Consider the following 97,833-nt stretch of genomic DNA (forward strand, 5'->3'; position numbering starts at 1 on the left):
ACTTATTACCTGATTTAGTCATGTAAGTAATATCGCTGGTAAGGCGTCCGGATTGCTTTTTACGCCATGTAAGCCCAGCAAACTTTGCCAGCTTTTCTTCCGATTTGAAACGGTCAATAAAACCAATTTCAGCGATAATACCGGCAGAAATCACAGGCCCAAAGCCAGGTATTGACAGAAGACATTGATAGCCGTTGCTTGATAAACCTTTTACTGCTTTTTCAATAGCAGAATCAATTGTCTTAATTTCCTTCTCAAAAGACTTAATGCAGTTAAAGGAAGCAGCAATCGCAGCGTTTAGCGGCTCATACTGCGCTTTATCCAAACGGTAGGAATCACGTGCAGCACGTTGAAGCAGCTTAGCCTTGGCTTCAGGATCAGAAAAACGGCTTTTACCTTTTTCGCAGAGAAAATCAATAAGTTCTTCTACTGGAGCATATGCAATTTCATCCGGTGATAAATAGTCAGTTAGAACTGCAACAGAAGTTGCACCAAACCTATTGGAAAAAGGATTATCTTCTTTATCTCTTGGATTAAGGACAGCTAGTTCGCTGAATTTAATAAAAATGTTGGTAAGGATATAGGACTTTTCCCTAGCGAGGCTCTCAACCAAATGAAGTCTTACTCTGGTTAGTCGTTGTAGGGCAACGAAAGCAGAACCATTAAAGGGCTCAGAGGTAATCTTGCCGGTTCTTGCAAAATCGGCAATACCATAGGCATCGTTGGGGTCAGTCTTATCCATATCTACAAAAGTATTCTGATAGGCACTTGTCACCTTGGGATTCAGGCAGTAAACCTTGATATTCAAAGCTGCCAGCTCCGGCGACTGAAAAAGATAATTGCAAAGGTGGAAGCTGTAGAAAGAAGTAGCTTCCATTGCAGTGACCACATGAGTAGCTTTGGAAGAAACTGCTGTACGAAGGATCTCCGAAGTGATCAATGAAGCTCCAGATAAATTGTTGTTAAAAGAAACAGAAGCCAGTTGATTTCCAAAGAAGTCAAGAATGACAGCATGGTGAGCGCGTAAGCTCACATCTATACCGATAAAGAGTGTTGATAGCAATTGCTTTTTCATGGTAACACCACCTTTCGTAAGAGAATATTGGAATTACCAAAAGGAGCCTCCTTGGTTCAAATGCATCAACACCCTCGCACAAATCAGAACTCTGTCTGTTGGCTGTCATGCCGGCTGCTACCCACAGCGCCAAGCAGGCAGGAACAACACCTGGGTTTGAAGTTAACAAATTGAACAAGGGAACAGTCTTTCTTTGAAGTCACCATACGGTGCAACAGGATGAATAAGAACTAACCTTTTTGTAACCCGAAAAAAATTATACTTCAAGAAGACCCCTTCTGATAATTCCAATTCAGTTTTCTTATGCAGTCATTTATGGATTGGAATAATAGCTAGAAATATGACTGTAAATATATAATACGAGGATGAACCAATATGGATCTTAAACCTGTCAAAAAATATCACACGCCGCGCTATCCGGAAAAATCCTTGGTGTTAGATAAGCCTGCCCTGTTAAAAACACTTCCGGAAAGATGGAAAGGAAATGCCTATATAGGCATGGCGCTGACTTCGGTTTTAGCCTTTTCATTGGCAGGCTGCACCGCATCATCTCAGGATGATAAAACAATTTCCCGGAATCAGCCCGGCAAAGTGACCGCAGCCCCTATTTTTGAACATGGCCAGGGCAGGGGAAGCTTCGGCTGTGTATCTGTGGCACCTCCATCGTTTCTGTCGGAGGAAGAGGCCTATGACGTCATCCAGGAAGAGGCTGAAAAATATGGGATTGTCTTTGAAAGGGACGCCTTTGAATTAAAAGGAGTGGAAATTCCCGAAACGAAATACTATCTGAAGCCGGAAGGGGAATCTCAAGAATTTTCCCAGAGAGGAGAAGAAATAGACTCTACACGGCGGGGAGACCTTTCATTAGATGGATACGACGAATCCAGGAAAATAGGTTTTGAATTTGTCTCAAGAGAAGATTACGAGCAATGGTCAAAAGAGCAGACAATACGTTCATCAGTGGATGATTTTGATTTCTCATCCACCGCCAAGATGCTCCGGCAAGGGACGGATGGAAAAAACGGCGAGGTGCATCTGGGCATATTCTATAATCCCATGACCCCCTACCAAGAATTAAAGGAACTGGGCCTGGAACAGGATGACTTTGAGGCCATGAAGCTGAAAACCAAAGAAATGGCAGCCGAGGAACTGAAAAAGCAGGTAAAGGATTTCCTGGACTGGCTGAAAGCCCAGGGAATTATTTAGGGGGTGGATGATGCATTACACACTTCATTTAACAAATCAGTGCAATATGGCCTGTACATACTGTTATGTAAATAAAGACCAGGTGATTTCCATGGAGAGAGAGACGGCAGTAAAAGCGGTGAATATGGCGGCAGAGGCAAAGAACTCCACGGGAATCATATTCTTTGGGGGAGAACCCCTGATGCAGAAGAATTTAATTTATGAAACGGTAGAATATTGCACATGGCTGGAAAAAAAGCACCGGGGCAGATTTCATTATAAAGTTACCACCAATGGCCTCCTTCTGGATGAAGCATTTATGGAATTCTCCTTGCAGGAGCATATTTTTATTGCCTTCAGCCATGACGGCATCCGGGAAGCCCATGACAAGCACCGAGTAGACAATAAGGGAAAGGGAACCTTTGAAAAGCTTGCCGGAAAAATAGAGCTGCTCCTCTCGAAACGTCCCTATGCACCTGTATTGATGGTCGTGAGTCCCGACACGGTGGAGTTTTATGCCGAATCGGTGCAATACCTGTACCAGAGCGGTTTCCGGTATTTGATCTGCTCTCTCAATTATGCTGCGGCGTGGACGGACCGGGACCTGAAAAAATTGAAGATCCAATACGAGAAACTGGCCGCTTTTTATCTGGACAGGACCCGGGCAGAAAATAAGTTTTATCTGAGCCCTTTTGAAGTCAAAATCAGCTCTCATATTAACGGTAAAACCTATATCCGAGAACGCTGCGAACTGGGGAAAAAACAAATATCCGTCGGCCCGGACGGCACATTATTCCCCTGTGTGCAGTTTGTCGGTGAAAAGGAATTTGCCATGGGACATGTGGACACCGGGATCAATGAGAAAAGACGGGAAGCTCTTTATGGATTTAATGAAGCGGAAAAGGAAGACTGTAGCCGGTGTGCCATCAAAAGCCGGTGCAATCATCACTGCGGCTGCTTGAATAAGCAGGCCACAGGCAGTATGGAAAAGGTTTCTCCAGTGCTCTGTGCCCACGAAAGAATACTGGTTCCCATCGCGGACAGGCTGGCGGAAAAACTGTACCAGAAGCGGAATCCCCTGTTTATTCAGAAACATTACAATGATATGTATCCGCTCCTGTCCTTGATCGAGGATCAGAAAACAACACATAAGAGCAACTAAGAATCTACGGTATCTAAGGGGAGGAAACACCCTGGATCAGCGATTGGTCATCGGTCTGATTTTATCCAGATAGAACTTGATGAAGAGGGTAAAAACATAATCATAAACAATAAATAAAACCTGCAGTCCCAACAGGATCAGCTTTACATCTACCGGCAGGGTGAGGTTGTGAAAAAACAGCCCGGTAAAAACATAATAAGCGGCCAAGGTGCCCAGGTCCAGGACCAAGAGCTTTAAAAGGATTTCTACGGCCCGGTTTTTTTGCCTTTCAAAGCAGGTTTTCCAGATGGGGTAATGGCCCAGGATAAAAATATAGGGTATCAGCCGGAGTTTATTCGGGATGATCATGAGGGCCAAAAGGCAAGTGGCGACGTAAAAGATTCCCCCGGCTTTTGTACCGTGTTCAATAATGATGATGGCGGCGAAAACAGAGCTTAAGCCGTAAAAGAAGATCCGGTTGGTGGGCAGAACCGTGGCCAGAAAAAGGGTCAAAAGGCAGCAGGCGGCAAGAATGCCGCTATAAGCAACCCTTTGGGCAGGACCTTTATTAGCAGCACTCAATAATATCTCCTCCAAAACATTCACAGCAGCAATCGGAACAATACAAGCAGGTGCACAGCTGGCAAAGGTCGGGCTGGCCGGATCCCCGCTCCCGGGAAGAGGCCCGGTAGTGGTGGGTGGCCTGACGCATGTTGTTCAATGTGGAAATATATTCAGGATTGCCCGGGTTCATGCGGATGGCGGTCTGAATCTGTTCAAAGGCCTGTTGGTACCATCCTCTGTTGAGGGAAATTAAACCGTTGAGAAAGTACCAGTCGGCCTGATTTCTGTCCAGGGTTTGGAGCAGGCTGTACGCCGCCTCATAATTCCCGGACCGAATAAAGGTGCGCACTCGGTCAAATTCCCCGTTGCTTTGATAATCATGATATGTTCTTTCCTGGTATTCTGTGTCGTAATGGTTATCGGTGTGATTCATCAAATAATCATAGGCTTCATTGATCTCTTTCAGTTTTTCCTCTGCCAGGCCGGCAAGGGGGTTGGCCTGGTATTGGTCCGGGTGATATTTTTTCACCAATTCCCGGTAAGCGCTACGAATCTCTTCTTTCGAAGCATTCTCCCTGACACCAAGAATTTCGTAATAATTTTTTTTCACTTTTTCCACAACTCCTTCGATTCAAAACATGATCTGTTTGCCTGTTCATACCCAGGTAAATGATATTTTCCAGGATGCCCCGGTTGGCCGGCATGTCCAATAATTGGTAGGATGCAGCGATCTGGCTCAAAGAATAGGTCAAAAGAAATTCCGCCTTGGGCCGGATCGATTCCTGGAATTTCTCACAGGCTTCACCTTGATAATGAAATCCATAGAGAAAAGGATTATACCGCTCTTTCTTGATATCTTCCGGGAGATCATCAAAGGCATCGATGAGATAAATCCATTTGCCCAGATTGTAGCAGAGCCATTTAACGGCTTTGGCAGCGGACTCCTGAAGACCGCCTGTGGGGCAAATATTTTCTAAAATTTTGGCAAAAGTATCTGCAGCAGCGTCAATATGGGGGCTCTTTTCCTGCTCTAACCGGGACAACTCCCTGGTTTGCTCATCAATTAATTGATCGATCTCGGGATGAAGCCGGGCCGCTTCCCGGTAAGCCTTGCCCAGCAGGACCAATCCGGACCGGGCCGCTGGGGACCGGTCGTCGGCCCAATTGTCTTTTATATTATGGTAGGCCAAAAGGATATTGACATCGGCCGCATAGGACAGCCAGGTATTGTCTACGATCACCGGCCGTTTTTTCACAGGGTGAAGAAAACATTTTTTTAAGGCCGTTTTTTCCCGGGTACATGTCAGGGAGGATAAAAACAGGCCTAAGAAGGTAACATCATAATTAAGCAAAAAGCGGCTCATCTGACCGTAGCGCTGCTTCAGCTCCATGCAGAGTCCGCAGTAATAGGCCCTAAAATGGTAATATTCCCGGATTTTCAGTTCATCTTTGTGCAATCTAATATAACCAAACATAAGCGATAAATTTCGCGAAAAAAACCCATTCTCCTGCCGGAAATTTATGATCGCAGGGAAAAAGGATTTGGTAAATATTTGTCCAATTGAGCATGTGGGAAAGTTATTTAAATCAGGTGGGAAGGAGATGAAGAGATGGCGCATCATACGGCAAGATCAGGCTACCAATTTTTAGTCAATCGGTTAAATAAGTTTCCCCAAGGAGCGACTCCTTCAAAACTGCTTTATCAAATTTTAGAAATGCTGTTCAGTGAAAAAGAGGCGGAACTGGTTGCCCAACTGCCCATTAAGCCTTTTTCCGCGGAAAAAGCCAGCCAGATTTGGAAAATGAACCTGGGACAAGCCCAGAAGATTTTGGATGAACTGGCCTCCAGAGCGATCCTGCTCGATACGGACTACCAGGGGAAGCAGGTATACCTGTTGCCTCCGCCCATGGCGGGCTTTTTTGAGTTTTCCCTGATGCGGATTAGAACAGATATCGATCAAAAGGTTTTATCGGAGTTATATTATCAATATCTCACGGTGGAAGAGGATTTTATCAAAGGATTGTTTACTTCGGGGGAAACCCAGCTGGGGCGGGTATTTGTCCATGAGCCGGCCCTCTCCCAGGATAATGCCCTCCATGTGCTCGATTATGAAAGAGCTAGTGAAGTCATCAAAAGCGCTTCCAGTATTGGGGTAGGGATCTGTTACTGCCGGCATAAAATGCAGCACCTGGGCCGGGATTGTGGGGCGCCGAAAGAAATTTGCCTCACCTTTAACAACACGGCCAGTTCATTGATTAAGCACGGGTATGCCCGCAAGGTGGATACTGCTGAAGGCCTTGATTTACTGGAGCAAGCTTATGCCCATAACCTGGTACAGTTTGGGGAGAATGTGCGGGAAGCGGTGACTTTTATGTGCAACTGCTGCAAGTGCTGTTGTGAAGCCATGATTGCCGCCCAGAGGTTTGGGTTCCTTCATCCCGTGCACACCACCAATTTTATCCCCCAGGTCTGTGCCGAAACATGTATCGGGTGTGGAAAATGTGCAGCTGCCTGTCCCGTTAATGGGTTTAGCATGGAAATAGACCCTGCCTCCAACGGGTTAAAAAAGAAAAAACCCAAACTGGACAGCAGTGTTTGTTTGGGCTGCGGTGTTTGTGTTCGGAACTGTCCGAAAAAAAGCATTACCCTGGTTTCACGTCCGGAGCGGGTGATTACTCCTCTCAACTCTGTGCACAGAGTAGTGATGATGGCGATTGAGCGCGGGAAATTACAGGATTTAATTTTTGATAACCAGGTATCTTTGAACCACCGGGCGATGGCGGCCCTCCTGGGCGTAATCTTGAAGCTTCCCCCCATAAAACAGGCGATGGCCAGAAAGCAGATGAAATCACGGTACCTGGAAACCCTGATTAAGCGGTACACTACCCCTCAATCATTTTGACGACCACTTTCCGGTTTCTCGGCCCGTCAAACTCACAAAAATAGATGCCCTGCCAGGTGCCGAGCAGGAGCCGGCCCTGATCGACAATCACATGTAAAGAGGTGCCCATGAGGCCGGCTTTAATATGGGCGGCCGAATTGCCTTCCCGGTGCAGGTAGCTGTCTGTGAGTGGAACAATTTTATTTAGTTCTTTGATGATGTCTTTGACAACATCCGGATCGGCGTTTTCGTTGATGGTGATGCCTGCCGTAGTATGGGGCACATAGATACAGCAGATGCCTTCACTGATCTGGGATGATCCTACTATTTCCTGAATTTTGCCGGTAATATCGATAAACTCGGTTTGACTATTGGTCCGGATACTCAGTTGCCTGATCAAAATATCACCTCATTCCGCTTAATCCTGAAAAGCCCCTTGCGGGCTTTTTTCTGCCATAAAATATTTAAGTCAATGGATACGATTATAAACTATGGGTCTCCTCCTATTTAATCAGATCGATCACGTAATTGGGTAAAGCAAAGGCGCCTAAATGAAGAGCAGTATTATAATATTTGGTGGCAAGGCCTAAAGAGTTCCAGCGATCGGCGTCCAGATGCGCAGTGGGGTCTATTTTCTTGGACGCAAAACCAAATAAATAATGACCGGAAGGATAAGTAGGCAAATGATATTGATATACTTTAACCAGGTCAAAAATGCTTTCCATTTTTTTAGTGGCTTTGATCATGGCCAGGGCGTCTCTTTCGTAGTAAGGGCTTCCATTTTGATTGATTAATATCCCTTTTTCCGTAAGCGCCTGATAACAATTTTGATAAAATTCTTTCGTAAAGAGTCCTTCGCCCGGTCCGATGGGATCGGTGGAATCAATAATAATCAGATCATATAAATTATTTTTTTCATTGACAAAATTTACCCCATCTTCAAAATATAACTTTAATTTGGGATGGTGCAGCATACAGGATGTAAAGGGCAAATATTTTAAAGCTGTTTGAACAACTGCTTCATCTATTTCCACCAGATCGACTTTTTCTATGGTGTCATAGCGCAAGAGTTCTCTGGTTGTGCCTCCATCTCCTCCGCCAATGATTAAGACGCTTTTTATGTCCGGATTACTTGCCATCGGTACATGGGTGATCATTTCATGATAAATAAATTCATCCTTTTGGCATACATTGATGAATCCGTCCAACACTAATATGATCCCGAAATCTTCCGTGTCAAAAACATCTATTTGTTGGTAAATACTCTTTTCGGAAAGCAAATGCTGCTTTACTTTCACCGAAAACAGGCAATGATCCGTGTGTTTTTCGGAAAACCACAATTCCATTTTAAATCCTCCTAAGATTTTTCAGACAAACCCCACAGGTATTTAGTTCCATACATTGCAACGAATTCCTCCCTAATCTTTAATTTTAGAGATGGGAGTAATTTGCTTCCATATTTTTTAGTTTGCGGTATAAAGGTGCCGTTTACTATTTTAGCTTCATAAGTTGGGAAAAAGGAATTTGCCCAAGAGTACCTGCAGCCTGTCTTTACCTGGGACGGAGGGCCCATCCTCCCATCACTTAGGCTTGATAAGCTAAAGAAATTCGTGCATAAATCTTTAGATTAGGCAAGGAGGATGGTTTCAATCCAGCACGGACTTAAGGAACAACTACAATGAGATCTCTACGTTCTGCCATGAAAGCAGAGAGCCCGTCTTTATTACCAAAAATGGACAAGGAGATTTGGCCGTTATGAGCATTGAGACCTATGAGATGCTCAACGGTAAACTCGAACTTTATCATCTGCTTGATGAGGGCAGGGAAGCGGTAATAGCTGGAAGAAAGCGTCCACTTGAAGATGTGATGCGAGATATCCGGCAGGAGATAACTAATGGCAAAATATAGGGTTGATGTATCTGAACCTGCCGAAAACGACCTGCGTGACATTGTCCGATATTCTCAGCACAGCTGTCAGCACCGATGACCGCACTCAAGATGACGGACACCATTGAGGAAGCCATCACGGGCTTAGCGGTCATACAAAAATGCCCTCTTGTAACTGATGATCGGCTTGCAATGATGGGATATCGAAAGTTGCTCGTAAAGAATTATATTGTCTTTTTCACGATAGATGAAGAATTAAAAGTCGTTGATGTAGAGAGAATTCTTTACACACGACGCGATTGGCATCATATTCTGTGACGGTGATACTTTTTCCTGCTTACTGAAGCTAGGGCATCTTTTTTGGCCTAACTTTCCATAATACTTTATCGAAAGAAGTCGATTACTGCATTCGTAAAGTGATTGGCTTCTTTAATTTTTTATATTTTTACAAAATATTCTATTCCCGTACTCAAAATATTGAATAATATAGCTTAAAAGAATATAATAGAACATGAGTTCGCTTAGCGGGCAAGCATAAAGTGAGATCCAAAAATGAATGTTATGGTACAGGAATATCCGAGTTTTAATTATGGCGCATTTGCCACAATTAAAAGCCAAGCTGGATTATAATTATATTGTCAAGAGTGGATGGGAACACAGAAGCTGATCAAGAATGTTAAGGAGGGAAACCAGATGAATGACAATACTATACAGTTGTTTGAGGATAAAAGAATTCGCACGGCTTGGGACGAGGAAGAACAGGAATGGTATTTTTCTGTTGTGGATATTGTGGCTGTATTAACCGATCAAGCAACACCACGCAGTGCGAGTACGTACTGGGCTGTTTTGAAAAAACGCTTGATTGAAGAAGGCGCTGAACTGCTTACAAATTGTAAGCAGTTGAAAATGACTGCCACAGATGGGAAAAAGCGATTGACCGATGTTGCAAATACTGAACAACTTTTGCGTATTATACAATCAATTCCTTCCCCAAAAGCTGAGCCGTTTAAGTTGTGGCTGGCATCGGTCGGGCGGGAGCGGATAGAAGAAACAATCGACCCTGAACTGACCAAAGACCGCGCACTTGCTACATATCTGAAAAAGGGGTATAGCCGTGAATGGATTAACCAGCGTTTGCAGGCAATCCAAGTGCGGAAAAAGAACTTAGCGATGAGTGGGATAATCGTGGTGTAAAGCAAGGTGCCGAATATGCCATCCTTACGGACGAGATTACAAAAGCTTAGTCTGGTATGACTACACGGCAGTACAAGCGCCTTAAGAAACTTAAAAAGGAGAATTTGCGCGATAACATGTCCACCTTGGAACTGGTACTGAATATGTTGGCCGAAGCCACGACCATAGAAATATCGAAGGAACAGACGCCGCAAACATTTGAGGAAAATAAGCTTGTTGCCCATTCTTGCGGAGAGGCAGCCGGCGAAGCAAGACGTGCTGTCGAAAAGCGAACCGGAAAACCTGTTATCACTGCGAAGGGTGCTGTTGATTTTTCCCGGCTTCTCTCAGATACCGTAGAAGATTCCGACAATGATTTGGGAAAACGGTTGATTAATCTGCAAACTTCAAAGAAACGTGAAGTTCCCTATTTGAAGTCACGGATGATATGGATTTTAGTTTACCAAATGGTTTGCTGTTCCTAAAGAAATATTACAAGAAAAGGAAGATGGACGTTATTATATATTTGAATTGGGGGATTTCATATGCCAGATTATCTCGAATATCAAAAATCATTGCACGAGAGTTTAAAGCTTATGAAAATAGGGTTAGGAATTTGATCGATGATGCAAGCTGGGCAGAAGAAGGCAGATTTAAAGAAATTATATTAATGAATTACTTAAGGCGTATTGTTCCCAAAAATGTTTCCGTTGGTACTGGTTTTGTCAGAAACAACGATGGCGAAATTACAAGCCAAGTTGACATTATTGTCTACGATAATACTTATCCACTGCTATTTTGAGGGGGTGATTTTGTTATATGTACTGGTGAATCAGTTTTGGGTATTATTGAGGTTAAGACAAGAATACGAGCAAGATCAATTGTAGATATAATAGATACGGCAGGTAATAATGGACGAATTATTGTAGATGGCCGGAGTTCGCGCAAGATTTTTAATGGTATTTTTTCTTATAATCTTCCAATGAAAGAACAAACCTGCTATCATCGCGACAGCAGTTTTTTTGTGTTGCCGCGAACAGGGACTTGAATCCTCGCGGGGTATGGGGCCAGACTGTATCAAACCATAGAAAAATACAAGAAATTTGAGTTGATTATGAAGCCCGGTGAATTTACGCTTTCCTTTTTAGCTTTAAACATGAAGCGGGTAATCAACATTCTGGGAGCGAAGAGAACAATACAGGCTGTCTGCAGGGCGTAATCCCTGCTTTTCTTGGCACTTCTCCGTAGCTTCTCCCCTTTAGGGGCCAGGAGCTTTTGACACAGTCTGGGGCGCGAGCCCCATGTTAAATCAACAGGAAGCTCCGATGATAGAGCTTTTCTCCCACCCAATTAAGAAAGGAAGAGAATTAAATCAAAAATATATCAATAATGACAAGCAATTCTATGCTGTGTTAAAATAAACTCAATAATAACAAAAACTTACTTTTTTCGATAAAATACTACTCATTAGCGCTGAAATTTTTTGTCAGTAAAATGATGGAGGGTATATCGGGAGTGAAGTTATGCGCCTGTTTGATGTAGTCCCGGAGGAGTTGTTTTCCATACTTGCATCTCCGAATCGGCTTATATATGCTGATGCTCTATCAGTATTGTACGATGCCTTTCGAGAGAATTTAAAAATACAAAAAAACACCTTTTTCACCATGATCCGAAGCAGGCTGGAGGATGAGCTTGCACGTTCTGAGTTCAGCGAAGATGGGATTTCTGAAGAAGAGGCGCAGGACCTCTCCGGAAGAGCGCGTTTTCTGATCCGAAAGCTGAAGGAGCGTGGATGGATCGAACTTGAACGCGGCGACGACTTTGAAGAATACATAATTTTGCCTGATTACAGTATCAAAATTCTCGAGCTGTTTTCCGAACTGACCTCGGAAAATAGATCAAGCGGCTTTTCCTTTGTCTATGATACATATTCCACCCTCCGTATGGCTCATGAAGATCCGGACGGCGGGGCTTATGAAAAAATGATGGCGCTCAACGGGGCGTATGACAAGACCCTTGCGCTTATCAAGATGCTCAAAACCGTATATCATAATATTAACCGCTATTTTCAGCAGCAGATTGACATGCGCGACGTCAATCAGGTGCTTGCTATGCATTTCGATGATTTTTTACAGCATGTTGTCGAAGCATATATCCGTCCACTTAAAATTAAAGATTCGATTCCAAAATATAAAGTGCCAATCCAGCAGGTCTTGGATTCGTGGCTGGAAGATAACGATCTCCTGAATGCGATGGCAAATGCGGCTTTGCAGGAAAAACGATTTGATTCTCTTGAAAAATGTCGTGCGGATATAGTTTCCAAACTTTTTTTTGTCAAGGAAAGCTATGAGGATTTTGAAAATGAATACCTCAATGAAATAGATATAAAGGTTCGCCGGTATACCCGGGCGACAACACAAAAAATTGAGAGCCTTTCCAATAACGATCAGACAGTCCGCGGCAATTTGGTTTATCTGCTTAACGCACTTTCCGACACTTCGAAAGCTTCTGAACTTACGGATAGAATTCAGCCCGTTTTTCAGATTTTTGCCCAATCCTGGATGGGCGAAGGAAGCCTTTATTCACAGCGAAGGCCTGGGAAAAGGGAAAAGTGCGATCCAGTACTGATAAGTGAGGAATCCGTAGATCTCAGCCGCAAAGCTTTGGACGAGTTTGGAGCTGCAATAAACAGTCCATACAATAAGAAAAATATTCGTGCGTATATGGAAAAGCTGCTGGGAAACGCTGATATAGCCTATACCAAGGATATGCCCATCGAAAATGATATGGACTATATTCTTTCTGGGCTGGCTGTGATTGCCGCCAGTGACAGAGACAGCTTTTACCGCATTGAACCGGTTAGTGGTGTCGTAGCTTCAAACAAATACGAACTGCCGTCTGTAAGATTCATAAGAAAGAAGGTGCGATAATTGGATTTATCGGACATCAATGACTTTACAGCGAAAGAAAAAGAGATGTTTACGTCTGTCTGCAATCACCTTCTCGGACAGACTTTCTTACTTAGAACAATTTATCAGCCTGACGGAAGCACCGTAAATAACCCGGAATACAATTTTCTTGCGCTCCGCTCCGAAACCGTTAAAAGCTACCTCTCTCTTTTGGGTTGGGAGCTGCATCAAGATGAATACAATGGTTACTTCTATGTCATAAACAATCTCGACGCCAACAGGCTGATACTTGGCAGCAAACCAACCGCAATCCTGTTGGCTCTGCGCCTTATCTATGATGAAAACAGCGAACGGGTTGGCCTGTTTCAGGATGTGCTCTGCGAGGTAAAGGGGGTCCTGGAAAAGCTCGTTACGGATTTCGGTGTGTTTCGGCAGAAGCCCAACATGGATGAATTCAGGCGATCTATGAAGTTGCTTGAAGACCATAATATAATCAAAGGTCTGGAAGGAAAATACTCTGACGCGGATTGCAGATTCACCATCCTGCCGACCATTTTGACGGTTGTGTCCGCGGAGAAACTGAACGCGCTGGTTGCCAAGCTGCGAAAGGAGGATGAAAGCGATGAAGAAGCTGACGAAAACGCTGTTGATTAACTGGCTGTATTTTGAAAAGCAGATGATCAGCTTCGAGGATATTAACTTTCTTACCGGCAAAAACGCTTCGGGCAAAACAACCTTTATCGATGCGCTTCAGATCGTATTGCTTGGCGAGCTGAGTAGCAGAAACTTCAATAAGGCGGCTAACGAAAGCTCCGAACGCACGCTGCGAGGATATCTGCGTGCGGATATGGATGATAATAACCCATATTCAAGGAAAGGGCGTTCTTTTGAAACTTATATAGCCTGTCAGTTCGGCGATGACTTTACGGGAAAACCATTTACCATTGGTGTTGTGTTTGACTGCTATAACGACGGCAGCGAACGCCCCCAGTTCTTTTCTTTTGACGGACCTATACCGGATAATTGTTTTATTGAAAACCGAGAACCGATGGATATTTCAGAGCTCCGAACATATATAAAAAACAACTATAAATCCCGGGGCGAGATGTATGACAGCCACAAAAAATATAAAAGCGCCATCGCCGCGAAATGGAATATCCATACGGATCAAATATTCAGCATGCTGAAAAAGGCGGTATCTTTTCGGCCGATCGTCAACATCCAGCAGTTTATTACCGAAAATGTCTGCGACCTTCCCGACCGGCTAGATATTACCGCAATGCAGCAGAACATCCAGGATTACAAACATCAGGAGCGGCTCGCCCAGCGCCAGGAGGAGAAGCAGGCTGCCCTACTCAACATTCAGGAGCTGTATTTAAGCAGTGAACGTGCCCTGAACAGGATGCGGCTGCATCACTATCTCTTTCTCCGCGCGGAAAAAGAGATAGAGGAAAGTGCCATTCTAAAGCTAGAAAACGAGCGGCGGGACAAAACAGAGCTATCGGGTGAACTGACGACGCGCTATGAAGCGTTTGAAGGTGAGATAAACGATCTGAACAAACGCCTGGAGCAGCTTATCAGCGACAGGGCGAACAGCGATGTCTTCAGAGAACGCGAGCGTCTGGAACAGCAAAAATTCCACGTGGAATCCGAACGCAAAAGACTTTTGGACGAACTGAAAAACACGGCGCAGGACTTAAGGCTCGAGACAATCCAGTGGCTTGGTTTTTGCAGCAAGCTTTCCGGCGGCGAAAACACACGCGATCACGTGCTTGATATTTCCCATTTGATTGTCTGCTCAAAAGAGTTGCAAGCACAACTTAAAAAAGTGGAGCAATTTTCTCCCGGTGACTTCGGCCGTATTGATCTATCCGTGTTTGAGGCTGTACAAATCGCAATGCGCTCTTTTAAAAATCAGCTTGACGAGAGCTTCTACAATGCCGATAAGTTGCTTTCCGAAAAAAAACAGGAATACGACTCCAACTCCGCCGCCATCGCCAAGCTGCAAAAGGGCGTCAAGGATTATGACAAACGGCTTTTGCGCCTGCGGCAGGCGATAGAAGAAGAATTGGGCAAAAGGTTCGGTCCGGGAACAAATGTTTATATTCTTGCCGATCTGCTTGAGATTTCAGACGAAACATGGCAGGGCGCTATTGAGGGATACCTCAACACGCAGAAATTCTATCTTTTGGTCGAACCCGCGCATTATCAGGCGGCCCTTCATGTTTTCGACAACGCTAAGCGCAACGAGGACCTACACAGTTACGGTCTTGTGGATATCGGCAAGCTCCGTGAAAATGAAAATCTCAGGCGAAATCCGGATAGCCTTGCCGTGGTTGTGGAGACGAAAAACCACCTTGCCCGTTCCTACATTGATTATCTGCTGGGGCGGGTGGTCCGCTGCCTGGAAGTCTCAAAACTGCGAAAATACCGAACAGCTATTACTCCGGACGGTATGCTGTATCAGGGTTATGTGGCCCGTCCGCTCTCTCCGGCCTTGATGGCCGATGCCTATATCGGAAAACTTGCGATCAAGAAGCGCCTTGAGCGTCTTGAGCTTGCGCAGCAAACACTGTCCGATACACTCAGGGCGATTAAGACAACGCGTGAATTTTTGATCCAACATAAAGAGAAAGAACCGCTGATCACTGAAAGGTATGTTCAGACCGTTATCAGAGATTCCATTGAAAAATTCGGCCGCACCGAAGAGCTTGCCGGTCAGCTGACAGATCTTGAAAAAGCATACGACGCTTTGGATCTGACCTGGCTTATGAAAATAGACGATGTTATTTTCAAGGTCAAGGAACAATTAACCTCAAAATTGGACGACAAGGAGCTATGCTCAAATCAGCGGGAATTGTGCAGAAAGCGATTGCATGAACTGGAATGCGAAGTTCTTCCCGCGCATTATCAAGCCCTACAGGAGAAACAGGGTACGTTTAAGGATTTGTTCAGTCCGGAATATGTTGAAAAAACCGGAGAGCCCCGCTACCAGGAAGAATTACAAAGGCTGAAGCGGGCTAACACGATCTTCAATAATTTCGGGCACAGCCGACAGGAGCAAAGCAAAAAAGAGTACGACGACAGCAGGCGCAGGCTTGTCTTTGCCAGGAGAGACTATGTAAATTCATACCCGCCCTGCCGTTTTATTCCGGACGCCATGGATAACGAGGAGTTCGCCGCGGAGCTCAAGAGACTTTCGGAAAGCGAACTTCCAAAATACAGAGAAAAAATACAAAAAGCCAGAGAAAGCGCTTTTGAGCAATTTCAGAACGATTTTTTGGCCAAGTTGAAAACCAATATTGATTCGGTGCAGGCACAAGTACGAGATCTGAACCGCGCTCTGCAAAAAGCACAGTTTGGAACAGACAGCTACAGATTTATCGTAGGCCGACACCCGGATTATGCGGAATATTACGACATGATTATGGATCCGGACCTTATGGAGGAGAGCGGCGGATTATTTTCATCTTCCTTTCTGAACAGATACGAAGCGCTGATTGATAGCCTTTTCAGTCGAATCGTTGCCTCCGACGACTCGCAGCTCAATGAGAGGAAGCAGAGTGAGCTGCAGGCCAATATTCAGCGATATACTGACTACCGGACTTATCTGCATTTTGATCTGGAGACGACGGATCAAAACGGCAGTGTCCAACTGCTCAGTAAAACCTTGAACACAAAGTCCGGCGGAGAAACGCAGACGCCTTTCTATATAGCCATTCTCGCCTCTTTCGCACAGATCTATCGCGTCAATGATACCAGCAGCTTCGGCAATACCATGCGGCTGGTTATTTTCGACGAAGCCTTTAATAAGATGGACAGCGAACGTATCGTCGAGAGCATCCGGCTGCTTCGGAAAATGAAACTGCAAGCCGTCATCTGCACGCCGCCGGACAAGCTTCCTGATATCATGCCCGAAGCGGATCGTACACTGCTGGTTTTAAAAGACGGGTACAGAATGCAAATATTACCCTGGTCAAAGGATTTGGAGGACAAGCTGGATGAATGAGATAAAGCTGATTCTGAACCGACTGCTGGATAAATATGAACAGAGCGCGCATTTCAACGAACCAGGCCGCTCCAACCGGCGTGTACTCATCAAGTCATCGGAAAACGGTCTGCCGGAATATGATTATCAAAATGTAAATATCAGAGACGCATTCAATGCTGCAATTCGTGATTTAATAGAAAAAAAGGTTATTTTTGCCGAGTGGCTGCCGGGACGGAAGCAGTTGGTAGTCAAAGAGCTCTGGTTGAATCTCGAAAGGCTTGAAACGTCTTATACACTGGCAGGGCGCCAACCGCTGCAAAACCAGATCGATACGTATTGCAGTTTACTTAAAGCGTTGGATGAACGCGTGAACACACCCTGGCTTAAAATGTTCTTGACTGCGCAGGCGGAAAAACTCAGTTCCGCTGATCGTCTATCCGGTCTTTATAAGAAAGGTCCCGCGCATTTCGCAGACCTTCTTAACGCTTTGGAACATTATGACCGGCTTGACGACAGCGGAATGACCATGCGGGCTTTCAGCATTGCCTGTTACCATGATTCCAAATACTTCGAAAAAAATATCCGGGACGATTTTCTGGCTATTGCCCGCGCGTATGGCCCGACCTTGGCTGAACTGCTTTCAGATCAGAATCTGAGCGACCGGGAACAGCTTGCCTATCTGGGGATATATGCCTGCCCGGAGATATACGAATTTGCCGGGCCGTTGGCCATCGAAACCAAGGATGGTATCTGCGATTTTTCTTCGCTTTCCAGGTTTGGATGCGCTGTGACAAGCACAGCGGTCTTCGGCATCCGAAAACTACATATGGACATTGTCGATAAAATTGTGTTCATTGAAAACAAGACCAATTATAACGAATACATAGAAAAAGCCCATCGGAATGACGAGTTGGTCGTATTCCACGGCGGCTTTTTAAGCCCTCAAAAAAAGAAATTTGTATCGCAGATCCTATCTTCGTGCCCAGCATATACCGAGTACTTATTCTGGGGAGACATCGATATTGGCGGCTTTAAAATGTTCAGTCAACTTAAAAATCTAGCTCCGGGGCTTATTCCTTGGAAAATGGGGGCAATGGAAGTAGAACGATATGCTCTCCTTGGCCTTAAGCGAAACAGCAGATACATGAAAGAGTTGGAAAGTTTTCTTGCTTTACCGGAAAACGCCGTGTTTGCAGATACAATAAAAGCGCTCCTGCTTTATGACGTTACAATTGAGCAGGAGGTTATGCTGAACGATTTATAATTCTATACAAACGCGTACACTGAGTCCGACCGTTATTTAGAGCGATCCTTTACTAGTTTATAGACGGTTTCGTCGTCGCGTATAGATGAACGACGGTATGGGTTCTGAACACGAGATATTGATAGACAAATCAGCGCATAGGTAGTATAATAAGCATATAATAAGGATATCTTAATGCTACTGAGTGAGGTGATTTTCATGATGAACATAAAACCTTCCGCGGCCATACGCAAAAACTACAATCAGATTTCTGATTTGTGCAGACAGACAGGAGAGCCGGTGTATCTCACCAAAAACGGCGAGGGCGATCTGGTGGTGATGGATGTGGAGTCGTTTGCCCGGCGCGAGAGTCTCCTCAAGCTCAAGGAAAAACTGCTACAGTCGGAGCTCGACATCCAAAGGGGTCGGACCTATTCAGTAGAGGAAACGGTAGCTGCCATGCGCAAGGCCGTCGCGGAGGTTGCCGATGCCCGAAAGGAATAAGCCGTACACGGTCAAAATCACGGAAACTTCCTGGGATATGCTCGTAGCGCACGCACGCTTTCTGGCGAACGTCAGTGTGCCGGCCGCCAACAGGCTGATCGAAACGTTTATTGAAATGACGGGTGGCCTTGCCGTCATGCCGGAGCGAAATCCATGGCTGGAGCATGAAGCAATCCCCTTTCAAAAATACCGCAAGATGCTTTTTGAAAAACATTATTTGGCGCTTTATGAGCTTCAGGATAACGTCGTTTATATCACCGCCGTGGTAGACTGTCGGCAGGATTATGGCTGGCTGTTGTAAACAAAAGCAAATGAATGTGAATACGTGAAAGCCGTCGTAGAAATGCGGCGGTTTTGCTGTCTGGGAGGTGTAATTTTTGAAACCCCTATTATTTTTATTTACAGCTCTGCTTACCGCAGAGTTGTTTTTTTATTTTAGCCGATGAAATTTTTAGCCCTGACTTGACACCAGCGTTTTTTGGCCTAACTTCTCACTACGAATGGCCTTCGAATGGTCGTAACGACAAAAACAGGCTGACTAAACGTCAGTCTGTTTTTATGTAGGGCTTGCTGAAAAAATCATTTTTTATCATACAGACCAAGCTAAATTGAAAAACGAAAACATAAATTGGTCTTTGAAAAAGAGTAAAAAAAGTTTCCGGAGTTTGTATTCCAGGTTCATGACCAAGAACTGTAAAGCAATTACACATTCACTGGTTTCTTGAAGACGTGCCATGATTCGGCCTAAGCCATACTTTCTTTTCCCTTCGCCGAACTTTGCTTCCACAACATTGCGAATACTTTCATCGCTTCGTTGATGCTGGCGATGTTCCTCCAGCTCTTTGGCTGACGGTCTGCCAAGTCTCGGACCACTTAAGCGAATATGGTTTATTTTGCAAAACTGAAGATTTTCCCGGTTCCGGAAGATTTTGTCCGCCATGATCGCTTCCGGGTAACATCCAAATCGTTGTTTGTGCTTTTCTGCCGATTCTATTAGTATTTTGCTCTCGTTGTAATTGTCAAAACTTAATGTTTCGATAAATGCTAATCCGTCTTTGACACTGATGGTTACCTTTGCTCCAAACTCTACTTCAGCAGATACTTTACCCCTTACAATAGGGCGAATGTGGGGCTGGCTGATGTTTACGATCCGGTCGTCTACCTGGTGGGTACCGGTTTGGTACATCAATGTCTGCTGCCGGAAAATCTCCTGTATTACCAATAATTCTTTATATTGCTGCCTTGACAGCAGGCTTAAAGAACTTTGGTGGGACAAGATTTCGATGATTTTTAGATCCCGCTTGATATATCTAAGCTGCTTGCTCAGGGCTTTTCTAATCGCCTTTTTGTTTGGTTTTCTCTTTTTGGTAAATCGTAGATATTCTTTGTGGGCTTTTTCCCGGTAGTTTCTTGGCTTCTTTACTTTACCGACCAAAGGTTGATGTAGCTCATCCATGATGTCTTCCAGTTTTTCTCTGGCTTCATTTAGGAGCCAGGTATCTGTTGGATAATGAATATCAGCTGGGGCACAGGTGGCATCTAATATGAGATTACCCTTGTTGGTATTTTCAATAGATGCACAGGTACTATGCTCTTTTGTTGTTTGATCGGGGCTTGAACCTCCCGTAGATGGAGGATCATCTTTTCCTCTTTGGTTTGCCTCTTTTTCTTTTAAGCAGATCATTTCGTTGATCTCTTGCATGGTTTTTAGGTCAAAACGTTTTCTGAAATGCACCATTAATGATGCATCAAAAGGTGCGGCATTGGTGTATTCTTGTAATCCGATAAACAGCTGAAGATAAGGATTCTCTATGATCTGTTGCAATGTTTCTTCATCAGATAACCCTAATCTCTCTTTGATGATTATTGCACCCAAGGCCATACGGACCGGCTTCCCTGGAGCCCCGTTGTCGCTAAACGTGGCTGCATATTTTTCTTCTATGGTATCCCAGGGTATGATTTCAGCTAATTTTACCCAACGGTTGTTTTTATTGAGTTTTCCTCCAAACGGAAGGAAAAAGTTTTCCACTAATGTGATTTGTTTGCGGTTACGTTTCCGGTACATTTTTGGCCTCCCGATGCAAGGATTTTTGAAGAAATTTGTCATTTTCCTTACATTATTGTACCAAAAGTCTCCCTATATTCCCAGTATTATCAAGGATTTTTAGGTTTTTCAGTAAACCCTATGTATTATTTAGACATGATATACTTAAGGGCGAAATGATATATTCCTCCTACATTTCAGTATAAGCGTACAACAACCTAGTATCGCCCAACTCCTGAAATCCATTCTTTTGATAAAAAGCAATCAATCGTATATTTTTTAAGACTTCTGGGTAGGAAGAACCACTATGCCTGCACCCCATAATCATTTTGGTTTCATCGTCGCTGAATCGATATTTGTCCGCAAAGGAAATCGTGTTCGAGGTATTTTGATTCACATTATGATCAGGTGTAATGGCTTTTGCAACCCGCTCTACCGCTATGTTACGCAGAGCAACCTCTCTTTCACTTTCTGTATGCCAGTTGCGTTCCGTCGGTGCAGGATAATATGTGAGAATATCCGGCACGACATGCAGTAGTTCCCGACACAGACAAGGTAGTTCCTGTAAAATACGACTCCCCAATCCTTGTCTTTGTAAGGATTCTTCTATTGTTAGTTCATGTATATAGAAAATATCCAATAAGGGTTCTCCAGTCCATTCATTTAGTGGGCCACCTTGATCAACAAGGGCAGACATTACATACTCCAAATCGGCTGATTCATCATCGCACACCGTAAGCGGATCGTAGCCATTTGCTATCATTTGCTTGCATAATATGAGCTGTCCAGAAAGAACACCAATTTTTGTACAATCGGCGTAATTACCGTTATCCAAAGCATCGTAGAAAATATCGTCAGCATCATGCGGCACACCCCAAAATGTCCAATGAACAGGAACAAGATATGTCGATGTGTAATCGAAGCTGAAAGAATCCCTTGGTTCATTGTCGGGCGAAAAATGAGCCGTATCTGAACTATGCTGCTGAACAATAATGTTACTGTACGAAAACGTTTTGTTTGTCATACTATCATCTTGATAAGAAAGAACTGGCAGCAAAAAATTGCGTTTGGCTGGCACATAACGAACTCCTGTACTCAAATCTTCGACTTTTACCCCTGGTGCAGCAATTAGCATGATTTCCAGTTGTTCACGCTCTTTGGTTGTTAGTTTAACTTGTTGCCGATTATTTTCCCCAGGCCAGCCCGTGATTGCATTGAATAACTTTTTGTCCTCATCATCTTGAAAAAGATACACACGGTTCGTTTCGGCTAGAAAAGGAAATACAGCAAGAATATCACTGGATAGTACATTCCAATGATATGTGGCGCTTTCAAACCCTCGCTTAGGCTTGTCGGCTAAGGCAGGAATAAGCCAATCACGCCCTTTTTTCTTTGCCGTTCGCAGTTTTCCACGGCGAATCCACTGACGCACCGTAGTAGTAGTAACATCGTATAATTCTGCATATTGCTCAACAGTCAGATAGTCGCACTTTACTTTCACCAAAGTATATTCTTCACTGGAAGACATGGAAGATATTTCGCCTTCATCATCAAATTCAATATCATTGTCGCACTTGAACAATGATAATTCAATACCATCATTGGTAATGGAGTAATCATAATAGAGCCAAGGTTTTGTCAGTGTGGGAATGTCGCTTTTCTCCAATTCATTCCGAAACTCATCACAAAGCGAAAGCAATACTTTTCGCTTACCCTCACTATAACCCTCCTCATTATCTTTTTTGCGATGGTGTGCAACAAAATCATCGAATGACTCCAATACCTCGCGTTTGTTAAGAAGCATCATTGAATTAAACTGCAATAGTCTGTTGTTAAGAGCTTCCATACAATCTCCCTCCACATTTTGTATTGTTTAAATACGTTTCTTTATATTGTATTTCAACAATACAAAATTGTCAAGATGAGAAAAGAGATAATTCGATTGGATAAGAGAAAACGTACTGCTATCATCCTGTCATCTCTGCGACGTTTTTTGTACCGCAAGTTTGTGCCCGTTCATTTCCTTCATCAATAGGTAACGGCAGGATACTCTTTTCTATGACCCCATAGTAATGCCATCCTGCAAATAAACTTATTATGCCATAAAGAAAGCTATGTAATTATTCGTTTGCTTATAACCGTAAAGCCTTATTTTATAAGGGCACTGAAAAAGTCCATTCGCATAAGCGGGATGGATTTTTTCATATATTTTTGGTATAATTATGCATAGAAAGAAAGGATGGATGGGAGCGGGAGAGAATGCTGAGGGACAACAGTCAAATGCAATTGTCCTTGTCACCATATCAAGGGCTTTATGATATCGTGGTTCCCCAAGAACACCTGTTGCGAAAAATCAAAGAGCATATAGATTTCAGCTTTGTGAATCCCATGTTGCGGAAACAGTATTGTGAAAACTTCGGGCGCCCGGCTAAGGAGCCGGAGATGATGTTCAAGCTGATGTTTTTGAAAAAAATGTACGATTTGTCTGACGAAAAGCTAATAAGTGGCGCGCAGACCGACATGGCATACAAATACTTTCTGGATTTAGACCCAGAAGCTGAAATGATAGATCCAAGTTTGCTCACAAAATTTCGCAAGACCCGCATTACAGAAGATATTTTGGAAGATATGCTAAGAGAAACCATACGGCAAGGGATAGAAAAAGGAATCATCAAATCCACAGCGATCATAGTGGATTCTACCCATACAAACTCGGCGGCACGGCCCAAAACGGTCACACAGGTACTGAGAGAACTTAGCAAACAATTCCGCAGAAAGATTTACCGTGAGATGATAGAGCTTTCCGAAAAGTTTCCGGAAAAGCCAAGCGAAACCGCAGAATTGGCGGAGGAAATCGAATATACATACCACTTGCTTGAAAATGTCAAAGAGGACATACTGCAAAGCGAGAAAATTTCGCTGATTGAACTGTATGAGCGCATTAAGGAATTGCTGGACACACAGCGTATTCGTGAAATACGTTCCAAAAACGATGAGGATGCCCGCTTTGGGCACAAAACGGCAACCAGTACATTTTTCGGTTATAAAAGCCATCTGGCTATGAGCGAAGAGCGGATCATAACAGGCATTGAAGTCACACACGGTGGAGAAGCGGATTGCAAGCAACTTCCGGCACTACTTGAAAAATCCCAAAACAATGGTGTTGAGGTTAAGGAAATTATTGGCGACATGGCGTATGTCAGCGAAGATAACCTTGATACTTGCGAAGAAGACGGCGTGATGCTTTTCGCTAAAACGAATTCCGCTGTGGCGGCTGCTGCCGCCTCGTCGCTGGATGAAGGTTTTTCTTTCAACAAAGATGCCGGATTGTTACAATGTCCGGCAGGGGAATTGGCTATGCGTGTTGAAAAAAGGGCCGCAGAGAATGGGAATACCTATTTGAGATATGTGTTTAGCAAAGTCAAGTGCCGAAAATGCCCGCTATGGGAGCAGTGCCGTGTTGGGAAATCAAAAGCGAAAGAACGGAGTTACAGCATCACGCAGCCGAACGAGAAAAACCGCCTAAGACTTGAATTTGAAGCCGGTGAATACTTCCGTGAACGGCTGAAAATCCGGCACCGTATTGAAGAAAAAAACGGTGAAATGAAAGTGGCGCACGGTCTTGGCAAAGCCGATTCCGTGGGGCTTGACGCCATGCGATTACAAACGTATTTTACAGCGTTTGTGGTAAATGTGAAGCGGATAGTTAAGCTTTCCGCACTAAATCCGGCCTGATTGGGGCTGCTTTTTTATTTCAAGCGAAACCCAACAAATTTTCCGCTTATTCCTACGAAAATTACAACGCATATTTATGCACTGAGAAATCCCCGTCTCTAAAAACGGGGATTTTTCAGTGCCCTTATTTTATGCGGGTTTGCAAACTTATCGTTATGAACACATTACTCGCACCAAAATCGTTTTTATAGGAATTGAGAAATCAATCTATAGGAACGATTTTCTTGATTGCCTTTTTCTTCATCTGCAGTATAATAAAGGTAATTAATAAATCCTTGACCATAAAAAGGAGTACAATGCTGTGAGAAGTGCAAAGGATACCGAGAGTTTTCCATACAGTTCTCCCATCGTATGTTATATCCAAGTGGATAAGTGCGGCGAGGTTACACAGATAAGCAATGAATATAGTGAAATATTAGCTGCTTATAAAAATGCCGTCAATGAACAAGCAAAAATTTATGCGGTATGGCCGGGTAACTACAGAAGTGATTTGTTTGAAATTGACAATCTTGATGCATTGGCAGATGCTTTTCAAATACACGGCCTCGCCGATCACGAACACAGAATTAGTTGGACTTTAAGTCCATACGACGATGGCAAATCCTTATATGCTCGTGTATGTATTGTTTTTGAATGCGGATGCTATTTGGGATTACAAAATATTAAAAAATTTGCTCATGATATGAAAGAGCAAAAAAGCTGGGACGTTGCTACGTCTAAAGGCCTATCCGGTAGTCCAGAATATACAATATATGTGCGACGTAATAGTTTGCGTTAGGATAACATGCATTTCTATGTAGTCTCTCAATGCCTTATTTTATGCCCACTTACAAGTTTATGGTCATGAACATTCGCATCAGCGTTGTTTCTTTATCTTGTGCCCGATAACAATGGCATCTATATTCACCTAACCTCAAACCATTCAAAACGGATAGTTGTTGATTGATTACATTATTTATATATACTAAATAAAATTGTTCACTATATTGGTAATCAGGATAATCTTCTATACCAAGACTCGAAATAGCACTCTAAAAAAGTATAAGATTAGACCAACAAAGCTAAATTCTATTAAGGATTCATATGAGCTTTATAAATACATTTATGACATATTTTATAAAAACGGTTATGACCTAAATATAATCACTGATAACCTTCCATATATCAATGAAAAGCAGAGGAGTATTTCTATAAAGTAAAAGGTAAACGAATTTAAGATATAGAAAAAGCCCTATTAAGGAATATATTCTGACGAAAGAAGAATTAGCACGGTATAGATAAAGACGTTTTATTTTGAAAATATTATTGGTTTACAAATAATTTTTTAGCCCTGACTTGACAGCAGCGTTTTTTTACCTAACTCTTCACTCAAACAAAGCACAAAAGGACTTGCAGGCTGCTAAAGTTATAGAAGAATGAACCGGTTAGGATTCCAAGCCGGTTCATTTATTTCATAACTTATTATGTTTCATGAAGAGCCAGGGCCCGGGGGAACTACTGAACAATTATCTTTCCTTTCATAGATGGGTGAATACCGCATTGATATTCATAGGTACCAGGGGAGTCAAAGGTAAACTTAAAAGAATCATTGGTAGATAGACTGTCGCTATTAAATTTCTCAGCCTTGATGGTGTGGGGAGCGCTGTCTTTATTAATCCATTCAACGGATGTTCCGACCGGGACTTTAATAGTATCAGGGTTAAATACGAAATTTTCAATGGCGATGGAGTTACTGGCTGAGTTTTGCTGTTCACTAGTTGATTCCGGTGCCTGAGTGGTACCGCTGCATCCGGTTATTAATATCAATGTAACAAATAAAAAGGTTAATAACATGATGATTAATAAATTTTTTTTCATTGATCCAACCCCTTTTCATCATTTTTGTTATCTAATTTGAAAATTAAAGAACCAGATACCTAGCCCGAAAAAAGCATGAACAGCTGCAATGATAATAATGGCAATGGCATTAAGGCGGTGGTATACAAATGGGAGCTTTAGTATTCTTTTACCTGTCAAAACCTGAAAGACCAACAAAAATATCATGATTATTCCAAGCCAAAGATGTAAGGGTTTGCCTAGGATCAACGGAACATACATATTTAACCTCCTTGCGCTTTATATTTAGGCAATATTATATAACATGAATTTTTAATTTCAAGTGTCAAGTATTTTATTATGTATTTTATCATGGTTGACGGAGCGGGGGATCCGAATAATTTAGCCTAACAGCAAGAATAGAACTGCTCATGCTGCATTCTGGTTGACAGAGGCAGCATTTTTTCTGTTTTCGGACCATATACTTTAAGGATTTTCACCTTTTTATTTTTTCGGGAAAATATCTCTTGACAGGAACCCATCCCCCGCGTAAAGTTATTTTTGGAAACGGAGGAAACGATTATCGTTTCCTGAGGAGGATGTGGGATGAAAGAAAGAATTATTCAAGCCGCGATAGAGGAAATAGGAAAATATGGATTCCGCAAATTCACCATGGAAAGTATTGCGGAAAATTTAGGCATCAGTAAAAAAACCATCTACAAGCATTTTAAAAACAAGGATGCCTTAATTAGCAGCGCCGTTGATTTCCATATCGAACTGGAGAAGCAATCCACCCTGGAGGCGGTTTCCCTTCCCGGCAGCTGGATTGAGAAGATAAAACGGATTGTGAGCCACCGGGCCCATCGGACGAAATATTGGCTGATTCCTGAACTGCAGCGTTTTTATCCGGACGAATGGAAAAAGATCAAAGGACTGTCTGCTTTAAATAAAGAAAAAATTTTGGATTTGATCAAGGAGGGAATCGATGAAGGAGAAGTCCATCCGGAGATGATGAAACAATTTCCCATTATTGAGCTGTTATTAGATAACCGGCTGATGGAAGCAGTTGATTATGAATTTTCCCAAAATAATCACATCTCATTTATGCAAGCAGTAGAAGGGGTCATAGAAATTATTCTCTATGGCATTATTAAAAGAGAGGGGCTAAATTAGGATGAAAATAAACGGTAAACTGATCGGGACAGTGGTGGTAATTGTCCTTGCTTTAGTTTTACTCAAAGGGATAAATTATCTGAACAGCCATCAGAAAGAACCTGTTCAGGAAGCTACGGCACCTGTCCTCACCATCGATACGGCGGCTGTGGCAACGGTGGATAAAACAGAGAATTTATCTTTAACAGGGGATATTGAGGCAAAGACGGATGCCCTGATCAGCGCTAAAATCGGGGGCAAGGTGAGCAAAGTCCTGGTGGATAACGGAACCGGGGTTGATACCGGCCAGGCCCTTGTGGTGCTGGAAACGGATGAGTTAAATAATAATCTGGATAATTATCAGGCCCTCTTGGAGAAGGCTCAAGCAGGCCTTGCTTCGGCGCGCAGTAATTATGAACGGGTCAAGACCCTTTATGAAGATGGCGTCGTGGCAAAGCAGAACTTAGAAGATGTGACGACTGCTTTACAGGTTGCCCAAAATGATGTCGATTCTGCCGCCGCTGGGGTTGCCAGTGCGCAGGATGCCTTGAACAATGCCACTGTTTCCGCTCCTATAAACGGTCTTGTCCACGACCGGAGCGTTACATTAGGCCAGGTGGTGACCGCGGGACAGCAGTTGATGTCGGTTGGAGATATTTCTTCTGTCTTTGTGACGGTAAACATTGCCCAGGAAGATCTGGCGAAAATAAAAAAAGGACTCCAGGCAGATGTTTTTGTTGACGCCTATCCGGAGCAAAAATTTACAGGTGCCATCGATATTATTAACCCCTCTCTGGATCAGGCAGCCAGAGTGTTTCAAGCAAAGATCAAAGTTAAGAACGAGAAGCTCCTGCTCATGCCGGGTATGTTTGCGAAGGTGGAAATAAAGATCGGGCAGGCAAAGGAAGTCCCGGCGGTGCCGATGAATGCTGTGACAAGCAGTGAGGGATTATATTTTGTTTTTGTGGTGGAGGCTGATCATGTCAAGCGCCGGCAGATAGAAATTGGCCAAATGGTGGGCCAGTCCGTGGAAATCAAATCAGGTCTGGCGCTGGGAGAGCAAGTGGCGGTAACGAATGTGAATATGCTGAAAGACCAAGATAAAATTGCGGTTGCCCGATAACAGGAGGGAAAACCATGTATTTAACCAATTTAAGTTTAAAAAGATCCGTATTTGCCACCGTGACCATCCTAGCCCTGGTTGTATTGGGTTTTCTCAGCTATTTTGGGCTGAATATCAATGATTACCCGGAAGTGGAGTTCCCCTATGTGGCGGTGACCATTATCCAGCAGGGGGCTTCCCCGGAACAGATTGAAAGCAAGATTGCGCTCAAGGTGGAAGAGGCCATCGGGCAAATTTCGGGAATTAAACATATTTATTCCATTGTCAATGAAGGTGTCTCCATGACTTGGGCGGAGTTTACCCTGGAAACGCCCTCGGCGGTGGCGGCGCAGGATGTACGGGATAAGCTGAGCACCATCCGCGGCGACTTGCCTCAAGATATTGAGGAGCCGGTGATCGCCCGATTTGATCCCATGGCGGTGCCCATTATGTCTTTGGCTGTGACGGGAGATATTTCTCTCCGGGAAATCACCGCCATTGTGGAGGATCAGGTCAAAAGGCCCCTGGAAGCGGTGAAGGGCGTGGGTGCGGTAAATATGTACGGGGATGAAGAAAGGGAGATCCAAATCCAGCTGGATAAAGAGAAAATGGCTCTGTACGGGTTAACCACAGTGGAAATCCTGGACAGTCTCAGAAGCGAGAATCTGGATATTCCGGGAGGCAAGCTGAGTGACGAGGGCAGGGAAATCACCTTGCGTACGGCAGGAAACATGGTGAGGGTGGAGGATTTTGCCAATTTGCCCGTGGCCCGGAGATCCGGCGTGCAGCTCTATGTGAAAGATGTGGCGCGGGTAGTGGATGGGACCAAAGAAAAAAGCAGCTTGGCCCTGTACCAGGGAAAGCAGACCATCGGACTGGATATCATTAAGCAGTCGGGAACCAATACGGTAAAGGTTGCCGATACGGTGAGAAAGACGGTTGAGGAACTGCAAAAGGGGTTACCCCATGGGGTAAAGGTAAATATTGTGACAGATAATTCCTCCTTCATCAGAGAATCGGTGCAGGATGTTTTCCGTACCATTATTGAGGGCAGTATTCTGGCTGTCCTCACGGTCTTTGTATTTTTGCGCAATTGGCGCAGTACGGCTATTAGCGCCGTGTCCATCCCCACCTCCATCATTACCACATTTTTTATGATGCGGGCCTTGAATTTTTCCTTGAACTACCTGTCCCTGATGGCCCTCTCTTTATCTGTCGGCTTGTTGATCGATGATGCCATTGTGGTGATCGAAAATATTACCCGGCACATGAGTCAAGGAAAATCAGCCTTAACCGCCGCCAAGGAAGCGACTACAGAAATCGGGCTGGCCGTGACGGCCACCTCCCTGACGATTGTAGCGGTATTCTTGCCTGTGGCGGGGATGACGGGGATTATCGGACAGTTTTTTAAACAGTTCGGATTGACGGTTGTTTGTGCCGTACTGATGTCCTTGCTGGTTTCTTTCACATTGGTACCCCTGATGTCTTCCCGGGTGCTCAAACAGGAAGAGCCCCGCATCAGAGGGCCTGTGGGCGTATTTTTAGGATGGTTTAACAAGGGCCTAAACTTTATAACCGGCTGCTATGCCCAATTACTGAAAGGCGTCCTCCGGCACCGCTGGCTGACTTTAGGCCTTGCCACAGTTTTGTTTGTTGGTAGCCTGATGATGGTGGGTTTTCTGGGTTCCAGCTTTATCCCCAGTGCAGATATAGGGCAATTGAATGTATCCGCCCAGCTCGATTCCGGATTGAGCCTGGAAGCGGCAGAAAACATCACGGTAGAAATGGAAAAGGCGGTACGCAGCCTTCCGGAGGTTGTCAGTACCTATTCCAAAGTGAAAGCAGATAATGTCAATATGTTTGTAGAATTGGTTGACAAGAAAGAGCGGCAACGTTCCGTGGGGGATATTGCCCGGGATTTACGGGAAAAGTTTAAATCTTTTGCCGGAATCCAGGTGGCGATCAATACGAATTCGGGCATAGACAGTGCCAAAACGGTAGAATGGTATCTTTTAGGGCAGGATGATACCTTGCTCCAAGGCTATGCGGAAAAAGCGCTCCAGGTTGCCGCCAGTATTCCGGGAGCAGTGGATGTAGCCAGCAGTTATAAACCGGGAAAGGCGGAAAGTAAGATTGAGATCAAGCATGACCTGGCCGCAGATTTGGGCATCAGCACCGGCCAGGTAGCCGATACCCTTTATACCCTGTTTAGCGGTACGGTGGTGGGACAATTCGAGGAAGGCGAGGACCGCTTTGATGTACGGGTCCGGCTCCAGGATGCCAACCGGAAAAATATCGATGACCTCAGCAATATTTATCTGCCCAGCCGCTATGCCGGAGCCAACGGAGAGAATCCCATGATTCCCCTGGACCAGGTGACAGAAAAGGTTTTCAACACTTCTTCCAGTGAAATATTACGGTATGACCGGACAAAAGAAATTTTAATCTCGGCCAACCTGGATGGCATCTCTCTCGGGGAATTCAACAAGCTTTTCAATGAAAAATTTGCTCAAGAAGTTCACATGCCTGCAGGCTACCGAATTTTCGCCGGTGGTGAATCGGAACTCATGGGGGATACTTTTAGCTCCATGGGAATGGCCATCTTTACCGCCGTGCTCTTTATCTTTTTCATCCTGGCAGCCCAATTTGAAAGCTATATTGATCCTTTCGCCATTATGCTGTCTTTGCCTTTAGCGATTATCGGGGCGGTCTTAGGATTGTGGGTGATGGGCAGCGATCTTAGTTTGATGTCTATGATCGGGATTATCATGTTAATGGGACTGGTCACCAAAAATGCCATCCTGCTGGTTGACTTTGCGAAGCAGCAGCGGGCAAAGGGAGTAGAGCGGAGCGAGGCCTTGCTGAAGGCAGCCGTGACCAGGCTGCGGCCGATTATGATGACTACTGTGGCGATGATTTTCGGGATGATGCCGCTGGCCCTGGCTTTAGGAAAGGGAGCGGAAAGCCGGGCGCCCATGGCCCATGCCATTATTGGCGGTTTAATTACGTCCACCCTTTTGACATTGGTGGTGGTGCCGGTGATTTATACCATCCTGGACGATCTGAAAAACTGGGGCAGGAAGCACCTGCGCAAAAAATCCCCTGCCCGTCAAAATGCAGTTAAAGAACTCTAAAAAAGCGCGACTTAGTCGCGCTTTTTTTTAATAACAAAAATGAAAAACAAACTTTTGTCCTTTAGGGTCATGTAATTGCCTTTTTCAAAAGGCATGATTATATGAAGTAACAATACATAATAATGTCTCCTAATAAACCTCTATTTTTCTAATGAGCTGTTAACCTCGCGAACATTTTTATTTGATAAACAGAGTAAAACGCAAAGCAAGGTCAACACACCACTAAGCACAACCCAGTTGTTCACGCCAATTTTTTCAGCAAATGCACCCGATAGGCTTAGTCCAACAGGACACGCTAACGCCATCATGGAAGATGTAACGCCTAATACCCTGCCAAGAAATTCCGGTTTAATCTTTTCCTGAATAAGTGACATAAACAGTGAAGAAAAGAGAGGGGCGGCAAGCCCTGTGATAACAGCCAGCACTACAAAAAAGACAAATCCATTGGCGGGAAGTAACCCTATTCCCATTAAGGAAACTCCAATGACTGTTAAAGCAGGCATCATTGTATGCATTTTATTTTTTGTGCCTCCCCACAATCCAAGCAAAAAACCACCTAAAAGCGTACCGATTGAAAACCCAGTTTCAACAATTCCCGCATGAGTGGTAGTTCCTCCAAACCAAGTCATACAAAGTAAAGGATACAGACTGTTGGCCGGAACATAAGCCAATGAAAACAGACTTCCAACAAACATCAGGATGAAAAGTCCCTTATTACTGCTTAAAAGTTTCAAGCCATCTAATGCATCCCCCAAAATATGAAATTCTCTCTTTTCATTGTTTTGAGGCAGTTTCGGGATAACAGAAACAGCCAATGTGCAGATACCCATAGCTGCACCGAGTATATCCAACAAAATAATAAAATGAAGCGGCATAATCGGGAAAATAGCGGCAGCGATGGCGGGGCTAAGTATCAAAGAAAACGAGTGGAACGAATAGGTGTACCCGTTGCATTTGGCAAGGCTTTCTTGTGGAACAATTAACGGTGTTACCGCCTGTAAACATGGCTGATGAAAAGCCGAACCAATGGCACGAATAAAGAGTGCAAGGAGCATCACTGGGATTGAAAGTTTGCCCGTCATTCCCGCCACTGCCATAGCCAACGCGACGGTAGCGATTGATAAATCGGAGAAAATCATTATTTTTTTGCGGTCGTATCTGTCTACGATACTCCCAATAAATGGGCTGAATAAGGCCATCGGCAGAAATCCGACAAGCGCAGCGATAGATAAAGTTGTTGCAGATTTTGTGATAGCAGTTAGGTTCCAGATAATCGCATATTGAACGATGGAACTTGTAATCAAAGAAATTACCTGGCCCGCCCAAATTGTATAAAATGTTTTTTGCCATTTAGCAATAGAATGTTTCATGTTTTATGTTTCCTCCTTGTGATCGTATGTCATATCCCAAAGAGCAACAAAAAAACAGACCAAATCCACAAAGCGGATTTTAGTCTGCATACTTACGATAAAGCACAAGGAAAGAAAATGCAAGCTGCAATACAACAGCGCCTTTTCAGAGCTAAACTTATGCTTCTAATTCGTAAAAGTAAGCACAACAAAAAAGTCCATCAATGCGGATGGATTGCAGCTTTTTTATTGCACTTTACTAATCACAAATCAGACCCATAAATTAAGCGTCCTCCTTAGTGCTGACTATATTCAGCTTATCACATCATTTTTGGCCTGTCAATGAAGGGCGATATATTGATAGCTATTGTTTATTAAATCCCCGGCCTTCCATAAAGCACCTGCCCACTGAACAGCTTGCGGTAGACCACCTGCCCTTTTGAGGATGAAGCGTCCACAATGTAACCGTCCCCGGCGTAGATGGCGGCATGATTAAACCATTTATGAGAGAATGTTTGGATATATTCAAATTGACCTGACCAAATGGCATAGTATGTTAATGTCGACAGTTAATTCTCTTGATGCAGAGTTTATTCTTTTTCAGAGCAGCGGTGACAGCAGCCGGCAGATGGCATCTTTGGTCTTTGCACGCAGGGGTCGTTGATTATAATATTCCAGCGTGATCTCTCTAGAGTCATACATATCATTGATAAAAAGTTCGTCCAGTTCCTGGGCAGTATCGCCATTGTAGATAAAGGCGTTGACCTCAAAGTTGACGCGAAAGCTGCGAATGTCCAGGTTAGCGGTACCGACAGAACTGACAAAACCATCGGCGGTGATCATTTTGCTGTGAATGAAACCCTTCTGATAGGCAAAAAACCGCACCCCGGCCTCCAGCAGCTCGCCGATATAGGACATGGCGGCCCAGTGCACAAAAAGGTGGTCCTGTTTCTCGGGAATGATCACCCGAATATCCACCCCGGACAGTGCCGCTATTTTTAAAGCGCAGAGGATTTCTGCATCCGGGATAAAATAGGGTGTTTCGATAAACACATGATCCCGGGCCCCATGGATAATCTTCAGATAACCGTTTCTGATGGGACGCCATTTGGAATCCGGACCGCTGGAGACGATTTGGATCGCGGTATTGCCCCGGCAGGACTGCTGGGGAAAATAAACATCGTCGAAAGGCATTTCTTCGCCTGAAGCAAAACGCCAGTCCAGCATAAAGCGAGATTCCAGGTCGTTTACGGCACTGCCCCCGATTTTGAGATGGATATCCCGCCAAAAGCCAAATCTTTTGGAGAGCCCCAAGTACTCTGTACCGATATTAAACCCGCCCACGAAGCCGGTTTCGCCATCAAAAACGCAAATTTTTCTGTGATTGCGATAATTAACCCGTAAATTGATATAGGGAAGAAAAGGTGGATAAAATACGGCAATTTTACCCCCCGCCTGGGTGAGAGGGTCAAAAAAGTGACGGGGCAGTCTAATTCCCCCCATCCCATCGATGAGAAATTTCACTTCAACCCCTTCCCGGGCTTTTTCCGCTAATAGTTCAACAGTTTGTCTGCCCAAAGAGTCGTTGCGGATAATGTAATATTCGATATGAATGAATTTTTTTGCATTTTTAATGCATTTCAGCAGTTCGGCAAATTTTTCTTCTCCTTGCGCAAAAATCTTCACATCGTTATCTTCACTTAGGGGGGCATCACTGCTGGCGAGCTGCAGTGTGATCATATCGGTATACTGCTGAATCCGGGGATCTTTAAATTTATATTGATTTCCGTATAACAGGGTGCGCTGGTAGCGGATGGTCCGAATCAGTTTATCCTCTTCTTTGCCCTTGAGGATAAAGAGTTTTCTTTTACGCAGGTCCTGACCTAGAAAAAGATACAGAAGAAAACCGAAAATGGGGAAGAAGGAAATGACCATGAGCCAAACCAAGATCGTCATGGGGTTGCGCCGTTCAAACAGTACCAATACCACAGCAAGGATAAGATTTGTCACCATCATTAACGTAATAATTAAAGTAAGTGATTCCCAGGAGAAAAAACTTTGTGTCATTGATGTTCCCTCTTTAAATAAATAATATAATGAACCCCGAGACAACCAATTTTATTATAGCATATAAAATTGTAAGGATAAGTAGTATTTTCCATGTGAGGAATGTCATTCCTTTAAAAAAATAAACGATCCCGGGCAGGAGGATATGATCCATTCTTTGCCGAAACTAATTTTGTTATTCATAGAGAATGCCGGCACAGGAGGACGAACGAAGGAGGTTTGATCACGTATGGGTATCCATGGCGGTGAAAAAGGTATCGACCCCCGCTGGCTGGTACTTTTGGCAGCGATATTATGGGGCACTACCGGGACGGCCCAGGCTTTTGCACCGGCGGGTGCCCACCCGCTCACCGTAGGTGCGGTCCGGCTCGCTGTGGGCGGGGCTGCTCTTATGGCCATAGCTTTGCTTAAGGGATCCTTAAGGGGTGCGAAATCCTGGCCGGTGATCGCCACCGGCTTAGCCGCAGGCTGCATGGCTGCCTATCAGCTGTTCTTTTTTGCTGCAGTACTTAAAACCGGTGTGGCAGTAGGAACGGTTGTGACAATTGGCAGTTCTCCTGTGATCGCGGGACTATTGGCTTTCCTTTTTCGGGGGGAGCGGCCAGGACTCCGGTGGGCCATGGCGACTGTGATGGCGGTTGTGGGGTGCGTTCTTTTGAGTGCTTCCGGAAGCAGCCTCAATGTCAATTCTTTAGGAATTTTGTTGGCCTTAGGGGCAGGCACTTCCTATGCAGCCTATGCTACAGTAAGTAAGCGACTGCTGGATCAGTACCCGCCGGAGGCTGTGGTGGCCGTGGTTTTCTGTCTGGGTGCCTTATTGTTGTCCCCCTTTCTATTTTATGCAGATCTGCACTGGTTGGTCCAGGTAAAAGGGTTTTTCGTCGCTTTACACCTGGGGCTAATTGCCACTGCTTTGGCCTATGTGTTTTTTGCCCGGGGGTTGGCTAAAATTCCTGTTGCCACCGCCGTAACCTTGTCTTTAGCGGAACCTTTGACAGCTGCTTTCCTGGGCATCGTAGTTTTAGGGGAAAGGCCCTCCCTGCCGGTTTTTGGCGGCATGTTACTGGTCTTGGCCGGACTGGTGATCATTTCTTATACTCCCGCATCATCATCTCCTGCCGATTCCCAAGAGCCGGCAATTTAAAAAATAAGGATCTGGATAGAGAGAAGTAGCGCACGAAATTTGCTGCCTGTAATGGGCAGCTTTTTTTATGGTACCCGGTAGCCGGTTCCTGAAACAGGGAGAAAAGCTTACCGGTTTGTCACAAAAACAAGGTAATTCATTAAATGCGTCGATAAGAGTCTGCAAAATATTACCTAATTTTACCATTTTCTTCAAAGGAAAAAATGGCATTTTGGAGAAATCTTTACGCAAATCGGGCAGTTTATCTGTATTCTTTCCACCAGTGTTGCAGCCTGCGATGGGGAAGGGAGGACGCTATGGATCGGCAACTGATCAGTGATGTGGATCGTTTTTTATTCCAGCAAGGGAGACATTTCCATATATACAGGTTTTTAGGGGCACACCCCATGATGGTGGATGGGGTTTCCGGGGTCCGGTTTGCCCTTTGGGCGCCCCATGCGCAACAGGTCTGGGTGGTGGGAGATTTTAATCATTGGCAGGAAGATGATCGATGGGCCATGAGGCAAGGGGGAGATTCCGGGCTTTGGCAGGTGTTTATTCCGGAAATTCACCCCGGGTGTTTATATAAATATAAGCTTCGGGGGGCAGACGGCCAGGAGAGATATAAAGCGGATCCTTGCGGCGTGTGGGCGGAATTCAGGCCCCATACGGCTTCTATTGTTTGTGAACTAACAGATTATCCATGGGAAGATATGGGATGGCAAATGCATAAAAGGCCTCCTTATCAGCGCCCTTTGAATATCTATGAAGTTCATTTGGGGTCATGGAGAAAGCGGGCAGGAGAATTCTTCACCTTCCGGGAACTGGCGGCGGAACTGGTTGATTATGTAGGGGAAATGGGATATACCCATGTGGAGTTGCTGCCGCTCACGGAGCATCCCTATGATGGCTCCTGGGGCTATCAGGGAACCGGTTTTTTTTCCGTGACCAGCCGGTATGGCACCCCCCACGACTTTATGTTCTTTGTGGACCGCTGCCATCAAAAGGGGATTGGCGTGATTCTGGACTGGGTGCCGGGGCATTTCTGCACGGACGAGCATGGTTTAAGGTGCTTTGACGGCACCTTTCTCTATGAGTATCAAGAGGAATGGCGCAGGGAAAACCGGGAATGGGGCACCGCTTATTTCGACCTGGGCAAGCCGGAGGTGCAGAGCTTTTTAATTTCCAGCGCTCTTTTTTGGCTGGAGGTTTTTCATATTGACGGCATCCGGGTTGATGCTGTAGCCAGTATGCTGTACCGGGATTACGGCAGGAAAGAGGGGGAATGGGTTCCCAACATCCATGGAGGGAAGGAAAACCTGGAGGCCGTATCTTTTCTGCAAAATTTAAGCAAAACGGTTTTTTCCTATTTCCCTGAGGCATTGCTTATCGCGGAAGAATCAACGGCCTGGCCCCTGGTCACCAAGCCTGTGCATGCAGGCGGTTTGGGTTTTAACTTTAAATGGAATATGGGATGGATGAATGACATGCTGCGTTATGTGGGCACGGAATTTTCCCAGCGCAAGCATTATCATCATCTGGTGACCTTTTCTTTTTTCTATGCCTTTGCCGAGAATTTTGTCCTTCCCCTCTCCCATGACGAGGTGGTTCATGGAAAGAAATCTTTGCTTAATAAGATGCCGGGAAGCTACACGGAAAAATTTGCCGGCTTAAGGGTCTTACTGGGTTATTTAATGGCCCATCCCGGAAAAAAATTATTATTTATGGGGGGCGAGTATGGCCAGTTCATGGAATGGCGCCATGACCAAGAATTAGACTGGGGTTTACTGGAATTTGATATGCATAAAAAGCTGCACCGGTATGTAAAATTTCTTAACCATTACTATGCGCAGGAACCAAATTTCTGGCTTTTAGACAACCGTGAGCAGGGATTTGCCTGGATTGATCCGGATAACAGGGGGCAGAGTGTGCTTGTCTTTTTAAGGCAAGCCGAGAAGGAGGAAGATTTTACGCTGATCGTATGTAATTTTCTTCCTGTGTCCTATGCCGAGTATCAGATTGGGGTTCCTGCTCCGGGAGCGTATTTTGAGGCCTTAAACAGCGATGAGGAGCACTTTGGAGGGACAGGACAGGTTAATACAGGGGTCTTGCAGGCGAAGAGAGAGCCGTGGCACAATCAGCCTTTCAGCCTGAAAATTAAGGTTCCTGGATTGGCTATCCTGTATTTCAAACCGGCCTCAAACCAATTGCCCTTTAGCGGCTGGGCACACACCGGTGGTATATCCCAATCATGCATAAAGAATGTTCGGAGGTGATGAAGCATGAAAAAAGAATGGATCGCTTTGGTGATGGCGGGCGGGCAAGGGACCAGGCTGGGCTTTCTCACCAAAAGATTGGCCAAACCTGCTGTCCCCTTTGGGGGGAAATACCGGATCATCGACTTTACTTTGAGTAATTGCAGCCATTCAGGCATTGATACGGTAGGGGTGCTGACCCAATATGAGCCTTTGGTGCTGAATTCCTATATCGGCAGCGGGTGGAATTGGGACCTGCACCGGACCAACGGAGGGGTTACCGTGTTGCCTCCTTATGTGAAGCAGCAGGGTGGCCAATGGTATCAGGGGACAGCCAATGCCGTTTATCAGAACATAGAATTTGTAGATCTGTATAACCCGGAATATTTGCTGGTTTTGTCCGGGGACCATGTTTATAAAATGGATTATTCGCTGATGCTGGAGTTTCACAAGGAAAAGAAGGCCGCCGCTACCGTGGCCGTAATCCAGGTGCCCTGGGAGGAGGCCGGCGGTTTCGGTATTATGAAATGCCAGGAAGGAGGCCGGATTGTAGAATTTGAGGAAAAGCCCGCTCAGCCGAAAAGTGACCTGGCTTCCATGGGTGTCTATATTTTTAATTGGTCTTTTGTTAAACAACATCTCCAGCGGGATAATGAAGATGCCCAGTCCGCCCACGATTTCGGCAAAAACGTGATCCCGGCCCTGGTAAAGGCGGGAGAGGAAATTTTTGCCTACCGGTTTCATGGCTACTGGAAAGATGTGGGGACCATCGAAAGTTATTGGCAGGCCAGTATGGATTTATTGGTTCCCCAGCCGGCCTTGAACTTAAATGATCCGGAATGGCGCATTTATTCCGAAAATCCCAATCAACCGGCCCAATTCATTGGCCCCACGGCCAAAGTAACCAGTTCTCTGGTCAACGAGGGATGTGTGATTTTGGGCGAGGTAGACCATTCCGTTTTATTCCCGGCTGTGACGGTAGGCCCTGGTTCCGTGGTAAAAGATTCCATCCTCATGCCCAATGTAAAAATTGGCGCCAACGTGCGGATTGAACGGGCCATTGTGGATGAAGACACCGTCATCGCCGATGAAAGCCGGATTTTTTGCCATGAACCGGAATGCTATATGTGCTGTTCGGCTACGGATTGTGTCGCCATTCCGCTGGAAGAGAAGAATAAAGGCGACTGGTCAGGGGCCAGGAGCGAGGAGTCGGCCTAAAAGAACCGTTGATTGTCCGGGAGTATTCTGTTTACTGTTTACTGCTTACTGAATTCTGAATATCTGAACAGCACCGATCCTCCAAGTCAGAGAAGGGAGTGAGGAGATATGTTTAATGTACTGGGAATCATTAATGTGATCGAAAAGGAACAGGCTTTAATGGAACTTACGGAAAACAGAACGCTGGCCGCAGTGCCTATCGGCGGCCGTTACCGGATCATTGATTTTACCTTATCCAATATGGTCAATGCGGGGATTAAAAGTATCGGCATTTTTACCCATTTTAAAATGGGTTCTCTGGTCAGCCATTTAAAAAACAGCCGGGAATGGAATTTAGACACGAAACGCCGGGGCTTATTCTTCCTGCCCCCGGATTTTTCCAAATATCTGTTCAGTCCCAATAAATGGGATGTCAGCCACTTTACTACCCGCTTAGGGTACATGGAAACCAGCACCCGGCAGTATGTAATCATTTCCGGGTGCAACATGGTGTGCAATATTGATTACCAAAAGGTGCTTGATTTTCACCAAAAAAATGGGGCGGATATTACGGTGATTTTTAAAGAAGTACCTCCGGGAGAAAAAGAATATTTATCTCCCTATTTATCTCTGGACTTATCGACAGAGGGTCAGGTTACCGGGGTGAGAACGACCTCCGGCCGGTCCAACAGGGACAAAATCTGTATGGAAATGTTTCTGCTTTCCCGAACTTTGCTCCTGCAGTTAATTGACGAATGTGTGAAACAGAACAAATGGGACCTGGTGCGGGACGGTTTTATGGGAAACCTGAGGGAACTGAAAATTTACGGCTACCCTTTCACCGGATACCTGGCCAAAATTAATTCCCTGCGCAATTACTATAAGCATAGTATGGATTTACTGAAACCGCCTATTTGGCAGGAACTGTTTTTTGCCGCGGGGCCGGTTTTTACTAAGGTGAAAGACAGTGCTCCCGCCAAATATACGGTTGACGCCGCGGTAACCAATGCTTTAGTGGCCAACGACTGTGTGATCGGAGGAAGGGTAGAAAACAGCGTGATCTCCCGGGGCGTCAAAATAGGCAAAGGGGCCCGGGTTTCCCGGAGCATTCTGCTGGAGAAATGCGTCATCGAAGAGAATGCCCTGGTGGAAAATGCCATTCTGGATAAGGAAGTCCGGGTGACGAAAGGAAAAATCATCGGTGCCACGGCCGATGGCCCCACCGTGGTGAGAAAGAAAAGTGTCTTATAGTACGGCAAAGTAGGTGAGGAAATTTGAAAGTGCTGTTAATCGCGTCTGAGGCGGAACCTTTTATCAAAACCGGGGGATTAGGGGATGTCTTGGGGGCTTTTCCCCAAGAATTGGGCCGCCGGGGCATTGAGGCCCGGGTAATTTTACCCAAATACGGCGGGATCCCGGATCATTTTAAGAGGAGGATGATTTCCCGGGCCACCCTGACGGTGCGCTTAGGCTGGCGAAATCAGCTGTGTACCATTGAACAACTTGACCACCAGGGGATCGTTTTCTATTTTGTCTCCCAGGACGAGTATTTTAACCGTCAGGGCTTATACGGTTTTGCCGATGATGGGGAACGTTTTTCCTTTTTCAGCCGGGCGGTACTGGAAGCCCTTCCCCATTTGGATTTTGCCCCGGATGTACTGCACTGTCATGACTGGCAGTCTGCCCTGGTTCCGGTTTTTTTGAAGGCTTATCAAGGGTATGTCCGGGTGCCCACTGTTTTTACCATTCACAATCTAAAATATCAGGGGGTATTTCCCGCCCGCATTCTGGGGGACTATTTGGAATTGGGCGCGGAATATTTTACCATGGACGGACTGGAGTTTTTTGGCCAGGTAAATTTTCTCAAAGGCGGTTTAGTGTATGCGGATCTGGTTTCTACGGTCAGTAAAACCTATGCCCAGGAAATCCGGACCCGGGAATTTGGGGAACAATTGGACGGCATCCTGAGAAAAATAGGGGATAAATTATGGGGCATCAGGAACGGCCTTGATTACACGGTTTACAATCCGGAAACAGACCCAAATATTTTTCTCCCCTATAATCATAAAACCTGGGAAAAAAAGCAGAATAATAAGACGGCATTACAAAAATCCTTGGGCTTATCCGAACAAAGGGATATCCCTTTGCTGGGCCTGATCTGCCGTCTTGTCCCGCAAAAAGGCCTGGACCTGATGGAAGAGGTTTTCGACCCCATCATGGACCTGGGTGTTCAGCTGGTGGTGCTGGGCACGGGAGAGGAAAAATATCATCAGCTGTTCAGGTCGGCAGCTTTGCGCTATCCGGGCCGGGTGTCCGTGCACCTTGGTTTTGACGATGCTTTAGCTCACCGCATTTATGCCGGTTCGGATATTTTTTTGATGCCCTCTATTTTTGAACCTTGCGGTCTGGGACAGATGATTGCCCTCAGGTACGGAAGCGTGCCGGTGGTAAGGGCTACAGGAGGACTGAAGGATACGGTTCAGCCCTTCAACCGGGTGAGCAAAGAAGGGAACGGCTTTGTGTTTGCCGGGTATCAGGCCCAGGATCTGCTTCATACCATAGAAGAAGCAGTAAGATATTATCATGATCAAGAAATATGGGGTTCTCTTGTAAAAAATGCCATGAGCACCGACTGCAGCTGGCAGTCGTCCATGGGGGAGTATCATGATCTTTATCAAAAGCTGGTCCTAAAATAATCCTAATGAAGCGGAGAGAAACAAAATGGAATGCTCCTGGGTCTTTCATAATTCTTATGATGCCTATTTTCGCGCTCCTTTTGGCGCGGTACCCTGCCGGACAAAAATTACCCTGAGATTGGAAATTGAGGACCCCTTATTTTCCGGCTCTGCAGCAGTGCGGGTGAGAAGGCAGGGTGCCGGGACCGAGCACATAAACATGGATCTTTACCAGGACCGGGAAGAAAGAAAGGTTTTTCAGGCAGAGATCGCTGCGCCGGAGGATCCGGGATGGCTGTGGTATTATTTTGTCATTGAGAAAGAGGGCATGGTTTTTTATTACGGCAATAACGGGGAAAAGTTGGGCGGCCAGGGGGAATTATGGATGGGAAGCTATCCCCCTGAGTACCAGATTACGGTCTACCGGGAAGGCCCGCCGCCCCCTCAGTGGTTCCGGGAAGGGATAATTTATCAAATCTTTGCCGACCGTTTCTTTGCCGGTTCAGGAGGGCAAGCCCTGCACATGAAAAAAGGATGCTTTATCCATGACCGGTGGGAGGATACCCCCGTCTATTTTCAACATCCTTATACCGGGGCCTATATTTTTGATTTTTTCGGCGGGAATCTGGAGGGAGTGAAGGAAAAACTCCCTTATTTAAAAGAAATGGGCGTTAGCATCATCTATTTTAATCCCATTTTTCAATCCCCCAGCAATCATAAGTACGACACGGGAGATTATCATCAGATTGACCCCATGCTGGGGACCAATGAGATTTTTCAGGATCTGTGCCAAAGGGCCCGGGAGATGGGGATTCAGATCATTCTGGACGGTGTCTTCAGCCATACCGGCAGCGACAGCATCTATTTCAACAAAGAGGGAAATTATCCGGACTTAGGGGCCTACCAGTCTCAGGAATCCCCTTATTATCCCTGGTACCGGTTTGAGGAGTTTCCCCGCAAGTACGACTGCTGGTGGGGGATCGAAACTTTGCCCAACGTCAATGAAATGGAACCAAGCTACCGGGAATTTATCATCGACGGTCCGGACAGCGTCTTAAGGTACTGGATCAAACAGGGGGCCAAGGGCTGGCGCCTGGATGTGGCGGATGAACTGCCGGACGAGTTTATTGCCGGCTTTCGCAAAGTGATGAAGGAAACGGACCCAGCTGCCGTCTTGATCGGAGAGGTATGGGAAGATGCGTCCAATAAGGTCAGTTACGGAAACTGGCGCCAATACCTGCTGGGGGATGAATTGGACTCCGTGATGAATTATCCTTTCCGGAACATTCTGATTCATTTTGTTTTAGGGCTCAAGGACGGGTGGAAAACCCACCAGGCTTTGATGAGCCTCTCGGAAAACTATCCCCGCTACCACTTTTATACCACCATGAATCTGCTGGGCAGCCATGACGTGGCCCGCATCTTAACGGTCTTGGGGGAGGCTCCTTTGGAGTCTTCCCTGCCCAAGCCTGAGCAGGCCATGTTTCGCCTCGCGCCGGAACAAAAAGAGCTGGCGGTGCGCCGGCTGAAATTGCTCTGCCTCTGGCAGATGACCTTTCCCGGGGTGCCGGCTGTTTATTACGGAGACGAAGCCGGCATGGAAGGTTATGATGACCCTTTAAACCGGGGCACCTATCCCTGGGGAAAAGAAAACATGGAATTGGTGGATTGGTATCAACGGGTGATTTGCTTGCGCAACCGCTACCAGGTCCTGAGAACGGGAGCTTGGTTCCCCGTTTATGCCCAGGGGGATGTGTACGGATACGTACGAAAGATTACGAACCATCGTGACCTGTTCCATGAGCAGGCGAAAAACGGTACCGCTTTGATCCTCCTGAACAGAAACCCCCGGGAAAAAGTATCTGTGCCTGTTCACGTGGGCCGATGGTGTCCCCAGGAAATGAAGGATCTCCTGGCCGAAAAAGAAGTAGGCTTTCATGGGGAATGGGAGGAAATTTGCCTAGGTCCCCTGGAAGGGAAACTCTATGTGAAAGAGGAAGATCATGAAACTGAACAGGGATAGCGGCATCCTCCTCCATGTCACATCACTGCCCTCGTTGTATGGCATGGGGGATTTGGGCGAGGAAGCATACCGTTTTGTAGATTTCCTGGCCAGGAGTCATCAAGGCTTATGGCAGGTACTGCCCTTAAATCCCCCTGATGTGGGGGAATCCCCGTATCAGTGCTTTTCTGCTTTTGCGGGAAACCCGCTGATGATTGGCCTTGACCTATTGATGAAGTCAGGGCTTTTAGAGGAAAGGGACTTGGTGCCCATTCCCCTGTTTACCCAAGAGCGGGTAAACTTTGATGCAGGAAGGGTTTATAAAGAAAAGCTTTTGCACAAGGCTTATCAGCGCTTTCAAAACAGGCAGGAACAGGACGACTACCTGTTTTTTTTAGAGAAAAATGCCTACTGGCTCCCTGACTTTGTGCTGTTTATGGCGCTGAAAAAACATTTTCACGGCAAGCCCTGGTACCGGTGGGAGGAAACTGCGGCCCGACGCGAGCGCAGGACTCTGGAATCCTATACCCAGATTTTGCATGAGGAGATGGGCTACCAGAAATTTTTGCAGTTTGTTTTTTTCCGCCAGTGGTCCGAGCTAAAAAAATATGCCGCGGACAAAGGAATCCGGATCATGGGTGACCTGCCTATCTTTGTCTCGGCGGACAGCAGTGACGTCTGGTCGCACCAGGAGCTGTTTCAGCTGGATGAAAAGGGCCTGCCTTTAAAAGTTGCCGGAGTGCCTCCGGACTATTTCAGCCGGACCGGCCAATGGTGGGGTAACCCCCATTATCGTTGGGACCAGATGAAAGGGGATCACTACCGCTGGTGGCGGGAACGGTTTACCACCCTGCTGGGGTTGGTCGACTTGGTGCGCATCGATCATTTCCGGGGCTTTGAAGCATCCTGGGAAATACCGGCCGGGGAGGGAACGGCAGTCAAGGGAACCTGGGTCAAAGGCCCGGGAGAAGAATTTTTTGCCGCCCTGGAAAAATATTTGGGGCCCCTTCCGGCCATTGCGGAAGATTTGGGCTATATTACTCCCGGGGTGATCGCATTAAAAGAGAAATTTGGGTATCCGGGCATGAGAGTGCTCCAATTTGCTTTTCAAAGCGGCACGACAGAAGCGTTTTCTCCCCGCGGCTATGATCAGTCCTGTGTGGTTTATACCGGAACCCACGATAACGATACAGCATGGGGCTGGTTTCAAAATATTTTAAAAAAAGAACCGAAAGCGGCAGCCTTATTAAAAAAATATCTGGGGCTTTCCCGGTATGCCCGGCCCAGTGAGGTATGCTGGACCCTGATGGAGTTCGCCTTTTCCACCAGGGCCGCCCTAGCTGTGGTACCGCTGCAGGATGTACTTTGCTTAGGCAGTGATGCCCGCATGAATTTTCCCGGCACCGCTCAAGGAAATTGGCAATGGCGCTTTCTGAAAAAGGACCTGACCGGGGAAATAGAAAAAAAGTTAAGGGAACTGACTTTCCTCTACAACAGGTAGAATGACTTAAAAGATATCGGTCCACTTCACCAAGGGCAGCTCAAAGGTATGAGCAAAATAGGGACAGTGGGGGCGGACGCGCAGGGCATATTTTGCCGCTCCCGGTGTCATCTCTATGGTGCGACGGAACCGGTAAGTGCCGTTACCGAAATCCTCGGTCACAGACATGGGCAAAAGGACCACGTTTTCCAGGCCGGTTTCTCCGGCCTTTTTCGTGTAAACCTCGACCACCACATCCTTTGGGGCAATGGGTCCTAAGTGAATATCGGCTTCCACCACGAGATCCGGCCCTGCCGGAAGATGGGGGGGCTGTTCCACCCGTACCGATTGAAAATCAATGCTGCACCAATTTTCCCTCAGGAGCTGTTTCAGCGTTTGGGTTTCTGCCGCTACTTGGAAATTCTGATCCGAAAACAATTTTGCCCTCTGCGAGCAGGGCAGGTAAAAGTCTTCATAATATTCTTTTACCATTCTGTCTGTGTTAAAAAACCGGGGGATGGTACCAAGGCTCTCTTTCATATGCCTGATCCATTTTGAGGGAATACCTGCGCTCTCCTGGTAGTAGCAAGGAATAATTACCTGTTCCAGAATGTCAAAGAGGGCATGGAGGTTTTCCTCATCCTGGATGTTGTCGTTGGCAAAATCCTGCTCCGAGCCGATGGCAAACCCGTTTTTCCCGTTATAGGCTTCCGGCCACCAGCCGTCCAGAATACTACAGTTGAGCACACCGTTCACCGCAGCCTTTTGTCCGCTGGTACCGCTGGCTTCCATGGGCCGACGGGGGGTGTTGAGCCAAAGGTCTACCCCGTGCAGCAAATGGCGGGCGGCATGCAGGTCGTAGTTTTCTACAAAGATCACCCTGCCCCGAAATCCCTCCTCTTTCTCCAAATCACATAGCTGCTTAATAATTTGCTGGCCCGGGTGGTCCGCAGGATGGGCCTTGCCGGCAAAAATCATCACCACCGGCCGCCCCGGGCTGTTGAGCAGTTTGGCTAACCGCTCTCGATCTTTCAGCAGCAAGTTAGCCCTTTTATAGGAGGCAAAACGGCGGGCAAATCCAATGGTTAATACCTGAGGCCCCAGTTTGTTCAAGCTTTCCCGGAGGGATTCCACAGGCTCAAAATTTCGTTTCATGCGCCGGTATAGATTGGAGCGGACAAAATGGATCATTTGGTCCTTTAGCTTTTGATGGGTTTCCCAGAGCACAGGGTCGGGAATTTGATGAATCTTTTGCCATAGGTGCGCATCGGTAAGGCGGCTTTGCCAGTCTGACCCTAAGTATTCTTCAAACAGGGCGGTCATTTCAGGGGCCGCCCAGGTTTCTAAATGCACCCCGTTGGTTACCGCATGAATAGGGATTTCTTCCCCCGGGATGTTTGGGTACAGGTCGCTGAAAAGCTCTTTACTCACCCGGGCATGCAGCCGGCTCACAGCATTGGTGTAAGAGGAGTTTGACAGGGCCAATTTCGTCATGTTGTATACGTGCCGCTGCTCATCCCAACCCAGGGAAAGAAAAGTATCCGGGTCCACTTTCATGTCGGATCGGATGTGGCATAAATACCGGGTGATCATTTCCTGGGCAAAAACATCATGCCCGGCCGGAACAGGCGTATGGGTGGTAAAAACGGTATTGGCCTTGACTGCTTCCGCCGCGGTGAAAAAGGTAAGACCTTTTAGAACCAGTTCCCGGATCCGTTCCAGGATCAGAAAAGCCGCGTGGCCTTCGTTAATGTGCCAGACGGTGGGGGACCATCCCAACTCCCGGAGCGCTCTTACGCCGCCGATGCCTAAAATGATTTCCTGGGACAGGCGGGTAGACTGATCTCCTCCATACAATTGAGAAGTGATCCGGCGATCTTGATCCTGATTCAAAGGAATATCCGTGTCCAGCAGGTAAAGCCGGGTCCGGCCCACTTCCTGTTGCCACACTTTTACGGAAACAGTCCTTTCCGCTACTTCGACCGGGACCAGGAGGTGGCTGCCGTCTTGCCGGGTGCAGGGGGTGACGGGAATCTCCCGAAAGTCGATCAAGGGGTAAATCGCTTCCTGCCAGCCTTCCCGGGTAATTCTCTGCCCAAAGTAGCCGTTTTTATAGAGAAGCCCTACACCTACCAAAGGAAGCCCTAAGTCGCTGGACGACTTGCAGTGGTCTCCGGCCAGCACCCCTAAACCTCCGCTGTATACGGGGGCAGATTCGTGAATACCTAATTCTGCGGAAAAGTAGGCGACCAAAAAGGAGGAATCCTGGGGAGCGTTCTCCTTGAACCAGGTATTTCCGTTCAGGTAGTGATCAAAGCTTTCCATTACTTTATGATAGCGGGCCAGGTAGGAAGGATCGGCAGCGGCTTTTTCCAGCCTTTCCGGATATAAGTAAAGCAAAAGCTTCACCGGATTATGGTTTACTTCTTGCCACAATTGTTTGTCCAGGATGCGGAAAAGCTCTTGAGCCTCCGGATGCCAGCTGAACCAGAGGTTGTAGGCCATTTCACCAAGCCGGGAAATGTTTTCGGGGAGATCCGACATCATGGATCCGGTGCGAAAATAGGTCATTATAAACCTCCTTAGGAGCAGAATCAGGGATTTTTACAGAAATATTATTCAGAACCTGGGCCCAATATGTGTGTTTCAGAAAAGGAATAAGGCTTGCCCGAATACCGCACAATAAGAAAGACCGGTTACTTGGATCATCAGGGAGGGCTTGCCTGTGGGCGCTGCGGTAAGTGTAAAAACTCTGGTTCCTTACTGGAAAAAGCACCAGGTGAATTATGTCTTGGATTACGGGGCCGGGAACCTGAGAAACGCCTGCTTTTTACAGGAGCAGGGGTTTCAGGTGGTGGTGGCGGAGACCCCGGAACACCTGAAAAAGATCCGGGACAAAATTTCCCGGTATCATTTTCCGGAAGTCGTATCCACGATGGTTTCCTGTTTCCACATGGATGTGGATTTGGTGCTGGCCAATTTTGTGCTCAATATCATTGAAAAGGAAAAAGAACGGCAGGAGTTTGTCTCCAATGTTTACCATAATTTAAAACCGGGCGGCTTTTTTCTTGCCGAAGTAAAAGAAAAAGGGAAGGGACGTCCAGGAAAAGGATTTTCGGAAGAGGAACTGGATACCCTCGTCATGGCCTGGGCTTTTCAAAAGACTATGGTTCTGCGCCGGAGAGGATTACTGGGCGTGTTATATTGTAAGATTTTCCATTGACAGATCCGCCATTCCCGTATATGCTAAAAGAAGAATGGTAGGAATTAAACCCCAAGTAAAACAGTAGGAGGGTTAGGACGGCAGCAGTAGGTGAAATGATCAACACACCTGTCGTGGTGTGCTTTTTTATTCTACCACTTGGCCCTAAAAGCATCAGGTGAAAAAATTACTTTTTCCCTTATTGCTAAGACACAAAATTTTATGATAAAATATCTTTAACTTCATAAATAAAAGGTCATGACGGAGACAAGTAAGTTAATGGGTACTTTTACAGGGAATAGATGCCAGAGGCTGAAAGCATCTTAAAGTGAAGTTAACCGAAATTCCCTCCGGAACTGCACAGTGAACCTCTAAAGATTTCTTTAGAGTTGTAGTTGTTGTCGGGTTTTTCCCGTTACAGAAAAGGGGTATCGGGTAGCAGTACTCTGTACTTATGTAAACCATAGGGTGGTTATTGGCTTTTTGTCCTTAAGGGCAAAAAGCTTTTTCATTTTAATGGTTTAACTGCCATCCCTGTACCTTATGAGTGGGTTTTAACCAATTTGGGTGGTACCGCGGTGCACTTTCCGTCCCTTCAACGGAGAGTGCTTTTTTTATTGTAAAAAAAATAAGGGGAGAATGAAAATGAAAAGAATTGTTTGGCTGATGAGCTTGATCATGGTATTGGCGTTTGCTGCTGTAGGGTGTGGGACAAAGACAGATGAGGCGGCAAGTACAGGGACCGGGGAAGAAAAAAGTTTAAAACTGGGGATCATCCAGATTGTGGAACATCCGGCTCTTGATGCATCCCGCCAGGGTTTCTTGGATGTACTAGGGGAAAACGGATATAAAGAGGGAGAAAATCTCACTGTGGATTATCAAAACGCTCAGGGAGACCAGTCTAATCTAAAAACCATTGCCACCAAGTTTGTCACAGACCAGGCAGATATGGTACTGGCTATCGCAACTCCATCTGCCATTGCCATGGCCAGTGAGACAACAGAGATTCCTATCTTAATCACGGCGGTGACGGATCCGGTAGCGGCAAAATTGGTGCAGAGCAATGAACATCCCGGCGGCAACGTTACCGGTACAAACGATATGACGCCCATCAAAGAGCAGTTTGATCTGCTTAAAAAGATTGTGCCGGATGCTAAAAAGGTCGGGGTTATCTACAATTCCAGTGAAGTAAATTCCCAGGTACAGGTTGAGATGGCGAAAGGGGTGGCCCAAGATTTAGGGATGGAAATAGTAGAGGCTACTGTGACCGGTAGTGCTGAAGTGATGCAGGTATCTCAATCATTAGTGGGAAAAGTCGATGCCATGTATGTACCGGGCGATAATGTGGTGGCATCTTCTATTGCCAGTGTTGTTTCCGTTGCAGAAAAGAATAAGCTGCCCCTGATTGTAAGTGAACGTGGCATGGTTGACGGTGGCGCATTAGGGACAATTGGCATTGATTATTACAAACTGGGACGCCAGACCGGTGAAATGGCGTTAAGAGTGATAAATGGGGAAAAACCTGCGGAAATGCCGATCGAAAGCCTGAAGGATATTGATATTGTCATTAACCAGGGCGCCGCGGACCGCATGGGCGTGACGGTTCCCCAGGAAATTCTGGATCAGGCCAAGGAAGTAATTAAATAAAACGGATGAGGATGACACCTTAAATGTATGTGACAATTTTTTTGGGGACAATTGAACAAGGGCTGCTCTGGTCAATCATGGTTTTGGGCCTGTACATGACCTTCCGGGTGCTGGACTATGCAGACCTGACGGTAGACGGCAGTTTCGCTCTGGGTGCTGCTGTGGCAGCAAGGCTGATCTTTGGCGGGCATGACCCATGGACGGCAACTTTGTTAGCCATTGTTGCGGGTGCGGTCGCCGGGATGATTACCGGAATCTTGCACACCCAGTTTCGCATTGCACCGCTGTTGTCCGGTATTCTCAGTATGATCGCCCTCTACTCCATTAACCTGCGCATTATGGGAAAAGCCAATATTTCCTTGCTGCGCCTGGATACGGTGATGAGCAAAATCACGGCGATCGGTGTACCGGAACAATGGGCCGTGCTGGTGATTGGCGTGCTCGTTGCCGTCTTGGCAGTGGTGATCTTATGGCTATTTTTGAATACCGAAATGGGCTTTGCCATGCGGGCCACCGGTGATAATGCCCAGATGATCAGAAGCCTCGGTGTGAACACGAACCGGATCAAAATCATCGGCCTCAGCCTTAGCAACGCCCTGGTAGCCCTATCGGGTGCCTTGGTAGCGCAATATCAGAGTTTTGCCGACGTGGGCATGGGGATTGGTACGATTGTGGTAGGGTTGGCTTCCGTGATCATTGGTGAAGTGCTGTTTGGCACCAAAAGCATCATGCGGACCTTGATTGCCGTTGTATTAGGGTCTTTAGTGTACCGGATTGTGGTAGCGGTGGTGCTCCAATTGGGCTTGAACCCTACCGATCTGCGCCTGTTTACGGCATTAATTGTTACTGTGGCCTTAGCATCTCCCATTCTGAAAGGGAAGGTGCAGAGCTGGGTTGCCTCCGGAAAGGGTGAGAAAAGTGCTTAAGGTAAAAAATATTTGTAAAACCTTTAATCCAGGAAGTATCAATGAAAAATGTGCCTTAAACAGAGTAGACCTGTTCCTGGAACCCGGGGATTTTGTCACAATTATCGGCGGGAACGGGGCCGGGAAATCTACCCTGCTCAATATTATTGCCGGTGTTTTTCCGGTGGACCGGGGTACCATTGTACTGGACGGTATCGCTGTGAACAACAGCCGGGAGCATGAAAGGGCCAAATTCATTGGGCGGGTGTTTCAGGATCCCATGATGGGTACGGCAGCTTCTATGACGATAGAAGAAAACCTTGCCATGGCATTGCGCCGCGGCAAGAGCAGAGGTTTGCGCTGGGGCATCACCCGGCAAGAGCAGGATTTTTTCCGGGAGCATTTGGCTCAGTTGGAACTGGGCCTGGAGAACCGTCTCAAAGCCAAGGTAGGCTTACTGTCGGGCGGCCAACGCCAAGCGCTGACCTTACTCATGGCCACCATCGTCAGCCCCAAATTGCTTTTGCTGGATGAACACTCAGCCGCTTTGGACCCCAAAACCGCCTCTAAAGTGCTGGAGCTGACGCAAAAAATTGTCAATGGCCATTCCCTGACCACGCTGATGGTCACCCATAATATGCGGGATGCCCTTAAATACGGAAACCGGACCATTATGATGCACGAGGGACAGATCATCCTGGATCTGGCGGGCCGGGAAAAGCAAAATACCTGTGTGGAAGACTTGCTGAAGATGTTTGAACGGGCCAGCGGGGATACCATAGACAACGACCGGATGCTGCTGGCGTAAGGAAAGGATATGCTCAGATGATGTTAACCCTCAAAGAGGCACAGCAAGTGTTTGGGGGTTAATTTTTGCGGAAAGAGAGGAGTGCATAAAAATTGGACGACAATTTTGTGAGACGGCAAACAATAGGCATGGGGGCCATGACCCAACAGGAAAAAGAACGTTTGCATGCAGCCTGCTTAGAAGTGCTGGAAAGAGTAGGCGTGCAATTTTACGATGAGGAAGCCCTGAAAATCCTAAAAGACCATGGCGCGCAAGTTGATGGGGAAGTTGCCAGGATTTCCCCTAAGATGATTGAAGAAGCGATTGAAAGTGCGCCCGGACGGGTCGTGATTTATGACCGCAACGGTGCGGAAAAGATGTCCCTGGAAAAAGGAAGCTTCTATTTCGGCACCGGATCGGATACGCCTTATGTGCAAGATTTTGAAACCAATCAGGTCAGGAGAGCTGTCCTGCAAGATACCATAAACGGAACAATTGTGGCGGATGCCTTGCCTAATATAGACTTTATCATGTCCATGGGCTTAGCCTCAGATGCCCCGGTACCCATATCGGACATTCACCAGTTCGTGGCCATGCTGAGAAATTCCACCAAGCCGATTATTGTTACGGCCCATGATGAGATTAACACCAAAACCATGATTGAGATCGATGAACTGGTGATTGGCTGCCCTATCGGTGAAAAACCAAATCTGATGCTGTACAATGAGCCCAGTTCGCCCTTGCGTCACGCCAGGGAGGTTGCTCAAAAGGCCATTCTTGCCGCCGATACCGGCATGCCGATTACCTATGTTCCCGCCACCATGATCGGCGGCGCGTCTCCCATTACAGTCGCAGGGGGACTGGTCGTTGCTGTCTGTGAATTGTTGAGCGGCCTTGTTTTACACCAGTGCCGGCGTCCCGGGGCTCCTTTTATTTTTGGCGGTGCGGCCACTCCTTTGGATATGAAGACCGGAAGCTGCTGCTATAATGCGCCTGAAGGGCATTTGAATGCCGTTTATCTGGCGGAAATGGGCCGGTATTATGACCTGCCCCTCTTTACCTGGGGGGGCAGTTCCGATGCCATTACCTTTGACCAGCAGGCCTCCATGGAAGCTATGTTTTCCCTCTTGATCAATGCCATGAACGGAGGAAACCTGATTCACGACGTGGGATTCTTAGGGCAGGGAATGGTCTATTCCATTGACTCTTTGGTGGCCTGTCATGAGATGATCGGCCTGGTGAAACGGCTGATCCGGGGTATTGATTTGAGTGATGAAAAACTGCTGGTCGACACCATTTGTCAGGTAGGCATTGGCGGGAGCTTCCTGCAGGAGGACACCACCGCCCGGTATTTCCGGGAAGAAATCTGGCTGCCGGAGTTGATTAACCGGGATAACATTCATAATGTTTTGGCCGGCGGGGGCAGCTTTGCGGAAAACATTAAGAAAAAGATCAAAAAGATCATGACGCGGCATAAGCCGGTTCCCATTCCTAAAGAGATCGATCAAAAAATTACTGCGATCATGAAGAGTATCGAGAACAGGGAATTAAGTTTTTAATGATTAAGAAAGAATATTTGCTGTACGAGCAACCCTAGGCCGGCAACTTAGCCCGCTTAGGGTTGATTTTTTTGACCGGTTCTTCCTTCTGCTTCATCGCAGGAATCAGCCTTGAAGCAATAAAGGCAATGATTGGTACGGTTAAGATCACGCCCAAGCTTCCGGATAACCCTTGGAAGAATTCGATGCCGATCAGATTCATATTGATCAGTTGATAATAGGACACGTTATACGAATAGATCAAAATGAGCGTATTGAGGGAGGTGCCTGTAAAAGCAAGAATAAGCGTGTTGGACATGGTTCCCATGGTATCTCGCCCCACATTTAGTCCGGATAAAAAAAGTTCCTTACTCTTGAGCTTGGGATTGGACAGATGGACTTCCTGAACCGCCGAGGCGATGGATATGCTGATATCCATGATGGCGCCGAGGGAGGAAATCAGAATACCGGAAAAGAGCAGCTCAGGTACATGCAGGTTGGTCTTTGAGGCAATCAGGATTAATGATTCGGCTTCCGGGGAATTGAGCCCTGAGATATGGGTCAGGGAACCAATTGCCACGGCAGCGGAACCGGCAAGGACAATCCCCAGCGCTGTGCCAAGGATGGCGGAAATTGATTTGGACGTCCAACCGTTCAATAAAATGAGGGTGATACAGGTGGAGAGTAGAACAACTAACACAGAAGCCCAAATGGGTGAGTATCCCCGATATAACATCGGTATAAACAAAAAAAGGATACAGACGAAGGTTAATATCAGAGCTAAAACAGAAAGTAACCCCTTCTTTCCCCCGATCCCCCATAATCCGGCCAGGAATAAAAAGGTAAAGCCATATAAGATCGGCGCTCTGTCATAATTATAGACGGAAACCTGGGTATGCTCGGCGCCGGCAGAATCAATGTTTACAATGATAGACATGCCTTCTTTGGCAAGCACATTGTAATAATTACTTAAATAATTTTTTACAGGATGAACCTCTCCCTGATGCTTTCCCGTGAGAATCTTCACTTCCAGATCCTGAGTGCCCCGGTACAACCCGCCTAAGGCAGCCTCACGATTCAGCGACTCGCTAAGGACCTTGAGAACCTTTGCCTTTTCATATTTTACATCGGTGACCGCGCCGGATAGATTCCGCTGTGCCTGGTCACCGGTGTTAAAAAAATAAAGGAAGGTGAAAAAAAGAAGACAGATGACGACGGATAGCGTTATTTTAAAATTCTTTGCATGCTTCATTTAGCACCCCTTCTTTATCTCGTGATTTAAGCATGCCATATTATACACTTATTCCAAAATAACACCATGTAGATGATGTTAAAACAATGTTAAAAATTGTCATGAGCGACTGGGATCCAGACGGCTAAAAATTAACAAAGTCAAGGATTTTTTACCTATTTTTAACAGTTACAGAGCGATTGTTTAACATGCAATTGATATGCTTTATGGAAGAAAGATACAAAACGCTTTGGGGAGGGAGGGAGAAGAAAGAATGCGGAAAACCTGTGCTGCTTTTTTAGAATTAATGCCGAAGTTGGTGCAGTGGTATTATCTGGTTATTTTCCGAAGGCGAAAAACCGGGGACCAATATGTGCCGATACTTTCCATGGACAGATAAGTTGTTGATTTTGACAAAGTCATTCTTACACCTGGGAGATTGGTATTAGGAAAATAAAAAATAAAAAAGCCCCTCAGAAGCACAAAATAATTTGCATTCTCCTTGTGCCGTCCTGAAGGGTGAAATGGAGGTTATTATGAAATTTCAAAAAAAGTTTTTATCAATTGTACTTTTGATCTGCCTGCTATTGTCCAACATTGTAATCCCGGGCAATGCCTTTGCAGCCAATAACAACGATAACGGCGATGAGCAAGGAAGCGCATTAACCGTATCGGGAGAGGTATATGATATTACGTTTAGCCCGGGGCGAGACGCCACAGAACTGTGTTTTACCTGGTACTCTGATATTAATGCGCAAAATAGCGTCGTTCAGGTTGCCCCAAAAGCCGACATGACCGGAGACGATTTCCCGGTCGATGAAGCAACCACCTTTACCGGCACTGTCTCTGCAGCAGTCACCGGCCTTTTCTCCAACAAGGTTACTGTCACCGACCTGGAGGAATCCACCGAATATGTCTACCGGGTGGGGGACGGCGATGATGAAAACTGGAGTCCGGTTTACAGCTTTACCACACAAGAAACCGACGCTTTCAGTTTCCTGGCTGTCGGTGACCCCCAGATCGGTGCGGGGGCCAGTGTGTCAAGCGACACCTATGGCTGGAAAGATACCATGTCTAAGGCCTTTGACCGGTTCCCCGACGTGAGTTTTCTTGTTTCTCTGGGGGATCAGGTGGAAAACAACAACAATGAATCCCAATACACCGGCTTCTTTTCGCCCCCGGAACTGAGAAGCCTGCCTCTGGCCACGATACTGGGCAATCATGACAACGGGGCGGCCAATTACGGCTACCATTTCAATAATCCTCATTCCTCCCCATACGGGATCACCAATCCGGGGAGCAGCGACTATTATTTCACCTACGGCAACACCCTGTTCATGGTGCTGAATTCCAATAATTCCAGCGGCGCTACCCACGCGGCCTTTATTGAGCAAACAGTGGAAGCAAACAGCGACGCGGTCTGGAAGGTGGTCATGTTCCACCATGATATTTACGGTTCGGCCGACCATTCCACCGAGAGCAGCATTTTAAATTTACGTGCAGCCCTATTCCCGGTATTTGACCAGTATGACATTGATCTGGTATTAAACGGACATGACCATAGTTTTACGCGAACGTACCAGATGTACCAAGACCAGCCTTTGCCAGGCCAGAATGTCCTGGGCACGCTCTATATGACCCTAAACTCCGCCAGCGGCAGCAAATATTACGACCTCAAAGCCACTCCGGAAACCTATGCTGCGGTAAGAGAGCAGATTAAGGTGCCCACCTTCTCCCATATCAGTGTAACGGACGAAAGTTTTACCATCTCTACATACAGAACGGATACCATGGCCATGATCGACACCTACACCATGAATAAGCAAGCACAGCCCGCCCTCGATCTGGCCCAGGTGACCGTTACCCCATCCGGAACTGCTTTGGATGCGACGCATCCTAGCATTACACTCAGTGTGGCCGCGACAGACAGTCAGGAAACTGCGGTAGATCTTTCCGATGCTTATGTATTATACAAAACGGATGACTCTGACCTTCTGTCCATAGAGGCCAACGGCACCGTGACCGTAAAGAATGCGCCTGCGATGAATAAAACCGCCAAGGTCTGGGCGGAGGTATATAACGGAAGCAGCTTTGTGAAAAGCAACGAGGTGGATATTCAGGTTACGGTCCCCTACGGTTTGGCGGAAGTTACCCTAACCGCGGACAGCAGCACTTTACCGGCTGATTCAACCACCGGCATCCAGCTCAGCTTAACGGGAAAAGATACCGAAGGGGCTGACATGGATCTTTCTTCCGCCACTGTGGCCTATCAGACGGATAAAGACGATATTCTAGCCATCTCGGCAGATGGAACGGTAACCGTTCAAAATATTCCGGAACGTAATGTGATTGTCAAAATTACGGCACAGGTTACTGTCGGCAGTAAAACTGTGACAAGTAATGCCTTGTCTCTCACCGTTATTACCGGAGCCGGAACAGAGATCACCGTACCGGTGCAAACCGCTCTGGATGATACGGAAGAGCGTGCGGACGGCAGCTTGGACTTTGATAGTTCCGACCTGGAGATTACCTGGGAAAAACCGGGCGATGCGGGAAGCCAGCGCATCGGCATTCGTTTTGCCGGTCTGGCTATTCCTGAAGGAGCTACAATTACGGATGTCTATATCCAGTTTTCCGTAGACGAGCCGGAGAAGAGCGTAAATCCCTTTAACGTCAATATTTACGCGGAAGATGTTGCGAATTCATCTGCCATTGAGAATGTGAACGGGGCCATCTCCGCAAAGTATGCCAACAAAACAACTGATTCCGTTACATGGGCGATTTACGGGACTGACGACGATAGCAAGTGGGCAACGGAACATGCCGCCGGTCCCGCCCAGCAAACGCCTAATCTGGCTTCTCTGGTGCAGGAAATTGTCGATAAAAACGACTGGAATTCCGGAAACGCCATCACTTTCCTGTTGAGCGGCACCGGGAACAGGACCGCCGAATCTTTTGAAGGTTCAAGCAGCGATTCACAAAAACCAACCCTTCATGTAACATACTCCACGGCGGATGCCGGCTTTCCCATCAGTGAGGCCCGGGATCTCGATGCCGGGGAAACAACGACGGTAACCGGTATTGTGACCTGTGTCAATCCTACCACGGACGGCTCCTATTTCATCCAGGATGATACGGCCGGCATTTGTGTCTATAATACCTCTTTGTCCCCTGCTCCCCAGGTAGGTGAAAGAATTCAGGTGACCGGCACGTTGAACCCTTATCACGGGTTATTGGAGATAACGCCGGCGTCATCCTCAGATGTGATCATCCTCAGCAGCGACAATCCCATTCCGGAACCCAGAGTCGTCACCCTGGCTCAGTACCCCAATTACGAGTCCCAACTGGTGAAAATTGAAAATGCCACTTTAGGGACCATTAATACCGGCGGCAGTACGACGGTTACGGATGCCTCAGGCAGTTCGGTGATCTATAGAATCCCCCAGTTGACGGGGATCAGCGCCGGCGACCAGGTGGATATCGTCGCCATCGCCGCAGTCTATAACTCTCCCCAGCTGATTGTCCCGAGCGCCGCCCACATCGTCAAATCAGCCGGAACGATCCAGGATGCCCGGGATCTCGGTGCCGGTCAAACCGCTGAGGTCACCGGGATCGTAACCTACACGGACGGGAGAAACTTCTATATCCAGGACAATACGGCAGGGCTGAATATTTATGTTCCCTCAGGACTGTCCGCTGTGCCGCAACAAGGAGATCTCATTCGGGCATCCGGCCCCTTAAGCCTGTTTCACGGCTTATTGGAGATGAGCCCGGCGGCGGCAGACCTTACTATTCTCAATAGCAACAACACCCTGCCGGCGCCTCAGGTGGTGACCATCGACCAGCTTGAGACTCAGCTTCAGGATTATGAATCACAGCGCGTTAAGATTGAAAACGTGACCCTGGGAGCCACTGCAGACAATAACACCCCTTTAACCGACGCAGCCGGCAATACTATCAATATCTATAAAATGCCCTCACTGACAGGGATCAATGTGGGGGACACGGTAAATGTGATTGGCGTAGCCTCCATTTATAACAATCCCCAGCTTCTCGTGCAAAACGCTGCCGATATCACAAAAGCCTTATCCGCTAACGACAAGGTTTTTGACATTGTCGAGATCACGGACCTGCACGGCAATATCGGCGATACCTCCGGCAACCAGGTGGCGGCGGTGCTGGCGGAGAATATTAAAAACCACGTTTATGCCAACAATCCGGACCGCACCTTGATTCTGTCCGGGGGAGACAATTACCAGGGAACGGCCATCTCCAACCTGCAATACGGCGAGCCGGTGATGGAAATCTTCAATTATATGGGAGTGGCCGCCTCGGGCTTGGGCAACCACGAATTTGACTGGGGTTTGGAGAAGGTTACCGATATAGACCATCCGGTAACGGCCCAATATCCCATTATTTGTGCCAACCTGTTTCCCAAAGGGAATACGACCGATCCCGTGTTCGACCCCTACCGGATATTTACCCTGGACGGGGTGAGGATCGCCGTCGTGGGCGGGATTACCGAGACCACACCGGGTATTGTTCTCGCCGACTACATTAAGGATTATGACGTGCTCAGCAATGTAACCTATGTTAACAAATACGCGGAGCAGGCCCGTACGGTTGACGGGGCGCAAATCGTCATTGCCCTGATCCATGAAGGAGACAATTATAACAACGGCGCATCCGGACCCATCGTTGACATCGCCAAGAACCTGGTGGGAGTGGATGCGGTTTTGGGCGGCCATACCCATAATGTCGTCAGTACCACGGTGACCACAAACGCAGGAGAAAGCCTGCCCCTGGAGATTGGCAACTATAACGGCAAGGGTTATATTGACCTCAAGCTGATCCTGCATGAGGACGGCAGTATTAGTTTCGATAATGCCAATTCGGCCTATGTGGCTCAGGATACCACCAGTACGGTTTACCCCTATGGCTATAAAGCGGCCACACCCATTGTGGACCAAACTGTAAAACAGATTATTGCCGATACCATGGTTGAGGAAGGCCCCATTTTAAACGAGGTCCTGGGATCGGCCCAGATTAGCCTGGATCGGACGCAGTCCGATTCTCCCTATGGGGAATCACTGGTGGGCAACTGGGCTACAGATATCACGCGCAGCGCAGGTGAAGCCGAGTTCGGTTTCCAGAATAATGGCGGTCTGCGCTGTGATATTCCGGCAGGTCAAATTACCATGTCCACGATTTACCAGTTTATGCCCTTTGACAATACCATCGTAACTTGTGACATGACCGGCGCTCAACTGAAATTACTGCTGGAACAGGCTGTGGGTGTGGATCCCTCCGTACCGGTAGCCCAACAGGGCGGTAAAGGTATTCAGGTTTCCGGGCTGAAATTCACCTATGACCCTGACCAGGAGTTTGGCAACAAGGTGTTGAGCATCACGAAGAGTGACGGTACCCCGGTGGACATGAACGATACCACGGAGACCTACAAGGTGGCAACCAACAACTTTATGGCCGGAGGCGGGGATGGTTTCGGCGCTTTCCTGGACGCAACCAATGTGGTTGATACCTACATCTTGATCAGAGATGCCCTGGCCGACGCTGTCAGAGCTGCGGGAACGACAGGAATCACCGCTCAAATAGAACACCGGATCCAGAATAGCGAATACGAGAAAACCGTTACCATCGAAAGCCTTGCGGTGGTGGACGAAAACCGGCAGCCGGTTACGGGCCATCTGGAACAGGGCAAACAGTACTATTTGACCTGGACAGCCAGGAAAAATTCTGACGGTGATGCCCTCGGCTTGGCGATTTTAGAAGTCCTTGACGGCTCCCAGCCCATTTTCCTCAACGGGGTTAAAACGCTTAAAACATATGGGGATCAGGATACGGAATATTCCGTGCTCTATCAGCCCACAGAAAGTGGAACATTCACAATAAAGGGTTTTTACTGGACCGACTGGTCTGACACTGCTTCCTGGCAGTCACTGGCGGATCCGGTAGAATCTTCAATAAACGTCGACTAATTGGTTTCACAAATAGGGGGGGCGGGGTTCCTGCTCCCTCAATCTGTTCCTTATTTTGTTAGATGAGTAAACCGTGTCTCATGGTTATGTATGAGGAATAAGTTCCCCAGGGCATGTTATTTTGGGATATGTAGGGACCAGCTATGAGATATATACGGTAAAATATATACAAGGAGGAGACCTATGAACTCTTTCAATAAGAAACGGCCGGTTCTTTTCAATTTGGTTTTGGTACTGATCTGGCTGTTGGTATGCAATGTTGCGCTGGCAGCGGGGATTACCCTCAATGTTCCGAATAGTGCTTCACCAGGTAATTCTATTGAAATTGACGGCACGGCACCAGGAATATCACAAGGGACATCCGTAGGAATTACCATTAAGAACCCCTCAAATGGAGTTGTTTTTGTGGACGAAACGAAAACCGGTGCAGACGGGTATCATTTCCAATTTACCTTGCCGGCGTCTGCCCCCACCGGTACCTGGGCGGTCGATGTAGTGGGAGGCGGAAATCAATGCACGGCCAGTTTTGATGTTAGGACGGGCGGCGGGCAAAACCACGGCGGCGGCGGTTCTTCCGATACCAGCCAGCCGGTTAAGTCCACTACCGGTTCCGCAACGGTCAGCACAAAGGGGGGTACCGTGGGCCTGGGTAGTGATGTTCAGGTGACCATCCCCTCTAATGCCCTGCAGGAAAATGGAAGTGTGCAGATGGCCGTGCAGCAGGTTGCCTCACCCCCGGCGGCACCGGCCGGCTTCCAGGTACTTGGCAGTGTCTATCAGTTTACCGTGAACAACCAGGAACATTACAATTTCGCTAAGCCCGTAACCCTGACCTTCACCTTCGACACAGATCAACTGGAGGCGGGGGAAGAACCGGTGGTGTACTATTACGATGATGCCAAATCCCAATGGGTGAGATTGGGCGGTACGGTTTCCGGCAACAGCATCACCGTGACCGTGGACCACTTTTCCCAATATGCCGTGCTGGTTGAAAAAAAGGTATCGTCAACTTTTAGCGACATCGCCGGCCACTGGGCCCAGGCCAATATTGAGACCCTGGTGTCCCGGGGAGCCATCGGCGGCTATCCCGGCGGCAGCTTTAAGCCGGACAGCAACATCACCCGGGCCGAGTTCGCGGTAGTGCTGGTGAAAGCATTCCAACTGGACACAAAACAAGGTAAGACATTTGCCGATACCGCCAATCACTGGGCAAAGGATGCTATTAGCATAGCTGCGGCATACGGCATAGTCGATGGCTATAGCGATACGGTTTTTGCGCCGGACGATCCGATTACCCGAGAGCAAATGGCAGTGATGATGATGAAGGCGGCAGAACTCAAGCCGGTCGCAGGTCAACTTACCTTTACAGATAGCAATAGGATTGCCCCTTGGGCAAAGGAAGCCGTAATGGCGACGACCATGGAGGGAATCATGAAAGGATATCCGGACCACACTTTTAAACCTAAGGGAAACGCTACCAGAGCGGAGGCTGTGACGGTTGTTATCAATGCCATTGAGTAAGTATTTAAATCCTGATGGTTATCTCTTTTAAAAAAATTTTCAACTATTCCGAAACATTACTGTATATGTTAGGTTCCGGTGTTTAACATTTAAGCGGTTATTAACTCGTCATATTGACGGCTATTAACCGCTTTTATTTATTTTTTTATGGTTAATTACCTAACGCTCTTTTATATCATCAGAAGATATTGTAAATAATGACAAGGATGGGAAGGGAAAGGCGAATTTGAATAGAAATATGTAAAAAAGTGGTTTCATTTGTTCCTGCCTAAAGAAGTATTCACGTGTGGCGGATAAGGAAGGTTTTGGGGATTTTCATCATCATCAATACTTTGAAAAGTCAATCCATGTTTTTACTGCTTGCCTGCAAATATCTATAATGCTTGGCCTGAAGATTGAGAAAAACAAAGCCTCCTATAAACCAAATCCAGGGACCGCCATGAACAAATACAAGAATATCAAGCTGTTTGAGGATAACTGCCACGCAAGTAACGGCAATACACCACATCAATATATATATCCAGGTAAGATATTTTTCTTTCCGTTGCGGTAAGGTGTAAACAAATAGCATAATTGCAGGAGTCCAGGCCAAAACTGTCCATAAAGGAAGAAGACCAACGTTGAAAGGTTCCATATGCTGATATTTTGTTAAGTGGACAAAACAGTAGATATGCTCAACGATAAAATCTGAACCGGACCCCCATACCAAGCCAAACCAGAACAATTTCTGGATTCCGGTTTTAGGAATAAAAGCTAGGACTAAAAAAAGCAGACCAAAGGCAAAAATTAAATAATAATACAAATACGGAAGATTAAGGTCCACCGATACATCCCCTAAAGGTAAATAGATTGGATATTAGCGTTACCAACATAGGCGTGAAATATTCCTTTGATAGTAAATTCAGGGACGGTTCTTGAATTGAATAAGATTGTTTGACTGTTTATACTTTTTTATGTAATGTTCTAAATCTTTATCATTCAATTCAAGAACCGTCCCTGAATTGAATAACTGCTTTCTAGGTCGCTTCCGCTACATTTCTTCAGTAAAGAGCGACTCTGAAATGCCTTGAATCCTGGAGTTATATGAAATTTTTTTTAGAAGGGAGAGGTTTATGTGCCAAGTGTTTTTTTAAGTCATACTAGTGTCGACAAGCCATTTGTAGAAAAGCTGGGAAAGGATTTAAAAAAACTTGGAGTAAACGTATGGTTTGACAAGTGGGAGATTAAGGTTGGTGACTCCATAACATGGAAAATTGAGGATGGAATTCGGGAAAATGAATATTTGGCTATTGTGTTATCGCCTGAAGCGCTCAATTCTTCATGGGTTAAGAGTGAAATAAGTGCAGCATGGGTTAAGCAAATGAACACGAAAAAGATTGTATTACTTCCTATTCTATACAGAGATTGTAATATACCTCTGCTGCTTGCTGATCGGAAATATGCTGATTTTCGAAAGGAATATTCACTGGGATTAGCTGAATTGGCGTCTGTGTTGGGCATAAAAGAAATTGAAACTATAGACATAGAGAATTGGAGGAGGTTTGTTAAATCAAAAAATGTGGATTGGAAGATATATCGCAAACAAGAATTTGAAAGATTAGTTACTGTTTTAGTTGACCGGGCTATTGAATACAATTGGTCATCATGGGTGGGAGGAACAAAAAACCTTTTTTCCATTACATTCAGCGCGTATATCGACCGAGAAAGAAAAAAGAATATTACAATCAAGCTTTCTGGCAAGACATATGCTTATTTAGCAAGTTTTGAAGATGTAATAAATCCAAATAATTTGAGGTCATCATGTTTTAGTCATTATATAGGCAATTCCATAAATGAATGTGAAGAATTTCTTTGGAGGCAAATGGAGGATTTTAAGAACCAATGGGGCATTCCTACAGGGAAATCTGTTCATTTTACTGAACGTTTTTCTCGAGCAGGAGAAGTCACTGAAGCTGCTTTGGAATTAGTAAAAAAGTTTAATTGGTATAAGGGAAATAAAAAGTAATTCAATTCAGGGACGGTTCTTGAATTGAATAGGATTATTTGACTGTTTATACTTCTTTATGATAACGTTTTAAACTTTTATTATTCAATTCAAGAACCGTCCCTTGAATTGAATAGCAAAGAGGAAAAGATATGAAAAAGTGGGAAACAAAATGCAGCTGTACGATATATCAGATTCTAAGTGGACGAAGCAATTCATTCTTACTTTCAAACGAGAAAAGATTTATTCTTATAGATACGGGCAGGAAAAATAGCTATAAAAGTCTTATTCAAAGACTCGAAGGATTTGGGGTCAACGAGAATTCATTAATAGCACTTATATTAACACATACCCACTTTGATCATGCTGAAAATGTGTTAAAAATAAAAGAAAAATTTAAGCCTAAACTATACGTCCATCAAACTGAAGCTAAATATTTAATGAAGGGAGAGAATCCAAGCATCAACGGTACAAATTACATCACAAAATTTTTTACAGATTTATTCGCGACAGATATATTACAAAGGATAAAATATAGTCCAGCCAAATATGATTATCTTATTAATGATAATTACAACCTAGAATTACTTGGGTTTAAAGCATGTATTATTCATACCCCAGGACACACTGTAGGCTCAATTAGTATAATTATTAATAATGAAATAGCTATTGTTGGTGATGCAATGTTTGGAATATTTAAAGAATCTGTATATCCGCCTTTTGCTGATGATCCAAAGCTTATGATAAAAAGCTGGGGAAAACTTTTAGATACAGGTTGCTCGATTTTTCTACCAGCTCATGGAACTAGCAATAGCAGAGAGTTATTACAAAGACAATATGATAAATATAAGAAAAGATTTGGTTTATAAACATGGGTAGACGTCGAGAAATGAAGGGGACGGTGCTCTTGTCTGACGACGATAGTTTTGTTGGTTATATAAAATTCGGGAAAGAGTTGCTAAATATATGAAAAAGTATGATGAATTTCAAGAGACAAATGAATTTGAAAGGGATATCCAGGATCTTAGGGAATGGCAGAATAACCAATATAATCCCGGACACTACATAGGCACGGGACGTGTCCCCAGGCCAGTAAAGGGACTAGGAAAATTTTCCATACTCTTAATTGCGCTTGGAATCTTTATTTTTTTCCGGTATTTCTAGTATTTTTTCAGTCCGGGTTTGAGACCTTTGATTTGATTGGTTTGATGATCCCCCTAATCATTTCATCGATATTAATTTTTGGCGGTATACAATGGTTAAGAGGTAAACGAAAATAACCTGAGAATGGTAGATAATGAAACAGTGCTTATGTTGTAGAATTATAAAAGTATGAAAAAATGAAACGCTTATGTGTGAAAATTTTTTTGAGGGGGGGCAAGAAATGGCGATTCCAACATCTAGAGTGAAAGAAAAAGCAGAAATTAAGATTAATGAGGAAAAATGTACCGGATGTGGATTATGTGTATCAGTCTGCAAGGACTTTGGCCTGGAATTGGAAAATAAAAAGGTAAAATCATCCCCAAATCCCCTTTTTGGATGTATTGGCTGCGGGCATTGTATGGCAATTTGTCCCTCTAACGCCATAGAAATACATGGGCGTGAATTATCCCCCAATGATTTGTTTGATTTGCCAGGTCAGAAAGATGCCGCGACATACGAGCAATTGTTAACTCTTCTTAAACGGCGAAGAAGTATTAGAGAATTTAAAGATTTGCCGGTAGAGCATGAGTTGATTGAGAAAATATTGGATGCCGCCAAAACCGCACCGATGGGATTGCCGCCATCTGATGTAAACGTTTTGATTTTAGATAATCAGGAAAAAGTCCGGGCTTTTGCCAAAGATTTTTGTGATTACTTGGACGGTATGAAATGGCTGGTATCCACTTGGTTTTTAGCATTAATGAGACCGTTTTGGGGCAAGGCAAATGATGAGCTGTTTCGAGGCTTTGTGAAACCATTGTTTCATACCTATACGAATAATATGCGTAAAGGCGTTAATCTGGTAAATTATGATGCTCCACTAGCGATGTACTTTTACGGTTCTCCATACTGCGATCCAGCCGACCCGGTTGTGGCTGCCACATATGCCATGTTTGCTGCGGAATCACTTGGTTTAGGAACGTGTATGCTGGGAGGAGTCCATCCTTTGATCCAAAGTGGAAAAAGAGCCAAAAAATTCCGAGAAAGTCAAGGAATAAAATTTCCCAGCAAAGAAGGATTATTCGTGATTTTTGGATACCCCCAGGTGACATATCATAAGGGAATACAGAGAACTTTTGCCTCAGTTGTCACGAAAAAATAAAAAACAATTCGGGACTGGCAAACAAGACTCCCGACTTGCTGCGACTTGCCCCGGCAAGTAAAGAATAACAGTGAGAGAGGACGTAGTTTATAAAAAGCAATATGATCATTTTGCTGTGATGTTTGGAAGGAAATCTGCCTAGCTCTATTACCAAGGAGGATTTATGATGATATCAAAAACAGCCATTGATAAGTTTCTCAGCCAAAAGACTTTAGCTGTCGTTGGAGTATCGCGGAATACGAAGAAATTCGGGAATTTAGCGTACAAAGAACTGAAATCAAAAGGATATAAACTTTATCCCATCCACCCGGTGATGAAGGACTATGATGGGGAAACTTGCTATGCTTCTCTGAGCAATCTGCCTGAAAAAGTAGGAGGGGTATTGATAACGGTAGCACCGGAAAAGACAGAAAAAATAGTCAAAGAGGCTAAGGAGTTAGGAATAGACAATATTTGGATTCAGCAAAGATCAGAATCTGAGAAGGCCATTTCTTATGGTAAAGAAAATGGCTTAAACCTGATCCATCATGAATGCATTTTGATGTATGCAAATCCGGTGGGATTTCCACATTCAATCCATAGGACAATATGGAAAATTATAGGCAAACTGATAAAGTAACAGTTATTGATTTTTAAATATAAATTAAGGAACGATTGCTAATTAGAAAAAGGGCAGAGGAACACCATGACGATTAAAGCGAGAATGATCGAAACCGGTTTAGCAGTAGCCCTTGGTATTTATATTTGTAATTTTTTCAGTTCGGGTTTAATACTCCGGATTTGATAGGTTTGATTTTTCCCATCATTATTTCGTTGGTATTAATTTTTGGGGGTATTCTGCGGTTAAGAGGGAAACGAAAAGAATGAAACTTCCGGGAAAAATAGGAGGATGGTTGTATTGAAACATTTGTTGAAGTTAGCGATAGTCCTGATCATCGCAATTACTTTTTCAGGGTCAGGTTTTGCTGATGAGAATTGGAATTTCAAAGTTTCTCTGATTAAGCACCAGCTTGTAATAAAGCCGGGCAGTCCTGATGCCTGGTATGATGGAAAACCATTTGCCACTACTCCGGCGATGTTAAAAGACAACCGACTTTACCTTCCTTTGCGCCTGATGCGTGAATTGAGTCAGGTGACATGGAATACCAAGGATAATTATGTGGATGTGACTGTGCCGGAACAGAAATCCTATCTTCGCTACCAGGTCAATAAACCTTTCGTATCTTTTATGAATGAGGAGGGTATAGCTGTTTACCAAATACCGGTACCTGCCCCTTTCATCAAAAACGGCATCTTTTATATTCCGGTAAAATCCCTGGATCAGGCTTTAGGGACAAACCTGTCCTACACGGACAATAAACTGACCATTAGTTGGGATATTCCCGTAATTGATCAGCCGCATATTCCCGCGCAGGTAGAAGATGATGCGCAGACATTAATCGCCTTGTACGAGGTGGGGCTGGATGTACCCAGTGTCATTCAGGGAGAAAATTCTTGGCTCTCCCCTTCTTGGGACAGTAGTGAAAAACAGGAACTATCCATAGAAGGAAAGAAATTTTTTCAGCAAAAACTAACCCTTCCCTTAAAACCGGGGGATAATCCCTTTTACCTGTGGGTACGGAAGGGGAATTTTCAAAGAGAGGAGCCCTTTGTGATCAGAAGGGAAGTGAGAGATGGCGAAATAGTGCCCATTTCTTATGGTAGCGGGTCTCCTATTAATCAAAGCAGCCGGGAAAACTTTGAAATTACCGAACCGAAAAGCGGCTATGTGAGGCTGGCACTTCCCGGTACGTTAAATTTTAAGGGTTATCTAAAAGGGACCAGCTTCGGGGATAATATCTTTCGCCTGATCATCACGAAACTGGATGGATACATGTACCGGCAATACGATCAAATTCAAATTCCGGTGGTGAAGGGCCAGTTATCCGCCCAAGTAAACCTTCCTGATCCAGGTGCTTATTTATTGGAAGTGATCAGCCCTCAATATATTCCCACTACGGAACAAGGCACTGTTGGGACGAAATGGGCGGAAATCAAAGTAGAAGTCGGAGACCGGGCCGACGGGGCTTTTTCCGCGCGGTTGGCCGGTACCGGCATTGGACTAAAGGATCTCAATGATCTGATCATTATTGACGGTCATTTTCTCGATCTTAACCAGGATGGCAGGAAGGATGAAATATATTTTGTGGCGAACCCTTATGACGAAAATGATGATTACTTTTCTGCTCCGGGATATCTGATTTATGCCACTTCTGCTCAGGAGAAATTCCGTTATATCAAATTGGATTTCCCGCCGATCGACCTGCACAAGGGCAATATCAATATTCAGTATGGGGATATTGATCAGGATAGCGTTCCGGAAATATTTTATTCTGTAGATTATCCCCAGCCGGAGTATGTGACGAGATGGCCCCATATGTTACAATATCACAGGGAAACCGGGGAATTTTCCGATTTTGATATTACTTCCGAATATGATATGATCGCGGATTGGGGAGTGGAAGACAATCACATCAGCGGGGAAGCTGAGCTTTGGCTGGATATTAAGAGGGAGCTTTACGATAATGAGGGTATACGTCGTTATTTTCACCTGTATCAAGGCCGGTTAATCAAACGAGAAAATTATTTTCGGCTGGTCAATCCGTCCTTAAGCCATGAACATGATCCAATCATTACATTCTCTGATCGGAATTTGGAGGAGGTAGTCCGAAAAGAAATTGATCAAGAGAAGGGTCCTATTTATCAAAGTGAATTAAAAGGGATTACCTACTTGTCGGCTCCGGGGAAAATGATTTCCAACCTGAAAGGACTGGAGTCTTTGGTTGATTTGCGGGAGTTAAACCTTTCCCAAAACAGCATTCATGATTTAGGTCCTTTAAAGAATTTGGTTAATTTAGAGGAACTGTATCTTTCCGGAAACGAAATTCAGGATTTAAGCCCGCTCCAGGAACTTCAAAAGCTTAGGGTGTTACATTTAGCAGACTGTGGAATGAGAAACATAGAAACATTAGGCGGCATGCCTAACTTGTTTCACCTGGATCTCAGTCATAATTCACTGACGGATATTGGCCCTTTGGCCAAGCTCCGAACTTTACAGGGTTTATCTTTAGAAAACAATCAGATTGAACAGGTGAAAGCTTTGGCACAATTAACGAGTCTGCTGTCACTCGGGCTTCAAGATAATAGGATTAGTGATGTGAGCCCGTTAAAAGGGTTGGCTAATTTGGAATGGTTTGGGGTACAAGGAAATGAGGTTTCGGATTTAAGTATTTTATCAACTCTAAAAGGCACGTATATTTATTAACCAAATTTGAGGAATGGTTTCTGAAATAATGGACTAGGGGAAGCAGCGGAATGTCAGATCCGGTGAAAAGTCTTCACTTATCTCTGTAATGAGGATTTGAACGGCTGTCCCGATCGCCAAAATTCAATTCAAGAACCGTCCCTGAATTTACTGAATTTACTTAGGAGAGGGAAGATGAACTGGATAGAATTAATTAAAAGATATCCTGCCCAAACAGAGCAGGAGAAAAAGGATCAAGAAATAATCTTAGATTGTATCGACAAATTCGATAACATTTTAACGAGAGATAACGAGATTGCCCATATTACCAGTTCGGCCTTTGTCGTGAATAAGATGAAAGACAAGGTGTTAATGATCCATCATAATATCTATCATTCATGGTCATGGACCGGCGGCCATGCCGATGGAGAAGAGGATTTGTTATCTGTGGCAATCAAAGAAGTAAAAGAAGAAACCGGCGTAAAAAATATTTACCCGGTGACCGGCGATATTTTTTCTTTGGATATCCTGCCCGTGCTGGGGCATTTTAAAAGGGAAAAATATGTATCTGCCCATGTGCATCTCTCCGTTGCCTATTTGTTTGAGGCCGATGAAGGTGAACCCCTTATGGTTAAAGAAGATGAAAACAGCGGTGTGAAATGGGTTCCGATAGATGAAGTAAATATCTACAGCAATGAACCGCATATGCAGACGGTATACAAGAAATTAATTTCAAGAATAAAGCACGGACAGTTTAGCCGGTAACTTAGTGCAAGTATCCTGTATTTGTTGGGGTATATCTCGGACATATTACCTTCATCCTGGGGTGTGGGTTGCCCCTATGGAGAAAAACATGTTGCAAAAATTGAGGTGCCTGTATGACAAAAAGATGTGATTGGGTTACAAGCGATCCGATTTACCTTGATTATCATGACCGGGAGTGGGGAGTGCCCGTACACGATGATGGAAAACTGTTTGAGATGATTGTTCTAGATGGGGCACAAGCTGGTTTAAGCTGGCTCACCATCCTGAAAAAACGGCATCATTATCGAAAAGCCTTTGATCATTTTGATGTGGAGAGGGTGGCTCAATATGATGCCAATAAAATAAATGAACTGTTATCGGATCCCGGGATCGTTAGAAACCGGCTCAAGATCGCTTCTGCCGTGACAAATGCCAAGGCTTTTCTCCAGATTCAGAAAGAGTTTGGGAGTTTTGACGCCTATATCTGGAAATTTGTGGGAGGCAAACCAAGAATAAACTGCTGGCAATCGGTAAGGGAAATTCCTCCGCGCACCGCCGAGTCGGATGCCATGAGCAAAGATTTGATGCGCAGGGGATTCAAATTTGTGGGGTCAACGATTTGTTATGCCTTTATGCAGGCGGCCGGATTGGTAAATGATCATGTAGTTGATTGTTTCCGCTATCAGGAACTTTGTAAGTGATCGAGGCATGTTTTTTCAAAAAGGAGGTTTCATTGGTGGATTCCACCCGTCTTGCTTCAGGCTTCAGCACTACCCGCTTTGATAAACCTAGTACCGGTCTGCCGGGGCTGGACTATGTTATTGATTATCTGCGTTTGGGCGACAATGTTGTGTTGCTGGTGGATACCATCGATGACTATAGCTATTTTGTTACTTCTTTTGTCGAGCAGGCCTGTCAAGACGGCAAAGAAGTGGTATACATTCGATTTGCCGAACACAAACCATTAGTCGCTCCCGGGGAAAATGTCACAATTTATTACATCGACGCCAATGTGGGTTTTGAGGTATTTTCTACCCAGGTTCACCGCATTGCTTCCCGGGAAGGACAGGGCGTTTATTATGTGTTTGATTGTCTATCAGAGCTCTTGTCTGCTTGGGCAACCGATTTGATGATCGGCAATTTTTTTACCATTACCTGCCCTTATTTATATGAATTAAATACGGTGGCTTATTTTTCCATCCTGAGGAACCATAATTCTTTTTCCACGGTGGCTACCATCAGAGAGACAACACAACTGCTTTTGGATATTTACAATTGTGAAGGAGATATTTTCGTTCACCCGCTCAAAGTCCAAAACCGTTATTCACCGTATATGTTTTTCCCCCATGTGCAAAGAGGAGAAAATTTTGTCCCGGTAACCAGCGGTGAGGACGAGACGAAACTATTTTCCTACGTTTTAAGCAGAGGCCTGGGCAAAAGCGAAAGAAGCTGGGATTATTGGGACCAGGTTTTCTTTAAAGCAGGGGAGATATTTGAAGGCGTAGGAAAACAGGAGAAAATATGCATCGCAAAAGGACAGGAATTAGTGAAAACCATCAGCAAAATGCTATTAAGCAAAGATCAAACCATTCTTGATTTAGCGCAAAAATATTTTACTTTGGCGGATTTATTAGGTATTCGATCACGCATGACTGGCTCCGGATTCATTGGCGAAAAAAGCGCGGGAATGCTGTTGGCACGAAAAATCCTGGAGAAAAACCAAGAGGAAAAATGGGCTGATTTCCTGGAACCTCACGATTCTTTTTATCTTGGTTCGGATATTTTCTATACCTTTTTAATCCAAAACGGCTGGTGGAAACTTAGAATGGAGCTCAAGCGAAAAGACAAATATGTTCAGGCGGCAAAAGAACTCAAGGAAAAAATGATGAAAGGCAGACTACCGGAAGCAGTGAGAGAACAATTCAAAAGAATGCTGGAACATTTTGGCCAGTCCCCCATGGTGATCCGTTCCAGCAGCCTTTTTGGGGAAGGTATTTTGTGTCTTAATCAAGGAACACCTGAGCAAAGGTATTTGGCATTTGAAAATGCAGTCCGTTCAGCCTATGCCAGTACCATGAACGAGGATGCCTTAAATTCCCCTCAGCAGCGGGGTTTTGCTGAGCAAGATGAGCAAATGGCCCTTCTGGTGCAGCGTATCTCGAGAGTGTACCATGGAGAATGTGTTTCCCCGGATCGTTCAGGAGCAGGGCTATCTAGCCATACCCATATTTGGAAGGACGCGGCGGTACCGGAAACGAGGATTCTCCATAACGCCACTCTTGTGAACAAGATCCAAGCCATGCAAAAAGTACTGGAAGAATGCTATCAGAATCCGCTAGATATCGAATTTACGGTGAATTTTGATCATGAAGAAAAACCCCGGATAAACCTTCTTCAGTGCCGGCCCTTTAAACCAAGGGAAAAGAAAACTTGAAAGAGTAAAAATCCAGATATATAAATTAAATAGAGAAAGGGTGATGGTCCGCATGAAGTATGTCAAACTATTCATCATATTGATCGCACTGGGATTTCTCACTATCGGTTGCTCCGGTGAGAAGACGTCATCGCCTGCCCCAGAGCAACAGGATACTTCTACCCAGACAGAAGAAGAAAGTGAAGAATCTGTGGTGCAAGAGCCGGCAAATGAAGATCCCGGGCAGGGAGAAATGGAAGCAAGCCTGTCGCCGATAGAAGATATATCGAAATACGACGGGCATGAAGGGGTAATATTTCTCCAAGAGTTCACGGAACTGATCAGGAGCCGCCAGTATGAAAAGGCAATCCAATATTTTACACCGGATATGCTTGCGGAAATAGAAGCATATGGATACGACAATCCGGTAAGCTATTTGGAGGAGCTGTATCAGGGGACAGATAAAAATGACATCGAATTAGTTCTATATGATGTGAAAGAGGAGAGTATCAGCAGCGCTGTGACACGGCAGGACGGGGAAACACCCTTTTCCGCATACCTGAAAGATGGTGTGTGGACGTTGTTCTTTTCTCCCGTAAATTAAGGGGCTTTCTTAAATCAGCGCATCCAAAAAATTCAGGGCGGTTCATACCGCCCTGAGTGGAGAAAACGGTTACACTAATGATTGTTGTATGCGGTGCCTTCTTTAAATACGGTCCCTACTACCTGGCCTAGATGACAGTAACTGCCCCCTATCATAATCAGCGGGTTGATCTTTAGGGGATCAGGCTTACCCTCTGTCAGGCATTGCTCATTCAGGTATGCGGCCATGATTTCGCCTAGAAACATTTCAAAGTCAAAGACAGGGATGTTTTGAATGACCTTGCAGAGAAAATTCATCGGGCATTCACGGATCATGGGGGCTTTTCCCTGCGCATCATAAAATGGAGTAAATACGTGGGACTTATCGGCTGTTTTCCCTGATGTTATGCCACAATAATCTGTTTCCCGGACCAGGTCGGGGGAGGGGATATTGACACTGAAGTAGCCGTTTTCTTTGACGCCCCTGGTGGTATAATGGGTGCTTTTCAGCGAGATAGCAAGCACCGGGTTTAGGCTTACCACCCCGCAGGCCCCGAGGGTGGCGTAATTCGGTCTGCCATTGACCTCCGCTCCCACAAGCACAGTGGGGAAGGGGCCAAAGGGCCTAGAGGGGATTTTGATCTTTTCCATACAGCAACCTCCTTTTGTATTCAAGTGCAGGAATCTATAAAAAATATAAGGTAAAGGACCAAAAAAGAATAGACTTTTTCTTTCTCATGATTTATCCTATTGTTATAGTATGCCCAGTAGCCAGATATTTTTTACGGGTTATCCGGATACGCTAAAAAAGCCGATCGTCCTGAGTGGAGGAAAATCGGTTTTTTTATTCCCAAGGGCATGCCATGCGCAAGGGAAAATAAAATTAGGGGTGGGGAAAATGTTTCAGGGTTTTTCTGAAGGGACAATTCAATTTTTACAAGGCTTAAAAGAGAATAACAACAAAGCATGGTTTGAAGCAAACAAACCGACGTATCAGAATTTCGTCCAAGAGCCCCTGCGTGAACTGGTAGACGAATTGGGCCCCTTTATGTTATCCATTGATGCCCTCTTTGAGATTAGCCCGAAAAAGGCGATTTCCAGAATCAATCGGGATATCCGGTTTTCCCATGATAAAAGCCCCTACCGGTCCAATATGTGGATTTCTTTTAAGAGACAATACCTGGATTGGAAAGCAGAGCCTACCTACTTTTTTGAAATATTTCCCGATTTCTACCGATACGGCATGGGTTTTTATTGTACCCCCCGGGAAACGATGGACAAATTGAGAGAGATGATTGATGAAAAGAAAAAAGACTTTCAGCAAATTCACCACCTCTATCAAAGCCAAAATATCTTCCGTATCGAGGGGGAGAAATACAAAAGAATCTTGAATGCCAATTTAACGGCAGAGTTGAACGAATGGTATCAAAGAAAAGAGGTATATTTTGTCTGTAACCGAAACATAGACGAGCTCTTATTTGAGAAGGAACTTGTCCCTGTGTTAAGAGATGGGTTTAAAATCTTAGAACCTTTCTATCATTATTTCCTCAGGCTAAAAAAATAAAGGGACGGCATGGGCAAAAAGCATCCTCCAAAAGATTGGAGAAAAGAAAAAATTAGCGTATGATTAGACTGAAAGACATAAGAGGACAAAAATGGAAGGGAAAGGCATTCTGACATGGGGAACTTGAATAAAAACAGCTGGGGATTCATCTTTGCCTTGATATCGGCTGTTTTTTGGGGAACTTACGGGACCTTCCTGAAGTTGATGGGAGATGCCGGATTTAAGGGCATGACGATTGCCGCCATGTCACCTACGATCGTAATTTCCTTTTTCTTGGCCAAAATTCTTTTTAATCAGCCCAAAGCGCTTTTTATCAGCAAAAAGATACTGGCTTTAATTGCTTTACATGGTATTTTTATCACCAGTGGCATTACCTTTTGCTATGTTCAGGCAGTTTCTGCTCTTCCGGTGGGGATTGTGTCTATCATTTCTTTTTGTCATATCATTTTCTTGATGATTACAACCAGGATCGTATTTGGTTATCAGATTACAAGGAAAAAAGTGGCAGTGATACTGATCGTCCTGGTGGGACTCAGCCTTGTTCTGGAGGTATATCAAGTGGCCGGGTCACTGAACTTGGCCGGAGTCATGTGGGCGGCCCTGGGGGCGCTCCTGGTTGCGCTGGGTGCTACCCTGTTCAAGTATTATCTGACCAGGGGAATAGAGGCTACGGCCGTATTCTTTTATACCAACTTTTTTGCTGCCCTTACTTTGTGGTGTGCTACCCCTCTCTGGGAAATAGCCCGTGAAACGGTACAATTGACTTCCGTCCATGGATATCGCGTATGGCTGATTCTCCTCGGTTTTGCACTCCTTCCTTTAGTCGGCTCCTATCTCCTGTATGGAAAAGCCTATGAACGGATCGAGCCCACCTATGTCTCCCTGATGTACTCCCTAGACCCTGTAACGGCAACCATATTGGGTTTTCTGCTCCTGGACCAGAATTTGCATGTAATGCAGCTCATCGGCATGGGCATTATCCTGCTTCCGGTGTGCTATATTCAATATATGGAAGGAAAAGAACCGGATGGGGGAGAAAAGATTACGGATCACCCCCCAAGTGTGGGAGTTTGACTTTTTGGCAGGAAATGCAAGGATTTAGTTGCAAAAGCAACTATCCCATTATATAATATGGTTGCAAATGCAACTATTTTGAAAGGAAGGGGTGTCTTTTTTGCCTAACAATGAATATTCTATTGCCAGGTTGATCTCTATTCTTTATCGTTATGGACAGGGCTATATCGGCAAAAAATTAGAACCTCTTCATATCGGCAGCGGCCAGTATATTTTTCTTCTGGCTTTATACCGGCATGACGGTATCAGCCAGGAAGAACTATCCGACCACCTGAAAATTGACAAGGCTACTACGGCAAAAGCGCTCAAAAGATTGGAAGAAGAAGGGTATGTGGCAAGAAGTGTGGATGCTTTTGATAAAAGAGCATACCGGGTTTTTGTCACCCCCAAGGGGATGGGCATTAAGCCTGAGGTACAAAGTGCCCTGAGAAACTGGAGAGAAATCCTCTCTGATGGATTGTCCGAAGAGGAAAAAGACACGGCCTTAAAGCTATTGAAAAAAATGGTGCAAAATGTGGTGCATCCGTAGAACAGGCGGTGGCGGGGACCAAAAGAAAGAGGGTGGATTTTTTGCACATGATCCATGTGGACAGTTTAAAAAAGAGTTTTGGTGCCACCGAGGCGGTAAAGGGGATTTCCTTTGATGTGGAAAAAGGAGAAATATTCGGACTGCTGGGGCCAAACGGGGCAGGCAAATCCACGACGATCAAGATTCTTGTCACTCTGCTCAAAAGCGACGGGGGAGATGCTGCCATCAATCACCATGATGTGCAGAAGGAGCAAAACCAGGTGAGAAAATCGGTGGGCATCATCTTCCAGGATCCCAGTTTGGATGACCGGCTCACGGCGTGGGAAAATCTCTATTTTCACTCCAAGCTTTACCATGTGCCGGCCAAAGAAATAGAAGGGAGGATTGGCGCATCCTTGGAACTGGTGGGCCTTTCCGAAAGAAAAAAGGACCTGGTTTATACCTTCTCAGGAGGTATGAAAAGAAGGCTGGAAATTGCCCGGGGCATCATCCATACCCCCCAGGTGCTGTTTTTGGATGAACCAACCATTGGCTTGGACCCCCAGACGAGAAAATATATTTGGCAGTACCTGGTTAGCCTGAGGGATAAGCAAGATTTGACCATGCTCCTGACCACCCACTATATGGAAGAAGCGGAAATCTGTGACCGGGTGGCCATTATGGATCATGGCGAGATTATCGCCCTTGATACGCCGGAAAACTTAAAAAAAAGCATCCAAAGCGATATCATCACCCTGGTCTCGGATCATCAGGAGGAGCTTTTTGAGTTGATTGAAGAGAAATTCGGCATTACCCCTGACCGGGACGGGGATTTTTTAAAGGTGCCTGTACCCGATGGGAAAACCTTCCTCCCCCACCTTTTTGAAGCGGCCGGAGGCAGAATTACCAGCGTGGACCTGAAAAAGCCTTCCCTGGAGGATGTTTTTATTAAACTGACGGGAAGAAAGATCCGGGAGGAAGAAGCGAGCAGCACGGACCGCATGCGGGTATCGGTAAGGAGGCGAAAAAAGCGGTGATCACGGGAATGTTAGATGGGGTTGTGATAGCGCGGAGAGATCTTACGCGCAGCTTAAGACAGAAAAGCCAGCTGTTAGGTTCTGTGGCCCGGCCCATCCTGTGGTTGTTTATTTTGGGCACCGGGTTGAGAAGCTCCTTTAGCGTACTCCCTGGGGGGGTTAATTACACCCAGTATATTTTCCCCGGCATTTTAGCGATGAATGTCCTTTTTGCCTCTATTACCTCAGGGACGACGATTATTTGGGACCGGGAATTTGGCTTTCTCAAGGAGATCATGGTTGCGCCCGTTTCCCGGGCATCCATTGTTTTTGGAAAGACATTAAGCGGGAGTACCATTGCCACCCTGCAAGGGACCATCGTATTAGTCTTATTTCCCTTTGTGGGCTTGAAGTTTTCCCTTGTTCAAATCATACTTATTGTTGCCGCCATGTTTATGATTGCCTTTTCCATTACATCCCTGGGTATTTTGATTGCGGCCAGAATGTCGTCCTTTGAAGGCTTTGGCACCATCAATAATTTTTTAGTCATGCCCATGTTTTTTCTTAGCGGCGCTTTGTATCCGGTCAATAAAGTTCCCCTTTGGCTCAAGCCTTTCATTACCATCAATCCTGTCACCTATGGGGTGGATCTTTTACGGGGGGTAGTGCTCCGGCTTGAGGCCAACTACCTCACAGATATCGGCATTATCCTCCTTTTTGCCTTCTTGGTATTGGCATGCGCCACTTATCTTTTTCGCCAAGAAAAATAGGAATTATATTTGACACGGCAGGATATTTAGGGTACAATTGTTTCGCATACGAAATAATTGTACCCTAAATATTTTTTGCAAAAAAACAGTGCGTGGAGGTGAAGAGATGGAACAAGCGGAACCGTTGGAGCAAAGCAAAAAAATTGGCAAACTCTTTATGGAAGTTACCAAACTTTTTCGGCATAATATGAGCAAATCATTGGGAGATATTGGGATGACAGGCCCTCAAAGCAGGATCATCCACACTCTGTGCCGGTTTGAGAAGATTAAGGTAAGCGGGTTAAGCCGGATGGTTAGTTTATCAAACGCTACCGTTTCCGGGATTCTTGACCGCTTGGAAAAACAGGGACTGGTGGAGCGGACCAGAAGCAACGAGGATAAGAGGGTTGTTTATGTAAGCCTGACGCCTAGATTCAAAGAGATTCATGAGGACTTTCATAGAAGATCCGACGAGTACTTTGTAAATATGATCAATAAAGGCACTCCCGATGATCTGAATAAAATCATCGAAGGATTAGAAACCCTGAAAGGGCTTTTAAGTACCTGATGTCCGTCTTTGAAGAGGATAAATCATCTTTCTCCCTGCATGGGGAAAGAATATTTGCGAATAATAGTTAGCATGATCTTTATTTCAAGTTTTTTGCGGGAGATGGTATTTTGCTGAAATTGTTCAGATTTTTAAAACCTTTTACATTCTCTGTGGCCGGTGTTTTGGTCCTTTTATTTTTTCAATCGCTGGCAGAATTATACTTACCGACCTTAATGGCAGATATTGTCAACACAGGGATTGTCAAAGGGGATATCCCTTTTATTTGGCGCATTGGCACTCTGATGTTGCTTGTCGCCGGGGTGAGCGGCATCTGTTCTGTTTGGGCCGGTTTTTTGTCTGCAAAAATATCCGTGGGCTTTGGGCGGGATGTGCGCGGCAAAATCTTCTCCCGGGCGGAGAGCTTTTCCTTGCACGAGTTTGGCCAGATTGGCACGGCTTCTCTGATTACCAGGACCACCAACGACATCATGCAGATTCAGAACGTATTAATTATGATCATGCGCATGATGATTAGTGCTCCCATGATGTGTATCGGGGGCATTATTATGGCGGTATCAAAGGATGCGGAGCTTTCTTTGATTCTGGTGGTTGTCCTTCCCCTCCTGGCCGGCATGATCTTCGTGGTCGCCAAGAAAGGTGTACCTCTTTTTAAAGCGATGCAGGTAAAACTGGATAGATTGAATCGGGTGCTTTTGGAAGGCCTTACCGGGATCAGAGTGATCCGGGCTTTTAACCGCATCGACTACGAAAAAAAACGTTTTCATGAAGCCAACCGGGACCTTACCGCTACGGCGATCAAAGTAAACAGGATCATGGCAGCCTTAATGCCCTTAATGATGCTGATCATGAACTTTACCTCCATTGCCATTGTATGGTTTGGCGGTATCCGGGTATCCCACGGGGAGATGCAGATCGGTGATATGATGGCTTTTCTCCAATATGCCATGCAGATCATGTTTTCCCTGGTGATGCTTTCCATGATGTTTGTGATGATTCCCCGGGCTTCTGCCTCTGCCACGAGAATTAACGAGGTCCTGGAAATTACGCCGGAAATCAAGGACGCAGAACAGGTGAAGCTGGCTGACCGCAAAAGAGGTTTCGTGGAATTTAAAGACGTCACCTTTAGCTATCCCGGTGCTGAAGAGCCGGTAATAGAAGATATTTCTTTCCGGGCCAGTCCGGGGGAGGTCACGGCGATCATCGGCGGTACGGGATCGGGAAAATCCACCCTCTTAAATCTCATCCCCCGCTTTTATGACGTGGAAAAAGGGGCGGTTCTGGTGGACGGGGTGGATGTGAGAGAAATGCCCCAGAAAGCCTTGCGGGCAAAAATTGGCTTTGTTCCTCAAATAGCCCTCCTTTTTAGCGGCACGATTGAGGAGAATATCCGCTTTGGCAAGGAAGACGCCTCTGAGGCCGAGGTGCGCAAAGCGGCAGAAATCGCCCAGGCCACGGAATTTATTTCCGGGATGAAAGACGGCTTGGATACCCAGATTGCCCAAGGGGGTACCAACATTTCCGGCGGCCAGAAACAGCGCCTTTCCATCGCCCGTGCCCTGGTGAGAAGGCCGGAAATCTATGTCTTTGACGACAGTTTTTCCGCCCTGGACTTTAAAACGGATGCCCGGCTGCGTGCCGCCCTGAGAAAAGAAACAGCAGATGCCACGGTGCTTATTGTGGCCCAACGCGTGACCACAGTGATGGATGCCGACCGCATTGTTGTTTTGGATGAAGGGAAAATTGCCGGTATGGGCAGCCATAAAGAGCTTCTAAATACCTGTGCGGTATACCGGGAGATAGTATCCTCACAGCTTTCCGAGGAGGAGTTGGCATGAGTAGAGAGGATCGACAGCAAAGACCGGAGAGAAGATCAGGAAGAGGTCCCATGGGAGGAGGAGGAGGACCCATGGGGATGCCGGTGCAAAAGGCAAAGAACTTTAAAGGTACCCTGAAAAGGCTCCTAGGCTATTTAAAGCCTCAAAGGACACAGCTTTTGATCGTCATTTCTATGGCTATCCTCAGTACCGCTTTCAGTATTGTCAGTCCGAAAGTGATGGGAAAAGCTACCACCAAGCTATTTGAAGGCATGGTCCAAATCTATCGGCATGTGCCGGGCGCCCAGGTGGATTTTCCTTATATCGGCCAAATCATCCTGATCTTAATCGGTTTTTATCTTTTAAGTGCATTTTTCAGTTATATTCAGCAATATGTTATGGCCGGCGTGGCCCAGAAAATTGTTTTTGATATGCGTCGTGATGTTCAGGATAAGCTTTCCCGGCTGCCTCTGAAGTTTTTTGATGCCCGCACCCATGGGGAAATCTTAAGCCGGGTGACCAATGATGTGGACAACATCAGTACCACCTTGCAGCAGAGTATGACCCAGCTCATCACATCCCTCTGGACGATAATCGGCATCTTAATCATGATGCTGGTGATCAGCCCGGTATTGACGCTGATTGCTCTGGTCACTCTGCCCGTATCCTTTGTGATCACGGCTAATGTGGCAAAACGTTCTCAGAAATACTTTGCCGCCCAGCAGAAGGAATTAGGGGAGCTGAACGGCCATGTGGAGGAAATGTTTACCGGCCATAAAATCGTCAAAGCCTTTGGACATGAAAATAAATCTATCCGCCAGTTTAATGAAATTAACGAAAGACTGTATGGGGCAGGATGGAAAGCCCAGTTTGTTTCCGGGATTATTATGCCTCTCTTAAACTTTGTCAATAATATCGGCTATGTGCTGGTCTGCGTGGTTGGCGCCATCTATGTGACGAAGAAAAAAATAGAAATCGGCGACATTCAGGCTTTCATTCAATACTCCAGGCAGTTTACCTGGCCCATCGTGCAGACAGCGAATATTGCCAATGTGATTCAATCCACAGTGGCATCGGCGGAGCGCGTTTTTGAACTCCTGGATGAAATGGAGGAAAGCCCGGACCGGGATGATGCCACGGTGATTCGAGTGCCGAAAGGAGAAGTGGCCTTACAAAACGTTCAGTTTGGCTATCAGGAAGATGTTCCTCTGATCGAGGACATGAGTATTGACGTCAAACCGGGGCAAACCATCGCCATTGTCGGACCCACCGGGGCAGGAAAGACCACATTGGTAAATCTGCTCATGCGATTCTACGAAATAGGCGGGGGCAGGATTACTGTGGACGGGACCGATATCAGGGACATGAAGCGGGGGGATTTACGCAGTATTTTTGGCATGGTCCTTCAGGATACATGGCTCTTTAACGGTACCATCAAGGAGAATATTGCCTATGGCCGGGAGAATGCCACCGAGGAGGAGATAATCCGGGCAGCCAAGGCGGCCTATGCCGACCATTTTATTCGCACCCTGCCTGAAGGGTATGATACCGTGCTCAATGAAGAAGCATCCAATATATCTCAAGGCCAGAAGCAGCTTCTCACCATTGCCCGGGCTATCCTGGCCGACCCGGCGATTCTGATTCTGGACGAAGCCACCAGCAGCGTGGATACCAGAACGGAGGTCAATATTCAAAAGGCGATGACCGCTTTGATGAAAGGAAGAACCAGCTTCGTCATTGCCCACAGGCTTTCCACGATCCGGGACGCAAACTTGATTCTGGTCATGAATAACGGGCGTATCATTGAAAAGGGCAGTTTTACGGAACTGCTCAAGCAGGGAGGATTCTTTGCCGACCTTTATTACAGTCAATTTACCGGGTCAAATAATGAGGTCCAAATCGGTTAAAATAGGAACCCTTAAAGCAAATTCGCTTTAAGGGTTTTTTGTAAAATCCTTAAAGGGCTTTTTCCCATCAAGAAGCAGGAAGCGGCGAAAAATGGGAGAATAGATAAAGCATAGGCTGGTAAAAAAAGCCACAGAAAATATGGGGCAGGATTTTTACGGACAGGGAGGAAAAAATATGCGTTATGTGGGAACTTCAAAAGCATCTGATCAAGGTTACATTCGCGTGTTAGACGGGGTGGAGAGAAAAACCCTCACTTACGGCGAGCATACGCTTTTCACGGAATTTAGATTGGAAAAAGGTCATGTCTTACCCAGACATCAACATCCTCAGGAGCAAACGGGCTATTTGGTATCCGGGCACATTCTGTTAACGATTGGGGATGAAAAGTATGATATGGAGCCTGGTGACAGTTGGGCTATATTAGGCGGCACGGAACATGGGGCGGAAATTTTAGAAGACTCTGTGGCCATAGAAGTGTTTTCCCCGGTGCGTGCGGATTATTTACCTTGAAAATTTTTAGGAAGCAGACTATATTTAAAGGATGTGAGGCGAGTTGATTAAGGGATTTGTATTAGTAGTATGACAAATAAATATTATTGGGAGGAGAAAAAATGAATGTAAAAGCCGCCGCCACGATTGCGGTGAAAGTACTCGCCATTTTTACCCTGATAAAATTTATTACTTATCTTCCATCTGCGTATAACATCTTTGATATCGTGTCAACCGCGTCAAGCCAAACGAGTGCATCCTTACAAATAATCACGTTTATGGCTCCAATATGCTTGCTTTTGATTGTCAGCATGTGTTTGTGGTTGTATGCCGATGAAATCTCCGACCGGATGGTAAAAAATCCGGGAATAAATGAAAAGGTAAACATTAATTACGAGGGTCTGCAGAGCATTGCTTTTTCCGTGGTGGGCATCATCATCGTTGCCGATGCCTTACCAGCACTGATTTCTGCCTTCATCCATCTAAAGATCGATGATTCTTTTAGGCCACTGAACCAGTATATTAATCTGGGAACTACGGGTCTGAAACTGGTTATCGGCCTGTTGCTCCTGTTCGGGTCCAAGGGTTTAGTGGGTTTGATCAAATACCTGCGTACCGCGGGTTTGCCAAAATAGTTGGGAGGTGTCAACCATGAATCTGGATCATGAAATTGAACGGCGTTTTGTATGCGCGAAATGCGGGAATGTACGGGCCAGTGTGAAGCGTTTTGCCGCAACAGGGACCGGCCTTTCTAAATTGTTTGATATTCAACATAACGAATTTATTGCGGTCTCCTGCCAGCAATGCGGGTTTACCGAACTGTATAACCCGGAAATTCTGGAAGGAAAAAATAATCTGAGCAACATTCTTGATTTAATCTTTGGGGGTTAAGTCTAGGTCGATGGTGATGTTGTCTCTCTGATTAAACTGAGCAGGAGTGGTAAAGGTGCTCTACATGGTGATTAGGTCTTATGAAAGCAGTTCTCCTGACCCGATTGTGCTGAGAAAAGGAGAGCGGGTCATACTCGGGCAGACATATGAAGGAGAGGAGAATTGGCCCCACTGGGTTTTCTGCTCAAAACCGGATCGGTCCCAAGGGGGGTGGGTTCCCGAACAAATCATTAGTCGGGGCATCGAAGACGGTGTGATCAAGGAGAACTATAGCGCCAAAGAACTGACCATGGCTGAGAATGAAGTGGTGCAAGGGCTGAAGGAATTGAACGGCTGGGTCTGGTGCAAAAGGTTAAATAATCACGAAATAGGATGGTTCCCCAAAGACAACCTGAAGGAACTTACATGATCCGCTGGAAACATGGGGATGGTATACTGATGAAGGGTGAAAAAAGATGGAAATACCAATTCAGCAGGAAATTCAAAACGTGGATTTTTGGATTAAGGCCTGGGATGAAGCGATGTCCGGAGAGGAGAAATTCTCAAGGGCCTCGGGTGCCGGGGAAAAAGCGATTTCTTTATGGAATAACCGGGCGGGAAATTATGCCAAGAATACCCAAGGGGAGGACAACCGGGGCAGACAGCAGGTGGTCCTAAATTTTATGGAGTCCTCCGGTATCGTTCTGGACGGCATTCATGTCCTTGATATCGGTTGCGGACCGGGTAATTATACGTTGCCGATCGCAAAAAGGGCTGCCCATGTATGGGCTCTGGATCCAGCCGGTACCATGCTGGATATCCTGAAAGAGCGGGCCCGTACCCAAAAAATAGATAACATTACTTACATGCATAAAACATGGGAAGAGATTGATCTGGAAAAAGAAAAGTGGCAGTACAAATTTGATCTGGTCATGGCCGCCATGACACCGGGTATCCATAACGGCGAGACATTGATGAAAATGATTTCTGCCGGAAATAAGTATTATTTTTTAAGTAAATTTGCCCGGGCCCGAAAAAATAACCTGCATGAAAAAATTTGGGGCCGGTTATTCCGGGAAAACCGGCCGGAGCAATCCGCCGATTTTATTTATCCTTTTAATATGCTCTATGCCACGGGTTATTTGCCGGCCGTGAAATTTTTACATTCCGACTGGACAAATCACAATTCCGTGGAAGAAACAGAAATGCTGCTCCGGGATTGGGTGTCTCAGTATGGGGAAGTAACACCGGATATGGATCGAGAGATCCACTCTTTTGTAATCAGTGAATCCACAGACGGGGTGGTCAGGGAAGAAGTCCAGGCCTTTACCGGGCTGATGGTTTGGCAGCGATAAAGCCCCTTAGGGAAGATTATTGATGAGAGATGGTGAAAAAGGTTGTTCGCGAACTTGCCGGAACTAAGGGAAGCTGTAAGAAGCTGCCGGAATTGTGATTTGGCGTTGACACGAAACAATGTGGTCTGTGGAAACCGGGATCAGGGGTGCGGGATTTTTTTAGCGGGGGAGGCTCCCGGAGGAGATGAGGATTTAACCGGTCAGCCTTTTACCGGCCAGGCGGGGAGGGAACTAGAGGAATTCCTTTCCATCCTGAACCTTTCCCGGCAGGATGTTTATATCGGCAATGTGGTAAAATGCCGTCCCACGAAACCTTCCACCAGGGGCCGTTATGGAGATTATGCCAATCGTAAGCCTTTGGTGAAAGAAATAAATGCCTGTGCCAACTGGTTTGATGAAGAAATCCGTCTGGTCAACCCGAAAATAATCGTGACCTTGGGTGGGGTGCCTTTATCCCGAATCTTGGGGAGAACCGTGAGAGTGGGTGATTATCGGGGCAAAGCGATTTTTTCCCGCCGGTACGGCTGCCATCTGTTTCCCCTCTTTCATCCCGCCTCCGTGATTTATGACCGGAGTAAAAAAGACATTTATGTGCAGGACCTGGTTAAGTTGAAAGAGTTTTTGTCCGTTGCTTATCTGCCCGGACCACGGTAACCGGTACCCGGATCCCGAAAAAAGCCCTCCAGGGCTTTTTTCTGCATGTATGTTTGTTGAGGCAAAGAGCCAAAATACCGTTAAGAATAAGGATGGAGGTTCTTTGATGAAGACTTCGTACAAGTTATTCATGATCATCAGCTGTCTGTTTCTGTTTTCCGCGGGCTGTGCCGCAAGGAACGAAGCGAAAAATTTCCTGCCCCTGAATCCGGGCGTTACCTGGTATTATGATGTTGATATTCAGGGAGAAAAAGTAGAGATGCAGGTTCAAGTGGGGGAGCAAAAAGAAGTCGAGGGGAAGCTTGCTTATCCTTTGTCTTATTCCTATCATCAACAGGCTCTTCCTACCCAAATTGAATATTATGCGGTTGAAGATAAAACTATTATGTTTCCCAGGATTGATAACGTCCAGGGTCAGTTTGCCAAAAAACCGAGCCAGGTTTTTTTGAAATTTCCTTTAAAAAAGGGAGATAAATGGGAGTGGTCCGGCAAATTGCTTCCTTTAGGGAAAAAGGAAGCCGTAGCAACAGGAACTGTACAGGCCGTTGTTCAAGAGGCGGAAACGGTTTCTACTCCGGCCCAAACCTACAAAAATGCCTTAAGAATTAGTTTTACTTCCGTTTTTACAACCCAGGGAACCAATTTCGGCATTAAGGAAGACCGCTGGTATGTCAATAAAATTGGCATGGTCAAAGAAGTGGTGTATGATGAAAAAGGAGAGCAGGTCTTGATCGCGGTTCTGCATAAAATTAAAAAGTAGGGCTCTCACCTCCCATAACCGATTATGATATAATTATTTTGAGGTGAGTTTTTTGCTGGAATTGATTTTTTTGGCGGTATTTGCTTTTTTGATGTTTTTTCTAACCAAGACAGTGATCTGGGTTTTGTTGTATCTCGTTGTCTATCGGATGATTGCCATCACCGCCTATATTTTGCTGGGCGGAGTGATCAATTTGGACGCACCGGCGCTGTTTATCATCAGCCGGGTCATATTTTTCCTGCTCACACTTAAGATCGGTAATAGGATCTGGCAATTGGCCAAACGATATAAAGTGGTGAATGTGATTGTAGTGATCTTATTTGTTTGGCTGATCTATTCCATGATCGTCAGCCCGCCCCAGCATTATTACTATGATCAAACACCGGACAGAAATCTGATCAACAATTATATTTAGGATCAAGGTGAGGTGCCAAAATGAAAGCAATCGTATTGTTGTCAGGCGGTTTAGATTCCACCGTCTGTATGAGCGTTGCCCAGCAGGCAGGTTATGAAACGGTTCCCATTAGTTTCGATTACGGGCAACGGCATTTCCGGGAACTGGCCTGTGCCAGGGCGGTAGCTGATTTTTACCGGGTGAAAAAGCATGTGCTGATTGAGACCAATATGCGGGCCATCGGCGGGAGCGCCCTCACGGATGACATTGAGGTACCGGCAGGAGATGAACAGCGTCAGGATGTTCCCGTCACCTATGTTCCTGCCCGGAATTTGATTTTTTTAAGCTATGCTTTAGGGCTGGCAGAAGTGGAAAAGGCGGAAAAAATCTATATTGGGGTAAATGCCATGGATTATTCCGGTTATCCCGACTGCCGTCCCGAATTTATTCAAAAATTTCAGCAGGTGGCGGATTATGCTACCAAAGCCGGGATTGAAGAGAAAAAAATTTCCCTGGAAACACCGCTGCAGTACCTCAGCAAAGCGCAAATTGTCGCATTGGGCATGAAAAACGGTGCCCCTCTCCACTTGACGACCAGTTGTTATCAAGGGGGAGAAGAAGCCTGCGGTGTGTGTGACAGCTGTCTCTTAAGGCTAAAGGGTTTCCGGGAAGCAGGTTTTGCGGACCCCATCAAATATAAAAAATAGTCGATCCCTGGGGGATAATTTTTGTGGCGTGATCTTGTTTTTTCGGCAATTTCTCCGAGATAAATTTGTTATCATTTAATTACTCGAAAGACGGGGAGGGTATTTAAATGAATGATGAATTACGGGGAAAGATCATGGATGAGTTATGCACGATGGTGGAACGAAATCCAAGTCTTTTAAAAATGTTTGAGTTATTGGACAGGCTCTATCGTGATGTGGAAAAAATGAAACAAGAATTACTGACCATCAAAAATGCGCCCCAGCCAAATCACTTAACCAAATTTCAAGATTTTGTCGAGACCATGCTGTTTAGCTTATCTGAGATAGATGCCAGGCAAAGCCTGGAACAAAAAATACAAGAACAAGGGGAAGCGATGAAACAAAAAGAGGAACAACTAAAAGAGGCAGAAGCAGCTTATCGGCAAATTGCTGCTGCCCAAGCGGAAGCATCGAACGAAGTATACCGGGAAATGGAGCGGAAAAATGCGCTCTTAGCCGAAATAAAAAGTGATTTGTCCGCCTTCTGCACCTTACCCAAAACAAAAAGATGGCAGCTGATTTTAAACGAAGATCATATCATCTCCCATTTTAAGGGCCTGGAAGAAAAAATTGATCAGGTGATGGGGTAAAAATAAGGGCAGCGTTAATGGAGAATCTTTTCCATTTCGTGGATATCAAAGCCAATGATAATTTCTTCTCCGATGACGATGGTGGGAACGGCCATTCTCCCGGATTTTTGAAACATGGTTTTTCTCGCCTGGGCATCTGAAGCCACGTCATGTTCTTTAAAAGGAATTCCTTTTCTGGCAAGAAACTCTTTTGCCTGACGACAGGCGGAGCAGGTGGGCGTAGTGAAGATCGTTACTTCTTTTTCCATGAAATTATCTCCTCCTAAGGTCAGGGGACACACCTCATCCAAGAAGCAAGATGCCAGAAGCCAGAAGCAAGAAAGGGAAGCTAGAGTCAGGAAAGAAGAGCAAACATCTTGTTTCTTGCCTCTTACATCTTGACTCTTGTAGCGAGGAATGTCCCCAATTTATGTTTGTGTAAAATTAGTTTGTAACCGATGGCAGCTATAACATACAGAAAATTTTTTGACAGTTCATGGAAATACAGAAAATTGACATGTCCGCCTTTACAAACCTGCCTAATGTCAGTATACTTAAGATATATTTATGAGGAGGTGAAATTAATGGCTGCAATTACCAAGGATATGAGTATTATGGAAGTTGTTGCCCAATATCCGGAGACTGCAGATGTCTTTATGAACCATGGGATGGGGTGCTTAGGATGTGCTGCAGCCAGGTTCGAAAATATAGAACAGGGAGCCATGGCTCATGGGATAGATGTGGATGCATTGATGGTGGACCTGAACAGGGTAGCAAACGAACAAAAGGAAAAGGGCAGCGGCTGCGGTTGCGGTTGTGGTTGCTAGGATAAATCCCGGGATATCCGGGATTTATTTTATGTGAGATTTTTTTCTTAAAAAAACGCTTTTTTAAAATTTGGGTTATACCAGCCGGCGGTTAAATGCAAATACGCATTAACTGCCGGCTTTTCTGCATTAAATAGAGCATTACTGCCAGTATCGTGCCGCTTCTTAAATGTTAAATGCAAATGCAAAATAGCATTAAGCGTGGATGACCAAAATCATGAAAGTATCAGGATATATAGCTTTGGGGGATCCGGACCGAAGAAAAAAATTGGCATAAATGTTGCAATAAAAACTCTTAAGGAATTTTAAATTATAACCCCTTCAGTTTCAGAGGGTGAAAATCAAGGAGGTAACAGAATGCTTACAGGAAAAGAATTAGCGAAAGTGGGTCAGGGCCAGGGCGATAAGACCAAAACCTTGATGGAGTGGGGGGCCAAATACTGCGCCCGGGGTGTAAATACCGGTAAGCCGGCTTTTATCGAAGAAGGAAAAGGCGCCGTAATCAAGGACTTGGATGGAAATACTTATATTGATTTTTTCGGGGGAATCGGCGTGGTAAATGCAGGTCATTGTCCTGAGCCGGTAGTAGACGCGATCAAAAAACAGGCGGAAAAATTTCTCCATACCTTTCACACCATCATTCCCCACGAAAATTATATCAAACTCGCGAAAAAGCTTTGTGAAATCGTCCCGGGAGACTCCCCCAAAAAAGCGATGTTTGTAAACAGCGGGGCGGAATGTGTAGAGAATGCCGTGAAGATTGCCCGGCGCTATACGGGGCGAGCCGGCGTGATCGCTTTTGAATCGGCCTTTCATGGGCGGACTTTGTTGGCTATGTCCTTAACCAGTAAAGTGCGGCCTTATAAATTCGGTTTCGGACCCTTTGCTCCGGAAATCTACAAGGTTCCCTCCGCCTACTGTTACCGGTGTCCCTGGAATTCTTCCTATCCGGGGTGCGGGATGCATTGTTTGGAACATTTCCATACCTTCTTTAAGGCGGAAGTAGACCCTGAGACGGTAGCCTGCATGATCATTGAGCCGGTTCAAGGGGAAGGCGGCTTTATTGTTCCTCCCCCGGAATATTTGCCCGGATTAAAACAAATCTGTGCGGAAAAAGGCATTGTTTTTATTGCCGACGAAGTCCAATCAGGCTTTTGCCGGACCGGGAAAATGTTTGCCGTAGAGAACTTTGGCCTGGAGCCCGATCTCATGACTATGGCCAAGTCCATCGGTGTAGGCATGCCCTTAAGTGCTGTGGTGGGAAAAGCGGACATCATGGATGCTCCCGACGGAGGACAAATTGGGGGTACTTTCAGCGGAAATGCCCTCTCTTGTGCGGCAGCATTGGCAGCCATTGAAGTATACGAAGGGGAAAAGCTTGCCGACCGGGCCAACAAGATTAACGCCTATGTGATACCGAGACTCAAAGAAATGCAGCAGAAACATGCCCAAATTGGCGATATCAGGCATTTAGGGGCCATGATTGCCTTTGAATTGGTAAAAGACCCCCGCACAAAAGAACCGGCGAAAGATGAAACCAATCAAATCCTGGAGGAATGTTTTAAACGCGGTTTATTGATTATTAGTGCCGGGGTAATGGGAAATACCGTCCGGATGCTGATGCCTCTGGTAATCACCGATGAACAGCTGGCGCAGGCCATGAATATTCTTGGGGAAGCTGTGGACCTGGTTTTTAAAAAATAGCTTTTGTACAGGGGTAAATATGCCCGCAGGCTACCACAGCCTACAGCGGACTAGCTTCAGAATATGATCACGGAAAAATACAGGCCGGTACAGGCACCAGGTGCCCTCATCTGCCTGTATTTTTAAAATCTGAATGAAAAAAATGTCGTCAATTTCGGCTGGATTTAGTAGAATAATAGTACAAGAGGAAACCTCTCATCTGGAGGTGAATTGATTGTTACTGCGTGCAGGCGTGGAAGTAGCACACGATGGGTTGGTAATCATTGACGCCGAGGGCCGGGTAGTGGTATGCAATAGGGCAGCCCGGGAGATCTTAAAAGTTTTGCCCCAAGAAATCATGGGCAGAAATTTAAAAGACCTATTACCGGAATCTTTTGCTTTTCGGGTTTTGGACACAGAGGAGCCTTTATGGGGAGAGAAGGTTTCCCTCCGGGGTAAAATTTTTCTCACCAATCAAGACCCCATCTTTTCCGAGGAACAGCTGGTCGGAGCAGTCGTGTCTTTTCAGGACATGACCGGGCTGGACAGCCTTGCTTTAGAATTAGAAAGTATGAAAAAATTAAATAGGGAATGGGAAGCCATCTTTGATTCTTCCTATGATGAAATTTTTGTTACGGACGGACAGGGTTATGCGGTGCGCGTAAACCGGGCCTGCGAACGTTTTTACGGGGTGAAGACGGAAGAATTGATTGGAAAACATGTAAAAGAGCTGGAAAGACAGGGCTTGTTTTCTCCCAATGTCACCAGCCAAGCCTTAGCGGAAAAGAAACGTGTTACTTCCATGCAGAATACCAAAGGCGGGCAGAAATTAGTTGTCACCAGCAATCCCGTATTTGATGATGCAGGAAACATTATCCGGGTTGTGACAAACTCCCGGGATATTACCGAACTGAGTAACCTGAAACAAAGACTGGAAGAAACGGAAAAACTGGTAGACTCGTACAGAAATAAGATTGCCGAATTACACAAGGAAAGATTGAATTTTGGAGAAGATATCGTATACGCCAGTACTCCCATGAAGGATATTCTAAATATCGTAGAAAAAGTGGCTGCCGTAGATTCCACGGTTTTGATTGAGGGTGAATCCGGGGTGGGGAAAGGGCTGATTGCCGCCAGGATCCATAAATTAAGCAAAAGGGCAAGCAGGCCATTTATTACCGTCAATTGTGGCGCTATTCCGGAAACCCTGATGGAATCGGAACTTTTCGGATATGAGGCAGGAGCCTTTACCGGCGCACGGCGCGAAGGTAAAAAAGGCCTGATCGAAATGGCCAACGGGGGAACGATTTTTTTTGATGAGATCGGAGACTTGCCCTTAAATTTGCAGGTGAAACTGTTGCATGTGATTCAGGAAAAAAGAATGAAACGCATCGGCGGCACCCAGGATGTGCAGATTGATATTCGAATTATTACGGCCACCAATAGAAATCTCAGGCATCTGGTAAATGAGAATAAGTTTCGGGAAGACCTCTTTTACAGGCTGAATGTGATTCCTATCGTCATACCCCCGTTGAGACACCGGAAAGAGGACATCAGAAAATTGGTCAACCGGTTTCTTGATGTTTGTAACGCCAGATATGACATGAACAAACGGGTCTCTCCGGAAACTCTCACGGTCCTGGAGGACTATAACTGGCCGGGTAATGTCCGGGAAGTGGAAAACCTCATGGAAAGACTGACGGTAACGGTAGATGGAAATGAAATTTTGCCCGGTCATTTACCGGAATATCTTTATTGGGAACAGAGCAAGAAAGGAAAAGTGATGGTGCTGGATTTATGCGGCTTAAAAAGTGCTACGGAAGAGGTGGAAAAGCAATTGCTGAAGAAGGCCCTCACCCAATTCCATAATACCTACAAGATGGCGGAAGCGCTGGATGTCAACCAATCAACTGTGGTGCGTAAAATGCGGCGCTACGGACTTTTTGACGACAGCAATTTGAAGACAGGAAAGAGTTGACATGAATCAGCCGCCCGGGACGAAAGTCCCGGGCGGACTCTTTTCTTATGTAAGTTTTCGAGTCTTAAAAAACCGCGAGAATTACTAATGAAAGTAGCGATATGATCAATTTCGTGGGAAAAAGGAAATTGTCAAGAATTAAGGGTTTATTTTTTTGAATTGTAATTCTATAATTAAAGGATAGGCCAAATAAGAGATAATAAAAATATCATTGTTTCAAAAGATTTTGATTTATTTTTGTGATCAAAATATCGCTTTTATAAAATTATTTTGGTATACTTATAATCAATTAAAGGTTTTTTTATGATCAATTAAAGAAAAATCAGGCAAAATGATATTTTTTTGTTTAGGCCAAGAGGGGGTGCGTACAAAAAAACAAGATGACAGAGATCCTATTATTCTTATTAGGGGAGGGGACAGAAAATTATGTTAGAGGTTTTGGGAAAAATCTTTTCAATTACGCTCATTGACCTAGTGCTGAGCGGGGATAATGCGGCAGTGGTAGGTTTGGCGATTCGGAATTTGCCGGAAAATCTGCGCAAAAAGGCGGCTATATTTGGAGCCGGCGGCGCCGTTTGTTTACAGGTTACTTTTGCTACTATGGCCACCTATTTGATGACGGTTAATTATCTGAGTGCCATCGGCGGACTCATATTAGTTTTTATTACGTATAAGCTCATTAAACCGGGTAAAGAAGAAGAGGCCGAAGTGAAAGCTTCCGACAAGTTTTGGGCTGCGGTAGGTACGATTGTTGTAGCGGATATTTCTATGGCCTTTGATAATGTAATGGGTGTGGCTGGAGTAGCGGAAGGCCATGTTTTATATATTATTTTTGGTTTATCGGTATCGATCCCCATTTTAATTTTCGGCGCCACCTGGCTGGCTCGTTTAATGGACAAATTCCCCATCATTATTTATCTGGGCGCTACCGTACTGGCTCATACGGCGACCAGTATGATTGTTCACGATAAGGCGTTACATGTGGTGAGAATAGTAGGAGAAACATTTGCCACCTTGATTCCCTGGATTTTGGCGATTCCTGTTTTAGTTTATGGTGTGATCGTAGTAAGAAAGGCAAAAGTAGCCACTCTTGAGGGAGCAGGAAAATAAAGAATAAAAAAGTATTAATCCCGAAAAAGCGCGACGAGGTCGCGCTTTTCTTTTTTACTTACTGGGGAATATTCAAATGGGAGATTTCTTTTAGTTCCCTCAAATCGTGGGCCTTGATCATGCTTTTAGATAAGGTATATAGGGTATCGCCGATATAAAGAATCCGTTCGATATTTTTATTGCTGGCGTACCAATCATACCCTGCTTTTAAGTTGTCATCCGGGTCCAGATGGGTAATGGTTCCCTTGAGCTTAAATCCTTCTTTCAGGTCGATCTGGTAGACATAGGCCCCCTGAAAGGAAAACTCTCCGTATTGGATCACATTGTCCGGTAAGGATTCTTTATTGCTTATTTTCATCACGGTTACCGGGAATGCCATCAGGTTTCTCTCCCGGGAGAACAACAGGGCTTTATGGTTGTGCAGCAATTCGGAATCTGTCCCCCGGTCGCCGATCACCTCCTGATACATTTGGACCGGGTGGGCCACAGCGGTCACGTCAAAGAGGGCAATTTTTATCCCCTGATAGAAGGCCATGGTGCCGAATTCTTTTCCTTCCCAGTCCTTTTGACTTAATTCCGTGGTGTCTTTCCCAAAACCAATGATGTGGTTTTCATCATAGGGGTGAAGGTAATCGCTGTAACCAGGGATCTTTAAGGCACCCAAAATTTGCGGTTTTTCCGGATTGTGCAAATCAACGACAAAAAGAGGATCGACAGTTTTAAAAGTAACGAGATAAGCCCGGTCGCCCATAAATCTTACAGAGTAGATCTTTTCACCTGGCGCAATATCTTCGATTTTTCCTGTTATGTGCAGATCAGCATTAAGAATATAGATGTTGTTTTTAGAGGTATTTTCATCGGTGCGCCAGATTTCCCCTTTTGTCGTGGCAATACGGAAGTAACCTTGATGGTCGTCCATGGAAAATTGATTGAGGATGGTTCCCGGTACTTCGCCTTTCGCCGCGTATGTGACTTGCCCGTTTTCCAGAGTGAACTTATAGACCATGGTTTCCATCTCTGGCGCCGGTTTTGTTGCCTTTGTTTCATACCCGGTCACCGCCACATAGAGATCTTTTTCTGTAGCATAGATATTTTCTCCCGCCCCCAGGTAGGCGGATACTTTCATTTCCCGGTCCGGCTGAGCCAGGTTTAGTCCTGCCACAAGCAGATAGTTCGGTTCCACACATTCAGGAAAGTATCGGATCTCTTGATAGGGGATTTCTACCAAACTGTCTGTCCGGGCGGAGTCCCGATAGGAAGGACGGAGGGGCTGGTCCAGGTATTTGTTGGCCACCAAATAGAGTTCATCGCCGATTTTCCGGGAAGAAAGGTAATTTCCTGCCAACTCCACTTCTCTCACCTGTTTGATTTGGTCCTTTTTACTGATGTCAAAGATAACCGCTTTCACGGTACCCCTTCCCCAAACAGGAGGATAGATTCGGATGCCGGGGGCAATTTTCTGCTCGTCAACATAGGCGTTTTCAGAGGCAGCGCCGATCACAACCAGGTATTTGTCATCCACATATAATTCTTGGGGAGAAAATTTCCCGTCCTCAAATTTAATTGTGTCGCTAAGAACCATTTTTTCAGGTGGCTGGGCGAGAAGGACGATTACCCGTCCCTGGTTGACCTGATAAATGTACTTGCCGTCGGTTTTCACAATATCGGCTTCGTCCACCCCCTGAACTTGAATGTTGGTGGAGGAATAATCCTCCCCTGTCCCCCCCGGGGACTCAAGGGGCGCTGAAACCGCTTTTTCCGCAAATTGTGCACTGCCGGTCACACCCATTGCCCCATTTCGCAAGATTTGCGACCGAGAGCTTTGTGCTGCTGCAAGCAGTTTTTTCAAGTTTTCATAGGAGCCTACCGTAGGTAAGCAATCTTTTATTTCCCCTTCACTTTTCGCGGAAACGGGTTTAAAGGCTAGGACCGTCAAACAGACCAGAGCGAACAGCAGGCCAACAAATAACCATAACTTTTTCACTTTTTTTCCTCCTTAGCCAATTTATTGTTTAGACGTGGGTTGGCCTATTTTTGTTTCATGCCTGTGATCCTGTCGTAAAAATTTATTGATTTGAATATTAGTATGTAAAAAGCCGTTGGCGGAAACAGGGGATAAAGCTTGTCCGGGGCATAGAATTTGGCGGAAGATAAGGAGGGGATTCAAGTAGATATTAGCCTTCAGGTGGAATTGGGTCTTAGGTTGTTATTTGCTTTAATTATCGGCGCCATGATCGGTTCGGAGCGCCATTTTCACAACAAGCCTGCCGGGGCCAGGACCCATTCTCTGGTGTGTTTGGCCAGCGCCTTATTTATGATTGTTTCGATTTATGGCTTTACCGGTTTTGACCACATTGAAGCGGTAAAAAGGGATCCGGCCAGAATGGCAGCCCAGGTAATTTCGGGCATGGGTTTCTTAGGGGCCGGGGTGATCTGGAAGGAAGGGTACACCATTAAGGGGTTAACGACAGCCACCACCCTTTGGCTGGTAAGTGGTTTAGGCCTGGCCAGCGGCAGCGGCATGTATATTCCCGCCATTATCACCACTGTTTTAGCTTATGTTGCTTTGTATACCTTTAGCATTTGGGAAGCGGCGTTGTTTAAAAAGCGGGAGGTCAGGAGCAGATTGCCTAAAATTGCCGAGATCAATATCCCCCATCTGAAAAGCGGTTTAGAAAATGTGCTGCGGGAATCTTTAGGGTATGATGTTTCCGGTCAACCGGAAAATGTGGTGATTACTTTTCAGTGGGCCCGATCGCAAAATGATCCTTTTTATCTTACTTTAGGAGTGAAAGAAGATATCCTGCAGCTATTTTTTCTCAGATTACCCACAAATCAGAGAAGCCAAGGTTTAGGAGCACTGATTATGCAGATTCTGGTGCAGTGGGCTAAAGAAAACGGTTTCCATAAAATTGCTGTCACGTCATCAACAGAGGCCTTAGGCTTTTGGCTGAAAAACGGTTTTAAGCAAATTGACGATAAAAGTTTTGTTTATGACATCAACCAAAGGGATCCGGATCCGGAATGATGCTCTCGTTCCTGGTGATATTTTTTTGCAATCCTAATTTAGTAACACTCGTAGCCCTCTTGAACATAAGATAAGGTACAGGCAGGAAAGAAAGGGGGATCATCATGGGCTCTATTCCGAAAGTTAAATCTTTAGGAGAACTGAAATCGCTGATCAATAATCACAAAGGGACCTTATCTGAAGGAAATTTAAAAATCATTAATCAAATTATTGGTGAACTTGAAAAAGGTGGCGTATCAAAATCCAATAAAGAAAACTTAAAGTCTTTGATGAATAAGCTGGCGTCAAAAAACGGGGTGCAGGTTCCTAAAAAATAGGGGTGATTGAAGGAGGAAGGGGCGATA

At 45.6% G+C, this 97,833-nt stretch carries 83 protein-coding genes and 1 pseudogene (1 of these 84 only partly in view); 66 read left to right on the top strand and 18 right to left on the bottom strand.

Features of this window, described 5'->3' with window-relative positions; translation table 11 throughout:
- Positions 1–1,075, bottom strand: partial view of an IS110 family RNA-guided transposase gene (locus tag DCMF_RS28570; RefSeq protein ID WP_148134993.1) — the 5' portion only. Its footprint begins 221 nt before the window's first position; 1,075 of the gene's 1,296 nt are visible here — the first part of the coding sequence; its start codon is at positions 1,073–1,075; its stop codon lies beyond the left edge, outside the window.
- A 375-nt stretch (positions 1,076–1,450) separates the two neighbouring features.
- Here DCMF_RS28570 and DCMF_RS28575 point away from each other — a divergent pair, with 375 nt between their 5' ends.
- Together DCMF_RS28575 and DCMF_RS28580 are read left to right on the top strand one after the other, a co-directional pair.
- Positions 1,451–2,281 carry a hypothetical protein gene (locus tag DCMF_RS28575; protein ID WP_148137596.1) on the top strand — a complete coding sequence of 277 codons (831 nt, stop codon included), beginning with the start codon at positions 1,451–1,453 and terminating at the stop codon, positions 2,279–2,281.
- Positions 2,282–2,288: 7 nt separating this feature from the next.
- Positions 2,289–3,422: a radical SAM/SPASM domain-containing protein gene (locus DCMF_RS28580; RefSeq protein WP_236860146.1), complete on the top strand. Its 1,134-nt coding sequence runs from the start codon at positions 2,289–2,291 to the stop codon at positions 3,420–3,422.
- Between the two features lie 36 nt (positions 3,423–3,458).
- Here DCMF_RS28580 and DCMF_RS28585 read toward each other — a convergent pair whose 3' ends face one another.
- From DCMF_RS28585 to DCMF_RS28595, 3 genes are read right to left on the bottom strand one after another with little or no spacing between them, the layout of a single operon-like run.
- A complete protein-coding gene (locus tag DCMF_RS28585; RefSeq protein ID WP_148137597.1) occupies positions 3,459–3,983 on the bottom strand; it encodes a hypothetical protein in 525 nt (174 codons plus the stop codon).
- Complete coding sequence (locus DCMF_RS30295; protein ID WP_214658976.1) at positions 3,970–4,575, bottom strand: DnaJ domain-containing protein; 606 nt, start codon at positions 4,573–4,575, stop codon at positions 3,970–3,972. Before DCMF_RS30295 ends, DCMF_RS28585 begins: the two co-directional genes overlap by 14 nt.
- The gene (locus DCMF_RS28595; RefSeq protein ID WP_335582375.1) at positions 4,511–5,587 is read right to left on the bottom strand and encodes a DUF5685 family protein; all 1,077 of its coding nucleotides are present in this window, start codon (positions 5,585–5,587) and stop codon (positions 4,511–4,513) included. Before DCMF_RS28595 ends, DCMF_RS30295 begins: the two co-directional genes overlap by 65 nt.
- Here DCMF_RS28595 and DCMF_RS28600 point away from each other — a divergent pair.
- A complete protein-coding gene (locus DCMF_RS28600; RefSeq protein WP_148137600.1) occupies positions 5,576–6,868 on the top strand; it encodes a 4Fe-4S dicluster domain-containing protein in 1,293 nt (430 codons plus the stop codon). The two genes, DCMF_RS28595 and DCMF_RS28600, sit on opposite strands and share 12 nt — an antisense overlap.
- Here DCMF_RS28600 and DCMF_RS28605 read toward each other — a convergent pair.
- Both DCMF_RS28605 and speE read right to left on the bottom strand, forming a co-directional pair.
- Positions 6,849–7,247: a secondary thiamine-phosphate synthase enzyme YjbQ gene (locus DCMF_RS28605; RefSeq protein WP_148137601.1), complete on the bottom strand. Its 399-nt coding sequence runs from the start codon at positions 7,245–7,247 to the stop codon at positions 6,849–6,851. The genes DCMF_RS28600 and DCMF_RS28605 overlap by 20 nt on opposite strands.
- A 103-nt stretch (positions 7,248–7,350) precedes the next feature.
- Positions 7,351–8,193 (bottom strand): polyamine aminopropyltransferase, encoded by an 843-nt coding sequence (gene speE, locus DCMF_RS28610; RefSeq protein ID WP_148137602.1) that lies wholly within the window; start codon positions 8,191–8,193, stop codon positions 7,351–7,353.
- A 280-nt stretch (positions 8,194–8,473) separates the two neighbouring features.
- Between speE and DCMF_RS28615 the strand changes: the two genes are divergently transcribed.
- From DCMF_RS28615 to DCMF_RS28660, 10 genes and pseudogenes are all read left to right on the top strand, one after another.
- Positions 8,474–8,755, top strand: coding sequence for a type II toxin-antitoxin system Phd/YefM family antitoxin (locus DCMF_RS28615; RefSeq protein WP_148137603.1), 282 nt, complete (start codon positions 8,474–8,476; stop codon positions 8,753–8,755).
- A gap of 90 nt (positions 8,756–8,845) precedes the next feature.
- Positions 8,846–9,052: a type II toxin-antitoxin system RelE/ParE family toxin gene (locus DCMF_RS28620; protein ID WP_236860373.1), complete on the top strand. Its 207-nt coding sequence runs from the start codon at positions 8,846–8,848 to the stop codon at positions 9,050–9,052.
- A 375-nt stretch (positions 9,053–9,427) separates the two neighbouring features.
- Positions 9,428–10,275 (top strand): annotated as a pseudogene (locus DCMF_RS28625) (BRO-N domain-containing protein); the annotation flags it as partial.
- Positions 10,276–10,415: 140 nt separating this feature from the next.
- Entirely contained in the window at positions 10,416–10,709 is a 294-nt protein-coding gene (locus DCMF_RS28630) for a DUF6602 domain-containing protein (RefSeq protein ID WP_335582442.1), read from the top strand.
- A gap of 721 nt (positions 10,710–11,430) precedes the next feature.
- Complete coding sequence (locus DCMF_RS28635) at positions 11,431–12,837, top strand: Wadjet anti-phage system protein JetA family protein (RefSeq protein ID WP_148137605.1); 1,407 nt, start codon at positions 11,431–11,433, stop codon at positions 12,835–12,837.
- A complete protein-coding gene (locus DCMF_RS28640; RefSeq protein WP_148137606.1) occupies positions 12,838–13,470 on the top strand; it encodes a DUF4194 domain-containing protein in 633 nt (210 codons plus the stop codon). It abuts the gene before it with no gap.
- Positions 13,439–16,825 carry an ATP-binding protein gene (locus DCMF_RS28645; RefSeq protein ID WP_148137607.1) on the top strand — a complete coding sequence of 1,129 codons (3,387 nt, stop codon included), beginning with the start codon at positions 13,439–13,441 and terminating at the stop codon, positions 16,823–16,825. The genes DCMF_RS28640 and DCMF_RS28645 overlap by 32 nt, the downstream gene beginning before the upstream one ends.
- A complete protein-coding gene (locus tag DCMF_RS28650; protein ID WP_148137608.1) occupies positions 16,818–18,071 on the top strand; it encodes a Wadjet anti-phage system protein JetD domain-containing protein in 1,254 nt (417 codons plus the stop codon). Before DCMF_RS28645 ends, DCMF_RS28650 begins: the two co-directional genes overlap by 8 nt.
- A gap of 201 nt (positions 18,072–18,272) precedes the next feature.
- On the top strand, positions 18,273–18,554 hold the full coding sequence (locus DCMF_RS28655) for a type II toxin-antitoxin system prevent-host-death family antitoxin (RefSeq protein ID WP_148138115.1): 282 nt from the start codon (positions 18,273–18,275) through the stop codon (positions 18,552–18,554).
- Positions 18,538–18,855, top strand: a complete 318-nt coding sequence (locus tag DCMF_RS28660; protein ID WP_148137609.1) for a type II toxin-antitoxin system RelE/ParE family toxin — start codon at positions 18,538–18,540, stop codon at positions 18,853–18,855. The genes DCMF_RS28655 and DCMF_RS28660 overlap by 17 nt, the downstream gene beginning before the upstream one ends.
- Before the next feature lie 288 nt (positions 18,856–19,143).
- Here the strand turns inward: DCMF_RS28660 and DCMF_RS28665 are convergent, their stop codons facing one another.
- Together DCMF_RS28665 and DCMF_RS28670 are read right to left on the bottom strand one after the other, a co-directional pair.
- Complete coding sequence (locus DCMF_RS28665) at positions 19,144–20,619, bottom strand: IS5 family transposase (RefSeq protein ID WP_148137610.1); 1,476 nt, start codon at positions 20,617–20,619, stop codon at positions 19,144–19,146.
- 169 nt (positions 20,620–20,788) lie between these two features.
- The gene (locus DCMF_RS28670) at positions 20,789–22,444 is read right to left on the bottom strand and encodes a helix-turn-helix domain-containing protein (protein WP_148137611.1); all 1,656 of its coding nucleotides are present in this window, start codon (positions 22,442–22,444) and stop codon (positions 20,789–20,791) included.
- 434 nt (positions 22,445–22,878) lie between these two features.
- Here DCMF_RS28670 and DCMF_RS28675 point away from each other — a divergent pair, with 434 nt between their 5' ends.
- Both DCMF_RS28675 and DCMF_RS28680 read left to right on the top strand, forming a co-directional pair.
- Positions 22,879–24,333 carry an IS1182 family transposase gene (locus DCMF_RS28675; protein WP_236860051.1) on the top strand — a complete coding sequence of 485 codons (1,455 nt, stop codon included), beginning with the start codon at positions 22,879–22,881 and terminating at the stop codon, positions 24,331–24,333.
- 301 nt (positions 24,334–24,634) lie between these two features.
- On the top strand, positions 24,635–25,111 hold the full coding sequence (locus tag DCMF_RS28680; RefSeq protein WP_148137612.1) for a hypothetical protein: 477 nt from the start codon (positions 24,635–24,637) through the stop codon (positions 25,109–25,111).
- 716 nt (positions 25,112–25,827) lie between these two features.
- Here the strand turns inward: DCMF_RS28680 and DCMF_RS28685 are convergent.
- Both DCMF_RS28685 and DCMF_RS28690 read right to left on the bottom strand, forming a co-directional pair.
- Positions 25,828–26,190, bottom strand: a complete 363-nt coding sequence (locus DCMF_RS28685) for a cupredoxin domain-containing protein (RefSeq protein WP_148137613.1) — start codon at positions 26,188–26,190, stop codon at positions 25,828–25,830.
- 27 nt (positions 26,191–26,217) lie between these two features.
- Complete coding sequence (locus DCMF_RS28690) at positions 26,218–26,430, bottom strand: hypothetical protein (RefSeq protein WP_148137614.1); 213 nt, start codon at positions 26,428–26,430, stop codon at positions 26,218–26,220.
- A gap of 324 nt (positions 26,431–26,754) precedes the next feature.
- Here DCMF_RS28690 and DCMF_RS28695 point away from each other — a divergent pair, with 324 nt between their 5' ends.
- The 3 genes from DCMF_RS28695 to DCMF_RS28705 are packed head-to-tail and all read left to right on the top strand — an operon-like array spanning position 26,755 to position 31,536.
- On the top strand, positions 26,755–27,321 hold the full coding sequence (locus DCMF_RS28695) for a TetR/AcrR family transcriptional regulator (protein ID WP_148137615.1): 567 nt from the start codon (positions 26,755–26,757) through the stop codon (positions 27,319–27,321).
- A gap of 1 nt (position 27,322) precedes the next feature.
- Positions 27,323–28,423, top strand: coding sequence for an efflux RND transporter periplasmic adaptor subunit (locus tag DCMF_RS28700; protein WP_148137616.1), 1,101 nt, complete (start codon positions 27,323–27,325; stop codon positions 28,421–28,423).
- Positions 28,424–28,437: 14 nt separating this feature from the next.
- Entirely contained in the window at positions 28,438–31,536 is a 3,099-nt protein-coding gene (locus tag DCMF_RS28705; RefSeq protein ID WP_148137617.1) for an efflux RND transporter permease subunit, read from the top strand.
- 140 nt (positions 31,537–31,676) lie between these two features.
- Here DCMF_RS28705 and DCMF_RS28710 read toward each other — a convergent pair whose 3' ends face one another.
- Together DCMF_RS28710 and cls are read right to left on the bottom strand one after the other, a co-directional pair.
- Positions 31,677–32,906 carry an MFS transporter gene (locus DCMF_RS28710; protein ID WP_148137618.1) on the bottom strand — a complete coding sequence of 410 codons (1,230 nt, stop codon included), beginning with the start codon at positions 32,904–32,906 and terminating at the stop codon, positions 31,677–31,679.
- Positions 32,907–33,485: 579 nt separating this feature from the next.
- Positions 33,486–34,952 carry a cardiolipin synthase gene (gene cls / locus DCMF_RS28715; protein ID WP_148137619.1) on the bottom strand — a complete coding sequence of 489 codons (1,467 nt, stop codon included), beginning with the start codon at positions 34,950–34,952 and terminating at the stop codon, positions 33,486–33,488.
- 229 nt (positions 34,953–35,181) lie between these two features.
- Here cls and DCMF_RS28720 point away from each other — a divergent pair, with 229 nt between their 5' ends.
- The 7 genes from DCMF_RS28720 to malQ all read left to right on the top strand — a co-directional run bounded on the left by DCMF_RS28720 (position 35,182) and on the right by malQ (position 45,705).
- Positions 35,182–36,096 carry a DMT family transporter gene (locus DCMF_RS28720; protein WP_148137620.1) on the top strand — a complete coding sequence of 305 codons (915 nt, stop codon included), beginning with the start codon at positions 35,182–35,184 and terminating at the stop codon, positions 36,094–36,096.
- A gap of 296 nt (positions 36,097–36,392) precedes the next feature.
- Entirely contained in the window at positions 36,393–38,351 is a 1,959-nt protein-coding gene (glgB, locus tag DCMF_RS28730; protein WP_148137622.1) for a 1,4-alpha-glucan branching protein GlgB, read from the top strand.
- A 6-nt stretch (positions 38,352–38,357) separates the two neighbouring features.
- Positions 38,358–39,548, top strand: a complete 1,191-nt coding sequence (locus DCMF_RS28735) for a glucose-1-phosphate adenylyltransferase (RefSeq protein WP_148137623.1) — start codon at positions 38,358–38,360, stop codon at positions 39,546–39,548.
- Positions 39,549–39,656: 108 nt separating this feature from the next.
- Positions 39,657–40,778 (top strand): glucose-1-phosphate adenylyltransferase subunit GlgD, encoded by a 1,122-nt coding sequence (glgD, locus tag DCMF_RS28740; RefSeq protein ID WP_148137624.1) that lies wholly within the window; start codon positions 39,657–39,659, stop codon positions 40,776–40,778.
- 23 nt (positions 40,779–40,801) lie between these two features.
- The gene (gene glgA, locus DCMF_RS28745; protein ID WP_148137625.1) at positions 40,802–42,223 is read left to right on the top strand and encodes a glycogen synthase GlgA; all 1,422 of its coding nucleotides are present in this window, start codon (positions 40,802–40,804) and stop codon (positions 42,221–42,223) included.
- Positions 42,224–42,248: 25 nt separating this feature from the next.
- Complete coding sequence (locus tag DCMF_RS28750) at positions 42,249–44,225, top strand: glycoside hydrolase family 13 protein (RefSeq protein ID WP_148137626.1); 1,977 nt, start codon at positions 42,249–42,251, stop codon at positions 44,223–44,225.
- On the top strand, positions 44,206–45,705 hold the full coding sequence (gene malQ / locus DCMF_RS28755; protein ID WP_148137627.1) for a 4-alpha-glucanotransferase: 1,500 nt from the start codon (positions 44,206–44,208) through the stop codon (positions 45,703–45,705). The genes DCMF_RS28750 and malQ overlap by 20 nt, the downstream gene beginning before the upstream one ends.
- A 6-nt stretch (positions 45,706–45,711) precedes the next feature.
- Here the strand turns inward: malQ and glgP are convergent, their stop codons facing one another.
- Complete coding sequence (gene glgP / locus DCMF_RS28760) at positions 45,712–48,255, bottom strand: alpha-glucan family phosphorylase (RefSeq protein ID WP_148137628.1); 2,544 nt, start codon at positions 48,253–48,255, stop codon at positions 45,712–45,714.
- A 154-nt stretch (positions 48,256–48,409) separates the two neighbouring features.
- Between glgP and DCMF_RS28765 the strand changes: the two genes are divergently transcribed.
- The 5 genes from DCMF_RS28765 to DCMF_RS28785 all read left to right on the top strand — a co-directional run bounded on the left by DCMF_RS28765 (position 48,410) and on the right by DCMF_RS28785 (position 53,784).
- Complete coding sequence (locus DCMF_RS28765) at positions 48,410–48,907, top strand: class I SAM-dependent methyltransferase (RefSeq protein WP_214658978.1); 498 nt, start codon at positions 48,410–48,412, stop codon at positions 48,905–48,907.
- A 624-nt stretch (positions 48,908–49,531) separates the two neighbouring features.
- Positions 49,532–50,533 carry an ABC transporter substrate-binding protein gene (locus DCMF_RS28770; protein WP_148137630.1) on the top strand — a complete coding sequence of 334 codons (1,002 nt, stop codon included), beginning with the start codon at positions 49,532–49,534 and terminating at the stop codon, positions 50,531–50,533.
- A 23-nt stretch (positions 50,534–50,556) separates the two neighbouring features.
- Positions 50,557–51,459, top strand: coding sequence for an ABC transporter permease (locus DCMF_RS28775; RefSeq protein WP_148137631.1), 903 nt, complete (start codon positions 50,557–50,559; stop codon positions 51,457–51,459).
- Positions 51,452–52,246, top strand: a complete 795-nt coding sequence (locus tag DCMF_RS28780; protein ID WP_148137632.1) for an ABC transporter ATP-binding protein — start codon at positions 51,452–51,454, stop codon at positions 52,244–52,246. Before DCMF_RS28775 ends, DCMF_RS28780 begins: the two co-directional genes overlap by 8 nt.
- Before the next feature lie 92 nt (positions 52,247–52,338).
- Positions 52,339–53,784: a trimethylamine methyltransferase family protein gene (locus DCMF_RS28785; RefSeq protein WP_148137633.1), complete on the top strand. Its 1,446-nt coding sequence runs from the start codon at positions 52,339–52,341 to the stop codon at positions 53,782–53,784.
- A gap of 34 nt (positions 53,785–53,818) precedes the next feature.
- Here DCMF_RS28785 and DCMF_RS28790 read toward each other — a convergent pair whose 3' ends face one another.
- Positions 53,819–55,015 (bottom strand): YibE/F family protein, encoded by a 1,197-nt coding sequence (locus DCMF_RS28790; RefSeq protein WP_148137634.1) that lies wholly within the window; start codon positions 55,013–55,015, stop codon positions 53,819–53,821.
- A gap of 253 nt (positions 55,016–55,268) precedes the next feature.
- Here DCMF_RS28790 and DCMF_RS30190 point away from each other — a divergent pair, with 253 nt between their 5' ends.
- The 3 genes from DCMF_RS30190 (at position 55,269) to DCMF_RS28800 (ending at position 62,511) form a co-directional block, all read left to right on the top strand.
- The gene (locus DCMF_RS30190) at positions 55,269–55,394 is read left to right on the top strand and encodes a hypothetical protein (protein ID WP_257790938.1); all 126 of its coding nucleotides are present in this window, start codon (positions 55,269–55,271) and stop codon (positions 55,392–55,394) included.
- Positions 55,395–55,530: 136 nt separating this feature from the next.
- Positions 55,531–60,990: a 5'-nucleotidase C-terminal domain-containing protein gene (locus DCMF_RS28795; protein ID WP_214658979.1), complete on the top strand. Its 5,460-nt coding sequence runs from the start codon at positions 55,531–55,533 to the stop codon at positions 60,988–60,990.
- 183 nt (positions 60,991–61,173) lie between these two features.
- Entirely contained in the window at positions 61,174–62,511 is a 1,338-nt protein-coding gene (locus DCMF_RS28800; RefSeq protein WP_148137636.1) for an S-layer homology domain-containing protein, read from the top strand.
- 340 nt (positions 62,512–62,851) lie between these two features.
- Here the strand turns inward: DCMF_RS28800 and DCMF_RS28805 are convergent, their stop codons facing one another.
- Positions 62,852–63,334, bottom strand: a complete 483-nt coding sequence (locus DCMF_RS28805) for a hypothetical protein (protein ID WP_148137637.1) — start codon at positions 63,332–63,334, stop codon at positions 62,852–62,854.
- A 291-nt stretch (positions 63,335–63,625) separates the two neighbouring features.
- Here DCMF_RS28805 and DCMF_RS28810 point away from each other — a divergent pair, with 291 nt between their 5' ends.
- The 9 genes from DCMF_RS28810 (at position 63,626) to DCMF_RS28850 (ending at position 73,844) form a co-directional block, all read left to right on the top strand.
- The gene (locus tag DCMF_RS28810; protein WP_148137638.1) at positions 63,626–64,516 is read left to right on the top strand and encodes a toll/interleukin-1 receptor domain-containing protein; all 891 of its coding nucleotides are present in this window, start codon (positions 63,626–63,628) and stop codon (positions 64,514–64,516) included.
- Between the two features lie 131 nt (positions 64,517–64,647).
- Complete coding sequence (locus DCMF_RS28815) at positions 64,648–65,364, top strand: MBL fold metallo-hydrolase (protein ID WP_148137639.1); 717 nt, start codon at positions 64,648–64,650, stop codon at positions 65,362–65,364.
- Positions 65,365–65,879: 515 nt separating this feature from the next.
- Positions 65,880–66,800 carry a nitroreductase family protein gene (locus tag DCMF_RS28820; protein WP_148137640.1) on the top strand — a complete coding sequence of 307 codons (921 nt, stop codon included), beginning with the start codon at positions 65,880–65,882 and terminating at the stop codon, positions 66,798–66,800.
- Between the two features lie 163 nt (positions 66,801–66,963).
- Positions 66,964–67,419: a CoA-binding protein gene (locus DCMF_RS28825; RefSeq protein WP_236860147.1), complete on the top strand. Its 456-nt coding sequence runs from the start codon at positions 66,964–66,966 to the stop codon at positions 67,417–67,419.
- 279 nt (positions 67,420–67,698) lie between these two features.
- Entirely contained in the window at positions 67,699–70,104 is a 2,406-nt protein-coding gene (locus tag DCMF_RS28830; RefSeq protein ID WP_214658980.1) for a leucine-rich repeat domain-containing protein, read from the top strand.
- A 174-nt stretch (positions 70,105–70,278) separates the two neighbouring features.
- Complete coding sequence (locus DCMF_RS28835; RefSeq protein WP_148137642.1) at positions 70,279–70,848, top strand: NUDIX hydrolase; 570 nt, start codon at positions 70,279–70,281, stop codon at positions 70,846–70,848.
- Between the two features lie 113 nt (positions 70,849–70,961).
- Positions 70,962–71,528: a DNA-3-methyladenine glycosylase I gene (locus tag DCMF_RS28840; RefSeq protein ID WP_148137643.1), complete on the top strand. Its 567-nt coding sequence runs from the start codon at positions 70,962–70,964 to the stop codon at positions 71,526–71,528.
- A 35-nt stretch (positions 71,529–71,563) separates the two neighbouring features.
- Entirely contained in the window at positions 71,564–73,261 is a 1,698-nt protein-coding gene (locus DCMF_RS28845) for a PEP/pyruvate-binding domain-containing protein (protein ID WP_148137644.1), read from the top strand.
- A gap of 52 nt (positions 73,262–73,313) precedes the next feature.
- On the top strand, positions 73,314–73,844 hold the full coding sequence (locus DCMF_RS28850; protein WP_148137645.1) for a hypothetical protein: 531 nt from the start codon (positions 73,314–73,316) through the stop codon (positions 73,842–73,844).
- A gap of 74 nt (positions 73,845–73,918) precedes the next feature.
- Here DCMF_RS28850 and DCMF_RS28855 read toward each other — a convergent pair whose 3' ends face one another.
- Complete coding sequence (locus tag DCMF_RS28855; protein WP_148137646.1) at positions 73,919–74,473, bottom strand: flavin reductase family protein; 555 nt, start codon at positions 74,471–74,473, stop codon at positions 73,919–73,921.
- A gap of 247 nt (positions 74,474–74,720) precedes the next feature.
- On the opposite strand from DCMF_RS28855, the gene DCMF_RS28860 reads away from it, so the two are divergent.
- The 18 genes from DCMF_RS28860 to DCMF_RS28945 all read left to right on the top strand — a co-directional run bounded on the left by DCMF_RS28860 (position 74,721) and on the right by DCMF_RS28945 (position 88,884).
- Positions 74,721–75,386, top strand: a complete 666-nt coding sequence (locus DCMF_RS28860) for a DUF2461 domain-containing protein (RefSeq protein ID WP_148137647.1) — start codon at positions 74,721–74,723, stop codon at positions 75,384–75,386.
- 114 nt (positions 75,387–75,500) lie between these two features.
- Positions 75,501–76,460 (top strand): DMT family transporter, encoded by a 960-nt coding sequence (locus tag DCMF_RS28865; protein WP_148137648.1) that lies wholly within the window; start codon positions 75,501–75,503, stop codon positions 76,458–76,460.
- A 100-nt stretch (positions 76,461–76,560) separates the two neighbouring features.
- Entirely contained in the window at positions 76,561–76,989 is a 429-nt protein-coding gene (locus tag DCMF_RS28870) for a MarR family winged helix-turn-helix transcriptional regulator (protein ID WP_148137649.1), read from the top strand.
- Between the two features lie 47 nt (positions 76,990–77,036).
- Entirely contained in the window at positions 77,037–78,005 is a 969-nt protein-coding gene (locus DCMF_RS28875) for an ATP-binding cassette domain-containing protein (RefSeq protein ID WP_148138117.1), read from the top strand.
- Positions 78,002–78,754, top strand: coding sequence for an ABC transporter permease (locus DCMF_RS28880; RefSeq protein ID WP_148137650.1), 753 nt, complete (start codon positions 78,002–78,004; stop codon positions 78,752–78,754). The genes DCMF_RS28875 and DCMF_RS28880 overlap by 4 nt, the downstream gene beginning before the upstream one ends.
- A gap of 106 nt (positions 78,755–78,860) precedes the next feature.
- Positions 78,861–79,301: a MarR family winged helix-turn-helix transcriptional regulator gene (locus DCMF_RS28885; protein WP_148137651.1), complete on the top strand. Its 441-nt coding sequence runs from the start codon at positions 78,861–78,863 to the stop codon at positions 79,299–79,301.
- Positions 79,302–79,411: 110 nt separating this feature from the next.
- Entirely contained in the window at positions 79,412–81,139 is a 1,728-nt protein-coding gene (locus DCMF_RS28890; protein WP_148137652.1) for an ABC transporter ATP-binding protein, read from the top strand.
- Positions 81,136–83,025, top strand: coding sequence for an ABC transporter ATP-binding protein (locus DCMF_RS28895; RefSeq protein ID WP_148137653.1), 1,890 nt, complete (start codon positions 81,136–81,138; stop codon positions 83,023–83,025). The genes DCMF_RS28890 and DCMF_RS28895 overlap by 4 nt, the downstream gene beginning before the upstream one ends.
- A gap of 175 nt (positions 83,026–83,200) precedes the next feature.
- Positions 83,201–83,536: a cupin domain-containing protein gene (locus DCMF_RS28900; protein WP_148137654.1), complete on the top strand. Its 336-nt coding sequence runs from the start codon at positions 83,201–83,203 to the stop codon at positions 83,534–83,536.
- A gap of 101 nt (positions 83,537–83,637) precedes the next feature.
- On the top strand, positions 83,638–84,150 hold the full coding sequence (locus DCMF_RS28905) for a hypothetical protein (protein ID WP_148137655.1): 513 nt from the start codon (positions 83,638–83,640) through the stop codon (positions 84,148–84,150).
- 16 nt (positions 84,151–84,166) lie between these two features.
- On the top strand, positions 84,167–84,406 hold the full coding sequence (locus tag DCMF_RS28910; protein ID WP_148137656.1) for a zinc ribbon domain-containing protein: 240 nt from the start codon (positions 84,167–84,169) through the stop codon (positions 84,404–84,406).
- A gap of 64 nt (positions 84,407–84,470) precedes the next feature.
- A complete protein-coding gene (locus DCMF_RS28915; protein WP_236860374.1) occupies positions 84,471–84,815 on the top strand; it encodes an SH3 domain-containing protein in 345 nt (114 codons plus the stop codon).
- 46 nt (positions 84,816–84,861) lie between these two features.
- The gene (locus DCMF_RS28920) at positions 84,862–85,740 is read left to right on the top strand and encodes a class I SAM-dependent methyltransferase (RefSeq protein WP_148137658.1); all 879 of its coding nucleotides are present in this window, start codon (positions 84,862–84,864) and stop codon (positions 85,738–85,740) included.
- A 42-nt stretch (positions 85,741–85,782) separates the two neighbouring features.
- Positions 85,783–86,394 (top strand): uracil-DNA glycosylase, encoded by a 612-nt coding sequence (locus DCMF_RS28925; protein ID WP_148137659.1) that lies wholly within the window; start codon positions 85,783–85,785, stop codon positions 86,392–86,394.
- A gap of 106 nt (positions 86,395–86,500) precedes the next feature.
- Positions 86,501–87,154, top strand: a complete 654-nt coding sequence (locus DCMF_RS28930; protein WP_148137660.1) for a TapB family protein — start codon at positions 86,501–86,503, stop codon at positions 87,152–87,154.
- A gap of 52 nt (positions 87,155–87,206) precedes the next feature.
- Positions 87,207–87,569, top strand: coding sequence for a hypothetical protein (locus DCMF_RS28935; RefSeq protein ID WP_148137661.1), 363 nt, complete (start codon positions 87,207–87,209; stop codon positions 87,567–87,569).
- Between the two features lie 20 nt (positions 87,570–87,589).
- Complete coding sequence (gene queC, locus DCMF_RS28940) at positions 87,590–88,255, top strand: 7-cyano-7-deazaguanine synthase QueC (RefSeq protein WP_148137662.1); 666 nt, start codon at positions 87,590–87,592, stop codon at positions 88,253–88,255.
- A gap of 107 nt (positions 88,256–88,362) precedes the next feature.
- A complete protein-coding gene (locus DCMF_RS28945) occupies positions 88,363–88,884 on the top strand; it encodes a hypothetical protein (RefSeq protein ID WP_148137663.1) in 522 nt (173 codons plus the stop codon).
- Positions 88,885–88,898: 14 nt separating this feature from the next.
- On the opposite strand, the gene DCMF_RS28950 is transcribed toward DCMF_RS28945, so the two are convergent.
- Positions 88,899–89,132, bottom strand: a complete 234-nt coding sequence (locus DCMF_RS28950; RefSeq protein WP_148137664.1) for a glutaredoxin family protein — start codon at positions 89,130–89,132, stop codon at positions 88,899–88,901.
- A gap of 315 nt (positions 89,133–89,447) precedes the next feature.
- Between DCMF_RS28950 and DCMF_RS28955 the strand changes: the two genes are divergently transcribed.
- The 4 genes from DCMF_RS28955 (at position 89,448) to DCMF_RS28970 (ending at position 94,461) form a co-directional block, all read left to right on the top strand.
- Positions 89,448–89,690 carry a DUF1858 domain-containing protein gene (locus tag DCMF_RS28955; RefSeq protein WP_148137665.1) on the top strand — a complete coding sequence of 81 codons (243 nt, stop codon included), beginning with the start codon at positions 89,448–89,450 and terminating at the stop codon, positions 89,688–89,690.
- 357 nt (positions 89,691–90,047) lie between these two features.
- Positions 90,048–91,394, top strand: a complete 1,347-nt coding sequence (gene gabT, locus DCMF_RS28960) for a 4-aminobutyrate--2-oxoglutarate transaminase (protein WP_214658981.1) — start codon at positions 90,048–90,050, stop codon at positions 91,392–91,394.
- Between the two features lie 214 nt (positions 91,395–91,608).
- Positions 91,609–93,351 carry a sigma 54-interacting transcriptional regulator gene (locus DCMF_RS28965; RefSeq protein WP_148137666.1) on the top strand — a complete coding sequence of 581 codons (1,743 nt, stop codon included), beginning with the start codon at positions 91,609–91,611 and terminating at the stop codon, positions 93,349–93,351.
- Between the two features lie 426 nt (positions 93,352–93,777).
- On the top strand, positions 93,778–94,461 hold the full coding sequence (locus DCMF_RS28970) for a TerC family protein (protein WP_148137667.1): 684 nt from the start codon (positions 93,778–93,780) through the stop codon (positions 94,459–94,461).
- Positions 94,462–94,519: 58 nt separating this feature from the next.
- On the opposite strand, the gene DCMF_RS28975 is transcribed toward DCMF_RS28970, so the two are convergent.
- Positions 94,520–96,445: a beta-propeller domain-containing protein gene (locus DCMF_RS28975; protein ID WP_148137668.1), complete on the bottom strand. Its 1,926-nt coding sequence runs from the start codon at positions 96,443–96,445 to the stop codon at positions 94,520–94,522.
- A gap of 156 nt (positions 96,446–96,601) precedes the next feature.
- Between DCMF_RS28975 and DCMF_RS28980 the strand changes: the two genes are divergently transcribed.
- Positions 96,602–97,489: a GNAT family N-acetyltransferase gene (locus tag DCMF_RS28980; protein ID WP_148137669.1), complete on the top strand. Its 888-nt coding sequence runs from the start codon at positions 96,602–96,604 to the stop codon at positions 97,487–97,489.
- A gap of 104 nt (positions 97,490–97,593) precedes the next feature.
- Positions 97,594–97,806, top strand: coding sequence for a hypothetical protein (locus tag DCMF_RS28985; protein WP_148137670.1), 213 nt, complete (start codon positions 97,594–97,596; stop codon positions 97,804–97,806).
- The last annotated feature ends 27 nt before the right edge of the window (positions 97,807–97,833 follow it).

The organism is Candidatus Formimonas warabiya (assembly GCF_002777255.1).
Classification (GTDB): Bacteria; Bacillota; Dehalobacteriia; order Dehalobacteriales; family Dehalobacteriaceae; genus Formimonas; species Formimonas warabiya.

Excerpts from the sequence above, each read along its gene's own strand:
- DCMF_RS28915 (WP_236860374.1), top strand. The coding sequence starts at position 84,471 with ATGGTGATTAGGTCTTATGAAAGCAGTTCTCCTGACCCGATTGTGCTG.
- speE (WP_148137602.1), bottom strand. The coding sequence starts at position 8,193 with ATGGAATTGTGGTTTTCCGAAAAACACACGGATCATTGCCTGTTTTCG.
- DCMF_RS28860 (WP_148137647.1), top strand. The coding sequence starts at position 74,721 with ATGTTTCAGGGTTTTTCTGAAGGGACAATTCAATTTTTACAAGGCTTA.
- DCMF_RS28750 (WP_148137626.1), top strand. The coding sequence starts at position 42,249 with ATGGAATGCTCCTGGGTCTTTCATAATTCTTATGATGCCTATTTTCGC.
- DCMF_RS28945 (WP_148137663.1), top strand. The coding sequence starts at position 88,363 with ATGAATGATGAATTACGGGGAAAGATCATGGATGAGTTATGCACGATG.
- DCMF_RS28775 (WP_148137631.1), top strand. The coding sequence starts at position 50,557 with ATGTATGTGACAATTTTTTTGGGGACAATTGAACAAGGGCTGCTCTGG.
- DCMF_RS28840 (WP_148137643.1), top strand. The coding sequence starts at position 70,962 with ATGACAAAAAGATGTGATTGGGTTACAAGCGATCCGATTTACCTTGAT.
- DCMF_RS28800 (WP_148137636.1), top strand. The coding sequence starts at position 61,174 with ATGAACTCTTTCAATAAGAAACGGCCGGTTCTTTTCAATTTGGTTTTG.
- DCMF_RS28600 (WP_148137600.1), top strand. The coding sequence starts at position 5,576 with ATGGCGCATCATACGGCAAGATCAGGCTACCAATTTTTAGTCAATCGG.
- DCMF_RS28770 (WP_148137630.1), top strand. The coding sequence starts at position 49,532 with ATGAAAAGAATTGTTTGGCTGATGAGCTTGATCATGGTATTGGCGTTT.
- DCMF_RS28720 (WP_148137620.1), top strand. The coding sequence starts at position 35,182 with ATGGGTATCCATGGCGGTGAAAAAGGTATCGACCCCCGCTGGCTGGTA.
- DCMF_RS28655 (WP_148138115.1), top strand. The coding sequence starts at position 18,273 with ATGAACATAAAACCTTCCGCGGCCATACGCAAAAACTACAATCAGATT.
- DCMF_RS28595 (WP_335582375.1), bottom strand. The coding sequence starts at position 5,587 with ATGATGCGCCATCTCTTCATCTCCTTCCCACCTGATTTAAATAACTTT.
- DCMF_RS30190 (WP_257790938.1), top strand. The coding sequence starts at position 55,269 with ATGCGGAAAACCTGTGCTGCTTTTTTAGAATTAATGCCGAAGTTGGTG.
- DCMF_RS28650 (WP_148137608.1), top strand. The coding sequence starts at position 16,818 with ATGAATGAGATAAAGCTGATTCTGAACCGACTGCTGGATAAATATGAA.
- DCMF_RS28685 (WP_148137613.1), bottom strand. The coding sequence starts at position 26,190 with ATGAAAAAAAATTTATTAATCATCATGTTATTAACCTTTTTATTTGTT.
- DCMF_RS28815 (WP_148137639.1), top strand. The coding sequence starts at position 64,648 with ATGAAAAAGTGGGAAACAAAATGCAGCTGTACGATATATCAGATTCTA.
- DCMF_RS28970 (WP_148137667.1), top strand. The coding sequence starts at position 93,778 with ATGTTAGAGGTTTTGGGAAAAATCTTTTCAATTACGCTCATTGACCTA.
- DCMF_RS28820 (WP_148137640.1), top strand. The coding sequence starts at position 65,880 with ATGGCGATTCCAACATCTAGAGTGAAAGAAAAAGCAGAAATTAAGATT.
- DCMF_RS28665 (WP_148137610.1), bottom strand. The coding sequence starts at position 20,619 with ATGTACCGGAAACGTAACCGCAAACAAATCACATTAGTGGAAAACTTT.
- DCMF_RS28855 (WP_148137646.1), bottom strand. The coding sequence starts at position 74,473 with ATGGAAAAGATCAAAATCCCCTCTAGGCCCTTTGGCCCCTTCCCCACT.
- glgP (WP_148137628.1), bottom strand. The coding sequence starts at position 48,255 with ATGACCTATTTTCGCACCGGATCCATGATGTCGGATCTCCCCGAAAAC.
- DCMF_RS28950 (WP_148137664.1), bottom strand. The coding sequence starts at position 89,132 with ATGGAAAAAGAAGTAACGATCTTCACTACGCCCACCTGCTCCGCCTGT.
- DCMF_RS28645 (WP_148137607.1), top strand. The coding sequence starts at position 13,439 with ATGAAGAAGCTGACGAAAACGCTGTTGATTAACTGGCTGTATTTTGAA.
- DCMF_RS28710 (WP_148137618.1), bottom strand. The coding sequence starts at position 32,906 with ATGAAACATTCTATTGCTAAATGGCAAAAAACATTTTATACAATTTGG.
- DCMF_RS28910 (WP_148137656.1), top strand. The coding sequence starts at position 84,167 with ATGAATCTGGATCATGAAATTGAACGGCGTTTTGTATGCGCGAAATGC.
- malQ (WP_148137627.1), top strand. The coding sequence starts at position 44,206 with ATGAAACTGAACAGGGATAGCGGCATCCTCCTCCATGTCACATCACTG.
- DCMF_RS28670 (WP_148137611.1), bottom strand. The coding sequence starts at position 22,444 with ATGGAAGCTCTTAACAACAGACTATTGCAGTTTAATTCAATGATGCTT.
- DCMF_RS28700 (WP_148137616.1), top strand. The coding sequence starts at position 27,323 with ATGAAAATAAACGGTAAACTGATCGGGACAGTGGTGGTAATTGTCCTT.
- glgB (WP_148137622.1), top strand. The coding sequence starts at position 36,393 with ATGGATCGGCAACTGATCAGTGATGTGGATCGTTTTTTATTCCAGCAA.
- queC (WP_148137662.1), top strand. The coding sequence starts at position 87,590 with ATGAAAGCAATCGTATTGTTGTCAGGCGGTTTAGATTCCACCGTCTGT.
- DCMF_RS28675 (WP_236860051.1), top strand. The coding sequence starts at position 22,879 with ATGCAATTGTCCTTGTCACCATATCAAGGGCTTTATGATATCGTGGTT.
- gabT (WP_214658981.1), top strand. The coding sequence starts at position 90,048 with ATGCTTACAGGAAAAGAATTAGCGAAAGTGGGTCAGGGCCAGGGCGAT.
- DCMF_RS28985 (WP_148137670.1), top strand. The coding sequence starts at position 97,594 with ATGGGCTCTATTCCGAAAGTTAAATCTTTAGGAGAACTGAAATCGCTG.
- DCMF_RS28930 (WP_148137660.1), top strand. The coding sequence starts at position 86,501 with ATGAAGACTTCGTACAAGTTATTCATGATCATCAGCTGTCTGTTTCTG.
- DCMF_RS28575 (WP_148137596.1), top strand. The coding sequence starts at position 1,451 with ATGGATCTTAAACCTGTCAAAAAATATCACACGCCGCGCTATCCGGAA.
- DCMF_RS28620 (WP_236860373.1), top strand. The coding sequence starts at position 8,846 with ATGACGGACACCATTGAGGAAGCCATCACGGGCTTAGCGGTCATACAA.
- DCMF_RS28905 (WP_148137655.1), top strand. The coding sequence starts at position 83,638 with ATGAATGTAAAAGCCGCCGCCACGATTGCGGTGAAAGTACTCGCCATT.
- DCMF_RS28895 (WP_148137653.1), top strand. The coding sequence starts at position 81,136 with ATGAGTAGAGAGGATCGACAGCAAAGACCGGAGAGAAGATCAGGAAGA.
- DCMF_RS28835 (WP_148137642.1), top strand. The coding sequence starts at position 70,279 with ATGAACTGGATAGAATTAATTAAAAGATATCCTGCCCAAACAGAGCAG.
- DCMF_RS28955 (WP_148137665.1), top strand. The coding sequence starts at position 89,448 with ATGGCTGCAATTACCAAGGATATGAGTATTATGGAAGTTGTTGCCCAA.
- DCMF_RS28705 (WP_148137617.1), top strand. The coding sequence starts at position 28,438 with ATGTATTTAACCAATTTAAGTTTAAAAAGATCCGTATTTGCCACCGTG.
- DCMF_RS28790 (WP_148137634.1), bottom strand. The coding sequence starts at position 55,015 with ATGAAGCATGCAAAGAATTTTAAAATAACGCTATCCGTCGTCATCTGT.
- DCMF_RS28690 (WP_148137614.1), bottom strand. The coding sequence starts at position 26,430 with ATGTATGTTCCGTTGATCCTAGGCAAACCCTTACATCTTTGGCTTGGA.
- DCMF_RS28695 (WP_148137615.1), top strand. The coding sequence starts at position 26,755 with ATGAAAGAAAGAATTATTCAAGCCGCGATAGAGGAAATAGGAAAATAT.
- DCMF_RS28735 (WP_148137623.1), top strand. The coding sequence starts at position 38,358 with ATGAAAAAAGAATGGATCGCTTTGGTGATGGCGGGCGGGCAAGGGACC.
- DCMF_RS28885 (WP_148137651.1), top strand. The coding sequence starts at position 78,861 with ATGGAACAAGCGGAACCGTTGGAGCAAAGCAAAAAAATTGGCAAACTC.
- DCMF_RS28580 (WP_236860146.1), top strand. The coding sequence starts at position 2,289 with ATGATGCATTACACACTTCATTTAACAAATCAGTGCAATATGGCCTGT.
- DCMF_RS28920 (WP_148137658.1), top strand. The coding sequence starts at position 84,862 with ATGGAAATACCAATTCAGCAGGAAATTCAAAACGTGGATTTTTGGATT.
- DCMF_RS28900 (WP_148137654.1), top strand. The coding sequence starts at position 83,201 with ATGCGTTATGTGGGAACTTCAAAAGCATCTGATCAAGGTTACATTCGC.
- glgD (WP_148137624.1), top strand. The coding sequence starts at position 39,657 with ATGTTTAATGTACTGGGAATCATTAATGTGATCGAAAAGGAACAGGCT.
- DCMF_RS28660 (WP_148137609.1), top strand. The coding sequence starts at position 18,538 with ATGCCCGAAAGGAATAAGCCGTACACGGTCAAAATCACGGAAACTTCC.
- DCMF_RS28865 (WP_148137648.1), top strand. The coding sequence starts at position 75,501 with ATGGGGAACTTGAATAAAAACAGCTGGGGATTCATCTTTGCCTTGATA.
- DCMF_RS28875 (WP_148138117.1), top strand. The coding sequence starts at position 77,037 with ATGATCCATGTGGACAGTTTAAAAAAGAGTTTTGGTGCCACCGAGGCG.
- cls (WP_148137619.1), bottom strand. The coding sequence starts at position 34,952 with ATGACACAAAGTTTTTTCTCCTGGGAATCACTTACTTTAATTATTACG.
- DCMF_RS28630 (WP_335582442.1), top strand. The coding sequence starts at position 10,416 with ATGGACGTTATTATATATTTGAATTGGGGGATTTCATATGCCAGATTA.
- DCMF_RS28850 (WP_148137645.1), top strand. The coding sequence starts at position 73,314 with ATGAAGTATGTCAAACTATTCATCATATTGATCGCACTGGGATTTCTC.
- DCMF_RS28825 (WP_236860147.1), top strand. The coding sequence starts at position 66,964 with ATGATGATATCAAAAACAGCCATTGATAAGTTTCTCAGCCAAAAGACT.
- DCMF_RS28795 (WP_214658979.1), top strand. The coding sequence starts at position 55,531 with ATGAAATTTCAAAAAAAGTTTTTATCAATTGTACTTTTGATCTGCCTG.
- DCMF_RS28635 (WP_148137605.1), top strand. The coding sequence starts at position 11,431 with ATGCGCCTGTTTGATGTAGTCCCGGAGGAGTTGTTTTCCATACTTGCA.